Raw genomic sequence first — 115343 nt, forward strand, 5'->3', positions numbered from 1 at the left:
CCACTCTCCGAGCACGAGCAGCGCATGCTCGATCAAATCGAGAGCGCTCTCTACGCCGAGGATCCCAAATTCGCGTCCCATGTGAGGGGCGGTCGCGTTCGCGCGGCGTCGAGCAAGAGGCGTTTTCAGGCTGCCGCGTTGTTCGTCGTGGGACTCGTGTTGCTCGTCGCCGGTGTAGCACTGTCGACGAACAGTCTGGGTTTTCTCGTCGTCAGCCTCATCGGCTTTCTCTTCATGTTCGGTGCCGGGGCACTGTTCTTGTTCGGCGGCTCCAAGAAGGGAGCTGCCGCGACCGGCGAAGAAGGTAGCGCAAGCGACCGAGCCGGCACGCAAGGTCGTAGTGCTCAGCCGAAATCGAGTGGTGGCCGCAAGGGCGGCAGCTTCACCTCTCGAATGGAAGACCGTTTTCGTAAGCGGTTCGATCAGGAGTGATATGACTCCGCCGTCCGGATCTCCCTGGGCCTGACGGTCACCCACCACAACTTCACCGATTCGACAGCAGCACCTCACCCTCGGGTGAGGTGCTGCTGTCGTTCCACGGCTCTTCGATACGGCGAGCCTTCCGTGGCCCCTGTCGCGCGGCGTGCTCGATCAAGTCCGCCCCAGCGACGACGCGGGGCGATCGTTTCCGTGCGGTGGTTCCGGGGCGGTGGTTCCGGGGTGAACTCCCCACTTCCCCCCACAGCCGGCAATCGCCCCCACTTCTCCCCACTCGGACCCCACTTCGAGGGTCCAGCTGCGCTTGTCAGGCGGGTTGTCGCACAAAATGCCTGCTCGCGACGCCGCGCACCCCGGGGGATTACGCCAGCCGGATCAGGGCAGACGTCGAACGCGGTGACGTAAACAGGCAATCTTCTTGCATCTGAGCTGCGGATATGTGGTTGTCCACAAAGTTTTCGGGCTGTGAATGGTTCGAAGTGGGGGAGAGTGGGGTAAAGTGGTCCGCAGCGGAGAGTCGAGGCTGGAGGTGGCGAGTGTTTCTCGGTACCTACACGCCGAAGCTCGACGACAAGGGTCGACTCACGTTGCCGGCCAAGTTTCGGGACGCGCTTGCGGGAGGTGTCATGGTGAGCAAGGGGCAGGATTTCAGCCTTGCTGTCTACACCGCGGCAGACTTCGCAGAGCGTTCTCGAAAGTTGACGGCGGCCTCTCGTGCCAACCCCAAAGCCCGTGCCTATGTGCGCCAGTTCTTTTCGGGAACCGACGAACAGCGGCCGGACGGACAGGGCCGTATCACCATCAGTCCCGAGCATCGTCGGTATGCGGGACTCGAACGCAACTGCGTGGTGATCGGATCGATGGACTTCATCGAGATCTGGAACGACGAAGCCTGGGCCCGCTACTCCGCCGAGAACGAGCAAGATTTCTCCGACGCGTTCGACGAATCCCTCGGAGGGATCTTGTAGACCACCGAGGCCGTCTGCGAGTGCAGCGAGGCCTCTGCCCGATCAGAACCCTGACGTTCTTCCCCAACGCCAGGTTTCGCAGATCAGGACCCTGACGTTCTTCCCCAACGCCAGGTTCCCTATCGGACAGGGACCTCGAAGCATTCGCACCGGCCGCAATGGACGACCCGCAGGGCCCGGACCCGGGCGAGAAGTACGTATACGCAACCGGGAGGGACCATGACGGAGGGAGCCGGGCCGGACGAGAACGACGCGTCCGCCGACCGCACTCACCGTCGCTCCGGCGGCCCGATCCACGTCCCCGTTCGACTCGAGCGTGCCGACGAGCTTCTCGGGCCCGCAGTGGAATCGGCGGACGACCCCGACACGACTCGCGTCATGATCGACGCCACGCTCGGACTCGGCGGTCACGCCGAACACTTTCTACGAAAGTATCCCGGTCTGCACCTCATCGGACTCGATCGCGATCCTGACGCGCTCGACAAGGCGGGTGCCAGACTGGCCCCGTTCTCGGATCGAACGACTTTGGTGCACACCACATACGAGGGCATCGCCGCCGCCCTCGACGAGGCCGGGCTTCCCGCGACCTATTCCGTTCACGCCATCCTGTTCGACCTCGGAGTGTCGTCGATGCAGCTGGACGAGTCGGACCGCGGCTTCGCGTATTCCGTCGATGCACCGCTGGACATGCGGATGAATCCGACGCAGGGCATCACGGCAGCCGACGTGCTCAATACGTACTCGCACGGCGATATCGCTCGCGTGCTCAGCACCTACGGAGAAGAGCGGTTCGCAGGCAAGATCGCGTCCGCAATTCTGCGGCGACGGGAGCACGCGCCGTTCACCACGAGCGGCCCGTTGGTCGAATTGCTTTATGCCGCAATACCGGCCGCGACTCGCCGCACCGGTGGGCATCCGGCAAAGCGAACTTTCCAGGCGCTGCGTATCGAGGTCAACGGGGAGCTCGATTCGCTCAAAGCTGCGGTGCCGGCCGGACTCGACGCCTTGGCCGTCGGCGGCCGCGTCGTCTTCATGTCGTATCAGTCGCTCGAAGATCGAGTTGTCAAGCAGGAGTTGGCCCCTCGGATCAAGTCTCGAAGTCCCGAGGGGTTGCCGGTCGAACTTCCCGGGATGGGTCCGGAATTTCGGCTGTTGACCAGAGGTGCGGAACGCGCCTCGGACGAGGAAATCGAAGTCAACCCACGCTCGGCCCCGGTGAGGTTGCGCGCCGCCGAACGGATTGCAAGGAGAGCGGAATGACGGTTCCAGGCACAACTGTTGGAACACAACGCAATCGGGTTCCGGCTACTCGACCCGAGCGGGCCGGCCGCGGTGGTCGGTCCGGAGCCGCATTGCGCGCCTACGAGCGCAGGCAGCAGCGTGCCTCGATACATACGTCGGATTCTGCTCGCGGTTCGGCGGCCTCACTTCGCCCGACGCTCAACGGCAGCGCCATTGCGGCTCGAATCCCGTTCGTAGCCTTGGTCATCGGTCTGCTTGCCCTCGGGCTCGGCTTGACGTTGTTGTTGACGACGCGCTCGGCGGGGGACTCCTACGACCTCAGTGCCGCCAAGGCCGTCAACGCCGAGCTCGCACAACAGCGTGCCTCCTTGCAGCGTGACGTCGAGCTCGCGGAATCTGCGCCCGAGCTCGCGCGCAAAGCCGCCGCGATCGGAATGGTCCCCGCCAAGAACCCCGCCCGCCTCGTCGTAGCCCCCGAGGGCGGTGTGCAGGTCGTCGGCACGCCCGCTCCCGCCGACGGTGCGCCGGTTGCACCCCTCGATCCGCCTCCCGCCACCGGCTCGGGGGAGGGCTCGGTTCCGAGTGCGTCGACACAGAATCCCGCACGACAGTCGGCGCAGTCGCAGACTCCGAGAAGTGCGTCGCAGCCCACCAGGCCGACGGGCACAGGTGACACCCGTGCCGCCACGCCGAGTGCGCCCAATGGTGCCGGAACTGCCGCGCTTGCTGAACAATTGGTTCCCATGAGCACCCCCTCGGCTCCCGCCCCCGGCGAATCCTCCGGTGACGAGCAGTGACCAGGCCGTCGCCTGCGTCACGTCCCCGGCCCGCAGATCGAGCGCGGCCGGGACGAAAGCGTTTGGACTCGTCCACATTTCGTTTTCGGCACGGTACGGGCCGCATCTTGATGTACGTGGCCTTGGCGGTCGTCGCGGCACAGTTGCTGTGGATTCAAGGATTCGATGCGCCGACACTGTCGGCCGAGTCCGCCTCGCAGCGCACCACCACCCTCGTCGATCCGGCGATGCGCGGCTCGATCCTCGATCGCAACGGAAACCCGATCGCTTTCACCATGGAAGCGAAAGCGCTGACGTTCCAGCCGGTCCGGGTTCGTAGAGAACTCGACGAGGCACGCGCGAAGGATCCGACGAAGCCGGAAACCGACAAGTACCTCGACGACATCGCCGAGCGGATCCACAGCGATCTCGGTGACGTCGTCAGCAAGAAGGATCTGCTCGCGAAACTGAAGAGCAACGACGAATTCACCTATCTGGCACGGGGTGTGGACGCCACCGTGGCGTCGAACATCAGCAAGGAATTCAAGCAGGTCGGGCTCGAACGTCAGGACATCCGCGAGTACCCGGGTGGCTCGCTCGCCGCGAACATCGTCGGGGCCACCGGGTGGGACGGACACGGCCTGCTCGGGCTCGAGGATTCGCTCGACGCCACGCTCGCCGGTACCGACGGATCGCAGACCTACGATCGCGGCTCCGACGGGGCCGTCATTCCCGGCAGCTGGCGAGACAAGCAGCCCGCGGTCAACGGCTCGAACGTGGAACTGACCATCGACGCAGACCTGCAGTACTACGTACAGCAGCAGGTACAGCTGGCGAAGGATCTGTCCGGAGCCAAGAATGCGTCTGCCTACGTTCAGGATTCGCACACCGGCGAAGTGCTGGCCATGTCGAACGACAACACCTTCAACCCCGGAATCGGCGTCGGAAACAACGAACGGACCAAGGAGATGGGCAATCTGCCCGTCACGACGCCGTTCGAGCCCGGTTCGGTCAACAAGATCATCACTGCTGCAGCCGCTATCGAGTACGGGCTCACCACACCCGACGAGGTGCTGCAGGTACCGGGCAACATCTTCATGTCCGGTGTCTCGGTCCGGGACGCCTGGGAACACGGAGTTGCGCCGTACACCTCCACCGGAGTGTTCGGTAAGTCCTCCAACGTGGGGACTCTGATGCTGGCTCAACGTGTCGGCGAGGATCGGTATGCCGACATGCTGAACAAGTTCGGCCTGGGCCAGCGCAGCGACGTCGGCCTCCCCAATGAGAGCGCAGGCAGCGTGCCCAGCCGCGATCAGTGGTCGGGCGGTACCTTCGCCAACCTGCCGATCGGGCAGGGTCTGTCGATGACGCTCCTGCAGATGACCGGGATGTACCAGGCGATCGCCAACGACGGTGTGCGCATCCCGCCTCGGATCGTCGCGGCAACGGTGGACGCCAACGGCGAACGAACCGAGACACCGCGACCCGACGGGGTGTACGTGGTCAGTCCCGATACCGCGAAGACGGTCCGCAACATGTTCCGGTCGGTCACCCAGGACGACAACGGAAATCAGCGCGGTACCGGAGTCGCCGCTGGTGTCGAGGGCTACCAGATCAGTGGTAAGACCGGCACCGCCCAGCAGGTCGATCCCGAGTGCAAGTGCTACTCGAACTCGAAGTACTGGATCACGTTCGCGGGTATCGCTCCGGCCGACGATCCTCGCTACGTGATCGGGATCATGCTGGACGCGCCGTCCCGCAGTGCCGACGGCTCGGGAGGGCAATCGGCCGCACCGCTGTTCCACAACATCGCCAGCTGGCTGTTGCAGCGCGACAGTGTTCCGATGTCCGCAGACCCGGGCCCCAAGTTGGTTCTTCAGGCCGACTGAGGCTCGAATCTGTCGGTCCGGGAATCGGGGCGGCAGCATGCCGATCGCGGTCGCCGGTAATCTGACACATCGGCTCGAGGCGTGTTCGTCGATCAGCCACCGCAGCGTGTTCGAGCTGACGCAGTGTGCGGTGGCAGTACAGAGGAAGGGAGCAGGAGTGACTGTGTCATTGGATTCACAACCCGCTCCGGGGTCTCGGCCGGCGAATCCGCCGCACACCGACGTATCCGACGTGGCGTCCGCTGTCGGTGCAACGATCGAGTGGGGACACCTCGACGGAGTGCAGGTCACCGGAATCGATCTGCGAGCGCAGTCCGTTCGTCCCGGCGATCTCTTCGCCGCGCTACCCGGATCCGCTCGGCACGGAGCCGAGTTCACCGCCGACGCGATCGAGCGGGGTGCGGCGGCGGTCTTCACCGACCCATCCGGTGCCGACATCGTCCGCGGCGTCCTCGCCACCGCCGATCGCCAGGTTCCTGTCCTCGTGCACGACCGACCACGCCAGGTGCTCGGAACCGTGTCCGCCCTCGTGTTCGGCAATCCGTCGTCGAAGATGGCGGTCGTCGGAATCACCGGCACGTCGGGCAAGACGACGACCGCGTACCTCGTGGAGGCCGGCCTGACAACCGCCGGCCGCCGCTGCGGACTGATCGGCACGATCGAGACCCGCGTAGTGGGCCGGCACGTACCGAGCGCTCTCACCACCCCCGAGGCTCCGCAGTTGCATGCGCTCTTCGCCGTCATGGTCGAGGCCGGAGTCGACACCGTGGTGATGGAAGTGTCCTCCCATGCGTTGTCCCTCGGCCGAGTCGACGGCACCGACTTCGCGGTCGGCGCGTTCACCAACCTGTCCCAGGATCATCTCGACTTCCACGACTCGCTCGAGGACTACTTTCTGGCCAAGAGCCGGCTGTTCGGGGTCGATTCGCCGGTCCGGGCAGACACAGCTGTCGTGTGCGTCGACGATGCCTGGGGCGTGCGGATGGCCGACATCGCCCGGTCGGCCGGATCCACGGTCGTCACGGTGTCCACCGGTGCCGACTCGCAGTGGACCGTCTCCGAGTGGGCCAAGCACGACGACGGAACGCAGTCGTTCACCGTTGCCGATCCGAACGGAACGGCATTGCCGGTGTCGGTGCGTCTGCCGGGTCGCTACAACGTCGCCAACGCCGTGCTCGCGCTCGCGACCTGCGAAGCGGCAGGAGTGGATGCCGCGACGGCGGCGCCCGGAATCGCGACCGTCGATGTGCCCGGTCGAGTGCAACGAATCGATCGTGGCCAGGACTTCCTCGCGGTGGTCGACTACGCCCACAAGCCCGCTGCGGTCGAAGCGGTGCTGGCGACTCTGCGAGAGTCGTCCCGTGGACGTATCGCCGTCGTGTTGGGTGCCGGCGGGGATCGAGACACCGCCAAGCGCCCTCTGATGGGTGCGGCCGGAGCGCGCGGTGCCGATCTGCTCGTGGTGACCGACGACAATCCGCGCAGTGAGGATCCGGCAGCGATACGGCATGCCGTCGAAGACGGTGCACTGTCGGTGCCCGACGACGCTCGTGGCGAAGTACGAAATGTCGAAGGCCGCGCAGCGGCGATAGAACAAGCCGTGGCGTGGGCACGTGAGGGGGACGTTGTGTTGATCGCAGGTAAAGGACACGAGACGGGCCAGGAGGTGGCGGGGGTGAAGTATCCGTTCGACGACCGAGTGGTACTCGCATCGGCCATCGACGCACGACTGGTCACCACGAGCGCAGGCGCACGGTGATACCGCTCTCGATCGCTCGCATCGCCGAGATCGTCGGCGGCGAACTGCACGACGTGGCGGACCCGACGGTGCTGGTCGCCGGGCCGGTGGAGTTCGACTCACGCAAGGTCACACCCGGCAGTGTCTTTCTCGCCCTGCCCGGTGCCAAGGTGGACGGCCACGAGCACGCGGCCGACGCCGTGGCCGCAGGCGCTGCTGTCGTTCTCGCGGCGCGTCCGGTGGGCGTCCCGGCTGTCGTCGTTCGGCCGGTGCCGCACTCGAGCCGTGCGATGGCACTCGAACACGACCCGGAGGGGGCCGGCGCTGCGGTGCTGACCGCGCTCGGCGCGTTGGCCCGGGAATCGGTGCTCGAACTGACCGCGCACCACGACCTGACCGTGGTGGGCGTGACGGGATCGTCGGGCAAGACGTCGACGAAGGATCTCATCTCGGCGGTGCTGCGTCCGCTCGGATCCGTGGTGGCCCCACCCGGATCGTTCAACAACGAACTCGGGCATCCATGGACTGCTCTGCGGGCCGACGCCGATACCGACTTCCTCGCCCTCGAGCTGTCCGCCCGGGGAATCGGCCACATCGCCGAGCTCGCCAGGCTTGCGCCGCCGCGGATCGGGGTGGTCCTCAACGTCGGAACCGCGCACCTGGGCGAGTTCGGTTCACGTGCCGCCATTGCGCTGGCCAAGGGTGAACTGGTCGAGGCACTGCCCGCTGCTGCGGACGGCGGCGTGGCGATCCTCAACATCGACGATCGTCTGGTCGCCGAGATGGCGACACGCACGAAGGCGGCCGTCGTCACCGTCGGACTCAACGCGGACGCCGACGTCCGGGCCGTCGACGTCGTGGTCGATACCGATGCGCGAGCGTCGTTCACACTCGTGTGTGCGGCAGGCACGGCGCACATCACCCTGGCGGTGCACGGTGAACATCAGGTGGGCAACGCCCTGGCTGCCGCAGCCGTCGCGCTCGAGTGCGGGGCCGGCGTGGCCCAGGTTGCCGAAGCGCTCTCGACCGCGGTACCCACCTCGATCCGCCGGATGGATGTACGCACCCGCGCGGACGGCGTCACCGTCATCAACGACTCGTACAACGCGAATCCCGATTCGATGCGGGCCGCCCTCAAGGCGCTGGTGTCGATGTCGCGGCGAGACGACGGGCCGAAGCGGCGCAGTTGGGCGGTGCTGGGGGAGATGGGCGAGCTCGGCGGCGAATCGGTGGTGGAGCACGATGCGATCGGTCGGCTCGCCGTCCGCCTGGACGTCGATCGGTTGATCATCGTCGATTCGGGTCGGCCCACGCGTGCGCTGCATCAGGGCGCCGTCATGGAAGGGTCCTGGGGCGAGGAATCGATGCTCGTACCCGACCGCGAGACCGCCATCGCCGTGCTCGAGGACGAGGTTCGCGCCGGCGACATCGTTCTGGTCAAGGCCTCGCAGTCGGGCGCGATGTGGACCGTTGCCGACGCCCTGTTGGCCGAACCGTCGGCCGACGCCCTGTTGGCCGAACCGTCGGAGGGCGAGCAGTGAGACAGATCCTGTTCGCCGGAGGGATCGCACTTGCAGTCGCAATTCTGCTGACTCCCGTGCTCATCAAGACCTTCTCGAAACAGGGCTTCGGCCAGGAGATCCGGGTCGAGGGCCCGGCGAGCCATCAGTCCAAGCGCGGTACTCCCACCATGGGCGGCGTGGCGATCCTGGTCGGGATCTGGGCCGGCTACTGGGGCTCGCACCTGATCGGCATCGGATACGACGCCGAGGGGCCGTCGGCGTCGGCTCTACTCGTACTCGGCCTGACCACCGTGCTCGGCCTCGTCGGCTTTCTCGACGACTTCATCAAGATTCGTAAGCAGCGGAACCTCGGTCTGAACGCCACCGGCAAGTACGTCGGCCAGATCACCGCGGCGGTGCTGTTCGCCATCCTGGTCCTGCAATTTCGCAGCGACGACGGATTGACTCCGGGCAGCACTCAACTGTCGTATGTGCGCGACATCGCAACGTGGTCGATGTCGGCTGCTGTCTTCGTGTTTTTTGTCTGTCTGCTGGTGATCGCGTGGTCCAACTCGGTCAATCTCACCGACGGCCTCGACGGCCTGGCGGCCGGGTCCATGACATTGGTCCTCGGGGCGTACACCGTCATCACCTTCTGGCAGTACCGGCAGGCGTGTGCAGGACCGGCCGGTCCTGCGCCGGGTTGCTACGACGTACGCGACCCTCTCGACCTGGCCCTGGTGTGCGCATCGGCGGCCGGTGCCTGCATCGGTTTCCTGTGGTGGAACGCCGCGCCCGCCAAGATCTTCATGGGCGATACCGGATCCCTCGCTCTGGGCGGCCTGATCGCAGGACTGTCCGTGGTCACCAAGACCGAACTGATCATGGTGGTCATCGGCGCGTTGTTCGTCGCCGAAGCGGCGTCGGTCGTCATCCAGGTCGCAGTGTTCCGGTCGAGTCGGCGACGCGTGTTCCGAATGGCCCCGTTCCATCACCACTTCGAGTTGGCCGGTTGGGCCGAGACCACGGTCATCATCAGGTTCTGGTTGCTCGCCGCGATCGCCTCGGCCGTCGGCTTGGCACTGTTCTACAGCGAATACCTCGCGGCTGTGGGCGGCTAGGCGATGACCAAAGCCTCAACCGATCTGTCCTGGTTGCGCGGTAGTTCGGTGCTGGTCACCGGTGCGCGCATCTCCGGGCTGGCCGTCGTACGCCCACTGCTGGACCACGGCGCACTCGTGACCGTCACCGACTCGAACCGAGCTGCGCTCGACGAGGCGTCGGCGCTCGGTGCTGCCATGGTGGTTCAGGACGATCTGCTCGCCGATCCGGACGCGATCGCGGCCTTTGCGCTCGTCGTCACCAGCCCCGGATTCCGGCCGGACTCCCCGGTGCTGGCTGCGGCCGCCGACCACGACGTCCCGGTGTGGGGCGACGTGGAGTTCTCCTGGCATCTCGACCGCGCCGAGGTGTACGGCCCGCGCGCTCGTTGGCTGGTGGTCACCGGTACGAACGGTAAGACGACCACCACCTCGATGCTCGCCTCGATCCTCGACACTGCCGGAATCGACTCCGTCGCCTGCGGAAACATCGGCCTCCCCATCGCCGACGCGTTGCGCGGTACCCCGCATCCCCGTGTCCTCGCGGTCGAGCTGTCGTCCTTCCAGTTGTTCTGGGCACCGTCGGTTCGGCCCGCGGCGGGGGTCGTGCTCAACATCGCCGAGGATCACCTGGATTGGCACGGGGGCATGGACGGGTACGTCCAGGCCAAGGCGCGCGCATTGACCGGTGACGTCGGGGTCGTGGGACTCGACGATGCGGTGGCGGCCGGACTGAGGGCGGGGTCACCGGCAGCCACGGTCGTCGGTTTCCGCCTGGACGAACCCGCCGCGGGCGAGCTGGGAGTGCGGGCGGGAATGCTCGTCGACCGTGCGTTCGGGGACAACGTCGAGTTGCTCCGGGCCGACGAGGTGGAACCGAGTGGCCCGTCCGGTGTGCTCGACGCGTTGGCCGCGGCTGCGTTGGCGCGATCGATCGGCGTCGACGCCGAGGCCGTCCGAAACGGATTGCGGACGTACCGGGTGGGACCGCATCGGGCCGCAGTGGTGCGTGAGCTCGGTGGGGTGACGTTCGTCGACGATTCCAAGGCGACGAATCCGCATGCCGCGCGCTCGTCGATCCTCGCGCACGATCGGGTCGTGTGGATCGCGGGCGGGTTGTTGAAGGGTGCGGTGATCGACGATCTGGTCGTCGAGATCGCCGATCGGCTCGTGGCTGCGGTGGTGTTGGGCCGCGATGGGATGCAGATCGCAGAGGCTTTGGCGCGACACGCCCCCGATGTTCCGGTCGTCAGGCTCCCTTCGGGAGACGATGCTGGTGTGACTCATGAGGCTGAAGATGCAGATGCGGTGATGCGAGCGGCCGTCGACCACGCTGCGGGGTTTGCCGCGGCCGGCGATACCGTCCTGCTGGCCCCCGCGGCTGCGTCGTTGGACATGTTCGTCGATTACGGCCACCGCGGCCGAAGCTTCGCCGAGTCCGTCGAGCGCCTCGACATCGCCGCCCTCGGATCGCCGCGATCGTGACCACCGCAGCTCGACCGGCGCGTCCACCTCGTCGCACCACCACGCCGCGCACCCGAATCGGACTGTGGTTCGGTCGGCCGCTGGCGTCGTTCCACCTCATCGTCACGATCGCGGTGCTGCTCACCGTGCTGGGACTGGTCATGGTGCTGTCCGCGTCGTCGGCCGAATCGTTCGCAGCCGACGAGTCCGGCTACGCGCTGTTCACGCAACAGCTGATCGGTGTCGCACTGGGTGTGGTCGCGTTTTATGCGGCGCTTCGGCTGCCGGTGCGATACCTGCGCAAATTGTCGTTCCCGCTCTTCCTGGTCTCGATCACGATGTTGATGCTGGTGTTGATCCCCGGTATCGGTGCCGAGCGTCAGGGCGCACGGCGTTGGTTCGACTTCGGTGTCGTCTCGTTCCAGCCGTCCGAGCTGGCGAAGGTCGCGTTGGTTCTGTGGGGAGCGCACCTGCTGGCCTCCCGTCGCAGCGAGCACGGCAACATCAAGTCGCTGCTGGTGCCGTTGCTGCCTGCGGGCCTGCTCATGTGTCTGCTCGTCGTGCTCCAGCCCAACCTCAGTACCGCGATCGCCCTGGGCATCATTCTCGTCGCACTACTGTGGTTCGCCGGCCTCAACGCCCGGCTGTTCGGAGCAGTCCTGGTGACCGGTTTGGCTCTGGCGACCGTGCTCGCGTTCACCGCCGGCTACCGCTCGAACCGCGTCAAGGCCTGGCTCAACCCGGGGGAGGACACCCAGGGTCTGTCGTATCAGTCCACCCAGGCCAAGTACTCTTTGGCCGACGGCGGACTCTTCGGTCGCGGATTGGGACAGAGTCGCGCGAAATGGAGCTACCTCCCCAACGCGCACAACGACTTCATCTTCGCGATCATCGGCGAGGAGCTCGGCATGATCGGCTGCCTTGCCGTCATCGGATTGTTCGGTCTCTTCGTCTACACCGGCCTACGCATCGCGATGCGGTCGGTCGATCCGTTCCTGCGTCTGTTGACTGCAGGCGCAACGTGCTGGGTGTTCGGTCAGGCCATGATCAACATCGGCTATGTGGTCGGGCTGCTGCCGGTGACCGGTCTGCAGCTGCCGCTGGTGTCCTACGGCGGTACGTCCACGGCCATCACGCTGTTGATGTTCGGGATCATCGCCAGTGCGGCCCGACACGAACCGGAAGCCATCGCCGCGCTGCACGCCGGGCAAGAGGGTCGTATCGCCCGAGCTCTGAGATTGCCGCTGCCTGCTGTCTTCTCACCGAAGCGGGCCGCGATGGCACGCTCCAAATCCACCCGTCCCACGTTGGCGGCGCAGGATCGCACACGTCTCGAGTCCCGCAAGAACAAGGACGGCCGCGGGGCACGGTCACCCGAGCCCGGGCGTACCCGTGTGTCGAGTTCACGGGTGGACACGGCCGGCCCCAACGGGTCGGCCAGGAACGCACCCCGTGGCCACGCCCGCCGTGCCGAGCCCCAACGCCGAGACACCGGCAGCGGGTACGCCGCCGGACCACGGTCGCCGTATCGGCCGCGTCCGGAACCGCAACCCGGTCGTCCGCCGGTCCGCTCGGGTGAGCGAGGATATCGACGGTGAAGCAGACATCGAGGCCGATATCCGTGGTGGTGGCCGGAGGCGGAACCGCCGGACACATCGAGCCCGCGCTCGCCGTGGCCGACGCCCTGCGCGAGCTCGACCCCACCGTCACCGTCACCGCCCTCGGCAGCAGCCGGGGGCTCGAAACGACACTGGTACCCGCCCGCGGCTACGCGCTGGAACTGATACCGCCCGTGCCGCTGCCTCGCAAGCCCACTCTCGACCTGGTGAAGTTACCGGTTCGGGTCGCACGGTCGGTGCGTCGAACCCGGGAGATCTTCGCTGCGGTCGAGGCCGATGTACTGGTCGGCTTCGGCGGTTACGTCGCGCTTCCTGCGTATCTCGCTGCCCGCGGTCGACTTCTCGGTCGCGGCGGCCGTATTCCGGTGATCATTCACGAGGCCAATGCCCGCGCCGGCATCGCGAACAAGGTCGGTGCACGCAGCGCCGAACGAGTCCTTGCCGCCGTCGCCGGATCTGGTATCTCTGCACCGGGGTCCGAGGATGCAGAAGTGATCGGAATTCCGGTGCGGCCCACCATCACCGGTCTCGATCGCGCAGCGATGCGGTCGCAGGCTCGCGCTCATTTCGGTCTGCCCGAACACGGGCCGGTGCTGCTGGTGTTCGGCGGTTCACAGGGCGCGCGTTCACTCAACGACGCAGTGTCCGGTGCCTCGGCCGCCCTTGCCGCCGCCGGCATCTCGGTTCTGCACGCACACGGTCCCAAGAACACACTGGACGTGGAGCAGAGCAATCCGGATGCTCCGTACGTCGCAGTGCCCTACATCGACCGGATGGACCTGGCCTACGCGGCGGCCGATCTCGCGATCTGCCGGTCCGGTGCCATGACGGTCGCCGAAGTCTCCGCGACCGGGCTTCCTGCCGTGTACGTGCCTCTACCGCACGGCAACGGTGAGCAGGAGCTCAATGCCCGTCCCGTCGTCGACGCCGGAGGTGGCATCCTGGTAGCCGACGCGACGCTGAGCGCGCAGTACGTGACCGACACGGTCGTCGCTTTGGTGGCCGACACCGAGCGCATCGCCGCGATGTCCCGTGCTGCGGCAGGAGCCGGTCACAAGGGTGCTGCGGCTGCCGTTGCGCAGATCGTGCTCGATACCGCGCACGCGGCGCGGCGCTGAACCGGGCGGCGGCGAGAATGCCACAGAACGAGGGAGACGTCCGCGTGACAACTGAGGGTGCGGCGATGTCGGAGTTGCCGGCAGAGCTCGAACGGGTGCACATGGTGGGAATCGGCGGTGCCGGGATGTCCGGGATCGCACGCATTCTGCTGGCGCGCGGTGGTCAGGTGTCCGGATCGGATGCCAAGGAATCGCGCGGGGTGTTGGCGCTGCGAGCCCGCGGTGCGCTGGTGCGAATCGGGCACGATGCAAGCGCGCTGGACATGATCGACGGCGGCCCCACCGTGGTCGTGACGACCCACGCGGCCATACCCAAGACCAACCCCGAACTCGTCGAGGCTCGCGATCGCGGGATTCCGGTGGTGTTGCGGCCCGCCGTCCTCGCGTCGTTGATGGAGGGGTACCGCACCCTGCTGGTGTCGGGCACGCACGGCAAGACGTCGACCACATCGATGTTGGTCGTCGCACTGCAGCACTGTGGGTTCGACCCGTCGTTCGCCGTCGGCGGTGAGCTCAACGAGGCCGGAACCAACGCGCATCACGGCAGTGGCGACGTCTTCGTCGCCGAGGCGGACGAGAGTGACGGTTCGCTGTTGCAGTACTCCGCGAACGTGATCATCGTGACGAACATAGAGGCCGATCATCTCGATTTCTTCGGTACGACCGAGGCCTACGTGAAGGTGTTCGACGATTTCGCCGCGCTGCTGCACCCGGGCGGTGTGCTGGTGGCATGCATGGACGATCCGGGTTCGGCAGCTCTGGCCCGCCGCGTGGTCGAGAAGAATCTCCCCGGAGTGACGGTGCTCGGCTACGGGTCGTCCGACGTCGACGCCGGACCGGTCGAGATGGCCGTTCGCCTGTTGGCCTGGGAGCCCGAGGACATCGGCGGCGTCGCGCAGTTGCAGATCGCCGGTGAGGACTCTGCCCGCACGGTTCGGCTGGGAGTACCGGGACGGCACACCGCCCTCAACGCCCTGGCGGCGTTCGTGGCTGCCCGCCAGGTGGGCGCGGGGGTCGAGGAGTTGCTGGCCGGGCTGACCGGATTCGGGGGAGTGCACCGGCGGTTCCAGTTCACCGGACGCGAGCACGGAGTACGAGTGTTCGACGACTACGCCCATCACCCCACCGAGGTGCGGGCCGTGCTGACCGCTGCGCAGGCGTTGGTCGCGGGTCAAGCACTTCCGGGCGAGCGGGGGCGGGTCGTGGTGGTGTTCCAACCGCATCTGTACTCACGTACTGCGACGTTCGCCGAGGAATTCGGTACCGCACTGTCGTTGGCCGACGAGATCGTGGTGCTCGACGTCTACGGCGCTCGCGAGGAACCCCTGCCCGGTGTGACCGGGGCCTTGGTCGCAGCGTCGGTGACCAAACCGGTGAACTACCAACCGGATCTGTCGTTGGTCGCCAAGCAGGTGGCCAATCTCAGCCGTCCCGGCGACGTGGTGATCACGATGGGTGCGGGCGACGTGACCATGCTCGGCGGTCCCATTCTCGACGCCCTTCGTTCCAAAACCGATTTCGGTGCCACGACCGGCCGCGCGGTACCGAAGGATCGGCCGTCGACGTGACTCGTCGGTCCGATCGAGACCGCGCTTCCAGATCGGAACCCGTTGCCGGGCAGGGTGATTCGACGTCGTCGGTCACAGACAGGCAAGCTCGCGCGCAGGCCAGGGAACAAGAGCGCGCTCGCGTGAAACGGTCACGCCGTCGCGCGGTGCTTGCCGTCGTGGCGGTTGTCGCAGTGATCGTCGGGTCGGCAGTACTGGTCTACTTCACGCCGCTGCTGTCGGTTCGGACGATCTCGGTCGTGGGAGCCTCGTCGGTGTCCGAACAGGAGATCCTCGACCGACTCGAGGTGCCGACCGGCCTGCCGCTGGTCCGTGTCGACGCCGCGGCCGCGGCCCAGCGTGTTGCGTCGATACCGGAGCTGGCATCGGTTCGGGTGCAACGGAAATACCCGTCCACCGTGCAGGTCACCGTCGAAGAACGTGTCCCGGTGGCGTTCGTCGATTCTCCCGACGGCACTCACTTGCTCGATGCAACCGGCGTGGACTTCGCCGTCGCACCGCCTCCGCCCGGGGTGGTCCGACTGGTGACCGACAATCCTGTCTTCGGCGATCCGGTGACGAAAGATGCACTGGCTGTGCTCGATTCGCTGCCGCCGCTGATTCGAGGTCAGGTCGGCGAAGTGCGCGCGAGCACGCTGTCCGACATCTCGATCCTGCTGTTGGACGGGCGTACCGTCGTGTGGGGGAACAAGGACAACTCCGAGCGCAAGGGGGCGGTGGCCATCGCGCTGCTGTCGCAACCGGGTCAGATTTTCGACGTGTCCAGTCCCGATCTTCCGACCACGAAGTAGCGACGGGCCCTAAAGGCTCATATTTTCGGCGCGGCATCGGCGCGCCTAATGGCGATCGTGGCCGTCGGTGAATAGCGTTCCGATCAGTCGAGTACTTGACATAACTCTAAGCCTGTGGTTTAGGTTGAGGGTTTTCCACATTTTTCGAGCAACAATCCACGGAAGGCGAGAGCCCATGACGCCCCCGCACAACTACCTCGCCGTAATCAAGGTCGTCGGCATCGGCGGCGGCGGCGTGAACGCGGTCAACCGGATGATCGAACAGGGACTCAAGGGAGTCGAGTTCATCGCCGTCAACACCGACGCTCAGGCCTTGCTGATGAGTGACGCCGACGTCAAGCTCGACGTCGGCCGTGAGCTGACTCGCGGACTCGGTGCCGGTGCCGACCCCGAGGTGGGTCGCCGCGCAGCGGACGACCACAAGGACGAGATCGAAGAGGTCCTCAAGGGTGCCGACATGGTCTTCGTCACCGCAGGTGAGGGTGGCGGAACCGGTACCGGCGGTGCTCCCGTCGTCGCCAACATCGCGCGCAAGCTCGGCGCGCTGACCGTCGGCGTCGTGACGCGTCCGTTCTCCTTCGAGGGCAAGCGCCGTGGTGGCCAGGCCGACACCGGTATCCAGCAGCTGCGTGAATCCTGCGACACGCTCATCGTCATCCCCAACGATCGTCTGCTTCAGCTCGGCGACGCAGCCGTCAGCCTCATGGATGCGTTCCGCAGTGCCGACGAGGTCCTGCTCAACGGCGTTCAGGGCATCACCGATCTGATCACCACCCCCGGGCTGATCAACGTCGACTTCGCCGACGTCAAGGGCGTCATGTCCGGCGCAGGCAGTGCGCTGATGGGCATCGGTTCCTCCCGCGGTGAAGGCCGCGCGATCAAGGCCGCGGAATCCGCGATCAACTCGCCGCTGCTGGAAGCGTCCATGGAAGGTGCCCGCGGAGTGCTGCTCTCCATCGCGGGTGGCTCGGATCTCGGCCTGTTCGAGATCAACGAGGCCGCCTCGCTGGTCCAGGAAGCTGCGCACATCGACGCCAACATCATCTTCGGAACCGTCATCGACGACTCTCTCGGCGACGAGGTTCGTGTCACCGTCATCGCCGCCGGGTTCGACGGAGGAACGCCCACGCGTCGTCCGGTCGAGGCAGCGGCATCCACCCGCGGCCCGATCGGATCGGCGCGCTCGGGGGAGGTCTCCTCACGCTCGAACGACAGCTCCGAGGGCGCTGTGTTCCGCGACCCGGTCGGCGCACCCAGCGGATCGAGCCTGCCCCCGCTGAACTCGTCCAGTTCGTCGAACCGCGAATCGTCCAGCCGCGAGTCCGCAGCCGGTCACGGCCGGGATTCCGGCGGTCAAGGCCGCGAGTCGGTCGGATCCGGACGCCGCGTTCCCGTCGCCGAGGACGACGGCGAAGACGAGGTCGACGTACCGTCCTTCATGCGGCGGTGAGTGACTCCTTTCGGGTCAGGCGGGTGTCGACGACGCGAGCAGGCGGCGTGTCGGCCCCGCCGTTCGACACCTTCAATCTCGGTGACCACGTAGGCGACGACCCGGCTGCTGTCGAGGCCAACCGTCGACGCCTCGGTGACCGTTTGGGTATGGGCATCGAACGCATGGTGTTCATGGAGCAGGTCCACGGCCGCACCGTCACGGTGGTGGACGGGCCGGTGTCCGAGCCCGTTCCCATGACCGATGCGTTGGTGACGACGCAACGCGATCTCGCGCTCGTGGTGTTGACGGCCGACTGTGTTCCGGTGTTGCTGTCCGACGAAGAGGCGGGCGTGATCGCCGCGGTGCACGCCGGCCGTGTCGGTGCCCGCATCGGCATCATTCCTCGAGTACTCGCGTCGATGGTCGAGCTGGGCGCGGTCCCGGAGAGGATCGGGGCCTTCCTCGGCCCGGCGGCCAGTGGGCGTCAGTACGAGGTACCCGCCCACATGCGCGCCGACGTCGACAAGCATCTTCCCGGAAGCGCGACGACGACGGTTCGGAACACCCCCGGTCTCGATATCCCGGCCGGTGTGCGCGCGCAGCTGATTGCCGCCGGCCTGCACGGAGTGGCTCAGGATCCCCGGTGCACCATCGAGGATCGCACCCTGTTCAGCCATCGCCGGGAGGGTTCGACCGGCCGTATCGCGAGCGTCGTGTGGATGGATTCCGCATCCGCAGACGAGGTTGTCGACTCCGGCCAGGAGAGGATGTCGTGAGCGAGCCCACCGACCGGGCTGCCGAGATCGCCGCCGCGTTGGCGTCGGTACGCGAACGACTGGCGCGAGCATGCGCGGACGCAGGTCGAGAAGACTCGACCGTGACTCTGCTGCCGGTGACGAAGTTCTTCCCCGCGTCCGACGTTCGGATCCTGTACGGGCTGGGCTGCCGTGAGTTCGGCGAGTCCAGAGAGCAGGATGCGTCGCCCAAAGTGGCCGAGACCGCCGAGGACTTCCGCGGTGATCCGCCGCGATGGCACATGATCGGGCATCTCCAACGAAACAAGGCGAAGTCCATTGCTGCGTGGGCGCACTCCATTCACTCGGTGGACAGTGCTCGATTGGTCACCGCGCTGTCCAAGGCCACCAAGACAGCACTCGACGACGGCGCTCGGACGACGCCGCTCGACGTCCTCGTTCAGGTCAGTCTCGACGGCGATGTCCACCGCGGCGGCGTCGAACGCGGGGACCTGTACGAGTTGGCCGACGCGGTGTCGACCGCACCCGGCTTGCGTCTGGCCGGACTCATGGCCGTACCTCCGTTGGACGCCGATGCGGACGCTGCGTTCGGTGATCTCGAGGTGCTGCATCAGCGACTTCTGCGTGATCATCCCGATGCCCGCGAGTTGTCGGCCGGCATGACGGGGGACCTGGAAGCTGCTGTGCGACACGGATCGACGTGCGTGCGTGTCGGTACCGCAATACTCGGTGCGCGGCCGATAGCCTCCCAATAACAGTCCACGGATCACATCAGTCACAACAGACACTTGCGAACCTGGAGATGGACAGTAGACACGGCCACGGAAGGCAGAACGATGAGCACCCTGCACAAGTTCAAGGCGTACTTCGGCATGGTTCCGCTCGCGGACTACGAGGACGACTACCTCGACGATCCGGACACCCGCCGCAGTCCCCGTGGTGGCCGTGACGGTTACGACGACATCGACGATCGTGACTTCGTCAAGCCGTCGTTCGGTGGCTCGCGGCACGCGCAGGCCGACGACGACTACGACGATTACGAGGCCCCTCGCCCCGCTGCGACGCTCGCTCCGATCGGTGGACGCGCACGCGGCACAGCAGGACCGTCGACCCGAGGCGCTGCCACTCGTGGCGCGCTGGCGATGGACACCCGCATGGACGTGCGGGCCGAGACGCGACGCAGCCCGATCGTCGACGACGGCGGCCCACTCTCGAAGATCACCACCCTGCGCCCGAGGGACTACAGCGAGGCGCGCACCATCGGTGAGCGTTTCCGTGACGGCACTCCGGTCATCATGGATCTCGTCGAAATGAGCAACGCCGACGCCAAGCGACTCGTCGACTTCGCTGCCGGATTGGCCTTCGCGCTCCGTGGATCTTTCGACAAGGTGGCCACGAAGGTGTTCCTGCTTTCGCCGGCCGATGTCGATGTATCCCCGCAGGAGCGCAGGCGAATTGCGGAAACCGGCTTCTACAGCCAGCAGTGATCGTTTCTCCCCTTGGGGCGGCAAGTCGGAGCTGTGACCAGCGCACTTTGCTCAGCCCGGCGAAGTCAGGCAGAGTATAGCCGTGATCGTGTTCACGGTGATCAACATCGTATTGTTTCTTTTTTGGCTCCTTCTCATCGGTCGAATCATCGTCGAGTTCATCAGGACTTTCGCGAGAGATTGGCAACCGACCGGGCTGGTCGTCATCCTTCTGGAGGCGATCTTCACGGTCACCGACCCGCCCGTGAAGTTCCTGCGCAGGATAATTCCGCCGCTCAACCTCGGTGGTGTGCGACTGGACCTGTCGATCATGGTCTTGCTGTTCGTCGTGTTCATTCTGTGGAATGTGACCAGCAGCCTCGCGGCCTGAGGCCGAAGATGGAATGTTAGAACTCGGGACCCAGCGCAAGCTGCGTGTCCCGTGTGACAGAATGGACGCCAGTTACAGTTTGATTGTTCTGCACTCGCGCGGAATGGCATATAACTGAATGCTTGCTCTACCGCCCCAAGACGCGTGAAGGGATCCTTCCATGCCGCTGACTCCAGCTGATGTGCACAACGTTGCGTTCAGCAAGCCGCCCATCGGTAAGCGCGGTTACAACGAAGACGAGGTCGACGCATTTCTCGACCTCGTCGAGCAAGAGTTGTCCCGACTGATCGAAGAGAACGCCGACCTGCGCCAGCGCGTCGGTGAGCTCGACCAGGAGCTTGCGGACGCCAAGAACTCTGCGCGCCAGAGCCCACAGTCGGCTCCGGTCGCCGCACCGAAAGCCGAGCCGCAGCGGCCGGTCGATCCCCCCAAGCCGCCACCGGTGGTTCAGCAGCCCGCGCCGGTCGCTCCCGTGGCCGCAGCACCGCAGCAGAGCGGCGACTCCAACATGCAGGCCGCGAAGATTCTCGGTCTCGCGCAGGAGATGGCGGACCGCCTCACCGGCGATGCGAAGACGGAGTCCGAGCAGCTGCTCGGTAATGCGCGCACCAACGCCGAACGTCTGGTGTCGGATGCCCGGGCTCGTTCGGAGTCGATGATGTCCGAAGCGCGGCAGAAGTCCGAGTCGCTGCTCACCGATGCACAGACTCGCTCCGAGACCCAGCTTCGCCAGGCCAAGGAGAAGGCCGACGCATTGCAGGCCGACGCCGAGCGCAAGCACACCGAGATCATGGCGACGATCAACCAGCAGCGGTCCGTGCTGGAAGGTCGCATCGAGCAGCTCAAGACGTTCGAGCGCGAATACCGGGTGCGCCTCAAGTCGTACCTCGAATCGCAGCTCGAAGAGCTCGAGAACCGTTCCTCGGCGCTGCCGGTGGACAACGGCCAGGACAACTTCAACCAGGACAACCAGACGTCCGGCTACAGCCAGTCGTACGCCAAGGGCAACAACTGACGCGATCGTTCTCCGACGCTGCCTCTCGGGGCAGCGTCGGAGCTCGGTTGTAGCGTCGAGTGGTGAGCGAGGAATCCTGTGCTGATTCTGACCCTCGGCGCGGCGGCTGTCGGGTTCGGGTTCCTGGTGTTGGCACTGATGACCGGATCGGTCGTCTGGGCCTGGGCCTGCATCGTGATCTGCATAGTCGGGGCGGTGCTGCTCCTGGTCGGGGCCCTGCTCGGGCGACGGCCACCGCCCGAGATCGACAGGTAGCATCTACGCGGTAGTGCATCAGGCGGGCAGTACGCCAGGCGGTAGTGCATCACTTCGACGGTTGTCAGACGAAAGAACAAGCAGGCGTCGATCCGGCCATCACCGGGGAGCCTTCGGAAGAACGACAGTGACGATTCGGTCTGCAACGACCGAAACGGGCTGTTCAGTAGAACCGAACGGGTGAGCCCGTCACAGCTCATGTGGAGAGGCTCGGTCCGACGGGTTCCATCGGTCCGAGCAAGCGGGGTGGTACCGCGGTACTCGGCGTCCCCATCGCCGAATGTCGTCCCCGTGCCAATCGATGTCGCGTCCTGTACGCGTCCGGCACGGAGGAGACAGATATGACAGATTCGAGCGCACGCGCCGAGAACGCGTCGTACCCGCTGGTGGATCTGGCCGAAGGTCGATCGGGAAGCGTTCCGTTTCCCGATCTCGAGCGCATCGTGCTGCACGAATGGGCCGAGGACGGCACGTTCCGCGCCAGCATCGACAACCGCGCCGATGCCGAGGAATTCGTTTTCTACGACGGACCTCCGTTCGCCAACGGCTTGCCGCACTACGGCCATCTGCTCACCGGGTACGTCAAGGATCTCGTGCCCCGGTTCCAGACCATGCGCGGCAAGAAGGTCGAGCGTCGTTTCGGGTGGGACTGCCACGGCCTTCCCGCCGAATTGGAAGCAGAGAAGCAACTCGGCATCAAGGACAAGTCCGAGATCGACGAGATGGGCTTGGCGAAGTTCAACGCCTACTGCAAGCAATCGGTGTTGCAGTACACCGACGAGTGGCGGGAGTACGTCACTCGGCAGGCGCGGTGGGTCGACTTCGACAACGACTACAAGACCCTCGACGTCGACTTCATGGAGTCCGTCATGTGGGCGTTCAAGACGCTCCACGACAAGGGCCTGATCTACCAGGGCTACCGAGTGCTGCCGTACAGCTGGTACGAGCAGACGCCGCTGTCCAACCAGGAGACCCGGCTCGACGACGCGTACAAGATGCGTCAGGACCCCGCGGTCACCGTCACCATGCCCCTGACGGCGCCGGGCACACCCCTGGACGGCGCGAACGCACTGATCTGGACCACCACTCCGTGGACTCTGCCGTCGAACCTTGCGATCGCGGTGCATCCGGAGGTGCACTACGTCCAGGTCCGCGGTGCCGACGGTGAGCGTTACGTGCTTGCCGCTGCCCGACTCGCGCACTATGCGAAGGAACTGGGGGAGGAGCCGGAGGTGCTCTCGGAGCACACCGGCGCGGAGTTGGTCGGCCTCGCCTACGCACCGCCCTACGACTTCTTCCTCGGCCACGAGAATGCGCATCGCGTTCTGGAGGCCGATTACGTCACCACCGACTCCGGCACCGGAATCGTCCATCTCGCACCGGCATTCGGTGAGGAGGACATGGACGTCGCCACCGCGAACGGGATCGAGGTCGTGCAACCGCTCGATGCGGGCGGCAAATTCACGTCGTTGGTGCCGCCCTACGAGGGCCTGATGGTGTTCGACGCCAATCCGGTGATCATCAAGGATCTCAAGGCCTCGGGCCGCTTGCTGCGGCACGAGACCATCGAGCACTCGTATCCGCACAGTTGGCGTAGTGGTCAGCCGCTGATCTACATGGCGGTTCCGTCGTGGTTCGTCGCGGTCACCAAGTTCCGCGATCGGATGGTCGAGCTGAACCAGGAGATCACCTGGGTGCCCGAGCACATCAAGGACGGCCAGTTCGGCAAGTGGCTCGAAGGTGCCCGCGACTGGAACATCAGCCGAAACCGGTACTGGGGCAGCCCGATCCCGGCGTGGACGTCCGACGACCCCGCCTACCCTCGTCTCGACGTGTACGGCAGCCTGGACGAACTCGAGCGTGACTTCGGTGTGCGTCCCACCGATCTGCATCGGCCGTACATCGACGACCTGACGCGTCCCAACCCGGACGACCCGACCGGCAAGTCGACCATGCGTCGCGTTCCCGAGGTGCTGGACTGCTGGTTCGAGTCCGGCTCGATGCCGTATGCGCAGGTGCACTTCCCGTTCGAGAACGAGGAGTGGTTCCAGACGCACAACCCGGGCGATTTCATCGTCGAATACAACGGTCAGACGCGCGGCTGGTTCTACACCCTGCACGTGCTCGCGACTGCACTGTTCGACCGGCCTGCCTTCAAAACCGTTGCTGCCCATGGCATCGTGCTCGGTGACGACGGTCTGAAGATGAGTAAGTCGAAGGGGAACTACCCGGACGTCAAGGAGGTCTTCGATCGCGACGGCTCGGATGCCATGCGGTGGTTCCTGATGTCGTCGCCGATCCTGCGCGGTGGCAACCTGATCGTCACCGAGCAGGGCATCCGCGAGGGAGTGCGGCAGGCGCTGTTGCCGATCTGGAACGCGTGGAGCTTTTTGCAGCTCTACGCGCCGACGCCGGGGCAGTGGCGGACCGATTCTCCACACGTGCTCGATCGCTACGTGCTGGCCAAACTGTCCGCCACGCGGGATGCGATCACCGATGCGCTCGAAGGGAACGACATCGCCGGGGCGTGCGACGAACTGCGTACGTTCTGTGACGCACTGACCAATTGGTATGTGCGACGGTCGCGTTCACGCTTCTGGGGGGAGGACGCCGACGCGATCGACACCCTGCACACGGTGCTCGAAGTGCTCACCCGCATCGCCGCTCCGTTGTTGCCGTTGATCAGTGAGGTGGTCTGGCGCGGGTTGACCGGTGGCCGATCGGTGCACCTGACGGATTGGCCGACTGCCGACGAGTTGCCGTCCGACCCGGAGCTGGTCGACAGCATGGACGAGGTTCGTACCGTGTGCTCCACGGTGCTCGGTCTGCGTAAGGCACAGAATCTGCGCGTGCGGCTGCCGCTGCCCGAGGTGACCGTCGCGGCCGCCGACGCCGAGCGGCTGCGTCCGTTCCTCGACATCATCGCCGACGAGGTCAACGTCAAGAAGGTGGATCTGACCGAAGACGTTGCCGTGCACGGCAAATTCGAGCTCGTCGTGAACGCACGCGCTGCCGGTCCGCGGATCGGTAAGGATGTCCAGAAGGTCATCAAGGCAGTCAAGGCCGGTGACTGGTCGGAGGATGCCGACGGTGTCGTGAGCGCCGCAGGCATCGCGTTGCTGCCCGAGGAGTACACCCGCAGACTCGTTGCCGCGGAGCCGGAATCGACGGCACCGCTGCCCGGGAACGCAGGACTCGTGGTGCTCGATTCGGCGGTCACCGAAGAGCTGGAGGCCGAGGGTTGGGCCAAGGACCGCATCCGTGAGCTGCAGGATGCGCGTCGTAGCCACGGACTCGATGTGTCCGACCGTATCGACATCGTCATCGAGGTACCCGAACATCGACGGGCGTGGCTGGACGCTCATCGGGATCTGATCGCGCGCGAAGTACTCGCGTTGTCGCTGGTCGACGGCTCGGTCGGCGACGACGGCAGCGATCTCGGTGAGGGAGTTCGGGCAGCGATCACGAAGTCGTCGTGACCGAGGGCATATGAGCGAGGGGCACCGGGTCGTCGTGACCGAGGAGGAGGTGGTCGATGCCGTCCACGAGCGTCTCTCCGAGGCTCGCGGCGGCGTCGTTCCCATCGTCGCCGCCGGCCATCCGGTGCTGCGTGCCCCGGCGCTGCGCTACACCGGTCAGCTCGGGCGTGATGTGTTGACGGAGTTGATCGAGGTGATGCGTGCGACGATGCACGATGCGCCCGGTGTCGGCCTTGCTGCACCGCAGATCGGAATTCCGTTGCAGATCGCGGTGATCGAGGATCTCTTCGATGTCGCGGTGGACGTCGCCCGGGTCCGGGAGCGCTCCCCGTTGTCGTTCCGAGCGTTGATCAATCCTCGGTACACCCCGGTAGGGCGACGCACGGCCTCGTTCTACGAGGGCTGCCTCAGTGTGCCGGGGTATCAGGCCGTCGTGACCCGCGCCGCGGAAGTCCGGCTTGTGTGTACGGACGAGACCGGCCGCGAGATCGACGAGGTGGTGCGTGGCTGGCCCGCACGGATCGTGGCCCACGAGAGCGATCACCTCGCCGGCACGCTGTACATCGATCGTGCGCACACACGGTCGCTGACCACGACCGAGCAGTACTCCGCACGGTGGTCCGATCCCGGACCGGAGCGGGCCGCACGTGTGCTCGGCTTCGGTGCCGACGCCCCGTTCGAGCCGCCCGACGGCCGTCGTTGACCATGCCCGACAGTGTCGATCGGACTCTGCGGAGCCGGCGTTGGGTGTTGCATCTGGACATGGACGCGTTCTTTGCGTCCGCCGAGCAGCTGACGCGGCCGACGCTGCGGGGTCGGCCGGTGCTGGTCGGCGGTGCAGGCGGCAGAGGCGTGGTGGCCGGGTGCAGCTATCAGGCCCGGGCGTTCGGGGCTCGTTCGGCGATGCCGATGCACCAGGCCCGTCGACTCGTCGGTGCGAGCGCAGTGGTCCTGCCGCCGCGGTTCCCGCTGTACTCGGAGCTGAGCAGACGTGCCTTCGAGGCGCTTCGGGTGCGCATGCCCGTGCTGGAACAGCTCTCGATCGACGAGGCCTTCGGCGAGCCGCTCGAGCTGGCGGGCGCGACGGTGGCCGAGGTCGAGCGCTTCTGTGCCGATCTGCGGGTGCTGGTATTGGCGGAGACCGGGCTCGTCGCCTCCATCGGTGCCGGGTCCGGGAAACAGATCGCCAAGATCGCGTCGGGTCTGGCCAAACCCGATGGAATCACGGTGGTAGCGCCCGGAATCCAGGCCGAGTTGATGGCCGATCTGCCGGTGCGCAAGCTGTGGGGGATCGGCCCTGTTGCCGGAGAACGGTTGCACCGCTTGGGGATCGACACCATCGGCAAGTTCGTGGCTACACCCGAGTCGGAGGTGGCGTCGATTCTGGGCGCGACCATGGGCCCGAGCCTGCATCAGCTGGCGCGCGGCATCGACAACCGGGTGGTGGCCGAGCGGGCCGAGGCCAAGCAGGTCAGTGCCGAGACGACGTTCGCGAACGACCTGACGACTCTCGCTCAACTACGCCCGGCGATCGAGTCCATCGTCGAGTCGACTCATAGCCGGTTGCTGAAGGACGGCCGGGGGGCCCGCACGGTCGTGCTCAAGTTGCGTAAGTCCGACATGAGCATCATCACCAGATCGGCGACATTGCCCTACGCGACGGTGGACAAGCAGACGATCGTGGCCACTGCTCAGCGGTTGGCGGTCGATCCGGTGGATGTCGGACCGATCCGGCTCGTCGGTGTAGGCCTCGCCGGTCTGTCCGCGGTTCGGCAAGGATCGTTGTTCCCCGAACTCGAGTACGAGCCGGTTGCTCCGGTCCCGGACGAGCCGTTACCCGCAACGGAGGAGGCCGCGAATCTCGCCGTGGTCGAGGACGGTCCGCGGTGGCAGCCGGGTATGGACGTTCGGCATGTTCGGTACGGTCACGGGTGGGTGCAGGGCGCGGGACACTCGGTGGTGACGGTCCGTTTCGAGACACGGACCACCGGTCCGGGAACGGCCCGCACCTTTGCAGAATCGGACACCGACCTGGTCGTGGCCGATGTTCTGGACAGCTTGGCGTGAGTTGTGGCGCGGCTGAGGAAACTCTGTGAGGTTTCACAGGTATGGCCTTCGCGTTGTGACTCGGGCGAGTCGAGCTGACATAGTGGACTCGGTCCGAGACGACCCCCATACAGACGACCGACGAGTCACAGAACGATCGATACGTGACTCAGAGTGAAAAGGACAAGCACTTGAAGCTTCGCAACACCCGACGGGCCATGGTTGCCGGTATCGCCATCGCCGGTGCACTGACCATGTCTGCCTGCAGCTCGGAAGACGGCGGCACGACGGCCACGACCACGACGGTTGCCACCACCACCGCGAGTGCTGCACCCGCGGGCGGGGACTACCCGCCGGTGCCCACCGTCGAGCAGCTCAACACCGAGCTCAACCGCGGACTCGATCCCAACGTTCCGGTCGAGGAGAAGGCTGCTCTGATCCAGGGTGCGTCCGAGGATCCGGGTCTGATCAACCAGGTTGCCGCCGCTGCTGTGGCCAACAACGCACAGATCGAGATCACCAGCATCGACGATCTGGGCACCGGTGAGCTCAACGCGGGTATCACCATCACCCTCAACGGCCAGGCCAACCCCGGCACGTTCAAGTTCGTCCCCGAGGACGGTGTGTGGAAGCTCTCCAAGGAGAACGCCTGCGGCATCGTGTCTCTCGCGCAGCTGACCAGCCCGGCGTGCCCCGCACCCTGAGTCCTGCCGATCGTCTCTGACCAACGGCGAACTGCCGGTGACACCTTCTTTCGAGGGAGTCACCGGCAGTTCGTCTTGTGTAGGGACGGCGGTCAGGCGCTGGGCACGGCCGATCGAATGCGATCCGCTGCAGACCCCGCGACGGCGGTGACGGTCTCCGGTTCCAGTCCGCTCTGGTCGGAGACGACGATCTGCACCACGGTCGAGTCGACCACCGCCACCACGACGTCGGAGACCAGCGTGAAGCCCTCGCTCGTGGTGGTCAGTCGAATCGATGCGGACGCGTCGCCGACGGTCGCTTGGTCACGCCCCGCCACCGAGTAGTCGACGCCGATACCGTCCGCGTCGGTTCCGGTGAACGTCGAGCACTCGGCCCACGCTCGCTGAATGTTCGCGAAAGCCTCGGTGGCTCCCGGCACGGGATAGCTCGCCGCGTCCTCGTCGATCGACGAGAAATTCGGACCGGAGAAGCGGACCACCGCGCTCGACGCGGCTCCTGCCTGCTGTTGCGATACCGGCGCGAGGACGGCGGCGCACTCGGCCGGGTCGGTGCTCGAGCGATCAGGCGAGTCGTACTCCGGTGCCGGATCCAATCCCAGATCACGAACCGGATCGGGAATCGAGGAGAAGCCGTCCGGCAGGTCTGCGAGTCCCAGCATCGCGGCAGTCAGCGCGGCCGGATCGGTGATGGGCGGACCGCGTAGCGGGTCGGGAGCCGCGACGGTGGTGACGGCAGGCGTGGCCGTTTCGGCAAGCTCGTTCGTGCTGCATCCGGTGGCAGCGATCCCGAGAATCGACAACGTCGCCAGTACTCGGGTGGCAGCGCGCGTCATCGGGCGGTCCAGGTGATCGAATCGCCGACGGTTTGCCGGAGCACCGTGGTGCTGTCGGGGTCGGTGTACATCTGCTCGCCGCCTGCGGTGATCGAACCTCCGACCGGAAGTGGTCGGGAGAGATCGACATCGAGTGTTCCCGCGCCCGTGAAGGTGTAGGACGCGATGTTGAGCGTGCCCGCATTGTCGGGCAGATTCCACACCGACGATTCGGGCGTCTGGGTGATGGCCACGTCGAGGGTCGCGCGGTCGCCGTCGAGTGCACGCAAGGTGACCGTGGTGCGCTGGTTCAGTGTGATGCCACTGAGCACTTGCTGATCGACGGTCCAGACCGCGCCGACCCCCACTTCCGCGTCGGGAAAGTCGATGGATCGGTACACCGCCGCGTTCAAGGAGCGTTCGATCGCGGCGCGGGCGGTGTCGAGGGCATCGTCGGCCGGCGTGATGTGCAGAGCGGTGATCGCTCCGGAATCTGTCCTGGCCAATCGCGCAGTCGATCCCTCGGATGCGGAGAGTGCGTCGGTCAGTCCAGCGTCCGGTGATGTCGCGGCCCCGATGGTCAGCTCGACGGAGGTGGTGGCCCCGCTCGACGCGTCCTCGTCCGGGACGGTGTCGGACGCCGAGGCAGTCAGCGGCACGGTCAGTTCCGGACTGGAGAAGTCTTGCGGCGCAGCAGCATTGATCTGTTGCTGCACGGTCGAGGTGGTGGTGAGGTCGACGCTCTGGTTCTGCGCGTCCGTGTCGGAGCTGTCGAAGGTGAGCGCGCGCCGTGGCTCGCTACCGGAATCGACGACGGTGGTGGTCGTGGGCGTCACCGCGATCGTGACCTCGTTCGAAGACGGGGTCTGTTCGGGTGCGGGATCCGAATCACCGCTCGAGCATCCGGCCAGTAGAGCCACTGCGCAGGAGGCGGCCACGAAGCCGGAGCGGACGGTGCGGGTGCGATCGGTCGACTTCACGGGCACCAGGCTACTGATGACACCGGGTGCGCAGACCGCTACCACGCGGCTCGGATGCGGACCGACGGTTGTCGATGCGCCATGATGGACGGGTGAGTGACGACCGACCCGACGATCCGACCACCGAGACCAGTGCAACCCCCGACCCCCACGAGGCTGCAGACGAGCAGGTGTCCGGTGCCGACAGTGCTGCGGTTCGGCCCGCCGCACCTCTGCGTACCCGACTCCTGGTGGCGATCGCGGCAGTGATTCTGCTGTTCGACCTGATCACGAAGATCGTGGTGGTGCACTTCGTGAAGCCTGGAAACCCGATCGAGATCATCGGCGACGTCGTGACACTTCGGCTGGTGCGCAATCCCGGAGCGGCGTTCTCCATGGCCACCGGAATGACGTGGTTGTTGACGCTGGTCGCCGTGGCCGTGGTGATCGGGGTCGTGAAGATCGGTCGAACGCTGCGTTCGCCGTGGTGGGCCCTGGGTCTGGGTCTGGTTCTCGGCGGCGCTCTGGGGAACCTGATCGACCGGTTCTTCCGCGCACCGGGCCCGTTCCAGGGTCATGTGGTCGATTTCGTATCGGTGGGCTGGTGGCCGGTGTTCAATGTCGCCGACTCGTCCATCGTGTGCGGGGCCATCCTGCTCGTCGCGCTCAGCCTGTTCGGTTTCGAGCCCAACGGCGAACGGGTGACCAAGTCCACGTCCGATGCCCCTCAGAAGGCCGACTCGTGAGGGAATCGCGTTCCATGCCGGTGCCCGACGGCTTGGACGGCATGCGCGTCGACGCCGGCCTGGCGCGACTTCTCGGGCTCTCGCGCACGGTCGCCGCAGCCTTGGCCGAAGAGGGCTCGGTGCTGGTCGATCACAGTGCCGTCGGGAAGTCCGATCGCCTCTCGGGTGGGTCGTGGCTAGAAGTGACTCTGCCCGAACCTGCACGTGAGCTGACGATCGAGGCCGAGCCGGTCGAAGGTATGGAGATTCTCTACGCCGACGACGACGTGGTGGCAGTCGACAAACCGGTGGGCGTCGCCGCGCACGCCAGTGTGGGCTGGACCGGGCCGACCGTCATCGGCGGCCTAGCGGCCGCCGGTTTCCGGATCTCCACGTCCGGCGCGCACGAGCGTCAGGGCATCGTGCACCGACTCGATGTGGGAACGTCCGGGGTGATGGTGGTCGCGACGTCGGAGCGGGCATACACCGTGCTCAAGCGGGCGTTCAAGGCTCGTACGATCGACAAGCGTTATCACGCCCTGGTGCAGGGACATCCGGATCCGAGCAGTGGAACCATCGATGCTCCGATCGGACGGCACGGCAGCAACGACTGGAAGTTCGCCGTCCGCGCGGACGGCAAGCCCAGCGTCACCCACTACGACACGGTCGAGGCCTTCCAGGCCGCGAGCCTGCTGGACGTCCACCTGGAAACCGGACGCACGCACCAGATCCGCGTGCACTTCTCGGCGCTGCGGCACCCGTGTTGCGGCGACCTGACCTATGGGGCGGACCCGCGGTTGGCCGAACGGTTGGGACTGGAACGTCAGTGGCTGCACGCGCGTTCGCTCGGCTTCGCGCATCCGTCCGACGGCCGTTGGGTCGAGATCGAAAGCAAGTATCCGGCAGACCTCGAACATGCTCTCGAGGTGCTTCGGAAGGCGTGATGCGCGGATTCTCGGGTGTGGTCGGTGTCGTCGTCACGATCGCTCTGGTGGTCGGTGGCCTGACCGTCGTCGGCCATCTGAACCCGCAACGGCAACTGCGTGTGGGCACCGACCGGCTCGGCCCGGACAGCGGCGAGCAGGTGACCGACTATCTGGTTCGCGCCGAGGCGAGCCTGCTCGGCGACGATGCCGAGCCTCGCTGGGGATCGGTGTCGTTCGATCGTGAACTCACCGCCGAACAGGCCTACGCCGCCGCGAACGGCGTGCGCATCTCGATGGTGCTCTTTCGGGTACCGCTCGATCGCGTGCAAACTCCGATCCTCACGGTCGGTGTTCCCGGCAGTGAACGGTCGGTACTGAATGCGACCGCACGCGCTGCCGGCCAGATCCAGGAATCGTTCGGCGTGGAAGACCGGCAGGCTCAGATAGACGCGGTGTCGCAGCGCCGGTTGCTGAGCGGATGCGCATGCGTGGTGACGGTGGTCGTGCGGGGCACCGCGGCCGAGTTGAGCGAGGTGGCAGGCCGCGACGGGGTGCGGGCGGTGGAGGCACTTCCGCCCGACGCGGTGTCCGGGAAGTTCGCCGTCGAGCCGTTGCTTCCGGAGTACATCGACGTCGTCGGGCCGCTGCCGGACGACGGGCCGGTTCCCGCCGAATGAGGCAACTTCAGTCTCGTTCGTCACACCCGTCACGTCCTCCCAGGACACACCGTCGGCCTGAAAAATCTGTCGGTTCCACCGCCTAGAGTGTGTGCATTCGCGGCTCGTATTTTCGAAAACGCACGACCTTCAGGAGAGAACCTTCGTGGCCGATTCGTTCGTTCATCTGCACAACCACACCGAATATTCGATGCTCGACGGTGCCGCCAAGATCGGGGCCATGTTCGCCGAGGCGGCGCGGTTGGAGATGACGGCGGTCGGCATGACCGACCACGGCAACATGTACGGGGCCAGTGAGTTCTACAACGAGGCCAAGAAGGCCGGCATCAAGCCGATCATCGGTATCGAGGCCTACATCGCTCCCGAATCCCGATTCAACAAGAAGCGCGTGCTGTGGGGCGATCGAAGCCAGAAGTCCGACGACGTCTCCGGTAGCGGTGCGTACACGCACATGACGATGGTCGCCGAGAACGCCACCGGCGTCCGGAACCTATTCAAGCTGTCCTCGCTCGCGTCCATCGAGGGTCAGCTCGGCAAGTGGGCCCGCATGGACGAGGAGATCATCGCTTCGCACGCGGAGGGCATCATCGCCACCACCGGATGCCCGTCCGGTGAGGTTCAGACGCGCCTCCGTCTGGGCCAGGACCGTGAAGCCCTCGAGGCCGCGGCCAAGTGGCAGGAGATCTGGGGCCCGGACAACTTCTTCCTCGAGTTGATGGACCACGGTCTGTCCATCGAGCGGCGAGTCCGAGAGGGCCTGCTCGACATCGGCAAGAAGCTGTCCATTCCGCCGTTGGCCACCAACGACTGCCACTACGTCACCAAGGACGCCGCCGAGAACCACGAGGCTCTGCTGTGCATCCAGACCGGTAAGACGCTCAGCGATCCCACGCGCTTCAAGTTCGATGGCGACGGCTACTACCTCAAATCCGCTGCCGAGATGCGTGCCCTCTGGGACGACGAGGTCCCCGGTGCCTGCGACAGCACGCTCCTCATCGCCGAGCGAGTCCAGCCGTACGACGAGGTGTGGGCACACCGCGACCGGATGCCGATCTTCCCGGTTCCCGAGGGCTACACGCAGGGAACGTGGCTGCGGCACGAGGTCATGACCGGACTCGAACGTCGGTTCCCCGACGGTCCGGCCGAGGATTACCTCGCGCGTGCTGAGTACGAGATCAAGGTGATTCTTGAGATGGGCTTCCCGGCCTACTTCCTCGTGGTCGGCGACCTGATCAACCACGCGAAAGCCGTCGGCATCCGAGTCGGACCGGGCCGTGGTTCCGCCGCCGGTTCCCTGGTTGCCTACGCCATGGGCATCACGAACATCGATCCGCTCCCGCACGGGCTGCTCTTCGAGCGATTCCTCAACCCCGAGCGTGTGTCGATGCCCGATATCGATATCGACTTCGACGATCGTCGTCGCGGTGAGATGGTGCGCTACGCCACGGAGAAGTGGGGCAGCGACCGGGTCGCGCAGGTCATCACCTTCGGCACCATCAAGACCAAGGCCGCCATCAAGGACTCCGCACGTGTGCAGTTCGGCCAGCCCGGTTTCGGCATCGCCGATCAGATCACCAAGGCATTGCCGCCGCCCATCATGGCCAAGGACATCTCGGTGGCCGGCATCACCGATCCGTCGCACGAGCGCTACAAGGAGGCCGTCGAGGTCCGAGCGCTCATCGACTCCAACCCCGACGTGGCCACGATCTACAAGACGGCAAAGGGCCTCGAAGGCCTGATCCGCAACGCGGGCGTACACGCCTGCGCGGTCATCATGTCCTCGGAGCCGCTCACCGACGCCATCCCGGTGTGGAAGCGCGCCCAGGACGGCGCGATCATCACCGGCTGGGACTACCCGTCGTGCGAGGCCATCGGCCTGCTGAAGATGGACTTCCTCGGTCTGCGAAACCTCACGGTCATCGGCGACGCGATCGACAACATCAAGGCCAACCGCGGCATCGACATCGATCTCGACGCGTTGCCGCTCGACGATCCGGCGACCTTCGAATTGCTATCTCGCGGAGACACTCTCGGTGTTTTCCAGCTCGACGGCAGCGCGATGCGAGACCTGCTGCGCCGCATGCAGCCCACCGGTTTCGAGGACATCGTCGCCGTGCTGGCGCTGTACCGCCCGGGTCCGATGGGCATGAACTCGCACAACGACTACGCCGACCGCAAGAACGGGCGGCAGGAGGTCAAGCCGATTCACCCCGAGCTCGAAGAGCCGCTCAAGGTGATTCTCGGCGAGACGTACGGCCTGGTGGTCTACCAGGAGCAGATCATGCAGCTCGCGCAGAAGGTCGCCGGGTACACCCTGGGTCAGGCCGACCTGCTGCGTCGTGCCATGGGAAAGAAGAAGCTCTCCGAGCTCGAGAAGGCCTACGCCGGATTCCGGCAGGGCATGTTGGACAACGGCTTCTCCGAGGCCGCGATCAAGGCGCTGTGGGACACCGTGCTCCCGTTCGCCGGCTACGCGTTCAACAAGTCGCACTCGGCCGGCTACGGCCTGGTCTCGTATTGGACGGCGTACCTCAAGGCCAACTACCCGGCCGAGTACATGGCCGGCCTGCTCACCAGTGTCGGTGACGACAAGGACAAGGCCGCGATCTACCTGGCCGACTGCCGCAAGCTCGGCATCACGGTGCTGCCACCGGACGTCAACGAATCCGAGCTCAACTTCGCATCGGTGGGCAAGGACATCCGGTTCGGTCTCGGCGCGGTGCGCAACGTCGGCACGAACGTGGTCGCATCGATCATCAGAGCGCGGTCGGAGAAGTCCAAATACACGGATTTCTCGGACTACCTGGGCAAGATCGACGCGATCGCGTGCAGCAAGAAGGTCACCGAATCTCTGATCAAGGCAGGCGCTTTCGACTCTCTCGATCATCCGCGCAAGGGTCTGATGTTGATCCATGCCGACGCGATCGATGCGGTGATGGGCACCAAGAAGGCCGAGGCGATCGGACAGTTCGATCTGTTCGGCGGTGAGGACGCCGACGAGTCCATCTCCTCGGTGTTCAACGTCCGCGTGCCGGACGAGGAGTGGGAGTCCAAGCACCGTCTGGCCCTCGAGCGCGAGATGCTCGGTCTCTACGTGTCGGGTCACCCGCTGCTCGGTGTCGAGCACATGTTGGCCGCGAAGTCCGACTGCAACATCCCGACCATTCTCGAAGGGGACATCAAGGACGGTACTCAGGTCACCGTCGGCGGAATTCTGGCCTCGGTGAACCGGCGGATCAACAAGAACGGTCTGACGTGGGCGTCGGCTCAGCTCGAGGACCTTGCCGGCGGCATCGAGGTGCTGTTCTTCCCGCAGGCCTACTCGGTGTTCGGTGCCGACGTCACCGAGGACTCGGTGGTGCTCGTCAAGGGTCGCGTGTCGGTGCGTGACGACCGGGTCTCGTTGATTGCGAACGATCTTGCGGTGCCGGATCTTTCGGCGATCGGTATCGACAAGCCGCTCGCGGTGAGTTTGCCGACGCGGCTGTGCACGGCAGACAAGGTCGGCGCGCTCAAGCGGGTGTTGATCAGCCACCCAGGGACCTCGGACGTCCATCTGCGTTTGGTCAGTGGCGACAAGATCACCACGATGAAGCTCGACGACAGTCTGCGGGTGACGCCGACGTCGGCGCTGATGGGAGACCTGAAGGCGCTACTGGGGCCCGGCTGCCTGACGGGGTGAGCCGGTCCGGGCGGGGTGGACCTCGGTCAACCGCAGAGTCCACCACGCGGCGACTGCGACTGCCGCGCCGCCCAGAACGGCTGCCTGCAGCGATCCGACCAGGGCGAGCGTGGCGACGAACACGACGAGCCCGACGGCCACGGCCTCGAGCTTGTACAGAGGCCAATCGACTCCGGCGACATCGACCGTGCGCAGGGCGGGGACAGTTCGACGGCTCACCTGGTTGCTCGTGTAGGTCATCGCGTCCTCCTCGGGTACGCCCGTCCGGTTCGATGATTCGGGTGTCCGGCGGGTGAAGTTCAGACTATACCCACGCAAAGATTCGGTCCACCGAACTCACGGTTCCGACCTGCGACGACCGAGATTCGGTGGCGTCCCGGCGGCCGTGGGTGTTGACTGAAACCATGCCATTGACAGGAGAATACGAACCGAGTTCATCCGACTGGGCCCGAAAGCAGGCCGAGCTGTACGAGAACTCCGGCGGAACCGAAGGCACGACGATGAACGGGATGCCGGTCGTGCTGCTGACCACCAAGGGAAACAAGAGCGGGAAGCTGCGCAAGTCGCCGTTGATGCGGGTGGAACACGATGGGGAGTACGCCATCGTGGCCTCCCTCGGCGGTGCGCCGAAGCATCCCGTCTGGTACTTCAACGTCAAAGCCGAGCCGCTGGTGGAGTTGCAGGACGGACCCGAAAAGCATGATTACGTCGCTCGGGAGGTAACCGGCGACGAGAAGGCCGTGTGGTGGGAGCGTTCGGTCGCGGTCTACCCCGATTACGCGGATTACCAGAAGAAGACAGACCGGGAGATCCCGGTGTTCGTCCTCGCTCGCGCCTGAGCACGATCGGCTTGCCCGTGGAACGGTCCCGAGTGGGTGACCGTTCCACGCTGGTGGCAGCATGTGCTGGTGTCTTCATCACCTGAGCTCGCCTCCCAGCACCCCTCGTCGGTAGCCGTCACCGCGGCCGACATCGATGCAGCTGCGATGCGAATTTCCTCGGTGGTCGCCGCGACACCCCTGCAGTTGTGCGAGCGCCTGTCGGCAGAGACCGGAGCGACGGTCTACCTCAAACGCGAAGACCTGCAGATCGTCCGCTCGTACAAGATCCGCGGTGCCTACAACCTGATGGATCAGCTGACCGAGGCCGAGCGCAGCGTCGGTGTGGTCACGGCGAGTGCCGGTAACCACGCGCAGGGGGTGGCATTCGCCTGTCGGTCCATGCAGGTGCGAGGTCGGATCTACGTGCCGGCCAACACCCCCAAGCAGAAGCGTGACCGAATCAGGGTGCACGGAGGCGACTTCGTGGAGCTCATCGTCATCGGCGACACGTTCGACGCGGCAGCTGCGGCGGCCGCCGCGGACGTGGCCCGTACCGGTGCCACCATGGTCCCGCCGTTCGACGATCCACGAACGGTGGCGGGCCAAGGGACGATCGCCAAGGAAATCGTCGATCAGCTCGGTGGCGCACCCGATGTGGTGGTGATGCCCGTCGGCGGGGGCGGCTGCATCGCGGGTATCTCGAGCTACCTGCGTGAGCGCGCTCCGCAGACATCGTTGGTCGGCGTCGAACCATCCGGTGCTGCGTCGATGACCGCTGCGTTGATCGCCGGTGAGCCGGTGACGCTCTCGGATATCGATCCGTTCGTCGACGGGGCGGCGGTCCGGCGCATCGGCGATGTTCCGTACGCGGCGCTGCAGTCGTTGGGCGCGACGGTGGTGTCTCATGCATCGTTGCCCCTGATCACCGCGCCGGTGTTCGAAAGCTCCGGCCCCGGTGCGTTCCTGATCACCCAGATCGACGAGGGCGCGGTCTGTACCGCAATGCTCGAGCTGTACCAGAACGAAGGGGTCATCGCCGAGCCCGCAGGCGCGTTGGCGGTCGCCGCGCTCGAGCATCTCGACATCGCACCGGGAAGTACCGTCGTGTGCCTGGTGTCCGGGGGAAACAACGACGTCTCACGGTACGGCGAGATTCTCGAACGATCGCTCGTCCACCTCGGCCTCAAGCACTACTTCCTCGTGGACTTTCCGCAGGAGCCCGGCGCACTGCGTCGGTTTCTCGACGAGGTACTCGGGCCCGAGGACGACATCACCTTGTTCGAGTACGTCAAGCGAAACAACCGGGAGACCGGTGCCGCGCTCGTCGGCATTCAACTCGGTTCGGCGCACGGCCTTTCGGCCCTCCTCGAACGTATGCGGTCCTCGCACCTTCAGGTGGAGCAGCTGGAGCCGGGTTCGCCGGTCTACCGCTACTTGACCTGAGTCACCGACCCAGCAGGCGGTCGACCACCTGCTTGTGCAGTTCGGGGTCGACGGCGGGCAGGTCGAGGACGGCTCCGAGGTATATCCCGTCGCCGACGAGTCGGATGATCTCGGCCTGCACCGGATCGTCGATCTCGGTACGTAAGCCCTCGTCCCACTGCTGCATCATGTCCGTGACGGCGTCCTGCACCTCACCGGAGTTGCCGTCGACGCTGCGCAGTGCCGCCAGCGTGGAGCGGTAGAGCGCGATTTCCTTCTCCGAGATGCAATCGGGTGGTTGCAGATACCACTCCGCTACGGAGGTGCCACCTGCGCCGGCGTCGGCTCTCTGCTGATCGGCCTGAACGGCGAGTCGTCGGACCATGGCAGCGACCAGCGCGTCCTTGGTCTTGAAGTGGTACAGCAAGCCGCCCTTCGATACCCCGGCGGCGGCAGCGACGCTGTCCAGGGTCACTTTGGTCATGCCGTGTTCGAGGAGCAACGTCTCGAGCGAATCCAGAATTCGGTCGCGTGTGTCAGATGACATGGAACTCACTTTACCGGCTGGACGGTTCGAGGTAGTCTTCAGAGCTGTACCGGCTGGACGGTTGGTATCGAAGATGTGCCGGTCGCGGACCGGGCGGGCGAAATGGAGTCATGGTGAGCGACGTGCGGACCGGTGCGGTGCACGAGATCGACGGCGGATCGGCCTCCAGAGCCACCGCGCGCGACTGGTTCGGGTTGGTGGTGCTCGCGTTTGCCGTCCTTCTCATCGCGGTCGACGGGACCGTGCTCGACCTCGCCCTGCCGTTCATCAGCGCCGATCTGGCACCGTCGAGCAATCAGCTGCTGTGGATCATCGACGTGTACTCGTTCGTACTGGCCGGCTTGCTCATCACGATGGGCACGCTCGGTGACCGGATCGGTCGGCGTCGCCTACTGCTGATCGGAGCCGCGGGCTTCGGAATCGCCTCTCTCGTTGCGGCTGTCTCGACCAGCCCGGAGATGCTCATCGCGGCGCGAGTTCTGCAGGGTATCTCCGGCGCGACCTTGATGCCCGCCACTCTCGGCTTGATTCGCACGATCTTCCTCGATCCGCGCCAACGGGTGACCGCTATCGGCGTCTGGGGCGCGATGGCGGGCGGCGGCGCGGCCGCCGGTCCGCTCGTGGGCGGCTGGTTGCTCGAGCACTTCTGGTGGGGCTCGGTGTTTCTCATCAACATTCCTGTCATGATCGCGCTGATCGCGCTGGGGCCGTTGGTCATTCCCGAGTCCAAGGATCCGAACCCGGGCCGTTTCGACCTCCCCAGCTCGGCGTTGTCGATGCTCGCTATCGTTCCGATCGTGTTCGCGGTCAAGGAGATCGCAGCGCACGGCCTACACCCGGCCTACGTGGTCTCCGCCGTCGTCGGCATGATCGCCGGTGTGGTGTTCGTGCGGCGGCAGCGAATTCTCGACGCCCCGATGATCGACATCCGGCTGTTCGCCAACCGTGCCTTCTCGACGGGTGTGGCGACGAACTTCCTGTCCGTGTTCGCACTCGCCGGCGTGCTGTTCTTCGGTTCGCAGTACCTGCAGCTCGTCCTGGGCAACAGCCCGCTCGAAGCCGGACTGCTGTTGCTGCCGGGCACGGCCGCCAGCATCGTGACCTCATTGCTCGCTGCGGTTCTGGTTCGGTACTTCACCGCAGGCACGGTCCTCGGCGCAGGCATGATTGCTGCCGCTGCGGGCGCGGGCATCCTGGTCGGTCTCGGTACCGACACCAGCCCGGCGTTGTTCATCGCCGGATTCGTCCTGGTGGGTGCAGGCGTCGGCTTCGCGCTCACTCTGACGTCCGACCTGGTGGTCAGCGCCGTCGAACCCGAACGAGCCGGGGCTGCGTCCGCGGTCTCGGAAACCGCGTACGAGCTGGGCATCGCGCTGGGAGTGGCGATCCTCGGCACGGTCGTCATGGCCATCTTCCGACGCGGGATCGACACCTCGCAGCTCACACCCGAGCTCGGTGCCAGAGCAGCCGAAACGCTCGGCGGCGCAGACGCGGTGGCCCGTGAGCTGCCGGACTCGGTGGCGACGGTCCTCCTGGACTCCGCGCATGCCGCGTTCGTCTCGGGCATGCACGTTGCGGCCGTCGCCACCGCGGTGGTCCTTGCGGTCACCGCCGTGTTCGTGCTGGTGAACCTACGGGTTCGTCAGGATTCGAGCACCGCGAAGGAGTGACCGGGAACCGTGGTGGCAGACCCGGTGTCGTTCGAGGTCGTCGGCTCCCACTCGAGCAGTGTGGAGCCGCCGACCGGCACCGTCACCGCGGACTCGGACAGATTGCACACCACGCTGACGCGGCCGCGGCGAATCGCGATCCACTGGGCGTCCTCGTCGTACTCGACCTTCACGTGATCGAGCCACGGGTCGGTCAGTTCGGTCCGCTCGCGGCGCAGGGCCAGTAGGTCTCGATAGACGGCCAACAGTCGGGCATGGTCGCCGTCGCCCAGTTCCGACCAATTCAATTTCGATCGTGTGAACGTCTCGGGATCCTGTGGGTCGGGGATGTCGCTCTTGTCCCACCCGTGTTCGGCGAACTCGGCTTTGCGTCCTTCCGCCGTGGCCTTGCCGAGCTCGGGTTCGGGGTGCGAGGTGAAGAACTGGAACGGAGTCGACGCTCCCCATTCCTCGCCCATGAACAGCATCGGAGTGTAGGGCGAGGTGAGTACCAGAGCTGCCTTGATCGCGAGCTGTCCGGGGGAGAGGTAGAAGCCGGGGCGATCTCCGATCGCACGGTTACCGACCTGATCATGGGTGGTCGTGTAGGCCACCAGAGAGCTGGCGGGAATGCGGCGGGTGTCCAATGGTCGCCCGTGGATTCGGCCGCGGAAGCTGGAGTACGTTCCGGCATGAAAGAAGCCCTGGCGCACCGTGTTCGCCAGGCCCTGCAAGGACCCGAAGTCGCCGTAGTAGCCTTGCCGTTCGCCGGAGACTGCAGCATGGATCGCGTGGTGAATGTCGTCGTCCCACTGTGCGTCGAGTCCGTAGCCGCCACCCGACCGCGCCGTGATCAGCGACGGATCGTTCAGGTCGCTCTCGGCGATCAGGGTCAGTGGACGGCCGAGATGCGCTGACAGGGTGCGCGTTTCGATCGAGAGCTGCTCGAGGAGATGCACAGCGGTGTGGTCGACGATGGCGTGCACCGCGTCGAGACGCAACGCGTCGATGTGGAACTCGCAGAACCAGCGCAACGCGTTGTCCAGGGCGTAGCGCCGCACCTCGCCCGAGTCTGCATCGGCATAGTTGATCGCCTGGCCCCAGCTGTTGGCCCCTTCGGTCATGTAGGGACCGAAGCGTTCCAGGTAGTTGCCGGACGGGCCGAGATGGTTGTAGACGACGTCGAGAACCACACCGATCCCGCGGCCGTGGCATGCATCGACCAAGCGCTGCAACCCTTCCGGGCCACCGTAGGCCTCGTGCACGGTGTACCAGAGGACGCCGTCGTAGCCCCAGTTGTGCACGCCGTTGAATCCGTTGACCGGCATGATCTCGACGAAAGACACGCCGAGGTCGACGAGGTGATCGAGCTTGTCGATCGCCGCGTCGAACGTTCCCTCGCGAGTGAAGGTGCCGATGTGGAGTTCGTAGATCGACGATCCGGGGAGTTGACGACCGGTCCATGCGGAATCGGTCCACAACGACGGATCGACCTCGAACACCTGGGACATTTCGTGCACACCGTCGGGTTGCCGAGGCGAGCGTGGATCCGGCAGCGCCTTCTCGGCGTCGTCGAGGAGGAATCCGTAGCGACTGTCCGCGGCGGCAGCCACCTCTGCTCGCCACCAGCCGTCCGAGGATTGCTCCATGTCGTGGACCGAGTCGTCCAGTTGCAGCCGTACTCGTTCCGGGGTCGGTGCCCACACTGCGAATTCACGGGTCGTGGCCGAAGATGTCGTGGTCGAGGATGTCATCGTGCTGACTCTCCTTCGTTGTCGCGCACCAGAAGTGCAACCGGCAGGGAGGCGAACAGCTCGGCGACCGCAACGGTCCCGCTGTGTTCGACGTCGGTGATGCGGTCGCGCCACCGACCGTCGGGCAGCGTCACGGTCGTCTCGCCCCACCCTGTCTCGGCCACACCGAGGGACAGCCTCGTGGCCAGCGCAACCACATCGGAGTTGCCGGGCAACGGACCTCGGGCAAATCCGACGACATGCTCGGCCGCGGTCCCGTCCGCGACGATCGGCGTGTAACTACCGCCGACGAAGCTCGCAGGCCGTTCGCGTCGTACCGTCAGCGCGGAACGAACCACGGCCAGCTTCGCAGCACCGGTATCGACCGACGGCGCGGATCCGTTCAGTCCGGCCAGAACGGACCGGCGTACCGAGTAGTCGACGGGTCTGCGGTTGTCGGGGTCGACGAGCGAGTCCTCCCACAGCTCGGTGCCCTGATACACATCCGGGATTCCGGGACCGACGAGTGTGAGCAACTTCTGCCCGAGTGCATCGGAGTGTCCATGGGGCGAGAGCTTTTCGACGAGCATAGTCATCGAACGTGCCACCGGACCGTCGAGAATTGCGTCGAGCCAGTTGTGAACGGCAGTCTCGAACTCCTCGTCCGGATCGGTCCACGTGGTACGGAGAGCGGCCTCGCGAATGGCCTTCTCGGCGTAGGCGTGTAGCCGTTCCCGCAGGGTCGAGGTGATCACCCCGTCGACCGGCCAGACACCGAAGACGTTCTGCCACAAGAACATCCCCGTGGTGCCGTCGGGGCTCGGGGCCAGCTCCTCCCAATCGGCGATCGACCGGGCCCACAGCTCCGGCGTCTGCGAGAGCACGCCGATACGCGCCCGCACGTCCTCACCGCGTTTGGTGTCGTGTGTGGACAGTGTCGTCATCGCGGCGGGCCAGCGCTTCGCGCGGTCGGCGTTCTTCAGATGGAAGTACGCTGGGCTGCAACCGAACCGAGCGGGATCGCCGCCCACCTCCTGCAGCGAGATCAACCGGTTGGCGCGGTAGAACAGGCAGTCCTCGACGCCCTTGGCCGTGACGGCACCGCACACCTGATCGAAACGCACGGGGGATTCGGTACCGGCGATCAGGGCGGTTGTCAGAGCGTCGAGACCGCCGGCCAGTTCCGGCTGCTCTTCACCGATGGCGGCGACGACACCCGGAAGCACACCGGCCAGCGGCGCGTAGTCGGTGCGGTACACCGGAACTGCGGCAACAACGGCAACGATGGCGTCGATCACCGATTCGAGCTCGATGGAGGTACCCGATTCACGAACCACGGCGCGGGCGAGGCGTCGCACCTCGGGGGACAGGTCGCCGCGCGCGACAGCGGTCTTGAGATCGAGTTCTGTCTCGTGCAACGTCTCGTCGTCGTAGGCGATGCCGGAGCGCACCTGGGACAGTGCGGTCAGTGCCGGTGCCCCTTCCGCGTCGACGAATATCCCGCCCACGGCCGCCAACGCGTCGTACCCTGTCGTGCCGTCGACGGGCAGCGACTCGTCCAACGGTTCGCCGTCGGCCAAGATCTTCTCGATCACCAGCCAGCGGTCGGGACCGAGCAGCCCGCGTAGTTCGGTCAGATATCCGGCAGGATCGGCCAAGCCGTCGGGGTGGTCGACGCGTAACCCGTCGATCAGCCCGTCCTCGATCCAGCTCGCCACCTGGCGATGCGAGTCGGTGAAGACGTCGAGGTCTTCCTGCCGGACACCGGCCAGGCCGTTCACCGAGAAGAAGCGGCGGTAACCGATCAACCCGGCGGACCAACTGACGAGGCGGTAGGCCTGACGGTCGTGCACGGCCTGGGCGTCGTCGCCGTCGGTACCGTCGGCGATGGGGAAGCGGTGCTCGTAGAACGCCAGCAGAGGCTCGTCCTCGGAGCGGTCGACGGTGAGCTCGGCGACATCGCTCGCGCTGCCGAGCACGGGGATGGCGATCTTGCCGTCCACTCCGTTGTCGGCTGCGAAGTCGATGTCGAAGTAGGTGGCGAACTCCGAGTCACGACCGCGCCGCAGAACGTCCCACCACCACGCGTTCTGTCGTGGATCCTCCACCCCGACGTGGTTGGGAACGATGTCGACGATGATCCCCATGCCCACCTCGGCAGCCCGAGAGTGCAAGCGGGTCAATGCATCTCGCCCGCCGAGGGCGGCGGAGACGGTCGAGGTGTCGGTGACGTCGTACCCGTGCGTCGAACCGTCGGTCGCGGTCAGTATCGGCGAGAGATAGAGATGGCTCACTCCGAGGTCGTGCAGGTAGTCGACCACGTCCGAGGCGTCGGCCAGGGTGAAGGCATCGCCCCGCAGTTGTAACCGGTATGTGCTGGTGGGCAGCGGCATGAGTCAGGCAGTCTTTCGTAGAACGAGTAGGGATCGAGCGGTGACCTCCACCGGTGTACCCGCTTCGATCGATTTCTCACCCGCTCCCGTGCGCGCTGCCGTATCGAGGGCGACCGTCCATTCTTTGGCGTAGTTTCCGTCCGGGGTGACGAATTCGATCGTCTCGTGATGTGCGTTGAAGCACAACAGGAACGAGTCGTCGACCACCCGCTCCCCGCGCTGATTCGGCTCGGGAATGCCCTCACCGTTGAGGAACACGGTGAGCGATTTGCCGAAACCGCTGTCCCAGTCCTCGGGAGTCATCTCCTCGCCTGCGGGGGTGAGCCAGGCGATGTCACGTGCCTGTTCGCCCGATCGGATGGGCCTGCCCTCGAAGAATCGGCGACGGCGAAACACCGGGTGCTCGTTGCGCAGCGCAATTGCGTTGCGGGTGAACTCGATCAGGTCGGCGTTGGTCTCGGCCAGGGACCAATCCATCCACGCCAGTTCCGAATCCTGGCAGTAGACGTTGTTGTTGCCCTGCTGAGTTCGGCCGAGTTCGTCGCCGTGCGCGATCATCGGCGTGCCTTGGCTGAGCAGCAGCGTGGCCATGATGTTGCGAATCTGGCGGGCCCGCAGATCGAGGATCTCGGGATCGTCGGTCGGACCCTCGACGCCGCAGTTCCACGACCGGTTGTGGCTCTCGCCGTCGTTGTTGTCCTCGCCGTTGGCCTCGTTGTGCTTGTCGTTGTACGAGACCAGGTCGTTGAGGGTGAAGCCGTCGTGCGCGATGACGAAGTTGATGCTGGCACCGGGGCGACGGCCCGTCGCCTCGTAGAGATCCGAGGATCCGGTCAGGCGCGACGCGAACTCGCCCAGCGTCGCGGGCTCACCGCGCCAGTAGTCGCGAACGGTGTCGCGGTACTTGCCGTTCCACTCGGTCCACAGACCGGGGAAGTTACCCACCTGGTATCCGCCCTCGCCGACATCCCACGGCTCGGCGATCAGCTTCACCTGGCTGACGACCGGGTCCTGTTGCACCAGATCGAAGAACGCGCTCAGCCGATCCACGTCGTGCAGTTCACGGGCCAGGGTGGATGCGAGGTCGAACCTGAATCCGTCGACGTGCATCTCGGTGACCCAGTAGCGCAGCGAGTCCATGATGAGCTGCAGCGTGTGTGGGTGTCGAGCATTGAGACTGTTGCCCGTCCCGGTGTAGTCCATGTAGTGCTCGAGATCGCCGTCGACCAGTCGGTAGTAGGCCGCGTTGTCGATGCCGCGGAAGCTGATGGTGGGGCCCATGTGGTTTCCCTCGGCGGTGTGGTTGTAGACCACGTCGAGGATCACCTCGATGCCGGCGGCGTGGAACGAACGGACCATCGCCTTGAATTCGGTCACCGCGGCACCGGGCGACTGATGCGAGGAATACTCCGCATGAGGCGCGAGGAATCCGAAGGTGTTGTAGCCCCAGTAGTTTCGCAGTCCCTTGTCCAGAAGTACCTGGTCCTGCATGAACTGGTGCACCGGCATCAGCTCGATCGCGGTGACGCCCAGGTGCTGCAGATGCTCGATGATCACCGGATGTGCCAGACCGGCATAGGTGCCGCGCTCGGCCTCGGGGATGTCCGGATGGGTGATCGTCATGCCCTTGACGTGGGCCTCGTAGATCACCGTCTCGTGATACGGCCTCTTCGGTGCGCGGTCGGCCTGCCAGTCGAAGAAGGGGTTGATCACCACAGTGGTCATCGTGTGCCCCAGCGAATCGTGCTGAGGGAAATCGTTGTTCGGCTCGTCGTCGTAGGCGATCGGTGCCTCGTCGACGATGTCGCCGTCCGGATCGGCAAGATCCGCCGCGTCCTCGAACCCGCCGTCGGCGTCGAGTGGATCCGCGGCTGCGGAGTCCGTGGACTCCACGGGCTCGGGTTCGGCGGCCGGGATGTCGATGTTGTAAGAGAAGAGCGATCGGTCTCCGTCGAACGACCCCTCGAATGCTTTTCCGTAAGGATCGACCAGCAACTTGCTGGGATCACAACGATGTCCGGCAGCCGGATCCCACGGCCCGTGGACGCGGTAGCCGTAGCGTTGTCCCGGCACCACCGTGGGCAGGTACGCGTGCCACACATAGCCGTCGGACTCCTCGAAACGAATACGAGTTTCGGTACCGTCCTCGGCGATCAGGCACAGGTCCACGGCCTCGGCGACCTCGGAGAACAAGGCGAAGTTGGTTCCTGCTCCGTCGTAGGTCGCTCCCAGTGGATAAGGGGATCCCGGCCATACGGCGATGGCGGGCGTGTCGTCGGAGGCGTCGTGCAGCATGGATCAACCCTACTGTGACCGGTGGGACCAGGCTTACCGAGCGCGAGCCGTTCCGCTCACGGTCCGGCCCACCAGCCGGTCGCAGATCCGAGCTGCCGGCCGAGCTCGGTGGTCAGGGTTCGCACGTAGGTGGCGGTCAGATGATGCTCGTCGCGATAGATCAGTACGTTCCCCTGCTCGACGCGACAGACGGTGTCGTCGCACACCGCGTCCGAGAGGTCGAGGGCGGAGAATCCGCTCAGCTGGAACGAGGACGCCAGAGCGGGGTTGACCGAGTCGAGCGCCTCGTCTCGCGGGATGCCGCACGAGGTGGCCGAGCCGCCGTCGGCCAGGCAGTCGATGGCTCGATACGCGAGCCACGGGGTGTCCCTGATGCCGAGGACGCCGACACCGTCAGCGATCAACTGCTGCCAGACCGAGACGTACCAGGGCGGGGTGAAGTCGCCGGGGAAGTCGTCGCGGGGTCGGGTGGCCGTGGTGAACACGTATTCCGGTTGCATCGATGCGACGTCGTCGAGCACGGTCCGGGTCCAGTCCAGACAATCCGGGTACTCGTTCTGCCCGAGCATCGGCATCGTGTCCAGGCTGAGCGGGCACCCCATCTTCACGAACGTGACCACCTTGAAGCCGTGCCGCCGCCCCAGAGTGTCGAGAGCGGTCACCCAGTGCTCGGCGTGTGAGCTCCCCGCCAGCACGATCGTTCGGGCCGCATCGACGTCGCCGTAGGTACAGGACAGCGCGTCGCGAGTCTCGAAATCCGCGATACAGCCCTCGAGGGTGGTGACGGGAAGATCCTCGGGAGCGGAGTACAGGGGAGGCGTCATCTCGGCCGGTTCGACGCGAATGCCGTCGGTCAGTTCCAGCGCCCCCGGGTGCGTGGCTTCGTCGACCGATTCGTCGGCCTGCACGGCCAAGATCGATCGTTCGATGTAGGCGTTCCAGCCGACCGAACCGGCTGTCACCGCAACGGCAGCAACGAGGGCGACGGCCGTGACTGCGATGCGGCCGGGAGTGAATGTGGTGGCCTGCGTGGGACGCTCCACGAAGCGGACGGTAAGCCACGCGAGTGCGACCGATGCACCGACGATGCCGAGTCCGCCGGGTATGTCCGCGTGGGTCCTGCCGGTGGCCGACAGGTAGAAGATCAACAGCGGCCAGTGCCACAGGTACAACGGAAACGCGATCGAGCCGACCCAGGCGAAGAACCGGTTGGACAACGTCGCGGCGACCACGGTGTTCGAGCCTGCGATGATCAGCGCCACAGTGGCCAGTACCGGAATCAGCGCCAGGGGACCGGGGAACGCGGTCACGCCGTCCACCACGAATCCACAGACGACGATGACGAACATCGCACCGGCGGCGAGCGCGCCCCGGGCGGTCGATCCCAGCCGACTCACGCGGGCATCGGCCCCGGTGTTTCTGCCGGCGAATGCCGCGAACGTGGCCGCGACCGCCGCACCGAGCATGATCTCCCAGAGTCGCGCGCCCGTGTCGTAGTAGTTCCACGCCTGATGGCGTCGAGCACCGTCCGCTGCATACACGAACGACAACACCGCGATGACGGCGAAGATCACGGCGAAGGTCTGTGGTCGCAGACTTCGCGGTCCCTCCGGTCGCATCGTGCGCAGAATCCACGCCAGACCGAACACGACGGCAATCGCGAGCAAATAGAACTGGAATTGCACCGCGACGGACCACAGGTGCTGGACCGGACTCACCGAGGGGTCGGCCGCCAGGTAGTCGTTGGCCGTCGTCGCCAACTGCCAGTTCACGAAGAAGAAGACGCCGGAGACGAGTTGGTCGCCCACGTCGGCCCAGCGGGTCCTCGGTAGCAGGAACACAGACGCGGCCGCTACCGCCAACAGGGTGAGCGCCAGAGGCGGTCCGAGTCTGCGGAGTACGCGAACGATGCGGGTGATCGGGTTCAGGCTCGCACCGGCCTCGGCCGATCGAAGCAACGACGCAGTGAAGAAGAAGCCGGACAGCGTGAGGAAGACATCGACTCCGCCCGACACCCGACCCATCCAGATGTGGAACACGACCACCAGAGCGATGGCGACACCACGCAGGCCGTTCAGATCCTGGCGCTGTGGCGGTCGCGGCACGACGGGAGCCGACACCGAACTCGGGGCCGCGGAATCGGTTGCCGATTCGTGATCGGTTCCGCTCGGGTGTACCTGCATGAAAGGGGAATGGCTCCGGCTGTCGATCGACCACTGGTCGGGCGGTCACGGTCGGTGGTGTTCGTCTCGGAAGCTGCTCGGCAGACGACGAGGCTCGTCGCAAACAAGAAGACGTTCTGAGCAAACAATACGTGTACGCGCGGTGACGCACTCCTCGGAGTCCGTACTGCGGTGCCGGTCCCAGCTCGTCGCCGGTTTCTCACAGCGTGGTCTCACCGGTCCCGCGGCAGTTCGGGTTCACATCCCACCGTCGGCCGGAACCGAGGACAACGCGGCGACCAGGGCCACGGGATCGTCCACGTACAAGGCGATGGCCGTCGCGGTGCCCTCGACCCGCCACCGACGTAGGGGTGCGGGTACGACGAATGTGGTGCGGGTCGACAACGTGATGTCGACGTTCGTGCCGTCCTGGTTCGGTAACACGGCTCGGTCGTCGCGGACAGTGGGAGCCACCACGCCGAACCGGCGATGGAGTCGGGCCGAGACGATCGTCGATCTCTCCACTGTGGTGACGACCTCGCCGGAGGTGCGCAGGACGAGTGCTTCGGGTGTGAGGACATGGGGGTGCACCCGGCCGACGGCTAAAGCCGACGCCAGCAGAACGATCGATACGACCGAGAGCGCACCGAGCACGATATCGAGCCACAGCCACGGCACCAGGAGATGCACGACGACGATCTCGACGACCGAGGCCACACCGAACATCAACGGCATCGAACCCGTTCCGCGCACCGCGGTGAACTCGGCAGAGTCGGCCGCGATCGGAGCGTGGCGGCCGCGTGCCCACAACAGTAGTGCGTGCCATCTGCCGACCTGGGCACCCCGATCCGGGGTCACTGTGGGGTTCCTGCCGGATGCGCACCGTCGAGCAGACGAGCTGTGGTGCGGAGGACGACGGCGCGTTGGGCCGCGTCGGGAACGATGTCCTCGATGTCGAGCAGCCCGGTCGATTCGCTCCCGAGCGCAGCGGACTCGGGCGCCTGAGCGAAGGACTCGACATCGAGTACGGACACCAACTCGTCGGCCAACGCGTCGATGTCGTCCTCGGATTCGGCGACGCTTCGGCCCTCGAGGGCACCGAAGCGTCGTAGCAACACCAGGTATCTCCGACGTAGGTCGTGATCGCCGAGCGCGGCGGACATCGTCTCGAAGAATGCCGCCGGGACGCGGCCCGAAATTGCCATCACTTCGAGTAGATCGCGTTCGCGGATCAGCGCGGGCCGGTCCCGTTCGTCCGCTGCATCGAGCAAGGACCCGAACGTTGCGGCAACATCTCGTGGGAGCGCGGTCAGAGGACGCCGTTCGACAGCGTCGTCGAGCAACGCCGACAAGCGACTGTGCTTGTGTGCCAATGCCGTCTGCTCGGTCTCGATGCCGGCCAGCAAGGCTCGCAGGTCCCCGACCACGTCGGGCTCGTCCGTCGCTTTTCCGTCGAGCACTGCCGCTATCGCGCCCAGCGGCATTCCGCACTCGGCCAACCATCGGATTCGCATCAGCCGAACGACGTCGTCGATCGTGTACTCGCGGTAGCCGTTGGACAGCCGCCGAGGCTCGGAGAGCAAGCCGAGTCGGTGGTAGTGGCGCACCGTCCGCGGGGTCGTTCCGGCGGCATCGGCGAGGGATCCGATTCTCATGCGTCCAGTGTGAACGTTGACGTAGCGTCAAGGTCAAGGCCGATCGCTCGATACTGTTCGGGTCCCCACGACGGCGTATCGTCGGTGTGTCGTGTGAATCGATGTGGCTCGCACCGTTCGAGGAAGTGAACCGGACAATCATGGTCGACGCCGATCGCTGGTATCGGGAGATGTTCGAGGCCAGCACGGTGGGAATGGCACTCGCCGACGAACACGGGCTGCTGTTACTCGCGAACGAGGCGTATGCGGCAATCGTGGGGTGCCCCAGGGACCTACTGTGGGGCCGATCCTCCCGTGAATTCACCCACCCCGACGACCTGGACCAACACGCGGCGATGGAACAGATGATGGACGACGCCGAGGCCCGTGGTGAATCCGTACACGTCGAGAAGCGATACCTGCACCCCGACGGCACGGTGCGGTGGGGTTGGGTGTCGGCCAGCGAGGTCCCCGGCCCGGACGGCCGACGATGGACCATGGCGGTGGTCCACGACGTCACCGATCGGCGGCGGTTGGAGGACGACCTACGGGAGGCTGCGCTGACCGATCCCTTGACCGGGCTGCTCAATCGGCGTGGATGGCGAGATCGGTTGTCTCAGTTGACGACTCCGCGCGGAGTCGACGTGTCGCTGGCGATGGCGATGATCGATTTCGATCGCTTCAAGTCGTTCAACGACAAGTATGGACACGGCCGCGGCGATCGCCTGTTGGTCCAGTTCTCCACTGCCGCAATGCAATTGCTTGCAGGGCGAGCGTATGTCGCCAGATGGGGCGGGGAGGAATTCGCCATCGCGATGCCCGATACCGGGTCGACGACGATGGCAACCGTGCTGACCGAACTCGCAGCCGTCGTCCCGGACGAGCAGACGTTCTCCGCCGGTTACACGACATTGCGTCCGGGGGAATCGCTCTACGACTGTTTCGACCGAGCAGACCTGTTGCTGTACAGAGCGAAGAGAGACGGAGGGGCGCGATCACTCGGCGACCGTTCCAGCACCCCGTCGCAATGACGGCCCTCAGGATGCCAAGCGGCCGAATCCGACTACACCCGAGTCGGATTCGTAATTCAGAGTGTGAATCCTGATCTTGCCGGCTTCGTTCCCGCCCACGGTGACGGCCTCGCTGCCGTCGACAGCCACGATGACGTTGGTGTGTTGGCCGACCCAACTGGAGTTGTCGTACAACACCACATCACCCACCGACGGCGTGTAGTTGCCGACGGTCTCGAACCGTCCCTGTTGCTGGTAGTACTCCTGCAGCGTGTAGACGCCGGGAATGCGCCACGAACCCGAGTTGGGATTCGACAACGGCATGCCCGCTTCCTTCATGATCCAGCTGACGAAGTCGGCGCACCAGGCCTCGTCCACGCCCTCTGCATAGAAGGTTCCCGGACGCTGCTTCTCGTGCTCGACTCGCAGCAGGTCCACCACACGGGCTTGGTCGACGGTCAACTCGGAGCTGTTCACCTCGGGGAACGATTCGGTGTCCCACGGTAGATAGCGACTCGGGGCGAGCCACAGAACACCGATGGCCACCACCACGACCACAGCGGTGACCGCTGCGGTCCACAGGGGCCAGCGTCGCCGCGTGCGGGTATCGGTGTCGATGCTCATGCCCACACGGTAGCGCGTGAGCGAACACCGGTTGGCACAATAGCTGTGTGACCCATTCGCACGAGCAGACGGTCGACGCCGTTCCACAACCCATCGTGGACGCCGCACGATCGGCGTCGCGCATCGTCGTTCTGACCGGGGCCGGCATGTCGGCCGAATCCGGAATTGCAACGTTTCGCGACGCCCGGACCGGTCTGTGGCAGGACTTCGATCCGAAGGACCTCGCCAGTCCCGAGGGCTGGCTCGCCGACAGCGACCTCGTGTGGGGTTGGTACCGGTGGCGTGCAGCATTGGTTCGTCGTTCCGAACCCAACGCCGGTCACCGCGCCGTCGCGCAATGGCAGCAGCATGCGCAGGTGGACATCGCCACGCAGAACGTCGACGATCTGCACGAACGAGCCGGATCCACAGTGCTCGCACACGTACACGGAAGCCTTTTCGAGCCGTACTGCAGCGAGTGTGGAGTGCGCGCGGAACTCGACGACCCCGACGTTCTGGGTAACGACATTCTGGACGACGACATTCCGATCGACGCAGATCAGCGTGTTCCGCCGCCGGACTGTCCCCGGTGCGGCGGACTCATCCGTCCCGGGGCCGTGTGGTTCGGCGAATCGCTGCCCGAACAGGCGTGGGAAGCAGCCGAGAATGCTGTGCGCGCTGCAGATCTGGTGCTCGTGGTCGGTACGTCGGGCGTGGTGTACCCGTTCGCCGGACTGCCCGCCGTCGCACGCAGTGCGGGCGCAACCGTGGTCGAGATCAACCCGGTCGAGACCGAGGTATCCGACATGGCCGACCACCGATGGCGCACAACGGCCGCGGTGGGTCTGCCACTGCTGGTCGCACAATTGTGAACGGACGGGCGGCACGCGAACTACCCTGATCACACCATCGACTTCGAGGAGGCCGAGATGGCGGAGTACTGGTTGCTCGTGTGCGCCCTCGCGTGTTCGTCCGTCGGTGCGTGGTGGGCAACCTCGGATCCGACATCCCGACGCGTTCGCCGAATCGAATTCTTCGCCTGGATCCTCGGCATCGTCGGCGCGGTCACCCTGGCCGATCAGCTGGGGGTGTCCAGGCCGTGGTCCACTGCTGCACTCGTAGTCGGAATCATGGTTCTGGTCCTCGGCCTCCCCGCCCTCGTGGCCACAGTGATCAGGAATCGGAAACCGCTCGGAATTCCAGCGCAGAGGTAGCTGCGGCAGACCTGCCCTAGGGACGCAGCCTGCGCAGCAGCAGGAGTGACACGCCCCCGAGAAGCCCGGCAACCACCAACGACAACGCCGACTCGATCGCCTGGAACCGCCAGAACGATCTGTCCTCGTGATAGCGCGTCTCGTAGGCCTCCGCGCCCTGATCCCGAATGCACTGGATCTCGATGTTGCGACGTTCCACGCTCTGGCGGTCGGAGTACTCCTCGTACTCGGCGACCGTCTCGAATTCGCTCAGATCCCTGTAGTTCTGGGTCCAATTGCAGTCCATCAAGTCGACGGGCACCGGACTGCCGTTGCTGTCGACGTAGTCGGCCGAGAATTCCCATCGTGGGAACAAGCTGATCGAGTCGCCTGGTCTGTAGTAGTCCGGAGTACCGCCGTACACGTCGTTCACCTTCTGTTCCACCGATACTCGGTCTGTCTGGGGAGTCGCATAGTGCTCGCGTAACTGCGTCGGCAGCAGTGCCAGGAATACAGTCGACACGATGACGGTCGTGATCATCGCAGCGATCGTGTTCCGCATCGCGAGTGCGCATGCCGAACCGACCATCAATCCGACGGCCGTGTACGCGCCTGCGACGAATCCCGTGGCTCCGAAGATGGGAAAGTCCAACCGCGATTCATTCGACCCCGCGAAGGACATGGCGAAGGTATCGGGTGCAGTGTTGTACTTGGCTGCGAACAGCACGCATCCGAGCACCGTCATCGCCCCGACGATCGGTGCGAACACGACGAGAATGCGCACGCTGTACCACCGTCGTCGGCTCACGGATTGACTCAGACCGAGTACATGGGTGCGACGTTCGAGATCGCGGGAGAAGACGGTCACCCCGACGAATGCCCCCAGGACGACGGGCAAGACGATCGCCGAAAGTATTGCTATCGTCTGCATGTTTCCGACGGTGCAGTCGGACGAATCGAAGGATCGGCAATTCTGCAGATACGGTGACGGAATCACACCGCCGCCGATCACCGTGACGGCAATGGTGATCGCAGCCAACAGAAGTGGCGTCAACACCCCGAACAGGATGGTCGCGCGAAATTGTCTCCAAGTCACCCAGATCATCAGGTGGTCTCCGTTCCGAGGTGGGCGAGTACGACGTCGTCGAGGGTGGCGTTCTCGACTGTCCACCCCGGTGGTGTCGTTCTCGGTTGTTTGCCCTGTACGACGAATGTTGTTGCCCCGGAACCGAACACCACGGACACGATGGTGCCGTCCTCGACCGACGGGTCGGCGTCGGAGCTGCCGGCGAGAAGGTAGTGGTCGGCGGTGATGGCGTCGAGGTCCCCGTCGAGTCGCATTCGCCCACCGCGTAGCAGCAACAGCCGGTCGGCGACGTCGACGAGCTCGGACAGCACGTGTGAGGACAGCACGATCGTCGTACCGTTCTCGGCTGCATCGCGCATCAGGGTGCGTGCCACCGCCCTGCGAGCGACCGGATCGAGATCGGCAAGCGGCTCGTCGAGCAGCAGTACTTCGGGTCGACGCCCGAGTGCCAGTGCGAGGGCAATCCGCGTGCGGTGGCCGGGGGAGAGGGACTTGACCCGAGCGGAGGTGGCGATTCCGGCGGCGTCGACGATTTCCTTCGCGTACGCATCGTCCCAGTGCGAGTTCGTGTTTCGGCCGAATCGCAGCAGTTCGGCGACGGTGAAGTGTGGGTAGAGGGGCTTGTGCTGCGCCAGATAGGACAGGCCGGGCGAGATTCCGCGTTGGGTAACGCCCTCACCCAGAACCCGAATGGTTCCGCTGTCCGGTGTCAGCAGGCCGACGGCCAGCGACAGCAGCGTCGACTTTCCGGCACCGTTGGAGCCGACCAACGCTGTGACGCTTCCTCTTTCGACTGCGAACGAGCATCCGTCGAGGACGGTCTTCCTGCGAAACGATTTGGCCACCTCGTCCATGGTGAGCACCGCGTCGGTCATGTTTCGTCTCTTTCGGTTCGGTCGAATTGCTTGTCGAGTGCGGCGGTGACGATGGCTTCGAGGTCAGGTCTGTCCAGTCCTGCGGCCGTGCAGTGTCGGATCCAGCGGTCGAGTTCGGTCTCGAGCGCCGATCGTTCGGCCATGCCGGGTTTTGCGAGCGAGGCGACGACGAACGTCCCGGAACCGGTTCGTGGTTGGACCAGCCCGTCGCGTTCGAGTTCTCGGTACGCCTTGAGGACGGTGTTGGGATTGATGGCCAGCGCCGTGACCACTTCTTTTGCTGTCGGCAGTCGGTCACCGACGGCGAGTGTTCCCAGTCGTAGGGCCTGTTTGGTCTGCAGTATCAGTTGGACATAGGTGGGAATGCCGGACTGACGATCGATACGGTAGGCGATCACCAGAAGCCTTTCACTAGTTGATTAGTGGAAGACGTTAATGCGTACCCCTCGGTTTGTCCATGCTCTGTTCGGATCTCGATATTCGGAGTGGCGATCACCGCGTTGGCCGTGACGGCTGGGGGATGCGCCGCCATCTCCGACCCGCAGCAGACCCGAGACTTCTTCGCCCGGGGCCAGTCCTACTACCGCTCGCGCAGAATCGCAGTGGCTGTGCCGCTCGACGCGGGGTAGTGGGCAATCGGCACTCGGTACTGTGGGAAAGAAGATCACGTACTTTCTCGAGTAGGGATGACAGATGGCTGTGGGCTCCGACCGATTCTGGCGTGTACTCGGCCGCTCTGCGCAGAAGGCGCAGAGCGCGTCGCGTCGGCGCGTCGAGCAGGCCGGAGACCATGCGAGCTGGGCTTCGGGCTTGTCGGACGCCGAATTGGTCACCGAGGCCTCTGCGTTGCGGGCCCCGAGCGCATCGAAACTCGACGTTCCGCGGTACCTGGCGTTGACGCGTGAGGCGAGCGACCGCACGCTCGGCATGCGACCGTTCGACGTACAACTTCTGGGAGCCGAGCGACTTCTCGCCGGTGACGTGGTGGAAATGGCGACCGGCGAAGGAAAGACGTTGTCCGGGGCCGTGGCTGCGGTGGGATATGTCCTGTCCGGTCGCAGGGTTCACGTCATCTCGGTCAACGACTTTCTCGCACAACGCGATGCGCGGTGGATGGCTCCGCTGTTCGAGGCTCTGGGTATCACCGTCGGTTCCATCGCCGAGTCGTCCTCGGCGCAGGAACGTCGTGATTCCTACGCGTGCGATATCACGTACGCGTCGGTCAACGAGGTCGGATTCGATGTTCTCCGTGACCATTTGGTCGACGATCGTGCCGATCTGGTGTCGCCCGTCCCGGATGTCGCACTGATCGACGAGGCCGACTCGGTGTTGGTCGACGAAGCGTTGGTGCCGTTGGTGTTGGCCGGCTCGGTATCGGGTGACGTGTCGACCTCGACGGTGATGGACGCAGTCCGCCTGTTGGACAAGGGGATCGACTTCGACACCGATGCCGAAGGACGCAATGTGTTCCTCACGGACGAGGGCGCGCTTCGGCTCGAGAAGGAACTCGGCGGAATCGATCTCTACTCCGAGCAGCACGTCGGATCGACCCTCGTTGCGGTCAATGTCGCGCTGCACGCTCAGGTGCTGGTGCAACGCGATGTCGACTACATCGTGCGTGAGGGACGTGTTCAGCTGATCAACGCTTCCCGTGGCCGAGTGGCGGACTTGCAGCGTTGGCCGGACGGGTTACAGGCGGCCGTAGAGATCAAGGAGGGGCTCGAGCCCACCGAGACCGGTGAAATTCTCGACACGATCACGGTGCAGGCGCTGATCAACCGGTATGCCACCGTATGTGGAATGACCGGCACGGCAATGGCGGCGGGGGAGCAGCTGCGTACGTTCTACGGGCTCGGCGTCTCGGTCATCGAGCCGAACGTGCCGACGGTGCGGGTCGACGAGGTCGACCGGGTGTACGACACGGTCGAGCACAAGAATGCCGCAATTGCGCAGCAGGTCAAGGAAATTCACGAGACCGGGCAACCGATACTCGTCGGAACGCACGATGTCGCGGAGTCGGAGACGCTGGCGGCGATCCTCGCGGAATCCGGTGTGGACGCCGTCGTACTCAACGCCAAGAACGACGCCGAGGAGGCCGCGGTCATCGCTGCCGCCGGAGTGCACGGCGCGGTCACCGTCTCGACGCAGATCGCCGGGCGCGGAACCGATATCAAGCTCGGGGGACCGGAGGGGACCGACCGCGACCGCATCGCCGAGTTGGGTGGGCTGTTCGTCGTCGGCACCGGCCGCCACACCACCGAGCGGCTCGACAATCAATTGCGAGGACGTGCGGGCAGGCAGGGCGACCCGGGCCGTTCGGTGTTCTTCAGCAGTTGGGAGGACGACGTCGTCAAGAACAACATCGGTGACAAGGACGCACCGAAAGGCATCGACGACAGCGGCCTGTTCACCTCTGCCGCCGCAGCCGATCGAGTCGATCATGCCCAGCGCATCGCCGAAGGACAGATGCTCGAAATACACTCACGTACCTGGCGCTACAACCAACTGACGGCGCAGCATCGGGAGATTCTGGACCGTCGTAGGGCAGCGTTGCTGAGCACCGGAGAGGCGTTGGCTCTGCTCGAGGAGCAGTCGCCGACGCGATCGAAGGAACTTCGCGAGAACGTGTCGGAGGAGACCCTCGTGGTGGTCGCCCGCCGAATCGTTCTTCACCACCTCGATCGCGCGTGGTCGGACTACCTAGCGCACCTGGCCGACGTGCGCGAGAGCATCCACCTCCGTGCGCTGGGTCGCGAGAATCCACTCGACGAGTACCACCGAATTGCGGTCGAGGCCTTCAAGACTGTCTCCGCCAAGGCCATGGATCTGTCCCACGCGACATTCGAGTCGGCCGAGATCACCTCCGACGGAATCGATCTCGACAATGCCGGTATGCGCCGACCGACGTCGACGTGGACGTACATGGTGCACGACAACCCGTTTGCCTCCCGCGGAAATGCCGGTGCGGCCGGTCTGGGGCCGATCTTCGGTGGCTGACGCGCGCCGGGCACTGCTCGCTCTCGCCTGTGGCGTGAGCGTGTTGGCCTCGGGCTGCACCGATTCGTACGGGGAATTCCCGGCAGACAAGAATTACACCTCCGTCGATGCCGACGGTTCCTACACCCCGGTCTCGGGTACGACGATCCGGCTCGAGTTCGCCGACGACCGCATCTCGGCCGAAGCCGGATGCAACAGGTTGTTCGGCACCGTCGACACTTCGCTGGGGACGCTCACCGTCGATTCCCTGGGTGCCACGCGGATGGGGTGCCCGGCCGAGCTCATGGAGCAGGATCGGTGGCTGTCGGAGTTTCTGTCCTCGAAGCCGAAATGGTCCAGAGAAGACGACACGATGACTCTGGACAACGGACGCGACCGAATCGTGTTCACCGAATCCTGACGGAGCGTGGTTCGGACGCGGCGTGGCGCACGCCGTCCAGAAAGAGCCGGAGACCGAAGTCGAATTTGCTGGTGGGATCGGGGCGCTCGAACATCGGGGACGCGTCGGCGGTCAGCGCCCCGGCCGAGTCCATCTGGAGCCGAGCCTGTTCGTCCACGGTATGGCCGAGCACGTAGTACAGCAGCGTATCGGCGGTCAGTTCGGCGTCGACTCTGGGCAACCCGGCACGAATGCAGACCGCGGCGATGCGTTCACGGATGCGGTTGGTGGTGAGCCGCGAGGCGTAGGTGGAGGCGACCAGTTCGGCTCCGTCGCGCCGGGAGAGCAGCGCGTCGCGAAGTCGATGTGCGATCTGCGAGATCTGCGCGTCCCACAGTTCTTCCGTCGACGGTGCGTCGGCACCGGACAGTATGTGATCTGCGATCGCTCCCAGCAGCGTCTGCTTGTTGGGGAAGTGCCAGTACAGCGCTCCGGGTTGGACGTGCAGTGAGGTCGCCAGGCGGCGCATGGTCAGATCCGCGAGGCCGTACTCGTCGAGAATGGCTATTGCACCGTCCAGGACGTCCTGCCTGCGTAGCTGCACTTCCTACCCCTGCCGTTCGACGCGGTGTTTCGCTTTGACAGTAGCCGAGTGCGGTGCCTAACGTGAACGCCGTTCAACTTGAACGGTGTTCAATTCCGAGACCGTTCGACGACGAGGGGACCGGTATGGACATATTGCGTACGGCGCGCCTGCAGGTGCTCGACAACGGCATTGCGCTCGATCGATCCCAGGTGCTCGAGGTACTCGAGCTCGGAGAGGATCGTCTCGAAGAGACGATGCAACTGGCGCACGAGGTTCGGATGCGATGGTGCGGACCGGAAGTGGAGGTCGAGGGGATCGTCAGCCTCAAGACCGGAGGCTGCCCCGAGGACTGCCACTTCTGCTCGCAGTCGGGCCTGTTCGCCTCTCCGGTGCGGGCAGCCTGGCTCGATATTCCGTCGTTGGTCGAGGCGGCGAAACAGACCGCGAAGACCGGGGCCACGGAGTTCTGCATCGTGGCCGCAGTGCGGGGTCCGGACGCTCGACTGCTCGCGCAGGTCGCCGCGGGAATCGAAGCCATTCGCGGCGAGGTCGACATCGACATCGCTTGTTCGCTGGGCATGCTGGACCAGGATCAGGTCGACCAACTCGCGGCAATGGGTGTGCACCGCTACAACCACAACCTCGAGACCTCGCGGTCCTACTTCCCGAACGTGGTGACCACCCATACCTGGGAGGAACGCTGGAACACACTGCGGATGGTCCGCGAGGCCGGCATGGAGGTCTGTTGCGGAGGCATCCTCGGTATGGGCGAGACGCTGGAGCAGCGAGCCGAGTTCGCAGCCGATCTCGGCGCTCTCGAACCCGACGAGGTTCCCCTGAATTTCTTGAACCCACGTCCCGGAACGCCGTTCGGAGATCTGGACGTGCTGCCTGCATCGGATGCGTTGCGAGCCGTTGCCGCCTTCCGGCTGGCCCTGCCGCGGACGATTCTTCGATTCGCGGGCGGCCGCGAGATCACTCTCGGTGATCTCGGAGCTCAGCAGGGAATTCTGGGCGGCATCAACGCGATCATCGTCGGAAACTACTTGACGACGCTCGGTCGTCCCGCCGAGGAGGATCTCGATCTTCTCGGGGAACTGCAGATGCCGATCAAAGCGTTGAACTCGACGATCTGATGCGCGTATTAAGGTGGGTCGAATGACGAGCGAGAGCCGGTACGACCCGCACACCGGTCGGTCTGTCGAGGTCGGTACGGATGCGGGGGCACCGTCGTTCTCGGTTGCCGTCGGTCTCGGGCTGGAGCCGCCGAGGTACTGCGACCGGTGCGGTCGCAGGATGGTGGTGCAGATCGTGCCCGACGGATGGACGTCGGTGTGCTCGCGGCACGGCCTGATCGATTCCGCCGCGACGGGTAGGCGTTAGGTGACGACCTCGTCTGCCGTCGAGACTCCGGAGCGGCGTCGAACGCTTCGCTTTGTGGCTCTGGTCGGCGGTGTGACGATCGCGCTGTCCGCCGTCGGCGGTCTGCTGTGGGGATTCCTGGCACCGAGCCAGCAGTTGCTCGTCGTCGCGCAGGACAGAGGAGCAACACTGACCGGGGAGAGTCTGCATCGATTCGACGCTCTCGCCCTGTTCGTCCTCGTCTCGTTCGCTCTCGGCATTCTCGTGCCGATCGGGTGGTGGCTGTGGATTTCCCAGCGGGGTCCACGGCTGTTCGTGGCCGTGTTCGTCGGGTCGTTCGTCGGCTCGATCGCAGCAGTGCTGGTGGGCAACGGCGTTGCGGCGCTGCGATTCCCGAAGGCGGACGAGCCGGCCGTCGGATCGATCGTCCGGGTTGCACCGAGTATCGACACGCCGACGGCACTGATCGTGCAGGCGCTGACGGCGTCGTTGGTGATACTGCTGCTCGCGGCGATGAATCCCAACGACGATCTGCAGCACCCCGATTCCGATCCCGAGCTCGACGAGATCGAATTCGACGTCGCTCCGCCGCCGCCGTCGTTCGACTCGCGGGTGCCCGACTGACGGCGGATCTCGTTCATCCCTGTGGTGGCCGCAATGCCGCGAACTCGTCGGTGACGCGAATGCTGTTGTCGGCGAACCGGAACAATGCTGGAGGCCGTCCACCCGCTCGACCCGACGGTGCACGCCGTCCGGTGGGTTCGATGACGCCGCGGCGGCTCAGTACCCGTTGCAGATTGGTGGCGTCGACCTGATAGCCGAGGGCTGCGCCGTAGATTTCGCGGAGCGTCGAAATCGCGAATTCTGCAGGAGCGAGGGCGAATCCGATGTTGGTGTACGACAGTTTGGCGACCAGTCGATGCCGTGCGTGCTCGACGACCGTTCCGTGATCGAACGACATGGCGGGCAGTCCCGACACCGGGTACCAGGTCGTATCCGCGGGCAGGGTGGGCTCGGCCGCGATCGGTACGAGGCCGAGAAACGTCGACGCGATTCGGCGATCTCCCGGCACCCTGTCCGGCTCGCTGAAGATGGACAGCTGCTCGAGGTGTGCCACCTTGCGTACGTCGACCTTCTCGGCGAGCTGCCTCCGCGCGGACGTGGCCAGGTTCTCGTCGTCGCGCAGGGTGCCCCCGGGGAGTGACCAGGTGCCCGCCTCGGGGTCGAGTGCACGCTGCCACAACAGGACCGCCAGTTCAGGGGTGTCGGGGTCGGAAAAGACCCGAACTTGGAACACCGCAATGAGTACTTCGTGGACGGTGCTACGATGAATCATGTTTTCGATCATAAGTCGAAAACTTCCTCGGAGGAAATTCGGTCACCGATGACCGGATGATCGGTGAAGGAGAACCGTCATGACCAGCAGCGCTACCCAGGTGAACTTCCTGGACTCGGCATTCGCCGGAGTCCGCGACATCGTCGATGGAGCCGGTGGTTACGGGGGAGTCGACGCGTCGGCTGAATGGGCCGCGGAAGTGCGACGGCTCGCCGATCTGCGAGGTGCGACCCTGCTGGCGCACAACTACCAGCTGCCTGCGATTCAGGACGTTGCCGATCACGTCGGTGATTCGCTCGCGCTTTCGCGCATGGCCGCCGAGGTATCCGAGGACACCATCGTGTTCTGCGGCGTGCACTTCATGGCCGAGACCGCCAAGATCCTCAGCCCGCAGAAGACGATCCTGATCCCGGACCAGCGTGCGGGTTGCTCGCTCGCCGACTCGATCACTGCCGAGCAGTTGCGCGAGTGGAAAGCAGACTTCCCGGATGCCGTCGTCGTCTCCTACGTCAACACGACAGCCGAGATCAAGGCGCTCACCGACATCTGCTGCACCTCGTCCAACGCCGTCGAGGTCGTGCAATCGATCGATCCGAGCCGCGACATCCTCTTCCTGCCCGACCAGTTCCTCGGGGCTCATGTCAAGCGCGTGACCGGGCGCGAGAATCTGCACATCTGGGCCGGTGAATGCCACGTCCACGCAGGCATCAACGGCGACGAGCTCGCCGAGAAGTCTCGAACCCACCCCGATGCGGAGCTCTACGTGCATCCCGAATGCGGTTGCGCCACCTCGGCTCTCTACCTCGCCGGCGAAGGATTCGTGCCCGCCGACAAGGTCAAGATCCTCTCCACCGGCGGCATGCTCGACGCGGCCCGCGCCACCGAATCCAAGCAGGTTCTGGTCGCCACCGAGATCGGGATGCTGCATCAACTCCGCAGGGCTGCACCCGATGTCGACTTCTTGGCCGTCAACGACCGCGCGTCGTGCGGATACATGAAGATGATCACGCCCGCCGCGCTGTTGCGCTGCCTCGTCGAAGGGCGCGACGAGGTCCACGTCGACCTCGAAACGGCGAACATCGCCAGCAAGTCGGTGCAACGCATGATCGAGATCGGCACACCCGGCGGCGGCGAGTGAACCCGTCGGTCGCCTGGGAAACCGCGGCCGACCTCGTCGTCGTCGGCGGCGGAATCGCCGGACTGACCGCGGCTCGCACGGCCGCCGCTCGCGGCCTGCGCGTGCTGACGGTCAGCAAGGGCAGTTCGGTCGATACCGCGACCAAGTATGCGCAGGGCGGAATCGCAGTCGTCGGCACCGATCTCGGCGACTCGATCGATGCGCACGTGTCGGATACCTGCGCAGCAGGCGCGGGCCTGTGCGACGAGGATGCGGTGCGTTCCATCGTCTCCGGCGGCCGCGCGGCGATCGCGTCGCTCGAAGTCGCCGGCGCACATTTCGATCGTGCGCCCGACGGTTCGGTTTCCCGCACCCGAGAGGGTGGCCACAGTGTGCGCCGAATCATCCATTCCGGCGGCGATGCCACCGGAGCGGAGGTACAACGCACACTGGACTCCGCAGTGCCATCGGTGGAATTCGACACCACGGCGCTGCGTGTACTGACCACCGACGGCGCGGTGGCCGGACTCCTCGTGCGCGGGCCTCGCGGTGTCGGCGTCGTTCGCACTCCGACGGTGTTGCTCGCGACAGGCGGCCTGGGACAACTGTTCTCGTGCAGTACCAACCCGGCCGGTGCCACGGCCGACGGCATTGCACTGGCACTCGATGCGGGCGCACGGATCGCGGATCTGGAGTTCGTTCAGTTCCACCCGACCGTGCTGTTCGCCGCAGGGTCGACGGGCCGTCGCCCGCTGATCAGCGAAGCGGTGCGCGGAGAGGGTGCCCGCTTGGTCGATGCCACCGGCCGCGCATTCATGGACGGTGTTCACCCCATGGGCGACCTCGCACCACGCGACGTGGTCTCGCGTGCCATCGCCGAGTTGCTGTACCGCAGCGGCGACGACCACGTGTTGCTGGACGCCCGTCGCGTGGAGCACGTGCGTGAGCGTTTCCCGACCGTGACGGCATCGTGCCTGGACGCCGGAATCGATCCCGCAACGGATCTCATCCCCGTGGCACCCGCCGCGCACTACTCGTGCGGGGGAGTCGTGACCGACACGTTCGGACGGACGTCCGTCTCGGGATTGCTCGCTGCGGGTGAGGTGGCGCGCACCGGGCTGCACGGTGCCAACCGGTTGGCGTCGAACAGTCTGCTCGAGGGTCTGGTGGTCGGCGAACGCGCTGCGCTCGTCGCCGCGGAGCGGGTCGGAACCACGGTCGCCGTGTCCGATACCGCGCTGCCTGTGTACCGGCGGATCGATCGCGCGGTACTGCAGCGAACCATGACCACGGACGTCGGTGTCGTCCGCGATGCGTCCGGTCTTGCGGCGGCACAGGACGTGCTGGCACACGGCGTGGTGTCGGAACCGCCGGTCGACGGCGTAGCGGTCGAGGATGCCGCCCTGACGGCAGCGGCAGACGTGATCGTGCTGGCTGCGGCGCACCGCCGAGAGAGCCGAGGGTGTCACACCCGACGGGATTTCCCGGACAGCATGCCCGAGTACCGACGGAGCCTGTATGTCGAACGCGACGACGACGGACGACTGACGATCGTGAACGATGACGTGATGACGGGAGCAAGCTGACATGACCGGTACTGCCGACGAAGTGAACCCGGGAGTCGACCGCGACGAGGTTCTCGCACTCATCCGCACCGCGCTCGACGAGGATCTCCGGTACGGGCCGGATATCACCACCATGGCAACGGTTCCCGAGGACGCCGTGGCCACGGCGTCGGTGGTGTCTCGACAGTTCGGCACCCTCGCGGGCCTCGATGTCGGACTGCTGGTTCTCGACGAGGTGATCGGTTCGGGCGCGTACTCGATCCGCCACAGGACCGCCGACGGATCGAATGTCGAACCCGGACAGGCTGTTCTGACGGTCGAAGCTCCCACCCGTGGATTGCTCACCGCCGAGCGCACCATGCTCAATATCGTCTGTCACCTGTCGGGTATCGCAACCGCCACGGCCGGCTGGGTCGCCGAGGTCGCAGAGACCGAGTGTCGCATTCGAGACAGTCGAAAGACGTTGCCCGGACTGCGATCGCTACAGAAGTACGCGGTACGGGCGGGCGGCGGGGTCAACCATCGGATGGGTCTCGGTGACGCCGCGCTGATCAAGGACAACCACGTCGCGGCGGCCGGCTCCGTCGTCGCTGCCCTGCGAGCCGTGCGGGCCGCTGCGCCGAACATCGCCTGCGAGGTAGAGGTCGACAGTCTCGAACAACTCGACGAGGTGCTCGCCGAGAACGTCGAACTCGTTCTGCTGGACAACTTCGCGCTGTGGCAGACGCAGATGGCGGTGCAGCGCCGCGACAAGTTCGCGCCGGACACCAAGTTGGAATCCTCGGGTGGACTGACCGTCGACGTGGCTCGGGATTACGCGCGTACGGGGGTCGACTTCCTGGCGGTGGGCGGTCTGACACACTCGGTGACAGTGCTCGACCTCGGCCTGGACATGTAGCCGAGCCTCACGATTCGAGAAAGACGTTCGAAGATGGAATTGCAGAGTGCCCGTCTGGACAGCTGGATCTGGGCGGTGCGACTGTTCAAGACGCGGTCTGCCGCTGCCGCAGCCTGTCGCGGTGGGCATGTCCGCGTCAACGGCACCCCCGCAAAGCCCGGCCAACGGGTCGGGCCGGACGACGAGATCCGGCTGCGCGTGGAGGGCGTGGAGAAGATCGTCGTCGTCGTACGTGCCATCACCAAACGCGTCGGCGCGTCGGTGGTAGCCGAGTGCATGATCGATCGCAGTCCGCCGCCGCCACCGAAAGAGGTTCTGGCGTCGGTTCCCCGACGTGACCGCGGAACGGGCCGTCCGACCAAGCGTGATCGACGTGACATCGATCGGCTGCGGCTGCGCCCCTCGTGAGTGTTGTGCGTACCTCCGGGGGCGCACAACGCGCACGAGGGCGAAGCCCGGCTAGCGTCTCTTTCCGCTGCGACGTGCGTTCGTTTTCGTCTTGACGACCGGTCGAGCCGGTTTGGAGGGCTGCGCCTTCTTCTTCTTGACGGGCGCGTCGTCCGACGATCCGCGTGAACTTCGCGTCGACCGGCCCCGCACGATGCCGATGAATTCTTCGATGCGGTCGTCTTCCCGCTCCGCCACCCAGGCCAGTGCGATCTGTGACTGCTCGACGTCGGTGACCGGGCGGTACACGAGATCTTTGCGAGCGTTGAAACGCGCAACCGAGTGCGGGACGATCGCCACCCCCAGCCCGGCAGCCACGTATTCGAAAGTCTCCGCAGTGCTGTTCATCGGTGGCAGTGCGGGACGATCGCCGGTGCTCAGTTCTGTTGCAACAGCAGCCCATTCGGGCACCGAGGCCGGATCGGCGAGCAGGTGTTCGTCGGCGAGGTCCAGCGCGGTGACCGAGTCGAATGCTGCGACCGCATGGTCTTTGGGCACCACCACGACCTGAACTTCCTGATACAGCCCGATGGCGTTCAGACCCTCACGGTCGATCGGCGGCCTGACGAAGCTGACGTCGACTGTTCTGTCACGCAGATGAGACACCTGCGTGTTCGGAGTCGTCGCCACGACGGACAACGCGACATCGGGAAACCGATCGGCCCAGATTCGCGTCCACTTGGTCAGCGTCACGCCCTCGGCGTATCCGATGGTGAAACTGCGCGGCTCGCCGGCAGCAACCTGTGCAACCTCCGAACGCCGATCGTCCTCGGCGATCTCGACCAACGCGCGTTCGAGCAGATCGCGTCCGTCGGCGGTGAGTTCGGTGGGGGAGGCACCCGGCACGAACAGGTCGACGCCGAGCAACTCTTCGAGTTCCACCACGGTCTTGCTGAGGCGGATTCGGGAGATTCCGAGCGACTGAGCAGCGCGGGCGAAATGCAGTTGTTGCGCCACTGCCGCATACCAGCGCAGTGTCTGCACATCGATGTTCACGGAGTCGAGCCTATGGGACGGTGCACGGAGCGCGGGACGGTGGCGTCGGGACCGCCGATTGCCGGATAAGCTGGTCCGGTGAGCCCGGAGAACAAACAGCAGACCATGAAGCCATTGACCGCGGCGAACAAGCTCGGCATCTATCTACCCGCAGCGCCGGAAGAGTTCCAGAACTCGATGATCAGCAGATCCGACCTGGACGCCCTGCGTAGTGATCCGCCGCAGTGGCTGACCGACTTGCAGACCGACGGACCCTTCCCCCGCGACGTGATCGCGAAGAAGCTCGACGTGTCCATCGCCGGATTGGCACGCGGCGGAGTCACCGAAGCGTTGACCAGTGTGGAGATCGAGGACCTGATCGCCAGCCCACCGCAGTGGCTGGTACGCGAGCGTCGGACTCAGATCCAGGTTCGCAAGGATGCCGAGCGCATCAAGGAGAAGCAGGAAGCGCGTCGCACCGCGGGCAATCGGCCCACGAAACTACGCAACCTCTAGGGAGCGACGACTCCGTCGAGGTATCGCCACCGGCCGTCGACCCGTACGAATCGGCTGATCTCCGACATCGTGCCGGCACCGTCGGGATGCTTGTACCGTGCCTCGAACTGCACGGTGCCGGTCTCGTCGAAAAGTCCGCCTGCGTCGGCAGCGAGGACGTCGAGCCGATACCACCGTTGGTCGGGGTCCAACTCCAGCTCAGCCGGAGCGGTGTCGGGATGCCAGGACGTCCGCAGGTAGGCGACGTCGCCGACGGCAAACGCGGTGAAGCGCGAGCGCATCAGCTTCTCCGCCGTCGGTGCATCGACGGGGCCCGTCAGGTACGGCTCGCAACACGCATCGAACGTGTCGCCGCTCGAACACGGACACCGTGTACTCACTCGTCGACCTCCACTTCGACTGTGTACGTGCCGAGTTCGTGCTCGTCCCGCTTACCCACGTCCTGAATCCAGGTGTTGGCTTCGAGCAGAGTGTCGAACAGCCCCAACGGAATCGGATCTCCGCCGAGCGCATTCTTCATGATCACGCGGTATTTCCTCATGGGGTCACCCTTCGTACCGTGGCCAGAAATGTTGCGGCGGCAAAGAACAGGCCGGCGAACGTGCGGTTCATGGTCTTCTGCTGACGGTGGGACCGCATCATGCGGAGGACTCGCGATGCCAGAGAGGTGTAACCGGTCATCACCAGCATGTCGACGACGACCATGGTCGCCGCGATGGCGAGATACTGGGTGATCAGCGGCCGCGCTGGGTCGAGAAACTGGGGCAGCACAGCGACCATGAACACGACGGCTTTCGGGTTGCTCGCGTTGACGAGAAATCCTCGCGCGAGCATCGTCGTGCCTCGATCCGCCACCGCGGGGGCGTCCGCTACTTCGGACGGAGCCGACCGCCACTGGCGAATGCCGAGGTAGACCAGATAGGCGACACCGAACCACTTGATCGCGGTGAAGGCCAGGGCCGAATTGGCCAGGACAGCACCGAGTCCGACTGCGACGATGCCGATCTGGACCAGCAGGCCGATCTGCAGCCCGAAGATGTTCCAGTAGCCGCGGCGCAGGCCGTAGCGCAGACCTGTGGACATCGACGCGATGGCTCCGGCTCCGGGAGACAGACTGATGACGATGCTCGCGCCGAGGAAGGCGAGCCACACTGACCAGGACATGTGTTCATTGAACTACGCCCGTCAATTCGCATTCTGCGCGGTGGCCGGGTGTCGATACGGTCATTGCGGGGTAGACGCTGCAGATGGCAGACATCAGAACCATCGACAGCGGTCCCCAGCAGGTCACGAGACAGACCGAGGTTCGGGCACCGGCAGCCGAACTGTTCGACATCGTGGCCGATCCCACCCGGCACGGCGAGCTGGACGGATCCGGCACAGTCAAGGACACCGTCCGTGGACCCGAGAGGCTGAGCAGCGGCGCGAAATTCTCCGTCGGCATGAAGCAGTACGGCGTGCCGTACAAGATCACCAGCACCGTGACCGAATTCGTGGATGCGGATCGACACAAGATCATCGAGTGGCAGCACCCGATGGGCCACAGCTGGCGCTGGGAATTCGAGGAGAAGCAGCCGGGCCTGACCACTGTCACCGAGAGCTTCGTCTACGGCACCGCCAAGGTTCCGAAAATGCTCGAGTTGTTCAAGATGCCGCAGAAGAATGCGCAGGGCATCACGAGCACACTGCACAATCTGGCTGCTCGTTACGCCTGACCTCTCGGACAGCCCGTGGCGGTACGGGCCCTGCTCTACAGTGACCCGCATGCCGATCGAACCCGATACCAAGAACTGGACGTGGGTCCTCGACAGTGCCTGCCCCGACTGCGGGTTCGACTCGAGCTCCGTCGAATACGACGCCGTACCCGCGTTGATCCGCGCTGACGTGGATCGGTGGATCGCAGTGCTCCGTCGCGAGGACGCGGCAGTGCGTCCCGACGATTCGACATGGTCGGCGCTCGAATACAGCGCACATGTTCGGGATGCACACCGCATATTCCGCACTCGGTTGGCGCTGGTGCTGACCGAGGACGATCCCGAGTTCGACAACTGGGACCAGGACGCCACGGCCGTGGCCGAGAACTACAACGCGCAGAATCCGGCGACGGTGGCGTCGGAACTCGGGGAAGCGGCACATGCGTTGGCCGACGCCTTCTCGGCTGTGCCGCCGGAAGACCGTGATCGCAGAGGGCGACGCAGCGACGGTTCCCACTTCACCGTCGAAACTCTGGCGGCCTACTACATTCACGATCCCATCCACCATCTGTGGGACGTGCGGGGCTGAGCCGAATTCGGTGGAACTATCCTGGTGGTTCGGACAACACTGATTCGACCGAACCCCGGCACCGAACCGACTCCACGAAGGGGCCCACTATGCCTGCCCGCATCGAGCTCGCCCGCGTCGATCTACGCGGACGAACTCCATCCACTGCCGAACTACGCGGCGCTCTTCCCCGAGGCGGAGTGGATGTCGATTCGGTGCTGCATCAGGTTCGTCCCGTCGTCGACGCAGTCAAGGACCGTGGGGCCGACGCGGCCCTCGAGTTCAGCGAGAAGTTCGACGGAGTCCGACCGGACCGCGTTCGGGTTCCGCAGCAGGAATTGGTTCGAGCTCTCGACGAGCTGGACCCGGCCGTCCGGGCCGCCCTCGAGGTCGCGATCGAGCGAACCCGCCTGGTGCACTCGGATCAACGCCGCACCGACCACACCACCCAGGTCGTGCCCGGCGGCACGGTGACCGAGCGCTGGATTCCGGTCGATCGCGTGGGTCTCTACGTGCCCGGTGGCAACGCTGTGTACCCGTCGTCGGTCGTGATGAACGTGGTGCCTGCCCAGATCGCTGGCGTCGGTTCGCTGGTGGTGGCGTCGCCGCCGCAGAAGAACTTCGGTGGATTACCCCACCCGACGATCCTGGCGGCCGCGCAGCTCCTCGGAGTCGACGAGGTCTGGGCCGTCGGCGGCGGTCAGGGCATCGCTCTGCTCACGTACGGCGGTGTCGACACCGACGGCGAAGAACTGGCACCGGTCGATCTGATCACCGGCCCGGGCAACATCTACGTCACGGCGGCCAAGCGACTGTGTCGTTCGCTCATCGGAATCGACTCCGAGGCAGGCCCTACCGAGATCGCGATTCTCGCCGACGGCACCGCGGATCCGCTGCACGTCGCAGCAGACCTGATCAGTCAAGCCGAGCACGACGTGATGGCCGCGAGTGTGCTGGTGACCGACAGCCTCGAGCTCGCCGATGCCGTCGACGAAGCTGTCAATGCGCAGATGGCGTCCACCCGGCACGCGGAACGCGTCACCACGGCGCTGAGCGGCAGCCAGTCCGGAATCGTTCTGGTCGACGACGTCACACAGGGCCTGGCCGTGGTCAACGCCTACGCGGCCGAACACCTGGAGATTCAGACGAAGGACGCGTCCGACGTCGCCGCTCGCGTGCGCAGCGCCGGCGCTGTATTCGTGGGGGCGTGGTCTCCAGTGAGCCTCGGTGATTACTGCGCCGGGTCGAATCACGTACTGCCGACGGCCGGGTGCGCTCGGCATTCGTCCGGCCTGAGTGTGCAGACGTTCCTGCGGGGGATCCACGTGGTGGACTACAGCGAGGCCGCACTGAAAGATGTTGCTGCGCACGTCATTGCGCTGGCCAACGCCGAAGATCTCCCGGCTCACGGTGAGGCCGTTCGGCTGCGTTTCGAGGGGTTGCGTACCGGTGGTACATCATGAGTGATGCTCTGGGGCAATCAATTTCGCTCGACGATCTGCCGTTGCGCGAGGCGCTGATCGGCAAGTCGCCGTACGGCGCGCCGCAGCTCACCGTGCCGGTTCAGTTGAACACCAACGAGAATCCACACCCGCCGACGCAGGCACTGATCGACGACGTTGCCGAATCGGTGCGCATCGCCGCGGCGCAGCTGCACCGGTATCCGGATCGCGACGCAGACGACTTGCGAGCCGACCTGGCGCGTTATCTCACCGGGCAGACTGGCTTTGCGGTCGACACTGCCAACGTGTGGGCGGCCAACGGCTCCAACGAGATTCTGCAGCAACTCCTCCAGGCCTTCGGTGGGCCGGACCGTACCGCGCTGGGTTTCGTGCCGTCGTACTCGATGCACCCGATCATTTCGTCGGGGACTCAGACCGAGTGGATTCCGGCGCAGCGTCGGGCGGATTTCACTCTCGACGTCGACTACGCAGTGCAGGCGATCGAGGAGCGTAAGCCGGACGTCGTGTTCGTGACCAGCCCCAACAATCCGACCGGGCACAGCATCGACGAGGCAGATCTGCGTCGAATCCTCGACGCTGCACCGGGAATCGTTGTGGTCGACGAGGCGTACGCCGAATTCTCCTCGGCGGCAAGCGCAATCGGATTGATCGAGCGCTACCCCAGCAAGATCGTCGTCAGTCGGACCATGAGCAAGGCATTCGCGTTCGCCGGCGGACGGCTGGGATACCTCGTTGCGGCCCCGGCCGTGATCGACGCAATGCTGTTGGTGCGTTTGCCCTATCACCTCTCGGTGGTCACGCAAGCTGCTGCTCGGGCCGCGTTGCGGCACGCCGACGACACCCTGGCGAGCGTGGCCGCCTTGTCGGCCGAACGCGATCGCGTTGCCGACACGCTCGTCGCCCAGGGGTACGACGTGGTGCCGTCCGACGCCAACTTCCTGCTCTTCGGCCGATTCGCCGATGCCGCCCGGACGTGGCAGCGATATCTCGACGACGGCGTCCTCATTCGCGACGTCGGTATCCCCGGGTATCTGCGTGTCACCATCGGACTCGCTCACGAGAACGACCGATTCCTCACCGTCAGCTCGGAACTCGCATCGACCGAAAGAGCAGAGGCACTGCAGTGACCACACCCGCTCCCCGCATCGCCAAGATCGAGCGCACTACCAAGGAATCCGACATCTCCGTCGAGCTCAACCTCGACGGCACCGGCATCGTCGACATCTCCACCGGCGTGCCGTTCTACGACCACATGCTCACTGCCCTCGGCACCCATGCCCGCTTCGATCTCACCGTGCGGGCCAAGGGCGACATCGAGATCGAGGCGCATCACACGGTCGAGGACACTGCGATCGTGCTCGGGCAAGCGCTGGGACAAGCCCTCGGCGACAAGTCCGGCATCACCCGCTTCGGCGACTCGTTCATTCCGATGGACGAGACACTCGTGCATGCGGCGGTCGACGTGTCCGGCCGTCCCTACTGCGTGCACACCGGCGAGCCGGACTACATGGTGCACTCGGTGATCGGCGGCTACCCGGGTGTTCCGTACTCGACCGTGATCAACAAGCACGTGTTCGAGACCTTGGCGTCCAACGCTCGGATCGCGTTGCATGTCCGCGTCATCTACGGCCGCGACCAGCACCACATCACCGAGGCGGAGTTCAAGGCCGTCGCTCGGGCGCTGCGTCAGGCCACCGAATACGACCCTCGGGTCACCGGAATTCTCTCCACCAAGGGCAGTCTGTGATCGGTCGAGCGGTGCTCGTGCGTTGAGTGGTCTGAGTTCGATTCGTGGCCTCCCGGCCGCGATGGCCATGGGTGCGGCCGCGTTCGGCGGCTGGGGCCTGTTGCTCCCGGTGGTTCCGCTCGCGGTGTCGCAATCGGGTTCGTCCGACGCGGTGGCGGCAGCCAGCACCGCGATCTTCATGGCCACCACGGTCATCACCCAACTGTTCGTTCCCTCGATGCTGGTTCGCGTCGGCCATCGGCCCGTGCTCGCGGCCGGTTGCCTGCTTCTGGGTGTTCCCGCGTTGCTGTTCATCGTGTCGGTGCAGGCCGTACCGGCACTCGCCGTGTCGGCGCTGCGGGGCACCGGTTTCGGAATGTTGACGGTCGCCGGGGCCGCCATCGTCGCCGAGTTGGCACCGACCCACTTGCTCGGCCGCGCGACGGGAGCACAGGGGATCGCGGTCGCGCTGTCGCAGATGGTGACGTTGCCGCTGGGCCTGGTGATCTTCGCGGCCAGCCCGACGGCGGTGTTCGTACTGGGGGCTCTGGTTCCCGCTGCGGGCTTGATCGGGGTGGCTCTGTTGCCGCCGACCCGGCCTGCACCGCAACCGGCTCGGGTCGACCGGGTCCGCCTCGACGCCCGGCGATTCCTGGTGCCGTGCTTCGTCGTTGCGTCGGTGTCGGCGTCGTACGGCGGCATCACCAGTCTGCTGCCGATCGCCGAATCCGAGCGAGCCGCGATGATCGGCGTGGCCCTTGCCGTGGTCAGTGCCGCGATGTTGGTCGGTCGATATGCCGCCGGCTCGGTCGCCGATCGCATCGGAATCGGCCGGTCGGTGGTGCCTGCGCTCATCTCCGCGGCCCTGGGCGTCGGTTTGTTCGCCGTCGCCGCCGCAGGTGCCATGCCTGCCGCACTGTTCTTCGTTGCCGCGGTGTTGTTCGGAATCGGTTACGGCGCATGCCAGAACGACAGTCTGGTGATGGCCTTCGACGCGGCGGGGCCCGCGCGGTACAGCAGCGCCAGTGCCGTGTGGAACATCAGCTTCGATGCCGGTACCGGCGCAGGGGCGCTCGCCCTCGGTGTGATCGCGACGAGTGTGGGCTACACCGCCGCGTTCACTGCAGGTGCAGCCACCGTTGCCGTTGTCGCGGCGGTGGCACTGATCGCGCGTCCACGTCCCCGATAGACTCGTTCCATGACTTCTGTGGTGTTGCTCGACTACGGCTCGGGCAATCTGCACTCGGCGAAAAGGGCGTTGGCCCGCGTCGGTGCCGACGTGACGGTGACCTCCGACTTCGACGAAGCCCTGAATGCAGAAGCGCTGGTGGTTCCCGGGGTCGGTGCATTCGCCGCCTGTATGGAGGGTCTGACGGCCGTTCGAGGTGAGCGCATCATCGGGCGTCGTCTCGCGGGTGGCCGCCCGGTACTGGGAATCTGCGTCGGCATGCAGATCCTCTTCGATCGCGGTGTCGAGTTCGGCGTCGAGGCGGACGGGTGCGGCGAATGGCCGGGCACCGTCGAACGCCTGCAGGCCGAAGTGCTCCCGCACATGGGTTGGAACACCGTCGAGGCTCCGGAGAACAGCGTGCTGTTCGACGGCATCGACCGCGAGACACGGTTCTATTTCGTCCATTCCTACGCCGCGCAGCAGTGGGAGCTCGAACCGAGCGAGACCATCGCCGCGCCGTTGCTCACGTGGGCCGATCACGGTGGCCGCTTCCTCGCTGCAGTGGAGAACGGCGCGCTCTCGGCCACGCAGTTCCACCCGGAGAAGTCCGGCGACGCCGGTGCCGCGTTGCTCGAGAACTGGGTTCGATCGGTGTGAGCGAACGCGAGTTCTCGCTCGGCCGGTTGGCGTTTCGAGCGCTCGGGGCGGCAGTTGCGGTACTCGCCCTCGCGACCGTGTCGATCGCTGTGTGGCAGCCCACCGCCGGCGTTGCTCTGCTCATCGCGTTGGCCGGAGTTGTCGGGGCGATCACGGCCATGGGGGTCGTGTCCACGCGCATGACGCGCAAGGAACTCGGTCCCGACAGCTGACGGGCCGTCCCGGCGGCCTGCGGATCCAGGCAGTGCTGACCCGTTTTGAATTCGACGCGAGTCGGCCCGTAGCATAACCGCACGTGAGCCTGGTCTTATTGCCTGCTGTCGATGTCGCAGGCGGCGAAGCTGTCCGTCTCGTTCAAGGGGAAGCCGGTAGCGAAACGAAGTACGGTTCGCCCCGTGATGCCGCCCTGGCGTGGCAGAACGACGGTGCCGAGTGGGTCCATCTGGTGGATCTCGATGCCGCGTTCGGGCGCGGGTCCAACCGTGAACTGTTGGCCTCGGTGGTCGGTGAGCTCGATGTGAAGGTCGAGCTCTCGGGCGGAATTCGCGACGACGATTCCCTGCGCGCCGCCCTCGCAACCGGATGCGCACGCGTCAACCTGGGTACGGCGGCTCTGGAAGACCCCGAGTGGTGCGCTCGTGCGATCGGCGAATTCGGCGATCGTGTCGCGGTCGGCCTCGACGTGCTGATGGTGGACGGCGCGCCACGTCTGCGTGGCCGCGGTTGGGTCAGCGACGGCGGTGGCCTGTGGGAGGTACTCGAGCGGCTCGAACGCGACGGCTGCTCGCGGTACGTCGTCACCGACGTCACGAAGGACGGCACCCTGACCGGCCCGAACCTCGAACTTCTCGCAGACGTGTGCGACAGGACCGGCAAGCCGGTCATCGCGTCCGGCGGCGTGTCGACGATCGCCGACCTCGAAGCGATCGCCGGACTGGTCGACCGTGGCGTGGAGGGATCCATCGTCGGAAAAGCCTTGTACGCCGGGCGTTTCACACTGCCCGATGCCCTCGCGGCAGTGTCTCGGTAACGACGAATGACCCTTCCCGAGGAACCGAGTCGTCTGCTCGAGATCGCCGGTGGTTTGCTCGACGGCATCCATGATCGGTTCCTCGCGGGCGTCGGCGCACCGAGTGCCGTGCAGAAGGGCCCCGACGACTTCGCCACCGCGGTGGATCTCGAACTCGAGCGTCGTCTGGGCGCGGAACTGTACGACGCCACCGGAATCGCCGTTCACGGTGAAGAGTTCGGCGGTCCCGATCTGAACTCCGGTCTCGTATGGGTACTCGACCCGATCGACGGCACATTCAACTACTCGTCCGGATTGCCTTCTGCCGGAACGTTGTTGGCGTTGCTCGACGACGGCGTGCCGGTCCTCGGGCTCACGTGGCTACCGCTGGTGAATCAGCGATTCTCTGCCGTGGCAGACGGCCCGTTGCTTCTGAACGGGGCACCGCTACCCGCACTGCAACCGAAGTCGTTGCGGGAGTCGATGATCGGGTTCGGTGCGTTCAACGTTGCCAGCCGTGGATCCATCCCCGGCCGCTTCCGGTTTCGCATTCTCGAAGAGTTGTCGATGCACTCCTCGCGGCTGCGCATGCACGGTGCCACCGGAGTCGATCTGGCGTACACCGCCAGCGGCGTACTGGGCGGTGCGGTGGTCTTCGGATACCGCGCCTGGGACAACGCTGCCGGGGCCCTGCTGGTTCGTGCTGCGGGCGGAATCGTCACCGATCTCGATGGCCGACCGTGGACCATCGATTCGAAGTCGGTGCTCGCGGCCGGCCCCGGAGTACACGGCGAACTGCTGAAGGTGATCACCGAACTCGGTGCACCCGGCGACTATCTGGAAGGACCGGTGCGATGAGCGTTGCGGTCAGAGTGATCCCGTGCCTCGATGTCGACGCCGGACGTGTCGTCAAGGGCGTCAACTTCGAAAACCTCCGCGACGCAGGCGATCCCGTCGAGCTCGCGGCAGCGTACGACGCACAGGGAGCCGACGAACTGACGTTCCTGGACGTCACGGCGTCCACATCCGATCGAGGAACCATGCTCGACGTCGTCAGCCGCACCGCCGAGCAGGTGTTCATTCCCCTGACCGTCGGTGGGGGAGTGCGCACTGTTGCCGACGTCGACCTACTGCTGCGGGCCGGTGCCGACAAGGTCAGCGTCAACACCGCGGCCATCGCTCGGCCGGAGTTGCTGCGCGAGCTCAGTGAGCGATTCGGGTCTCAGTGCATCGTCCTGTCGGTCGATGCACGGACCGTTCCGCAGGGACAGCAGGACACCCCGTCGGGCTGGGAAGTCACCACCCACGGCGGCAAGCGTGGAACCGGTATCGACGCCGTCGAATGGGCAGTACGCGGTGCCGAACTGGGAGTCGGTGAGATCCTTCTCAATTCGATGGATGCCGACGGCACGAAGGCCGGATTCGACCTGCCGATGATCGCGGCGGTCCGGTCCGCCGTGCACGTTCCCGTCATCGCCAGCGGAGGAGCAGGGCGCGTCGAACATTTCGCGCCGGCCGTCCACGCCGGAGCCGACGCCGTCCTCGCCGCAAGCGTGTTCCACTTCGGGGACCTCACCATCGGCCAGGTCAAAGAATCGATGCGTGCCGCGCGCATCGTCGTCCGCTAGCGAAGAGGTTTTCGATGACTCTCGACCCGACGCTGTCCGCCCGGCTCAAGCGAAACGAGGCCGGGCTGTTCAGTGCTGTGGTGCAGGAGCGCTCGACCGGCCAGGTACTGATGGTTGCCTGGATGGACGACGAAGCGTTGTCGCGCACGCTCGCGACGCGCAAGGGCACCTACTACTCCAGGTCCAGGCAGCAGTACTGGGTCAAGGGCGAGACCTCGGGGCACACGCAGTACGTGCACGAGGTGCGGCTCGATTGTGACGGGGACACAGTGCTGTTGGTCGTCGACCAGATCGGCGCGGCATGCCACACCGGCACCCACACCTGCTTCGACTCCGACGTGCTGTTGGGGCCCGCGGCTCAGGCGTGACCGGTTCCTGCGGCAATTCCCTTGTCCAGCTGAGTGAGTAGCGTCGTGCTCAGAGTCGACAGTCGACCCACCTCCGCGTCGGACAATCCGTCGAATATCAGAGCCTGCACTGTCTCGACGTGTCCTGGCGCCGATGCCACGACCTTTTCCATGCCGGCGTCGGTCAGCACCGCATAGGAACCGCGGCTCCCCGGAATACTCTCGCGGCGAACCCATCCCGCTTTCTCGAGCTTGGTGACCACGTGCGACAGACGTGACAGTGACGCGTTGGCGTACTCCGCGAGATCGCGCAGTTGAATTCGTCGCTGTGGATTCTCGCTGACGACCGCGAGGACGAAGTAATCGAAGTGGGTCAACTGCGAATCGCGTTGCAGCTGGGCGTCCAATGCTGCGGGCAGTCGGGTGACCAGGGCGACGAGCGCGCGCCACGCCTCTTGCTGGCTCTCGGTGAGCCAGCGGGGATCCACCGCATCATTCGGTGTCGCCGACGTGTCCATCGCGGGTACCTCTCGATCGAGACAGTTGTGTTCTGCACATGATGCCTCGAGCATCCCCGGGCCCGAGGCATCGCGTCGAACAATCGGCCTAGCTGCGGTGCGCGCGCAGGTATTCCAGCGCCTTGTCCGCGTGGGCCTCGAATCGCAGCTCACTGGAGAAACTCTCGAGGACCTTGCGGTCGGTACCGATGACGAACGTCGCGCGCTTGACCGGGGAGAGCTTGGCGAGCAGGCCGCGCTTGACCCCGAATGCGGTCGCGACGGCACCGTCCTCGTCGGAGAGCAACGGATAGTCGAACGATTTGGCGGCGGCGAACTCGGCCTGCTTGGCGACCGCGTCGGCGCTGATGCCGACCCGGGTGGCACCCACCTCGGCGAATTCGCCTGCGAGATCGCGGAAATGGCAGGCTTCGGCGGTGCATCCGGGGGTGAATGCAGCCGGGTAGAAGAACAGCACTATCGGACCGTCGGTCAGCAATTCGGTCAGCGTTCGCAGCTTTCCGGTCTGGTCCGGCAGGGAAAAATCGGGAACGAGCTCGCCTGGTTTCATGGTCGGCAGGTTACCGCGCGCGAGGGTGTCGCCGCCGAACCTGGGAGGATGGGGTCATGCACGGCGAGACGACTCCCCACACGAGCCCCACCGAGACCGCATCCATGGACGCCGCACCCATCGACGCCCAACCCACCGATGCCGCGGACTCGACCACGTCCCGGGAGGTGTTCCGCCAGCTCGCCGCCGAGCATCGAGTGGTGCCGGTGACGCGAAAGGTGCTCGCCGACTCCGAAACTCCGTTGTCGGCGTACCGCAAGCTTGCCGCCGACCGACCCGGAACGTTCTTGCTCGAATCCGCGGAGAACGGGCGGTCGTGGTCGAGATGGTCGTTCATCGGTGCGGGTGCGCCTGCGGCGCTGACGGTGGTCGACGGCGAGGCGGCGTGGCGCGGCAACGTGCCCGCAGGTGTCCCGAGCGGCGGTGACCCCCTCGACGTGTTGGCTCGAACCTTGGAGCTACTCCATTCCGAGCGCGTGCCGGGCCTGCCGCCGTTGACCGGCGGAATGGTCGGATATCTCGGATACGACTCGGTGCGGCGCATCGAGAAGCTGCCCGAACATGCGCAGGACGACCTCGGCATCCCCGAGATGGTCATGTTGCTGGCCACCGATCTGGCGGCCGTGGACCATCACGAAGGATCGATCACCCTGATCGCGAACGCGGTCAACTGGAACGGCACCGACGAGCACGTCGACCGGGCCTACGACGACGCGGTGAGTCGCCTGGACCGGATGTGCGCGGATCTGTCCGAGCCTGCTGCGTCGACGGTGTCGGTCTTCTCCAAGTCCGCGCCCCGTTTCCGCAGGCAGCGGACATCGGAGGGATTCGGTGCCGATGTCGAGCGGCTGGTCGAGGAGATCGAGGCCGGTGAAGCGTTTCAGGTGGTGCTCTCGCAGCGCTTCGAGATGGACACCGAGGCGTCTCCTCTCGACGTCTATCGCATGCTGCGGGCCTCGAATCCCAGCCCGTACATGTATCTGATGCACGTGCCGGGGGAGAACGACGAGACGGCGTTCTCGATCGTCGGATCCAGCCCCGAAGCTCTCGTGACGGTCAAGGACGGTCTCGCGACCACGCACCCGATCGCCGGTACGCGCTGGCGCGGTGCCTCCGAGGAGGACGACGTGCTGCTCGAGAAGGATCTGCTGGCCGACGAGAAGGAGAACGCGGAGCATCTGATGCTCGTCGATCTCGGTCGCAACGATCTCGGCCGAGTGTGTGCTCCCGGGACGGTGCGCGTGGGCGACTACCGCCATATCGAGCGCTACAGCCACGTCATGCACCTGGTGTCGACGGTGACGGGACGTCTCGCCGAGGGAAAGCGGGCTCTGGACGCAGTCAAGGCGTGCTTCCCCGCGGGCACGCTGTCGGGTGCACCCAAGGTGCGGGCGATGGAACTGATCGACGAGCTCGAGCCGACGCGGCGTGGCATCTACGGCGGCATCGTCGGCTATCTCGACTTCGCCGGGGACGCCGATACCGCAATCTCGATTCGCACCGCCCTCATCAAGGACGGCACGGCGTACGTGCAGGCCGGTGCCGGAGTCGTGGCCGACTCGGTAGCGGAGTACGAGGACGACGAAGCGAGGAACAAGGCCATGGCCGTGCTGAGTGCCGTCGCAGCAGCCGAAACGCTGCGTGAGGTCGGTGGCCGATGACCGAACGCTCCGGCGGCCGCGGATCGGCCGTTCTGCCTGTCGTGCTGCTCGTGGTTGCGGCCGCATGCCTGTGGGGTGCGTCCAGAATGACGTGGGTGAGCGTGACGTCCTCCGACGGTCTCGGCGAGAGCCGGACCGACGATCTCGTCGGCAGTACCTGGGCCGCGGCGACGACTCCTCTCGCCTTGGTGCTTGTCGCTGCTGTGGCGGCCTCGTTCGCGGTGCGCGGGTGGGCATCTCGGGTTCTGGCATTGCTCATCGCGGTGGTTGCGATCGCTGCGGCGATTCCGGCCGTTCGGCTACTCGCCGCGGGGGCTTCGGACTCGGAGGCGGCTGCGCTCGCCGAGCTCCCGGCTCGTGCCGAGGTGACGATGACGACGGCATCGACACTGCCCGCGCTGATCACGCTCGCAGGGGCCCTGTGTGCGTTCGCGGCGGCTGCCCTGTCGATTCGGAAATCTTTTGGCCCACAGGTACTCTCGTCCAAGTACGCAGCTCCGGCTGTGCGGCGCGACGAAGTGGCTCGCCGGGCCGCTGGAACCACGTCCGCCGTGGGTGCACAGGACGAGGGTGAAGACCTGACCGAGCGCATGATGTGGGACGCGCTCGATGCCGGTGAAGACCCTACCGACGAGTCCGGTACCCGGCGTTCGTCGGATTGATTCGGCCCTCTACGCTAGGTTCCGACCTCGATGAGATTCCTCACATCGAATGTCGACGCTCAGAAAGGACTGGGGCACCATGACTGTTCTCGACTCGATTCTCGACGGTGTACGAGCCGACGTCGCCGCGCGCGAATCGGTGATCGATTTCGCTGCGGTGAAGGCAGCAGCGAAGCTGGCCCCGGCACCTCTCGACGCGGCGGCTGCCCTCCGCGAGGACGGCATCGGCGTCATTGCCGAGGTCAAGCGTGCGAGCCCGTCCAAGGGCGCGTTGGCCGACATCGGTGATCCTGCGGTGCTCGCGCGTGCCTACGAGCAGGGTGGCGCCCGCGTCATCAGCGTGTTGACCGAAGAGCGTCGATTCCGGGGATCGCTCGCCGATCTCGACGCGGTGCGAGCCGCAGTCTCGATCCCTGTGCTGCGCAAGGATTTCATCGTCGGTCCGTACCAGATCCACGAGGCCCGAGCCCACGGCGCGGACGTCATCCTGCTGATCGTCGCGGCCCTGGAGCAGGACGCACTCACGTCTCTTCTCGATCGCACGGAGTCACTCGGCATGACGGCACTCGTCGAGGTCCACACCGAGGCCGAGGCCGATCGCGCACTCGAGGCGGGTGCCAGCGTCATCGGTATCAACGCCCGCAACCTCAAGACCCTCGAGATCGATCGCGACAGTTTCGGCCGTATCGCGCCCGGTCTGCCCAGTGAGATCATTCGCGTTGCCGAGTCGGGAGTGCGGGGCACCGCCGACCTTCTCGCGTACGCCGGAGCCGGCGCCGACGCAGTGTTGGTCGGAGAAGGTCTGGTCACCGCGGGCGATCCGCGCACTGCGGTCTCGGACCTGGTGACGGCGGGCACGCACCCCTCGTGCCCGAAACCCGCACGCTGAACCGGCACCCCACCCGAACGCGGCGACGGTCCGCCGTTGGGGCACACTGGAGCGGTGAGCACCAGCCAAACTTCTTCCGCCGCGGACGCCCCTCAGGTAGTCCGCTTCAAGGGCGCTGATCTGCCGCAGAGCAGCATCGGCCTCACCGATCGCAGCGCGCACGAGCCCGATGTGGGCGGTCACTTCGGCGTGTACGGGGGCAGGTTCGTGCCCGAGGCGTTGATGGGTGTGATCGAGGAAGTCACCGCCGAGTACGAGAAAGTGCGCAGCGACAACGAGTTCCTCGGTGAGCTGGATCGGCTGCAGCGCGATTACACCGGTCGCCCATCTCCGGTGTTCGAGGCGACCCGGTTGTCCGAGCACGCCGGTGGCGCTCGGATCCTGCTCAAGCGAGAAGACCTGAATCACACCGGTTCTCACAAGATCAACAACGTGCTCGGGCAAGTTCTGCTCGCGAAGCGAATGGGCAAGACTCGTGTCATCGCAGAGACCGGTGCCGGTCAGCACGGCGTCGCGACCGCCACAGCCTGTGCCCTGATGGGTCTCGACTGCGTCGTCTACATGGGTGAGGTCGACACCGAGCGCCAGGCCCTCAACGTCGCCCGGATGCGTTTGCTCGGGTCGGAAGTCGTCGCAGTGAAGTCCGGTTCGCGCACTCTCAAGGATGCGATCAACGAGGCACTGCGAGACTGGGTGACCCACGCCGACAACACTTATTACTGCTTCGGAACCGTCGCGGGGCCGCATCCGTTCCCGGTGATGGTCCGCGATTTCCAGCGCATCATCGGCCTCGAAGCGCGGCAGCAGGTCCTCGCGTCCACCGGCCGCCTGCCCGATGCCATCGCGGCCTGCGTCGGCGGCGGGTCCAACGCCATCGGAATCTTCCACGCGTTCATCGACGACGCCGATGTCCGTCTCGTCGGGTTCGAGGCTGCCGGCGACGGAGTCGAGACCGGTCGTCACGCGGCGACCATCAGCGGTGGTACGCCTGGAGCCCTGCACGGTGCCTACTCGTACCTGCTGCAGAACGAGGACGGCCAGACCGTCGAATCCCATTCCATCTCAGCAGGATTGGACTATCCCGGGGTCGGACCCGAGCATTCGTACCTGCACGACATCGGGCGCGCCGAGTACCGCGGCGTGACGGACACCGAGGCGATGAACGCCTTCAAGCTGCTGTGCCGCACCGAGGGCATCATCCCGGCCATCGAATCGTCGCACGCCATCGCCGGCGCACTCACCCTCGGCAAGGAACTGGGTGAAGGTGCCATCATCCTGGTCAACCTGTCCGGTCGCGGCGACAAGGACGTCGACACCGCAGCCGAGTGGTTCGGTCTGATCGACGGAGACGGCGAAGCGAACGTGGACGACGAAGCAGGTATCAAGCCATGAGCAACAACGACTCTCGCCTCTCCGGGACGTTCGCCCAGTGCCGTGCCGAAGGGCGCGCTGCACTCGTCGGATACCTGCCCGCCGGCTTTCCGACCGTCCCCCGGTCGATCGAGGTCTTCAAGACCATGGTCGATGCCGGGTGCGACATCGTCGAGGTCGGCATCCCGTACTCCGATCCGGTGATGGACGGCCCCACGATCCAAGCTGCTGCAGACGTCGCGCTGCGAGCCGGTGCCCGGGTCAAGGACGTCTTCGCCGTCACCGAGCAGGTTGCCGCCGCTGGCGGCAAAGCGGTCGTCATGACCTACTGGAACCTGGTGCTCAAGTACGGCATCGAGAATTTCGCCCGGAGCCTCGCCGATGCGGGTGGACTCGGAATCATCACTCCCGACCTGATCCCCGATGAGGCCCAGGAATGGATCGAGGTCTCGGATCGGTACGGACTCGACCGAATCTTCCTCGTCGCACCGTCGACGACGGAGGAGCGCCTCGTCAGCACCGTGGAAGCCAGCAGCGGCTTCGTCTACGCCGCCTCGACGATGGGCGTGACCGGTGCCCGCGACGCGGTGTCCTCGATGGCACCGGCGTTGGCGGCGCGTATCCGCGAGCATTCCGACATTCCGATCGGCGTCGGTCTCGGCGTTCGGTCGGGTGCACAGGCTGCCGAGATCGCGAAGTATGCCGACGCGGTCATCGTCGGCTCGGCCTTGGTGACGGCTGTCGACAACGGCCTCGACGCGGTTCGTGACCTGACGACCGAACTCGCCGAGGGTGTCCGCTCCGCTAACGTAGCGTCGTGACTTCGACCGCCTTCCTGGCCTATATTCCCAGTCCCGCGCAGGGGGTGTGGCACGTCGGACCGCTCGCGCTCCGTGCCTACGCCCTGTTCATCATCATCGGCATCGTGGTGGCCGTGGTGTGGGGAGATCGCCGGTGGGTCGCTCGCGGCGGAACCAAGGGCACGGTCCTCGACGTCGCCGTGTGGGCCGTACCTTTCGGGCTTCTCGGTGGCCGGCTGTACCACGTGGCCACCGACTGGAAGACGTACTTCGGTGCCGGCGGTCGGCCGATCGAGGCGCTCTACGTGTGGAACGGCGGCCTCGGAATTTGGGGCGCGGTGTTCCTCGGCGGAGTCGGTGCCTGGATCGCGTGTCGTCGACGCGGCATCCCACTCCCGGCATTCGGTGACGCGGTAGGCCCGCCGATCCTGCTGGCCCAGGCAATCGGCCGCATCGGCAACTACTTCAACCAGGAGCTCTACGGTCGCGAAACCACGCAACCGTGGGGTCTCGAGATCTACGAGCGACTCGATGCGAACGGCCGGCTCGATCCGCTGAACGGCGTCTCCACCGGAATGGTCGAGAAGGTAGTCCACCCGACGTTCCTCTACGAACTGCTGTGGAGCGTCCTGATCGTCCTACTCCTGGTACTCGTCGACCGGAAGTACACGATCGGCCACGGTCGACTGTTCGCGCTCTACGTGGCCGGATACTGCGTCGGTCGGTTCTGGGTGGAACTCATGCGAGACGACTTCGCGACGAAGATCGCCGGCATTCGCGTGAACTCGTTCACCTCGGCGATCATCTTCGTGCTCGCGGTCGCCTACGTCGTTCTCGCCACCAAGGGTCGCGAAGACCCGGCGGCATTGAAATCGAACGACGACGACGGTCGCAACAGCGAAGACAAGACGGGTGGCGAGTCCGCCGACGGCGATCCGCAGGCAGGCACGGGCGAGACATCGTCCGAGAAGAAAGCCGAGGAAGAAGGCAGTACCCGTGGTTGATTTCGAGAAGAGGGCACACCCCGACCCTGCTGATTCGGGCGGCGGTACCGACAAGTCGGCCGGCTCTTTCGGTACACCGTTCGACTACGACGCAACGGCCGAGGCGTCGCTCTCCGAGCCGCCCGCGACATCCGAGTCCGCACCCTCGCACGGTCCGGCCGGTTCTACCGGACCGGGCTGGGACACCTATTCGGGTATCGGCAACGGGCCCGGCTGGTCCAGTACTCCTAGCTATCCGGCCCCCAGCCCGGACGGCAGTATCGACAATTCGATCGGTGGCCTTCCGCCGTCCGCCGGTTACCCGACACCGGGATCCGAGTACCAGGGATACGGTCAGCCGGGATACGGCCAACAGTCGCCCTACGGTCCACCACAGGGGTACGGCCAGACCGGGGGATACGGCCAACAGGGGTATGGCCAGCAGGGGTACGGCCAGCACTCGGGCTACGGCCAGCAGTCGGGCTACGGCCAGCAAGGGTACGGCCAGCAGGGTTACGGCCAGCAGGGGTATGGCCAGCAGGCCTATGGCCAAGCACAGGGCTTTTCGGCCGGGCCCGGTTTCGGTGTCGGACCCGACGCGCCGTACGGGCGGGATCCGGTCACCGGTGAACCGTTGTCGGACAAATCGAAGATCGTCGGTGGACTACTTCAGCTGTTCCTCGGCTGGCTCGGCGTGGGTCGTTTCTACATCGGTAGCACCGGAATCGGCGTCGCGCAGTTGCTGCTGTTCTTCTTCGGCGTGCTGCTGACCGTGGTGTTCGGCCTCGGCCTGATTCTGTTGTTCGGACTGTTCGTGTGGCATGTCGTGGACGCCGTGCTGATTCTCGTCGGCAATGTTCCCGACAGTCGCGGGCTCAAGCTGCGAGACTGATCGGCCTACCCGTAGCGCGTCGTCGAGGGAGTTCGTTGTGAGTGATTCAGGTACATCGTCATCGGACGGATCGACACCGGGCGGATCGGCGGGAGACGGCTCGGGGTCGGAGCCCACCATCTCGTTCGAGAAGAACGCGGCACCGGGTCCGGTGTACGGCGCACCCGACCCCAGCTACGGTCCGCCGAATTGGGGCAGTGATCCGTACGACGCGTCCGGAAGTGACGACCGTAGCTCCGGTGCACCGGACGGTCCACCGCCCGGTGCGGGTTACCCGCCGCCCCCGTTCCCGGGCGGCGGTCCCCAATACGGCGGTCCCCAATACGGCGGTCCCCAGTACGGCGGTCCCCAGTACGGAGGACCCCACTACCCAGGCCCCCAGTACGCCGGTGCCCCTGGTTGGGTGGATCCGAGCGCTCCTTACGGACGGCATCCCGTCACCGGGGAACCGTTCTCGGACAAGCAGAAGCTCACTGCCGGGCTGCTGAACATCCTGCTGGGAGTTTTCGGCGCAGGACGCTTCTATTTGAATCAGCCGGGAATCGCGGTGGCGCAGATCGCGGTCACGTGGCTCACGTGCGGCATCGGCGGTATCTGGCCGCTGATCGACGGGATCATGATGCTCACGGGCAGCGTGCGCGATGAACACGGGCGCCCCCTGCGCGACTGAGCCCAGCGCCGTTCGCGATTGCATCGTTGCGATCGGCAACTGATACGATTCCGCCATCCGAGAGCGATCTCGGATTCTTCGCGGGCCAGAGCTGTCCCGGTGAATTCCCGATAGGCATCGAATTCGATCGATCCGGCACTCTATGTCGGTTCGGACGACCAGCCGGCGGGGTAGCCGAGGCTCACAGTGCAGCGTGTCGACACTGCGCCATCCGAAGCACCCACCGGTCTACGTGGAGGTGATCGTGGTGTTGTTTTCTCGGATGCCTGCCGAGCAAGGACTGTACGACCCGAGCGCGGAGAAGGACTCCTGCGGCGTCGCGATGATCGCCGACATCGCCGGACGACGTTCGCACTCGATCGTGTCCGACGGTGTACTGGCACTGGAGAACCTGGAACATCGTGGTGCTGCCGGTGCCGAGCCCAACAGTGGTGACGGCGCGGGCATTCTGATCCAGCTGCCCGTCGAACTTCTCGATTCGTTGTCGTCGTTCGAGTTACCGTCCGCCAACGGCGACGGCGAGAACACCTTCGCGGCGGGTGTCTGCTTTCTGCCGCAGGGCATCCGCGAGCGCGGGTCGGCCGTGCAGCGTGTCGAATCCATTGCAGCCGAAGAGGGTCTCGAGGTGCTGGGGTGGGTTCCGGTCGAGGTCGATCCCGATCGCGCCGACGTCGGACTGACCGCGCTCGGATGCATGCCGTACATGAGCTATCTCTTCGTCGCGGCCCCCGAGGTCGACGGTTCACGTCCGGCCGGTCTCGAACTCGACCGATTGGTGTACGGGCTGCGTAAGCGGTCGGAGCGCGTCACCCCGGAGATCGAGGCAGAAGGCTCGGGCCTGTTCTTCCCTTCGCTGTCCGCACGCACCATCGTCTACAAGGGCATGCTCACCACCATGCAGCTGCCCCTGTTCTTCCCGGAGCTGCGTAACCCGTTGTGTACGAGTGCAATTGCCATCGTGCACAGTCGCTTCTCCACCAATACCTTCCCGTCGTGGCCGTTGGCGCACCCGCACCGCTACGTCGCGCACAACGGAGAGATCAACACGGTGAAGGGCAACAGGAACCGGATGCGAGCTCGGGAAGCGATGCTGTCCAGCGATCTCATCCCCGGCGATCTGGAGCGGCTCTTCCCCATCTGCAATCCCGATGCATCCGATTCGGTGTCGCTCGACGAGGTGCTCGAACTGCTGCATCTGGGCGGCCGGAGCGTTCCCCACGTCGTGATGATGATGGTGCCGGAGCCGTGGGAGAACCATCGCACGATGGATCCGCGGGTACGGGCGTTCTATCAGTTCCACTCGTCGATGATGGAAGCGTGGGACGGTCCCGCCTGCGTCACGTTCACCGACGGTAGCTACGTCGGAGCCGTCCTCGATCGCAACGGTCTGCGACCCGGTCGGTGGTGGCAAACGGCCGACGGTCGGGTGATCCTCGCGAGCGAGGCGGGTGTGCTGGACGTGCCGCAATCTCAGGTCGTCGCCAAGGGTCGCCTCGAGCCGGGCAAGATGTTTCTGGTCGACACCGTCGCCGGGCGTCTCGTTCCCGACGAGGAGATCAAACTGCAACTGGCGCAGGAACATCCGTACCAGGAGTGGCTGCACGCCGGCTTGCTGGAGATCAAGAGCCTGCCCGAGCGCGCCCACATTCAGTACAACCACGAGTCCGTGATCCGCAGACAGATCGCGTTCGGCTACACCGAGGAAGATCTCCGCGTCGTGCTCACCCCGATGGCCGCCTCCGGGGGCGAGCCACTGGGGTCGATGGGGACCGATACCCCGTCCGCGGTGATGTCCCAGCGATCTCGTCAGCTGTACGACTACTTCATCGAGCTGTTCGCGCAGGTCACGAACCCGCCACTCGACTCCATCCGAGAAGAGATAGTGACCTCGTTGTCGCGCGTGATGGGGCCGGAGCAGAATCTGCTCGAGCCCACTGCCGCGTCGTGCAGACAGATCGTGTTGCCGTGGCCGGTGCTGGACAACGACGAACTCAACAAGATCATTCACATCGACGACGACGGTGATCATCCCGGTCTGTCGGCCATCGTGCTCCGCGCACTGTACGAGGTCGAGCGTGGTGGGGAAGGTCTGGCCGAGGCCATCGAGGAGCTGCGCTCGCGGGCATCGGAAGCCATCGCTGCCGGCTACCGCACGCTGATCATCTCCGATCGTGATTCGGACCACACTCGGGCACCGATTCCGTCCCTGCTGGCCACCTCTGCTGTGCATCACCATTTGGTGCGCACCAAGGAACGCACCAAGGTCGCCCTCGTCGTCGAGTCCGGCGATGCACGAGAAGTGCACCACCTGGCCCTGCTGATCGGATTCGGCGCGGCGGCGGTCAACCCGTACCTGGCCATGGAGTCGATCGAGGACCTGGTCGGCGAAGGCGAGCTCACCGGGGTCGAGCCCACTGTCGCGGTGCGCAACTACCTGTACGGGCTCGGCAAGGGCGTGCTCAAGGTCATGTCCAAGATGGGCATCTCGACCGTCGGGTCCTACACCGGCGCACAGGTTTTCGAGGCGGTCGGTCTCGATCGCGAGGTCGTGCGCGAGTACTTCAAGGGCACCGTCAGCAAGCTCGGCGGAGTCGGTCTCGACGTCCTCGCCGAAGAGGTCAAACTCCGTCACCGGAAGGCATACCCGGAGAATCCCACCGACCGTGTTCACCGCCGCCTCGAGATCGGCGGCGAGTACCAGTTCCGGCGTGAGGGCGAACTTCACCTGTTCACTCCCGAGACGGTGTTCCTGTTGCAGCACGCAACACGCACCGGTCGCTACGACGTGTTCCAGAAATACAGCGACGAAGTGAACCGGCTCGCCCGCGAAGGGGGTGCACTCCGGGGCCTGTTCGAGTTCAAAGACCATGTGCGGACGCCTGTTCCGCTCGACGAGGTGGAGCCGGTCGAGTCCATCGTCACTCGGTTCAACACCGGCGCGATGAGCTACGGATCCATCTCTGCCGAGGCGCACGAGACCATGGCCGTTGCGATGAACAATCTGGGTGGGCGCTCCAACTCCGGTGAGGGCGGAGAGGACGTCGACCGCCTCTACGATCCGAGCCGGCGCAGTGCGGTCAAGCAGGTCGCGAGTGGACGGTTCGGGGTGACCAGCGATTATCTGGTCAACGCCACCGACATTCAGATCAAGATGGCGCAGGGTGCCAAACCCGGTGAGGGCGGGCAGCTGCCCGGTTACAAGGTGTACCCGTGGGTGGCCAAGACTCGGCACTCGACGCCCGGGGTCGGCCTGATCTCCCCGCCTCCGCACCACGACATCTATTCCATCGAGGATCTCGCGCAGTTGATCCACGATCTCAAGAACGCCAACGAGAACGCGCGCGTCCACGTCAAACTCGTCAGCTCGGTAGGAGTGGGCACGGTGGCGACGGGAGTGAGCAAGGCGCACGCCGACGTCGTACTGATCTCGGGATACGACGGTGGCACGGGCGCGGCTCCGTTGACGTCTCTCAAGCATGCCGGTGCGCCCTGGGAAATCGGGCTGGCCGACGCCCAACAGACGTTGGTGCTCAACGGACTTCGCGATCGCATCACCGTCCAGTGCGACGGCGGAATGCGCACCGGCCGTGATGTGATCATCGCGGCGCTGCTCGGTGCCGAGGAATTCGGGTTCTCGACGGCACCTCTGATCGTCGCGGGATGCATCATGATGCGGGTCTGCCATCTCGACACCTGCCCAGTGGGTGTCGCGACTCAGAACCCCGAACTGCGCAAGCGATTCACCGGCAAGCCCGAGTTCCTCGAGGACTTCTTCAGGTTCGTCGCCGAGGATGTGCGAAAGTACCTCGCGCAGCTCGGGTTCCGCAGCATCGACGAGGCCGTCGGCCACGCAGACGTGCTCGAGACCGCGGCCGGCGTCGCACATTGGAAGAGCAAGGGACTCGACCTCACACCCATCTTCGCGATGCCGGTGGATCGACACGGCGCGCCCATGACGCAGCGTCGACGCCTACGCGATCAGGACCACGGCCTCGATTTCGCGCTGGATCGCACGCTGATCCAGCTGGCCGAGGGGGCATTGGAGGACGCACATCCGGTCACGCTGGAGCTGCCCGTGCGCAACGTCAACCGCACGGTCGGAACACTTCTGGGGTCCGAGGTCACGCGACGCTACGGCGCGGCCGGGCTACCCGACGACACGATTCGCGTGTCGTTCACCGGCTCTGCCGGGCAATCGCTCGGTGCATTCCTGCCGCCCGGAGTCACGATCGATCTCGTCGGCGACGCGAACGACTACGTGGGCAAGGGCCTGTCGGGAGGACGCATCGTCGTCCGACCGGCCGAGGACGCACCCTTCGTTGCCGAGGACAACGTCATTGCCGGAAACACGATTCTCTACGGAGCCACGTCGGGGGAGGTGTACCTGCGTGGTAAGGCGGGGGAGCGGTTCGCCGTGCGCAACTCCGGAGCCGTTGCGGTCAACGAGGGCGTGGGAGATCACGCCTTCGAGTACATGACGGGCGGACGGGTTGTCGTGCTCGGGCCGACCGGACGCAACATGGCGGCCGGCATGTCGGGCGGTATCGCCTTCGTTCTGGGTCTTGACCCCGCGGACGTGAACACGGCAATGGTCGAGTTGCAGGTTCCCGATCCGGACGATCTGGTGTGGCTGCGCGAGACGGTCGAGAACCACGAGCGCTGGACCGGCTCCACCGTCGCGGCATCGCTGCTCGCCGACTGGCCCCGCCGATCCGCTCTGTTCACCAAAGTCATGCCCGTCGACTATCAGCGAGTGCTGGAGGCGACACGAATGGCGCGCGCCGAGGGGCGCGACGTCGACGCTGCGATCATGGAGGCTGCACGTGGCTGATCCACAGGGATTTCTGAAGGTCGTCAAGCGTGAGGCCGCCAAGCGTCCTATCGACGAACGGGTCAGGGACTGGAACGAGGTGTACTCGGATCAGCCCAGCAGCGAACGCGCAGCCGAGGTCTCGGAACAAGCGCGCCGCTGCATGGATTGCGGAATTCCGTTCTGCCACTCCGGAACTGCCGGATGCCCGCTGGGCAACCTGATTCCGGAATGGAACGATCTCGTGCGCCGCGATCGGTGGGACGCGGCCAGTGATCGGTTGCACGCCACCAACAACTTTCCGGAGTTCACCGGACGAGTGTGTCCGGCTCCGTGTGAATCTGCCTGTGTCCTGTCCATTTCCGAGGCCGCCACCGGCGGAAGTGTGACGATCAAGCGGGTCGAGCAGACCATCGCGGACCTGGCGTGGGAACAGGGCAGCGTCGTTCCCCAGCCTCCGACGATCACCACCGGTAAGCGAGTGGCCGTCGTGGGTTCGGGTCCGGCGGGGCTGGCTGCGGCGCAACAGCTCACCAGGGCCGGGCACGATGTCACCGTGTACGAGCGCGACGATCGGCTCGGTGGATTGCTTCGATACGGAATCCCCGAATTCAAGTTGGAGAAGTCGGTGCTCGATCAGCGGCTGATGCAGATGCGGGCCGAGGGCACGCATTTCGTCACCGAGTGCGAGGTCGGCATCGACTTCACCGTCGAGCAACTGCGCGCGAGCTTCGATGCGGTCGTGCTCGCCGTCGGCGCTCTGCGGGCTCGCGACAACACCGAGGTGATCGGCCGCGAACTCGACGGCATCCACCTGGCGATGGAGCATCTGGTGCCGTCGAACAAGGAATGCGAGGGCGACGGGCCGACGTCGATATCCGCTGCGGGCAAGCATGTGGTGATCATCGGCGGCGGAGACACCGGGGCCGATTGTCTCGGCACGGCTCACCGTCAGGGTGCCGCGTCGGTCACTCAGCTCGACTACAACCCTGCTCTTCCCGGTGCCCGTGACGACAGTCTTTCGCCATGGCCGTCGTGGCCGTTGGTGCTCCGGACGTCGCCTGCTCATGCGGAGGGTGGCGTCGTGCGTCATCAGGTCGCGGTGCAGCGATTCCTCGGCGACGAGCGCGGACATGTGCGCGCCATGGTGCTCGCCGAGGTCGAGGTGCAGCGCGACGCGGACGGGCGACGCATCGTGACGCCCATCGGTGAGGAGGTCGAATTGCCCTGTGATCTGGCATTGTTCGCCATCGGATTCGAGGGTGTCGAGCATGGACCGCTGCTCGACGACTACGGCCTGGCGCTGACGAAGCGCGGCGCGTTGTCGTGTGGTCCCGATTGGCAGACGACGGCCCCGGGTGTGTTCGTCTGTGGGGATGCCCACCGCGGTGCGTCGTTGGTCGTGTGGGCGATCGCCGAGGGGCGTTCGGCTGCCAACGGGGTCGACGCTTACCTCACCGGACACTCGGAATTGCCGTCCCCGGTACACCCCACGGCGCTGCCTCTGGCGGTGGTGTGACACTCGTCTCTGTACCGGTACAGGTGCTTTCAGCAGCGGCACGGCGAGGCTACCCGTCGGTAGTATTCGGCCGGGTTCCTCTGCGATAGAGAACAAGGCGTCCAGCGGCTACGCTCGCAACCGTGAGCCGACGTACGAAGATTGTCTGCACCCTTGGACCCGCAACCGCAACCACAGAGCGCATCCGCGAACTCGTCGAGAGTGGAATGGATGTCGCACGACTGAACTTCAGCCATGGCGATCACCCCGATCACCAGGCCAACTACGAGAGAGTTCGCGCCGCATCGGACGCCACCGGCAAAGCCGTGGGCATCCTGGCCGACCTGCAGGGACCGAAGATCCGACTCGGCCGATTCGCCGAGGGCTCCACCACCTGGGCCGCCGGTGAACTCATCCGCATCACCGTCGAGGAGTGCGAGGGCACCCACGATCGTGTGTCGACCACGTACAAGGAGCTGGCTCAGGACGCCAAGGAAGGCGACCGCCTGCTCGTCGACGACGGCAAGGTCGGCCTCGTCGTCACCGGCGTCGAAGGCAACGACGTGCTGTGTCGGGTCACCGAGGGTGGTCCGGTCAGTAACAACAAGGGCGTCTCCCTCCCGGGCATGGACGTCTCCGTTCCTGCCATGAGCGAGAAGGACATTGCGGACCTCGAGTTCGCCCTCGCGCTCGGATGCGATTTCATCGCGCTCTCGTTCGTGCGCTCTCCCGCCGATGTCGAACTCGTCCACGCAGTCATGGACCGCGTCGGCCGCCGAGTTCCGGTCATTGCCAAGCTCGAGAAGCCCGAGGCCGTCGACAACCTCGAAGCCATCGTGCTCGCGTTCGATGCGATCATGGTCGCCCGCGGTGACCTCGGCGTAGAGTTGCCACTCGAGCAGGTGCCCCTGGTGCAGAAGCGCGCCATCCAGATCGCCCGCGCCAACGCCAAGCCCGTCATCGTTGCGACCCAGATGCTCGAATCGATGATCGAGAACTCCCGTCCCACCCGCGCCGAGGCGTCCGACGTCGCCAACGCAGTGCTCGACGGTACCGACGCGGTCATGCTGTCCGGCGAGACCTCGGTCGGCAAGTACGTCATGGAGACGGTGCGGACGATGGCTCGGATCGTCGAGACCGTGGAAACCGAAGGCGACAGCGTTCCTCCTCTGACTCACGTTCCTCGCACCAAGCGCGGTGTCATTTCCTACGCCGCCCGCGATATCGGCGAGCGTCTGGACGCGAAGGCCCTCGTGGCCTTCACCCAGTCGGGCGACACCGTGCGACGGTTGGCTCGCCTCCACACCAAACTGCCGTTGCTCGCATTCACCTCGATCTCCGAGGTCCGCAGTCAGCTGTCCCTGAGCTGGGGCACCGAGACGTTCCTGGTTCCCGATGTGGGCTCGACGGACGCGATGGTCAAAGAGGTCGACAAGGCGTTGCTCGAACTCGGTCGTTACAACCGAGGCGATCAGGTCGTGATCGTCGCCGGTGCCCCTCCCGGCACAGTAGGCTCGACCAACTTGATCCATGTGCACCGAATCGGAGAAGAGGACCGGTAAGTGGTCGAAGCGGGGGGAACCGGCGTCAGCGAGAGCGCGCCGAGCAGTACAGCAGTACGCGGAACCGATCTCGAAACCCTTCTCGGTCTCCTCGCCCTCGAGGAGACCGAGGAGGATGTGTTCATCGGACAGCATCCGGAGCAGGTGGGGAGCCGGACGTTCGGTGGGCAGCTCGTCGCTCAGGCGCTCATCGCCGCCGGCCGGACCGTATCCGGAACGTCCCGGGACGTTCATGCGATCAATGCGCACTTCATCCGCGGTGGTGACGTCAAGAAGCCCATCGAATACCGGGTGAGTCGTCAGCGCGACGGCCGGGCGTTCGCCAACCGGCAGGTCACTGCGCTGCAGGACGGTAACGAGCTGTTCGTCATGCTCGCTGCTTTCCAGGATTTCGGTAAGGGCCTCGAGCACAGCGTCGAGGTGCCCGAGGTTCCGTATCCCGATGCTCTGCCGCCTCTCGGCGACCACTTCGTGGGGTTCGAGGACCGACTGCAGATGTTCGTCGATGCACTCAAACCGATCGACATGCGGTACGCGAACGATCCGGCGTGGATCATGCACGGCACCGGTGAGAAACTCAACCACAATCGGGTGTGGATGAAAGCGGACGGCGATCTGCCGGACGAGTCGATCTTTCACGCCGCGACCATGGGCTACGCGTCGGACACCACGGTGCTCGATTCGATCATCACCACCCATGGACTGTCCTGGGGACTCGACCGCATCGTGGCGGCGACGGTCAACCACTCCATCTGGTTTCACCGACCGTTCCGATTCGACGAGTGGGCTCTGTATGCGACCGAATCGCCGGTCGCGGCCGGATCGCGGGGACTCGCCACCGGCCGATTCTTCTCGATGGACGGTCAGTTGCTCGCAACCGTCGTGCAGGAGGGCCTCATTCGCCACTTCCCGAAACGCGTTCGCGCCTGAGTGCTGCCGACCACAGTCGAGTCTTGGCTTCGAGGGTGAGTGAGGCGTGCGCTGGACTGGTGGACGGCAGACGGATGCACTCGACGTCCTGCTGCACCGCGTTCGCGACGTATCTGCGATAGCTGTCGGCAGCTTTTGCTCCGTTGAACAGCACGGTGTCGATGCCGGGATGACCTGCGATGAGGTTCGCGACATCGTTTGCCACGATGGATGATTCGACTATGGCCGAGTCCAGGCTTCCGGTCCTGGTACACAGCTTCAGTACGTCCCACACAGCAATCCCGCTGCGCGCCAGTCGCTCTGTTCGCGCCTCGTACGGAAGTTCGGGACCGGCACCGAACAGCGCGCCCATGATCGGCCAGAACGCATTTCGGGGATGAGCGTAATACTGCTGAGCAGCAAGCGATGCGACACCGGGCATCGAACCGAGTATCAGCGTGTGAGCGTGCTCGTCGACTATCGGTTCGAAGCTGTGCACGACGTTCATGTCGCGATTACAGCAAACAGCGCGCGCAGGCACTCGGGTGGGACCACAATGGAGAGATGTTGGATCCACGCGTACTCGACAACAACGAACTCGAAGCCGAACTCGCCGCCTTGCGCAGAGGACGCGACGCCGCGATGGACGAAGGCGCGCGAGATGTGTCCACTGCCGATACCGATCATCTCATCGCCCGCTTCGAGGACGAGATTCGCAGGCGTCACCAGGACGGTGAGTCCGATCAGCCCAGCGCGGATCTGCCCTGACCGAGGATCAGCACGGCGCACGCCGCCGTCGACGAGATGATCCGGACGGTGTTCCACCGCGTCCAGTTCGAGGTGAACGACCGCCAAATGTCGGCTCCCGACGGACTCGCCGGATCCACCGCTGCCAGTGCATCGTTGAGTGGGACGTTGAACGCCACCGTGACCACGAAGCAGCCCACCACGTAGAGCGCTGCTCCCGCGCCGACCCAGGTCGATCGCCCACCCTCCGTGGTGATCGCGAGAACGGTTGCGAGAGAACAGGTCAACGCCGTACCGACGAACAGCGTCAGAAACAGTGGGTTGAGGATCGCGGCGTTCGATCTCTGCATCGCGGCGATCGCGTCGGGCACCGGTAACGACGCCAGGCCAGGAAGAACACTGACCGAGAACGCGAGCATGACGCCCGCGACGAGGCCGCATCCGACTGCTGCGACCAGGGTGGCGATCGAGGAGATCTTGTCGATCATCGGTTTTCCTTCCCGGGGATTCGTCGTGCGCTTCCGACCTTTCCGCGTCGCGGGTGGATGGACAATGCGCGCAGGGCTCGAATTCATGTCCGATCGTCCCGGCCGTGGGGGACAATTGTCCGGTGCGTGGAGCCGACCCCTGGAAGTCACCCGATCCGCTCGGTGAGGCTTTGCATTTCCTCCGAATGACCGGGTCCTTCTACGTGCGTTCCGAGATGAGTGGCTCGTGGGGGCTGGCCCTGCCCGCGATGGACGACGCTGTGTGGTTCCACACCGTGGTCGACGGGTCGTGTGTGCTGTCGGTCCCCGGGGAGTCGACGCGTGAGCTCGTTCCCGGCGACTTCGCGTTGGTTCCCCACGGGCGTGGGCACGTATTGGCGGCCGACATCGAGTCTGTCGGCGACGCGACCAGCGTGTACGAGGTGCCACACGACTACGTCAGCGACCGGTACGCAGTGATCGCCCAGTGCGATGCGAGCGGACCCGACACCGTGTTGGTCTGCGGGGCCGTCCGGATGGATCATCCTGCGGCGCAGCAGCTTCTTCGGCTGCTACCGGCGGTGATCGTGATCGACGCAGACAGCGAACCACAGCGCGCACGTATGCAGAACATCCTCGCCATGGTGGCCGACGAGGCACGATCGCTCGAGCCCGGGGGAGAGGCAGTGATCACCAGGCTTTCCGACGTTCTGGTGATTCAGGCGTTGAGGTCATGGATTGTGGACACTCCGAGCGCGCAGTCCGGTTGGCTGGGAGCGTTGCAGGACGAGCGGATCGGAGGCGCGCTGGCTCGCATTCATCGAAATCCCGACGAGCGGTGGACCGTTGCGGCACTGGCGTCGAGTGCACACATGTCACGTTCGGCGTTCTCGGCTCGATTCACCGCATTGGTCGGCGATTCGGTGATGAGTTACCTGGCGACGTGGCGGATGCAGGTCGCGTACGACACATTGCGGTCCGAGGACTTGGTGCTGGCCGAATTGGCCAGGCGCAGTGGCTATTTGTCGGAGGCAGCATTCGGCAAAGCATTCAAACGGGCGATGGGAGTCTCTCCGGGGAGTGTGCGTCGTCGTCGGGACGTGGCGTTGGTGCCGGTTCAGTCGAGTAGATGACGGAGATACACGTTCGGATCGTCGAGATATCGCCGCCAGTGCTGGACCAATTCGAGTTCGTCCCAGGTGCTTCGGCGCAGACCGTGTTCACCCACTTCGACGATGTCCGCACCGGGTGTCGAAGCCAGGATCGGTGAATGCGTGGCACAGACGAGCTGCGCCCCCTCCTCGCCCAAGTGGGACATCAGCGCGACCAGGTTCAGGCACGCGGTGAACGACAGGGCCGACTCCGGTTCGTCCAGCACATAGAAGCCCGGTTCGGCCAACATCGCACCGAACATGGTGAGAAAGCCCTCACCGTGGCTCATTTCGGCGGTGTTCTCGTCCCAGAAGCCCGGCATGCCGCCGAGGTTCTCGGCCATCTCGAATGCAGTCTCGGCGCGCAGGAAGAATCCCCGCTTCTGCTCGCGCGGACCCCGCAGCATGCGCGCGCCTCGTGGCGTGGTCTCGAGTTCGAGCACCTCGCCGAGGACGCTCGTCACCTCGTCCAGTCGACGAGACTTCTGCGCTGCCCGACCCCCGCGGGCGTCGATGCCGAAACGCTCTGCGATTGCCTCTACGAGAGTAGACTTACCGGAACCGTTGTCGCCCACCAGAATTGTGACCGGTGCGAGAAACTCGAGTCCCTCTCGCGCGAGGTCGGCGACAGCGGGAACGGTGAAGGGCCACTCCGATCCCACATCGTCGGCGTGGACAAAGGCGCGCTCTACGAACATGATTCAGGCGGTGACCAGGCGGTCGACGTAACCGGTTTCGTGGGCGGAGTCGGCGCTGCAGGTGTAGTAGACCCACTGAGCGGACTGGTCCGCGGAATCTCCGAAACGGTGGTCGACCTTCTGCGCGCACAATTTGCCCGCGCTGGTGTCATGGCAACGAAGACTGCTGGGTATGTACATCACCCCACTGTAGGCGTGATCGGGAGTAGACCCGACCGCTGTCGCGGCCGGTCGATCGTGCTGTGGTGCCCTCGGTGAGACTCGAACTCACACTGGACGGGTTTTGAATCCGTTTCCTCTGCCAATTGGGATACGAGGGCTGGCGTCTTTCAAGCAACGATTGACGAGTGTAGAAGATGCGCTTTCGGCCCCGTGCACCGGTACCCTTCAGTTGCTCGATGCCCCCGAGCGGCGACGACTGTCGAAGGAGACCGGTACAGATGAATGCTCCTGATACGCACGGTACTGGCAAGCCTGCGCTGCGGGTGGTGGTCGCGGAAGACGAATCCCTGATTCGTCTCGACCTGGTGGAGATGCTCCGCGAAGAGGGGTACGACGTGGTCGGTGAGGCCGCGGACGGTCAGCAGGCTGTGGAACTGGCTGTCGAACTTCGACCGGATCTGGTGATCATGGACGTGAAGATGCCGCGTCGTGACGGCATCGACGCGGCCTCCGAGATCGCGGAGAAGCGGATCGCGCCGGTGGTGATTCTCACAGCGTTCAGTCAGCGAGAGCTCGTGGAGAAGGCGCGCGATGCGGGTGCCATGGCCTATCTGGTCAAACCGTTCACCAAGGCCGATCTGATGCCTGCAGTCGAGTTGGCCGCGAGCCGATTCGGCGAGATCTCTGCGCTCGAATCGGAGATCGCCGATCTTCAGGATCGACTCGAGACCCGCAAGTTGATCGAGAAGGCCAAGGGCGTCCTGATGGAGTCGCAATCGCTGACGGAACCGCAGGCGTTCAAGTGGATTCAGCGTGCCGCGATGGACCGACGCACGACGATGAAGGCGGTAGCCGAGGTCGTGATCGAAACACTCGGTACTCCGGCGAACAACCCTGTGGCAGAGAGCTGATCGGCCCGCGGAAAGCTACGGCCACGTAAAACTTCGACCTCTTAGGTCACAGTCAGGTCACGAGCGTCGTTCTAGGCCTTGCGAACCGGTTTCGAGCATTAGCGTCTGGTTCACACGTGAGCCACATGTAACTCAGGTGAGCTTCAACGACGAGCAATTTCAAGGAGAACCTAGATGGCAATTCGGACCTATGTCCGCACGGCTGCAGTGCTGAGCGTCACCTCGCTCGCACTGTTCGGCTGTTCGTCGAGCGACGACTCGGGCTCGACCGACTCCACCAGCGCCAGCGGCGGCACGTCGGCCGCGGAAACGACCGTCTCCACCGACTGCACTCCTGAGCAGGCCACCGCCGGATCCACTCCCGACACGTCGCCGCTGGTGGTAGGAACCCTCCTTCCCGAGACCGGCACCCTGGCCTTCCTCGGACCACCCGAGGTCGCCGGTGTCCAGCTGGCCGTCAACGATGTCAACGGTGCGGGCGGCGTCCTCGACCAGCCCGTCACGCTCATCCCCGGTGACTCGGGCGACACCACCACCGACACCGCCAACACCACGGTCGACCGTCTGCTCGCCGGCGGCTCGAACGTCATCGTCGGTGCGGCGTCGTCCTCGGTGTCGCTCAAGGTCATCGACAAGATCGCCAGCGCGGGTGTCGTGCAGTTCTCGCCTGCCAACACCTCCGACCAGTTCGTCTGCTACCCGGACAAGGGCCAGTACTTCCGTACCGCGCCCACCGATGTGCTGCAGGCACAGGCACTCTCGCAGCTGATCGCCGAGGACGGCGCGCAGCGCGTGGCCATCCTGGCTCTCAACGACCCCTATGGAACGGGCCTGGCCAAGAACACCGCCGACAACCTCGAAGAGGCCGGCATCGCGGCAGACCAGATCCAGACCACGATCTACGACCCGAACGCACAGTCGTTCAACGCCGAGGTCGACGGCGTGAAGAACTTCAACCCGGATGCCGTCGCCATCATCGGCTTCGAGGAGTCCGCGAAGATCATCACCCGTATGCACGAGATCGGCATCGGACCGTCCGACGGCACGTTGGTCTACGGCGTCGACGGCAACATGGGCAACGCACTCGGTGAGTCGGTCGCTGCAGGCCTGCTCGACAAGATGCGCGGCACCACCCCGCTGACCGACGTCGGCACCGCGTTCCAGGACCGACTCAAGGGCGTGGATCCGGCATTGGTCGACTTCAACTACGCCGGTGAGTCCTACGACGCGGTCGTCATCTCGGCGCTGGCAGCCGAGCAGGCGAAGTCGACGGCAGGCACCGACATCGCTGCCAACATCAACAGCATCACCAAGGACGGCACGAAGTGCACGACCTTCGCCGAGTGCCTCCCACTCGTCAAGGCCGGCACCGATATCGACTACGACGGAGTCACCGGCGCGCTGAACTTCAGTGACGCAGGCGAGCCCGCCACCGGTTCCTACGGCAACCTGGTCTTCGGACCGGACAACAAGCTGACGACGGACGGATACATCGTCGTCGGTGAGTGATCTGTAGCTGCTGCACAGCCTCCGGGCCCGAGTCCTGACATCAGGACTCGGGCCCGGAGTCGTTCGAATACACCACGTTGGGTACCTATGGCGCAGGTACGAGAAAGCCCCGACTCGAACTATGTCGAGTCGGGGCTTCCTGCCGAGAAGGTCAGGCCTTCTTTTCTTTGCTTCCCGCGAGAGTGCCGAGGTAGAGCTCGATCACCTTGGGATCGTTCATCAACGCCGGCCCGGTATCGGTGTAGGCGTTGCGACCTTGATCGAGAACATAGCCGCGGTCGCAGATCTGCAGGCAGCGGCGGGCATTCTGCTCGACCATGATGATCGAGACGCCCGCCGCGTTGATCTTCTTGCAGCGGATGAAGACCTCGTCCTGGAACATCGGCGACAAGCCTGCCGACGGTTCGTCGAGCAGCAGCACCGACGGTTCCATCATCAGGGCCCGCCCCATCGCCACCATCTGGCGCTCACCGCCGGACAGTGCACCTGCCTTGACCTTCTTGCGTTCGCCGAGCAGTGGGAACAACTCGCTGACGAAGTCGAACCGCTCACCGAACTTCTTGGGCCGCAGATAGATTCCCATCTCGAGGTTTTCCTCGATCGTGAGCGATGGGAACACGTTCTGCGTCTGGGGCACGTATCCGACGCCCTTGGTCACCAGAACGTGCGCCTCGGCGGAGGTGATGTTGTCACCGCGCAGCTTCACGCTGCCCTCGCGGACCGCCACGAGGCCGAACAACGTCTTGAGCAGAGTCGACTTACCGGCACCGTTGGGTCCGATGATGCCGACGATCTCACCGTCGTTCAGAAAGAAGTTGCACTCACTGAGGATGTTCACACCGGGGATGTACCCGGCAACCAGACCGTCGGCGCGCAGCAACGCTCCTTCGGCCAGACGCGCATGCTCGCCCGGCGTGGCCGCGAACTCGGCCGGCGTCAGAGTTTGTTCGCTCATCAGTTGTCCTCCTTGGCTCGGTGCGAGCCGCCCGCAGCAGTGTCGGTGGCTGCGGGGCTGACGAACTCCGGTTCCGAAAGATCGCCTCCTGCTTGCAGTTCCTCCACCTCGGCTTGCTTCAATGCCTCGGCCAGTTCGGCGGTGGCTCCGACGGGATTGCCGTCGGCGTCGAATTCGAGTGCTTGATCGTGATGGCTACCGAGATAGGCATCGACGACGGCACCGTTGTTGGAGAGCTCTTCCGGGGTGGACTCGGCGATGATGCTGCCCTGAGCCATTACCACCACCCAGTCGCTGATGTCGCGGATGACATCCATGTCGTGTTCGACGAACACCACTGTCATGCCGTCGTCGCGCAGCGATTTGATGTGGCCCAGAAGCGATTGCGTGAGAGCGGGATTGACTCCGGCCATCGGCTCGTCGAGCATGACGACCGACGGATCGGTCATCAACGCTCGCGCCATCTCCAGGAGTTTGCGCTGGCCACCCGACAACGAGCCGGCCAGATCGTCGGCCTTGGCGTCGAGTTTGAAGCGCCCCAGCAGTTCATAGGCGCGTTCGGTGATCTGACGCTCCTGTGCTTTCCACGTCCACGGCATGAACGTGTTGATCATGCGCTCGCCGCGTTGGCCCGTCGCCCCCAGTCGAACGTTGTCCAGCACAGTCAGTTTCGACAGTGCCTTCGTCAACTGGAAGGTGCGCACGACGCCTTTGCGTGCCACCTGATGTGGGTGCATCCGGCCGAGTTCCTGACCGTCCATCGACCACGTGCCGGTGTCGGGTCGGTCGAATCCGGTGAGCAGGTTGAACAGTGTGGTCTTACCCGCGCCGTTCGGTCCGATCAGACCGGTGATGCATCCGCGCTGGATCTCGAGGTGCGCCACGTCGACGGCCTTGAGGCCGCCGAAGGTACGCGAGACCCCGTCGACCACCAATGTCGCGTCGGGCTTGGCTGCCCCGGGCTCGTTGGCGACGCCGGCGAACAGACTGGCACGCTGATCGCTCGACAGTGCTTTGGCCGCACGTGCTTCGAGTGTGCTGGCTTTCTTGCTCGGTGTCGCATCTGCGGCGGCACCGGTGCTCGGGTCAGGCATTGAGTTGAACCTCTCGCTTGTTGCCGAGAATGCCCTGGGGTCTGAACACCATCAGCACGGCGATCAGAATTCCCAGGAGTACGAATCGGGTGGCACCGACCTGGGCACCGGTGAGGTTGAGCACCGGATCGTCGCCCGAGATCAGTTGCCGCAGAATCGCGTCGGGAATGGACAGCAGGAACCAGAACAGCATTGCGCCGATCACGGGGCCGAACACCGTTGCGGCACCGCCGAGAATGAGAGCGCCGAACGCGAAGAACGTCTGCGCGGTCGAATAGAAGTCGGGGTTGATCGACTGCGTCTGCAGTGCGTTGAACACCCCGCCCATACCGCCGATCACGCCGCCGAGAACGAGTGCCTGCATCTTGTAGACGAACACGTTCTTACCCAGCGACCGGGCAGCGTCCTCGTCTTCACGAACCGCCTTGAGAACGCGACCCCACGGGCTGTGTGTCAGCAGGTAGACGACCCCGCACAGCAGCAGTACCAACGTCCAGCCGACGAGCATGGCCCACAGGTCGTTACCCAGGAATCGAACGCCGATGAAGCTGTACGTCTTTCCACCCTCGAACGGGCTGAGGTTGGTGAACGGAGCTGCGAATCCGGTGATGCCGTTGGTGGACTTGGTCACCGAATCGGTTGCCGTGGAGCGGAATACCAGTCGCAGGATTTCCGATGCGGCAATCGTCACGATGGCGAGATAATCCGCTCGCAATCGCAGGGTCGGAATGCCGAGCACCAGAGCCAGCAGGCCGGCCGCAGCGAGACCGACCAGAATGCCGAGCCACAGTGGCTGCTCATAGGTGATCGTGGTGATGCCGACGCCGTAGCCGCCGAGTAGGGCGAAGCCGATCTGGCCGAAGTTGAGCAGGCCGGCGTAGCCGAAGTGCAGGTTCAGGCCGATGGCGAGCAGTGCGTAGAAGATGGCCGACGGGCCGACCAGCTGAGCAAGAGAGATCTGAAGTGCGCCGATGATATCCATGTGCAGGTCACCCGATCCTTTGTCGCGAGCCGAGGATGCCCTGAGGACGGACGACGAGGATGAGAATCAAGACGAGCAACCCTCCGATGTATTTGAGGTCGGGATTGATGACCAACGTCGACCACTGCACGAGCAGACCCACGATGACGCAACCGAGGAATGCGCCGTAGGCCGTGCCGAGTCCTCCGAGCGTGATTCCGGCGAACATGAGCAGTAGGAGTTTGAAGCCCATCTCCCATTGCACGCGGCCGCCGAGTTCGGAGAGCCCGAACAGCACGCCGCCGAGGGCAGCCAGGCCGCCACCGAGGCACCAGACGAACGTCACGACGCGCTCGACGTTGATACCCGACGAGGCAGCCAGATCACGGTTGTCGGCCACCGCACGCATGGCTTTACCGATCTTGGTGCGCTGCAGCATCAGTGCGACGCCGATGAGGACGACGACGCTGATGACGATGCAGGCGAGGTTGACGTTGGTGATCGACAGTGGGCCCCAGTCGTTCTCGGTCTGAGCCTGGTAGTCGTCGAATGGCTCCGAGCGGTCGGAGAAGAAGATCAGGATGAGGTAGCGCAGCGCAATGGCGAGTCCGATCGTGACCACCAGCTGAGCGATCAGGCCGGTTCGACGTTTACGCAACGGCCGCCAGATCAGGGCGTTGTTGAGCCAGCCGATCGCGACTCCGACGATGATCGCCAGCACGGTGGCTGGGATCAGTTGTATCCCGAGGCTCACATTGAAGAACCATGCCGCGACGGCTCCGAGCGTCACGAGTTCGCCGTGTGCGAAGTTGGTCAAGCCCGTCGTTCCGAAGATCAAGCTCAGACCGACCGCCGCGAGCGCGATGACCAGACCGAAGCGGAAGCCGTCGACCGTGGTGCGCACGAACTTCTCGTAGAACGGGGTGCTGGTCGCGGTCCTGGCCTCACCGAAGGAGAAGATGACGGTGTTCGAGCGACCGGCCTGCACGTCGCGCTCGACCTCGCCCTGCACGCTCACCCCGTCGGGGAGCGTTTCCTGGACCACCTGGAATGTGTATGTGCCAGGCGACAATTCGAGAGCCCAGCGTCCGCCGGTCTCGCTGGTGGTGCGGGCCACTTCGCTGCCCGACGCGTCGAGCGCCGCAACATCGACCCCTTCGAGGCGTTCTCCACCGTTGTTGAGCGATCCCGCGACGCTGACGGCGTCTGCGGGCGGTGCCTGTTCGGCACTGGTTCCCGGTGCCGCCGGGGGAGTGGGGGTAGGTTCCTGCGCCAACGCAGGCGCACTGAACAGCAGCGCCGCAATGGAACTCAGGATGGCGAGTAGGAGTGTTCGCTGGAATACGCGAACTGCAGATCTTGCGCGCAACCTCGGTGGTTGCACCTTTCTGGTCCATCGAACATTTGGAGCCACGCACGTCCTCCGGACGGTTGTCGTTGAGTCACGGGATGGGGATTTACTGCAATTGTCGGACTCTATCCGTTGAAACGACGCAAAATCGGCAACTGAGATTTCCGGAAAGTATCGGTTGTGTTTCGCGCTGCGGAAGATCGGTGCCGCGGCGATTGCGGCGCGGTGCCCGCATCCGGCTACGTGATGTCGGACCCGCTACCTAGACTGGTCAACCGTGAGCCCAGTAACCGACAAAAGTGCAGCACCCGCAGCCCGGACCGATGCGAAGTCAGCCGAAGAGCGTCCGACGCTGCTCCTCATCGACGGTCACTCGATGGCCTTCCGTGCCTTCTTCGCGTTGCCGGCGGACAATTTCAAGACCACGAGCGGTCAGTCCACCAATGCCGTGTACGGGTTCACCTCGATGCTGATCAACCTGTTGCGAGACGAGAAGCCGACGCACATCGCCGCCGCCTTCGACGTGTCACGGCAAACGTTCCGAGCCGAGCGGTTCCCCGAATACAAGGCGAATCGGAGCAAGACGCCGGACGAGTTCGCGGGCCAGGTGGACATCACCAAGGACGTGCTCGGTGCCATGGGCATTCCCGTGATGGCCGAGGCAGGATTCGAAGCCGACGACATCATCGCCACTCTGGTCACACAGGCCGAGGCACTGGGCTATCGCGTCCTCGTGGTCACCGGCGATCGTGACGCACTGCAGCTGGTCACCGACAACGTCACAGTGCTCTATCCCCGCAAGGGTGTCTCGGACCTGACGCGATTCACTCCGGACGAGGTCGCCAACAAATACGGTCTGACGCCCTCTCAGTACCCGGACTTCGCAGCTCTGCGCGGAGATCCGAGCGACAACCTTCCCGGCATCCCCGGCGTCGGAGAGAAGACGGCGACCAAGTGGATCATCGAATACGGGTCGCTCACCGCACTCGTCGACAACGTCGACAAGGTGAAGGGCAAGGTGGGCGACGCATTGCGGGCCAACTTGTCGAGTGTGGTGCTCAACCGCGAGCTCACCGAGATGGTGCGCGACGTGCCGTTGCCCTTCACACCTGATCAACTCGAGCTGGCCCCGTGGGATCGCGAGAAGATCCACGCCCTGTTCGACGATCTGGAGTTTCGCATCCTGCGGGATCGACTGTTCGAGACACTCGCCTCGGTCGAGCCCGAGGCAGAAGAAGGGTTCGACGTTCGGGGCGGCATCGTCGCGCCCGGGGAGTTGGCGGCGTGGCTGGACGAGCATGCGTCCGACGGTCGGCGTAGCGGGGTATCCATCCTCGGACCACGCAGGCCGTACGACAGCGACGCGACCTCGGTGGCCATCGCGGCAGCAGACGGCGAAGGTGCCTTCGTCACCACGACGGCTCTCGACGAATCCGACGAACGCGCTCTGGCCGCGTGGTTCGCCGATGCGGATCGACCCAAAGCTCTGCACGAGGCGAAGTGGGCACTGCACGCTGTTCGTGGTCGAGGATGGACGCTCGGTGGGTTGACGACCGATACCGCGCTCGCGGCGTATCTCGTCCGGCCCGGTCAGCGGTCGTTCAACCTCGACGACTTGTCGCTGCGCTACCTCAAGCGCGAACTACGCGTCGAAGACGCGGGCGAGGGGCAGATGTCACTTCTCGACGCCGAGGACACCGCTGACGCGGCATTCGCCGAGGGCGAAATTCTCAAGGCGCGGGCGGTCATCGATTTGGCCGACGCCCTGGACGCGGAACTCGCGGCAATCGAGTCGACCACTCTGCTCTCGGAGATGGAACTGCCGCTGCTGACAGTGCTTGCCGATATCGAAGCGACGGGCATCGCAGTGGACGGCGATCACCTGCGCTCGCTGCAATCGGGTTTTGCTGCGCAGGTCGACGAGGCCGCGAACTCCGCGTACGGCGTGATCGACAAGCAGATAAATCTCGGATCGCCCAAACAGCTGCAGGTGGTGCTGTTCGAGGAACTCGACATGCCCAAGACCAAGAAGACCAAGACCGGGTACACCACCGACGCCGATGCTCTTCAGGGGCTGTTCGAGAAGACCGAGCATCCGTTCCTGAAGTTCCTGCTCGATCACCGTGATGCCACACGGATGAAGGTGACGGTGGACGGCCTGCTCAAGTCTGTCGCCGACGACGGCCGCATTCACACCACGTTCAATCAGACCGTCGCGGCCACCGGACGACTGTCGTCGACCGAACCGAACCTGCAGAACATCCCGGTGCGGAACGAGGCGGGTCGCCACATCCGCGACGGCTTTGTGGTCGGTGCCGGCTACGACACCCTGCTCACCGCCGATTACAGCCAGATCGAGATGCGCATCATGGCGCACGTATCCGGTGACGAGGGGCTGATCGAAGCGTTCAACACCGGTGAGGACCTGCACAGCTTCGTCGGTTCGCGCGCGTTCGGCGTACCGATCGACGAGGTCACCCCGGAACTACGCCGTCGAGTCAAGGCCATGTCGTACGGCCTCGCCTACGGACTCAGCGCGTTCGGCCTCGCCGCGCAGTTGAAGATCTCCACCGACGAAGCCAAGCAGCAGATGGAGGCGTACTTCGCTCGCTTCGGCGGCGTGCGCGACTACCTGCGCAACGCGGTCGAGGAAGCCCGAAAGGTGGGCTACACCTCGACGCTGTACGGCCGTCGTCGTTACCTCCCAGATCTCAACAGCGACAATCGTCAGCGTCGCGAGGTCGCCGAGCGCGCGGCACTCAACGCTCCGATTCAGGGCACTGCCGCAGACATCATCAAGGTAGCGATGATCGACGTGCACAAGTCTCTGGCGGAGTCGACCTTGAAGTCGCGCATGCTGTTGCAGGTGCACGACGAACTGGTACTCGAGGTCGTCGACTCCGAGCGCGAGGAAGTCGAGGCGTTGGTGCGTAACAAGATGTCGTCGGCCATCGAATTGTCGGTGCCCCTCGAGGTGTCGGTCGGTACCGGTCGCAGCTGGGATGCCGCAGCTCACTGAATCGGGCCATGGCACAGCGAAGGGCCGCTCACCGGATTCGGTGAACGGCCCTTCGTTTTTGTGCTGTGAGGGAATTACTCCGCTGCGGGTGCCTGCTCGGCGATCTGCTGACGGACGACGTCCATGTCGAGTGCCTTGATCTGGCCGACGAGGTCTTCGAGCGCCGGAGCGGGCAATGCGCCGGGCTGGGCGTAGACCAGGATGCCCTCGCGGAAGGCCATGATCGTCGGGATCGACTGGATCTGCGCTGCAGCGGCCAAGCCCTGTTCGGCTTCGGTGTCGACCTTGGCGTGCACGATGTCCGGGTGCGCGTCGGAAGACTTCTCGAACGTCGGCGCGAACTGGCGGCACGGACCGCACCAGGAGGCCCAGAAGTCGACCAACACCACGTCGTTGCTGGTGACGATCTCGTCGAAATTCTGCTGAGTCAAAGTCTGAGTGGCCACGCGTACCCTTTCGATTGATTGCGCTTCTTGTTCGTCTCAACGCAGAGGTTCTCCGGAATCTTCCCGGACCCACTCCTCTCCGTGGTCCGTCACACGGGTTGCGGCGCGGCCCGGAATGTTCGGCGGTACGAGTTGGGCGTCGTGCAGCGAAGTCTGACGAAATGCTGGCGCAGGGCTGCAGCATTCCCGAAACCGACGACTTCGGCGATCGAATCCATCGGCAGGTCGGAGTTCTCGAGGAGCTGCTGCGCAGCCAGTACGCGTTGATCGTTGAGCCACCGCGCGGGCGTCGTGCCGGTCTCGGCGGCGAACTTGCGGGCGAATGTACGAGCCGACATGTTCACCCGCGCAGCCAGTCGGCCGATCGTGAGTTCCGAATCGAGGTTCTCGGTCATCCAATCGAGCAACGGTGCCAACGTTTCGGTTCGGATCGCCGGTAGTGGACTGGTGACGAACTGCGCCTGGCCGCCGTCACGGTGTGGCGGAACGACCATTCTGCGCGCGATTCCGTTGGCCACGACACTGCCTTGGTATTTGCGGACGATGTGCAGGCACAGGTCGATACCGGCCGCGGTGCCCGCACTGGTCAGTACATTCCCGTCGTCCACGTAGAGAACGTTTGGGTCGACCTGGGCCAACGGGTATTTCGCGGCCAGGGAGGCCGAGTGTCGCCAATGGGTCGTACACCGCCTGCCGTCGAGCAGGCCCGCGGCGCCGAGTACGAACGCGCCGTTGCACAGGCTGGCGACCAGCGCGCCTCGGTCCACCGCCGCACGGAGTTTGTCGAGTAGTGGCTCGATCGAGGGGCTGTACTTACTGCCGCACACGTAGCTTCCGTCGTCGGCCGATTCGGTGCCGCCGGCCGGAACGATGATCAGATCGGCGCTGTCGAGCCGGTCGAGATCGTGGGGCACATCGATCGTGTAACCCACCCGGGTGCGAATCGTGTCGGGGACCCCGGCGATCAACGAGAAGTCGTAGGTGGGCAGTCCCTCGTCGGAGCGGTCGAATCCGAACACCTCGCAGGCCACGCCGAGCTCGAACTGCTCGGTCAACGGCAGCAGTACTGCGACCACCTTCTTCAGCATGACAGCAGTATGGCAGAAAATCGACGATACATGTCGTTACTGCCACTCGTGTTGAGTCGGTGCAGGTAGGACGCTGGTGGCATGACAATTGTACTGGTGGTTGTGTTGATGTTTCTCGCCCTCGTTGCGTGGGTCGCTGTCGGCCGCACGCCGGATACACATGCGGAGGTGACCCAGTTCGGAGACTTCCGGTTCTGACAGGCCCGACGGTCAGCCGATGCGCCATTCGCACTTGTCGTCGCCGTCCCACCGACGCAAGGCAACGGCAGAGCCGATCAGGTCGTCCAGGTGCGGGCACAGCAGGCGCGTCGCGGCACCGGCTTCGTCGGGTGTCAACCGCCGGGCCAGCGTCACGTGCGGCGTCCAATGCCCGATGGCGACATTGTCGAACGAGCCCGGGCCCACGGCGGCATGCATCCGAGCATGCAGGTCGAGCAGCTCGACGCTCGGCACGACCAGACGGGCCAGGGTGGCGGTCCGGCCACCGAATACGACGAGGCCGCCGAGACGAACATCGAACGGGTCGAAACGCACGGCCGTACCGGAATCGACGGACGCGGGCATGGACGACGCCACCGAGACGGTGATGTGCGGACGATTCGACTCGCCCCGATGACGGTTCTGGCTCGGCAGGCCGGCATCGGAGAGTGCCGCCCACTCGCGGCGAACCGCAGTATCGAGCCCCGAGTCGAGGAGGAGTTCGGCGGACTGCACCATGTAGTCATGATGGCGCAGACGGACGGACGAGATGCACCGACTTTACGAATTGGGGCCATGACCGGCGACGGTATCGGTCACGAGATCGTCCCTGCGACGATCCGGGTGGTGGACGCAGCTCTGGCCGCTGTGCACGGTCCCGTCGTCGACTGGCAGCACTTGCCGCTGGGGTTGGGTGCTCTCGACGAGTACGGAACGCCGATGCCCGAGCACACGTTGAACGAGCTCGGCAGGCTCGAGGCGTGGATTCTCGGGCCTCACGACAGCGCGTCGTACCCCGAGCCGTTCCGATCTCAGCTGACTCCGGGCGGACGAATTCGCAAGCATTTCGATCTGTTCGCCAACATCCGTCCGGCCAAGGCGCTCCCTGGAGTGCGCGCGATGTCGCCGCAGATGGACCTGGTGGTGGTGCGGGAGAACACCGAGGGCTTCTACGCCGACCGCAACATGTTCGTCGGCAGTGGCGAGTTCATGCCCACGCCCGATGTAGCGCTCGCGGTGGGAGTGTTCACCCGTTCCGCGTGCGAACGCATCGCTCGTGAGGCCTTCTCGCTCGCAGACCGGCGGCGGAGGAAAGTGACGATCGTGCACAAGACCAACGTGCTGTCGATTACGACGGGATTGTTTCGCGATGCCTGCCGGTCCGTCGGCGAGGAGTTTTCGCAGGTAGACGTCAACGAAGAGCACGTGGACGCCCTCGCGGCGCATCTGGTTCGACGCGGTGAGGACTACGACGTCATCGTGGCCGAGAACATGTTCGGGGACATCCTCTCCGACCTGACCGGAGAGCTGTCCGGGTCGCTCGGGACGGCACCGTCGATCAACTCTTCGCGTACCCAGGCCATGGCGCAGGCCTCCCATGGATCCGCCCCGGATATCGCAGGCAAGAATCGCGCCAACCCGACGGCGCTGTTCCTGTCGGCCGCGATGCTGCTCGAGTGGCTCGCCGATCGGCACGGGGACGAACGGCTCGCCGCCGCAGCCGGCCGGATTCGGCACGCCGTGGACGACACCGTCAGATCCGGGGTCGCGACAGCAGACCTCGGCGGGCAGGCGTCGACCAGCGCCTTCACCGAGACCGTCGAAGCCAGGGTGCACCGGCGCTGATCGACTGCGGACTCACCGCGGTTTTCGACTACTGAAGATCGCGGTGCCGGGAAACAGCTGGCCGCGCAGTGGGCTCCACTGACCCCACTCGCGGTCGAGCCACTCCGGCCAATCCGGCTCGACGATGTCGCGAACCTCGAGACCTGCGGCGACCAGTTCACGCACGCGATCACCGATCGTGCGGTGATGCTCGACGTAGTTGGGGGTCCCGTCGGCGTCGTATTCGACGTACGGGGTTCGATCGAAGTACGGAATCGTCGCGGTCAGACCGCCCACCCCGGGATCGTCGGGGAACACCCAGCGCATCGGATGGTTGACCGCGAACACCCAGATGCCGCCCGGCCGCAGTACCCGCGCCACTTCCTTCATCACATTGGCGGAGTCCGCGACGAACGGAACCGCACCGAAGGCCGAGCACACGATGTCGAACCGCTCGTCGGCGAACGGTAGGGACTCGGCACTGGCCTGCACCAGCGGAACCGTCGACCCGCCCGCGGTCATCGCGTCGACGCCGCGCTGCAACATGCCCATCGAGATGTCGAGGCCGATGGCGCGCGCCCCCTGAGTCCCGAGCCAGCGGGCGCAGGGTGCGCTGCCGCAGCCCACCTCGAGAATGTCCTTGCCCGCGACGTCACCCAGCAGATGCACGTCGCCCTCGTGCAGTCCCTCCGGGCACCAGACGAACTCTCCGGATTCGGTCGACGCGCCCAGAAACGCGCCGTGCGTACGGTGATAATTGTCGGCATCCGAATCCCACCAGGTTCGACTCGCGCGGTCGCTCGCGACCGAATCGATTCGGCCGCGGCCGGGGGTGGACGACGGTGCGGAAGGATCGGTCACACGCCGACTCTAACCGGGTTTGTGCTGGTACTGCGGCATCGCGTACCCTGATCAACGCGAGTGTGTTCATGCTGCGCCCAGGTCGGGTTCGCCCGGCGTCGACGCGTGCGGAGCCGGCAACGGATCCGCGGAAGATGCTCGTGCTGCACACGTTTCACAAGTCCGACCGAACATCCATCAACCGATACCCAACCCGTCCGGAGCAACTCAACACATGCCCTCAACCACAACCTCACCGCAGGTAGCCGTCAACGATATCGGCTCCGCAGAGGATTTTCTCGCCGCCATCGACGCCACGATCAAGTACTTCAACGATGGTGACATCGTCGAGGGCACCATCGTCAAGGTCGATCGTGACGAGGTTCTACTCGACATCGGTTACAAGACCGAAGGCGTCATCCCTTCCCGCGAGCTCTCCATCAAGCACGATGTCGACCCCAACGAGGTCGTCTCCGTGGGAGATGAGATCGAAGCACTCGTCCTCACCAAGGAGGACAAGGAAGGCCGTCTGATCCTGTCCAAGAAGCGAGCTCAGTACGAGCGCGCTTGGGGCACGATCGAGGAGCTCAAGGAGAAGGACGAGGCCGTCAAGGGCACCGTCATCGAGGTCGTCAAGGGTGGACTCATCCTCGACATCGGTCTCCGTGGCTTCCTCCCCGCCTCGCTCGTCGAGATGCGTCGCGTCCGCGACCTCCAGCCGTACGTCGGCAAGGAGATCGAGGCCAAGATCATCGAGCTCGACAAGAACCGCAACAACGTGGTCCTGTCGCGTCGCGCATGGCTCGAGCAGACCCAGTCCGAGGTCCGCAGCGAGTTCCTGCACCAGCTGCAGAAGGGCCAGGTCCGCAAGGGCGTCGTGTCCTCCATCGTCAACTTCGGTGCCTTCGTGGACCTGGGTGGCGTCGACGGCCTGGTGCACGTCTCCGAGCTGTCCTGGAAGCACATCGATCACCCGTCCGAGGTTGTCGAGGTCGGCACCGAGGTCACCGTCGAGGTTCTCGACGTCGACCTGGACCGCGAGCGTGTGTCGCTGTCGCTCAAGGCAACGCAGGAAGATCCGTGGCGCCAGTTCGCTCGCACCCACGCGATCGGCCAGATCGTGCCCGGCAAGGTCACCAAGCTCGTTCCGTTCGGTGCGTTCGTTCGCGTCGAAGAGGGCATCGAGGGCCTCGTGCACATCTCCGAGCTGGCCGAGCGCCACGTGGAGGTTCCGGACCAGGTCGTGGGTGTCGGCGACGACGCACTCGTCAAGGTCATCGACATCGATCTCGAGCGTCGCCGGATTTCGTTGAGCCTCAAGCAGGCCAACGAGGACTACGCAGAAGAGTTCGATCCGTCCAAGTACGGCATGGCCGACTCGTACGACGAGGGTGGCAACTACATCTTCCCCGAGGGCTTCGACTCCGAGACCAACGAATGGCTCGAAGGTTACGAGAAGCAGCGTGAAGAGTGGGAAGGTCGCTACGCCGAGGCAGAGCGTCGCCACAAGATGCACACCGCTCAGATGGAGAAGACGGCCAAGGACGAAGCTGCCGAAGCCGCCAACACCAACTACTCCTCCGAGTCGGGTCAGGCTCCCGCCGATGCAGAAGGCGATGCTCCCGCAGCGTCGGCTCCCGCCTCGACCGGTGGATCGCTGGCCAGCGATGCGCAGCTCGCTGCACTTCGCGAGAAGCTGTCGGGCAACGCCTGATAGAAGTAGTCCACCCGTGAGGGTGTGACCTCGGCCCCGGTTCTCCCTGTGAGAACCGGGGCTTTCTCGTTCGAATACGCAGGTGCAACGGGAACGACAATGGACCCGGTTCTGGTGAACCGGGTCCAAGGTTGAGGGGGAGTGCGAACTACGCGGCGGTGGCTGGACTCCACTGGCCGACGCTCGCCGTGCGCTTACGCATCGTGGCGAAGCTGTGGCGGGCAGGGGTCAGGAGGTTGGTGAACCAGTTACGCCGGTGGTCGGCCAGCGCCGAGGCAACTTCTGGAATGAGAATGCAATGAACGCCTGCATCCATGCCGAGGCGGTGCCGACCCGGTTGGATCTGATTGCTTTGCATGGGTGTCCTTTTCGCTGGCGGTGGGTCGGCACATCGAGGTCGCGCTCGTCGAAGATAACCGACAGGCTTGCAAAACCGGTGCATTTGGGGCTGGTGGGCTTCGGCGTGTTCGAGTGTCAGACTGGACGCATGCTGAGACTGGGACTGACCGGCGGAATTGGTGCCGGCAAATCGACCGTGGCGAAAGTGCTGACCGAACTCGGGGGAGTGCTCGTCGACTCGGACGTACTTGCCCGCGAAGTGGTGGAGCCGGGAACGCCTGGGCTGCAACAACTGACGGACACCTTCGGTACCGAGATACTGGCACCCGACGGGTCACTCGATCGGCCGGCCTTGGCCGCCAAGGCTTTCGGCGACGAGGAGTCGCGAAAGAAGCTCAACGCCATCGTGCATCCATTGGTCGGACAGCGCACTACCGAGATCATCGAAGGTGCGGCAGCGGATGCCGTGGTGGTGCAAGATATTCCACTTCTCGTCGAAGGCTCGATGGCTCCGTTCTTCCATCTGGTCGTCGTCGTCTGGGTCGACGCCGAGGAACGAGTACGTCGGCTGACCGGCCAACGAAACATGCCCGAGGCCGATGCCCGCGCGCGCATCGCCGCGCAGGCGACCGACGATGCGCGCCGAGCGGCGGCAGATGTGTGGATAGACAACACGGGTGCGCCCGGCAGCGTCGACGATCAGGTACGAAACTTGTGGAACGAGCGCGTGATTCCCTTCGAGCGCAACCTCAGAGAGGGCATTGTCGCCCGGACGCATCCGGAACTCGTGACTGCAGACCCGGCCTGGGAATCCCAGGCGCGGCGAATGATCGCGCGCCTTGCTCTCGCGTGTGGGGACAAGGCTGTTCGGATCGACCACGTCGGATCGACGGCGGTACCCGGACTCGACG

Annotated in this window: 112 protein-coding genes and 1 tRNA gene (2 of these 113 cut by a window edge); 77 read left to right on the plus strand and 36 right to left on the minus strand. The window is 65.1% G+C overall.

Going from position 1 to position 115343, the window contains the following annotated elements:
* From CH266_RS19780 to CH266_RS19890, 24 genes are all read left to right on the plus strand, one after another.
* Nucleotides 1–432 carry the 3' portion of a DUF3040 domain-containing protein gene (locus CH266_RS19780; protein WP_027497353.1) on the plus strand. 3 nt of this gene lie to the left of the window's left edge, so the window shows 432 of its 435 coding nt (coding positions 4–435); the start codon falls outside the window, past its left edge; it ends in the stop codon at nt 430–432.
* A 542-nt stretch (nt 433–974) separates the two neighbouring features.
* A complete protein-coding gene (gene mraZ / locus CH266_RS19785) occupies nt 975–1406 on the plus strand; it encodes a division/cell wall cluster transcriptional repressor MraZ (protein WP_027497352.1) in 432 nt (143 codons plus the stop codon).
* Between the two features lie 219 nt (nt 1407–1625).
* Complete coding sequence (rsmH, locus tag CH266_RS19790) at nt 1626–2666, plus strand: 16S rRNA (cytosine(1402)-N(4))-methyltransferase RsmH (RefSeq protein ID WP_255175969.1); 1041 nt, start codon at nt 1626–1628, stop codon at nt 2664–2666.
* Complete coding sequence (locus tag CH266_RS19795) at nt 2663–3445, plus strand: hypothetical protein (RefSeq protein WP_240933725.1); 783 nt, start codon at nt 2663–2665, stop codon at nt 3443–3445. Before rsmH ends, CH266_RS19795 begins: the two co-directional genes overlap by 4 nt.
* On the plus strand, nt 3442–5313 hold the full coding sequence (locus tag CH266_RS19800; RefSeq protein WP_027497349.1) for a peptidoglycan D,D-transpeptidase FtsI family protein: 1872 nt from the start codon (nt 3442–3444) through the stop codon (nt 5311–5313). Before CH266_RS19795 ends, CH266_RS19800 begins: the two co-directional genes overlap by 4 nt.
* A 157-nt stretch (nt 5314–5470) precedes the next feature.
* Entirely contained in the window at nt 5471–7072 is a 1602-nt protein-coding gene (locus tag CH266_RS19805) for a UDP-N-acetylmuramoyl-L-alanyl-D-glutamate--2,6-diaminopimelate ligase (RefSeq protein ID WP_094716052.1), read from the plus strand.
* Nucleotides 7069–8592: a UDP-N-acetylmuramoyl-tripeptide--D-alanyl-D-alanine ligase gene (locus tag CH266_RS19810; protein WP_094715992.1), complete on the plus strand. Its 1524-nt coding sequence runs from the start codon at nt 7069–7071 to the stop codon at nt 8590–8592. Before CH266_RS19805 ends, CH266_RS19810 begins: the two co-directional genes overlap by 4 nt.
* Complete coding sequence (mraY, locus tag CH266_RS19815; RefSeq protein WP_032374350.1) at nt 8589–9674, plus strand: phospho-N-acetylmuramoyl-pentapeptide-transferase; 1086 nt, start codon at nt 8589–8591, stop codon at nt 9672–9674. The genes CH266_RS19810 and mraY overlap by 4 nt, the downstream gene beginning before the upstream one ends.
* Nucleotides 9675–9677: 3 nt before the next feature.
* The gene (gene murD / locus CH266_RS19820; protein WP_094715993.1) at nt 9678–11138 is read left to right on the plus strand and encodes a UDP-N-acetylmuramoyl-L-alanine--D-glutamate ligase; all 1461 of its coding nucleotides are present in this window, start codon (nt 9678–9680) and stop codon (nt 11136–11138) included.
* Nucleotides 11135–12715, plus strand: coding sequence for a putative lipid II flippase FtsW (gene ftsW, locus CH266_RS19825; RefSeq protein ID WP_027497345.1), 1581 nt, complete (start codon nt 11135–11137; stop codon nt 12713–12715). The genes murD and ftsW overlap by 4 nt, the downstream gene beginning before the upstream one ends.
* On the plus strand, nt 12712–13854 hold the full coding sequence (gene murG, locus CH266_RS19830) for an undecaprenyldiphospho-muramoylpentapeptide beta-N-acetylglucosaminyltransferase (protein WP_027497344.1): 1143 nt from the start codon (nt 12712–12714) through the stop codon (nt 13852–13854). Before ftsW ends, murG begins: the two co-directional genes overlap by 4 nt.
* 65 nt (nt 13855–13919) lie before the next feature.
* Nucleotides 13920–15422 carry a UDP-N-acetylmuramate--L-alanine ligase gene (gene murC / locus CH266_RS19835; protein WP_045841252.1) on the plus strand — a complete coding sequence of 501 codons (1503 nt, stop codon included), beginning with the start codon at nt 13920–13922 and terminating at the stop codon, nt 15420–15422.
* A gap of 122 nt (nt 15423–15544) precedes the next feature.
* A complete protein-coding gene (locus tag CH266_RS19840; protein ID WP_230593424.1) occupies nt 15545–16213 on the plus strand; it encodes a cell division protein FtsQ/DivIB in 669 nt (222 codons plus the stop codon).
* 175 nt (nt 16214–16388) lie between these two features.
* Nucleotides 16389–17663 carry a cell division protein FtsZ gene (ftsZ, locus tag CH266_RS19845; RefSeq protein WP_027497341.1) on the plus strand — a complete coding sequence of 425 codons (1275 nt, stop codon included), beginning with the start codon at nt 16389–16391 and terminating at the stop codon, nt 17661–17663.
* The gene (gene pgeF, locus CH266_RS19850) at nt 17660–18421 is read left to right on the plus strand and encodes a peptidoglycan editing factor PgeF (RefSeq protein ID WP_063216716.1); all 762 of its coding nucleotides are present in this window, start codon (nt 17660–17662) and stop codon (nt 18419–18421) included. Before ftsZ ends, pgeF begins: the two co-directional genes overlap by 4 nt.
* Entirely contained in the window at nt 18418–19155 is a 738-nt protein-coding gene (locus CH266_RS19855; RefSeq protein WP_094715995.1) for a YggS family pyridoxal phosphate-dependent enzyme, read from the plus strand. Before pgeF ends, CH266_RS19855 begins: the two co-directional genes overlap by 4 nt.
* Nucleotides 19156–19236: 81 nt before the next feature.
* Nucleotides 19237–19887 carry a cell division protein SepF gene (locus CH266_RS19860; protein ID WP_027497339.1) on the plus strand — a complete coding sequence of 217 codons (651 nt, stop codon included), beginning with the start codon at nt 19237–19239 and terminating at the stop codon, nt 19885–19887.
* An 82-nt stretch (nt 19888–19969) separates the two neighbouring features.
* A complete protein-coding gene (locus CH266_RS19865; RefSeq protein WP_027497338.1) occupies nt 19970–20257 on the plus strand; it encodes a YggT family protein in 288 nt (95 codons plus the stop codon).
* Nucleotides 20258–20417: 160 nt separating this feature from the next.
* The gene (wag31, locus tag CH266_RS19870; RefSeq protein WP_027497337.1) at nt 20418–21272 is read left to right on the plus strand and encodes a DivIVA-like cell division protein Wag31; all 855 of its coding nucleotides are present in this window, start codon (nt 20418–20420) and stop codon (nt 21270–21272) included.
* Nucleotides 21273–21350: 78 nt separating this feature from the next.
* Nucleotides 21351–21527: a hypothetical protein gene (locus tag CH266_RS25535; protein WP_027497336.1), complete on the plus strand. Its 177-nt coding sequence runs from the start codon at nt 21351–21353 to the stop codon at nt 21525–21527.
* Between the two features lie 341 nt (nt 21528–21868).
* Entirely contained in the window at nt 21869–25006 is a 3138-nt protein-coding gene (ileS, locus tag CH266_RS19875) for an isoleucine--tRNA ligase (protein WP_094716053.1), read from the plus strand.
* Between the two features lie 10 nt (nt 25007–25016).
* Nucleotides 25017–25709, plus strand: a complete 693-nt coding sequence (locus tag CH266_RS19880; protein WP_094715996.1) for a peptide deformylase — start codon at nt 25017–25019, stop codon at nt 25707–25709.
* A 2-nt stretch (nt 25710–25711) separates the two neighbouring features.
* On the plus strand, nt 25712–27073 hold the full coding sequence (locus CH266_RS19885; protein WP_094715997.1) for a DNA polymerase IV: 1362 nt from the start codon (nt 25712–25714) through the stop codon (nt 27071–27073).
* Between the two features lie 197 nt (nt 27074–27270).
* Nucleotides 27271–27756: a hypothetical protein gene (locus CH266_RS19890; protein ID WP_230591182.1), complete on the plus strand. Its 486-nt coding sequence runs from the start codon at nt 27271–27273 to the stop codon at nt 27754–27756.
* Between the two features lie 92 nt (nt 27757–27848).
* Here the strand turns inward: CH266_RS19890 and CH266_RS19895 are convergent, their stop codons facing one another.
* Nucleotides 27849–28589, minus strand: coding sequence for a hypothetical protein (locus CH266_RS19895; RefSeq protein ID WP_094715998.1), 741 nt, complete (start codon nt 28587–28589; stop codon nt 27849–27851).
* On the minus strand, nt 28586–29548 hold the full coding sequence (locus CH266_RS19900) for a hypothetical protein (RefSeq protein ID WP_255175970.1): 963 nt from the start codon (nt 29546–29548) through the stop codon (nt 28586–28588). The genes CH266_RS19895 and CH266_RS19900 overlap by 4 nt, the downstream gene beginning before the upstream one ends.
* A gap of 74 nt (nt 29549–29622) precedes the next feature.
* On the opposite strand from CH266_RS19900, the gene lspA reads away from it, so the two are divergent.
* From lspA to dnaE, 4 genes are all read left to right on the plus strand, one after another.
* Nucleotides 29623–30273 (plus strand): signal peptidase II, encoded by a 651-nt coding sequence (gene lspA, locus CH266_RS19905; RefSeq protein WP_094715999.1) that lies wholly within the window; start codon nt 29623–29625, stop codon nt 30271–30273.
* Nucleotides 30270–31196 (plus strand): RluA family pseudouridine synthase, encoded by a 927-nt coding sequence (locus tag CH266_RS19910; RefSeq protein ID WP_027497328.1) that lies wholly within the window; start codon nt 30270–30272, stop codon nt 31194–31196. The genes lspA and CH266_RS19910 overlap by 4 nt, the downstream gene beginning before the upstream one ends.
* Complete coding sequence (locus CH266_RS19915) at nt 31196–31855, plus strand: hypothetical protein (protein WP_094716000.1); 660 nt, start codon at nt 31196–31198, stop codon at nt 31853–31855. Before CH266_RS19910 ends, CH266_RS19915 begins: the two co-directional genes overlap by 1 nt.
* Before the next feature lie 145 nt (nt 31856–32000).
* On the plus strand, nt 32001–35537 hold the full coding sequence (gene dnaE / locus CH266_RS19920; RefSeq protein ID WP_057473417.1) for a DNA polymerase III subunit alpha: 3537 nt from the start codon (nt 32001–32003) through the stop codon (nt 35535–35537).
* On the opposite strand, the gene CH266_RS19925 is transcribed toward dnaE, so the two are convergent.
* Entirely contained in the window at nt 35508–35777 is a 270-nt protein-coding gene (locus tag CH266_RS19925; RefSeq protein WP_052054873.1) for a hypothetical protein, read from the minus strand. The genes dnaE and CH266_RS19925 overlap by 30 nt on opposite strands.
* Nucleotides 35778–35941: 164 nt before the next feature.
* Between CH266_RS19925 and CH266_RS19930 the strand changes: the two genes are divergently transcribed.
* Nucleotides 35942–36376: a nitroreductase family deazaflavin-dependent oxidoreductase gene (locus CH266_RS19930; protein WP_027497325.1), complete on the plus strand. Its 435-nt coding sequence runs from the start codon at nt 35942–35944 to the stop codon at nt 36374–36376.
* Nucleotides 36377–36445: 69 nt separating this feature from the next.
* On the plus strand, nt 36446–37801 hold the full coding sequence (gene ilvA / locus CH266_RS19935; protein ID WP_032382931.1) for a threonine ammonia-lyase IlvA: 1356 nt from the start codon (nt 36446–36448) through the stop codon (nt 37799–37801).
* 1 nt (nt 37802) lies between these two features.
* Here the strand turns inward: ilvA and CH266_RS19940 are convergent, their stop codons facing one another.
* Complete coding sequence (locus tag CH266_RS19940) at nt 37803–38327, minus strand: TetR/AcrR family transcriptional regulator (RefSeq protein WP_032374344.1); 525 nt, start codon at nt 38325–38327, stop codon at nt 37803–37805.
* 110 nt (nt 38328–38437) lie between these two features.
* On the opposite strand from CH266_RS19940, the gene CH266_RS19945 reads away from it, so the two are divergent.
* Nucleotides 38438–39997, plus strand: a complete 1560-nt coding sequence (locus CH266_RS19945) for an MFS transporter (protein WP_063216920.1) — start codon at nt 38438–38440, stop codon at nt 39995–39997.
* On the opposite strand, the gene treZ is transcribed toward CH266_RS19945, so the two are convergent.
* The 6 genes from treZ to CH266_RS19975 all read right to left on the minus strand — a co-directional run bounded on the left by treZ (nt 39970) and on the right by CH266_RS19975 (nt 50214).
* Nucleotides 39970–41730 carry a malto-oligosyltrehalose trehalohydrolase gene (treZ, locus tag CH266_RS19950; RefSeq protein ID WP_176457147.1) on the minus strand — a complete coding sequence of 587 codons (1761 nt, stop codon included), beginning with the start codon at nt 41728–41730 and terminating at the stop codon, nt 39970–39972. The two genes, CH266_RS19945 and treZ, sit on opposite strands and share 28 nt — an antisense overlap.
* A complete protein-coding gene (treY, locus tag CH266_RS19955; protein WP_094716001.1) occupies nt 41727–44102 on the minus strand; it encodes a malto-oligosyltrehalose synthase in 2376 nt (791 codons plus the stop codon). The genes treZ and treY overlap by 4 nt, the downstream gene beginning before the upstream one ends.
* 3 nt (nt 44103–44105) lie before the next feature.
* Nucleotides 44106–46397, minus strand: a complete 2292-nt coding sequence (gene glgX, locus CH266_RS19960; protein ID WP_094716002.1) for a glycogen debranching protein GlgX — start codon at nt 46395–46397, stop codon at nt 44106–44108.
* Between the two features lie 56 nt (nt 46398–46453).
* Nucleotides 46454–48580: an acyltransferase family protein gene (locus tag CH266_RS19965; protein ID WP_032370310.1), complete on the minus strand. Its 2127-nt coding sequence runs from the start codon at nt 48578–48580 to the stop codon at nt 46454–46456.
* 237 nt (nt 48581–48817) lie between these two features.
* A complete protein-coding gene (locus CH266_RS19970; protein WP_094716003.1) occupies nt 48818–49417 on the minus strand; it encodes a hypothetical protein in 600 nt (199 codons plus the stop codon).
* Nucleotides 49414–50214: a MerR family transcriptional regulator gene (locus CH266_RS19975; RefSeq protein ID WP_094716004.1), complete on the minus strand. Its 801-nt coding sequence runs from the start codon at nt 50212–50214 to the stop codon at nt 49414–49416. Before CH266_RS19975 ends, CH266_RS19970 begins: the two co-directional genes overlap by 4 nt.
* A 125-nt stretch (nt 50215–50339) precedes the next feature.
* Between CH266_RS19975 and CH266_RS19980 the strand changes: the two genes are divergently transcribed.
* Nucleotides 50340–51224: a sensor domain-containing diguanylate cyclase gene (locus tag CH266_RS19980; RefSeq protein ID WP_162182875.1), complete on the plus strand. Its 885-nt coding sequence runs from the start codon at nt 50340–50342 to the stop codon at nt 51222–51224.
* A gap of 6 nt (nt 51225–51230) precedes the next feature.
* Here the strand turns inward: CH266_RS19980 and CH266_RS19985 are convergent, their stop codons facing one another.
* Nucleotides 51231–51827, minus strand: coding sequence for a CHAP domain-containing protein (locus CH266_RS19985; protein WP_094716005.1), 597 nt, complete (start codon nt 51825–51827; stop codon nt 51231–51233).
* A 146-nt stretch (nt 51828–51973) separates the two neighbouring features.
* Here CH266_RS19985 and CH266_RS19990 point away from each other — a divergent pair, with 146 nt between their 5' ends.
* Nucleotides 51974–52678: an SIR2 family NAD-dependent protein deacylase gene (locus CH266_RS19990; RefSeq protein WP_230074499.1), complete on the plus strand. Its 705-nt coding sequence runs from the start codon at nt 51974–51976 to the stop codon at nt 52676–52678.
* A 57-nt stretch (nt 52679–52735) separates the two neighbouring features.
* On the plus strand, nt 52736–53020 hold the full coding sequence (locus CH266_RS19995; protein WP_032370315.1) for a hypothetical protein: 285 nt from the start codon (nt 52736–52738) through the stop codon (nt 53018–53020).
* 16 nt (nt 53021–53036) lie between these two features.
* Here CH266_RS19995 and CH266_RS20000 read toward each other — a convergent pair whose 3' ends face one another.
* The 3 genes from CH266_RS20000 to CH266_RS20010 are packed head-to-tail and all read right to left on the minus strand — an operon-like array spanning nt 53037 to nt 55359.
* On the minus strand, nt 53037–54104 hold the full coding sequence (locus tag CH266_RS20000; protein WP_032406695.1) for an ABC transporter permease: 1068 nt from the start codon (nt 54102–54104) through the stop codon (nt 53037–53039).
* Nucleotides 54104–54961, minus strand: coding sequence for an ABC transporter ATP-binding protein (locus CH266_RS20005; RefSeq protein WP_094716007.1), 858 nt, complete (start codon nt 54959–54961; stop codon nt 54104–54106). The genes CH266_RS20000 and CH266_RS20005 overlap by 1 nt, the downstream gene beginning before the upstream one ends.
* Nucleotides 54958–55359 carry a GntR family transcriptional regulator gene (locus tag CH266_RS20010; RefSeq protein ID WP_027497311.1) on the minus strand — a complete coding sequence of 134 codons (402 nt, stop codon included), beginning with the start codon at nt 55357–55359 and terminating at the stop codon, nt 54958–54960. Before CH266_RS20010 ends, CH266_RS20005 begins: the two co-directional genes overlap by 4 nt.
* Before the next feature lie 87 nt (nt 55360–55446).
* On the opposite strand from CH266_RS20010, the gene CH266_RS25540 reads away from it, so the two are divergent.
* The 3 genes from CH266_RS25540 (at nt 55447) to CH266_RS20020 (ending at nt 58358) form a co-directional block, all read left to right on the plus strand.
* The gene (locus tag CH266_RS25540; RefSeq protein WP_155290113.1) at nt 55447–55590 is read left to right on the plus strand and encodes a hypothetical protein; all 144 of its coding nucleotides are present in this window, start codon (nt 55447–55449) and stop codon (nt 55588–55590) included.
* A gap of 64 nt (nt 55591–55654) precedes the next feature.
* Nucleotides 55655–57958, plus strand: coding sequence for an accessory Sec system translocase SecA2 (gene secA2 / locus CH266_RS20015; protein ID WP_094716008.1), 2304 nt, complete (start codon nt 55655–55657; stop codon nt 57956–57958).
* Nucleotides 57951–58358 (plus strand): META domain-containing protein, encoded by a 408-nt coding sequence (locus CH266_RS20020; RefSeq protein WP_052054876.1) that lies wholly within the window; start codon nt 57951–57953, stop codon nt 58356–58358. The genes secA2 and CH266_RS20020 overlap by 8 nt, the downstream gene beginning before the upstream one ends.
* On the opposite strand, the gene CH266_RS20025 is transcribed toward CH266_RS20020, so the two are convergent.
* A complete protein-coding gene (locus CH266_RS20025; RefSeq protein ID WP_027497309.1) occupies nt 58345–58941 on the minus strand; it encodes a TetR/AcrR family transcriptional regulator C-terminal domain-containing protein in 597 nt (198 codons plus the stop codon). The genes CH266_RS20020 and CH266_RS20025 overlap by 14 nt on opposite strands.
* 125 nt (nt 58942–59066) lie before the next feature.
* On the opposite strand from CH266_RS20025, the gene bioB reads away from it, so the two are divergent.
* From bioB to CH266_RS20040, 3 genes are read left to right on the plus strand one after another with little or no spacing between them, the layout of a single operon-like run.
* Nucleotides 59067–60059 carry a biotin synthase BioB gene (gene bioB / locus CH266_RS20030; protein WP_032370319.1) on the plus strand — a complete coding sequence of 331 codons (993 nt, stop codon included), beginning with the start codon at nt 59067–59069 and terminating at the stop codon, nt 60057–60059.
* Nucleotides 60060–60081: 22 nt separating this feature from the next.
* Nucleotides 60082–60306: a biotin synthase auxiliary protein BsaP gene (gene bsaP, locus CH266_RS20035; protein WP_027497307.1), complete on the plus strand. Its 225-nt coding sequence runs from the start codon at nt 60082–60084 to the stop codon at nt 60304–60306.
* On the plus strand, nt 60307–60909 hold the full coding sequence (locus CH266_RS20040; protein ID WP_032368083.1) for a DUF2567 domain-containing protein: 603 nt from the start codon (nt 60307–60309) through the stop codon (nt 60907–60909). It abuts the gene before it with no gap.
* Between the two features lie 13 nt (nt 60910–60922).
* Here CH266_RS20040 and CH266_RS20045 read toward each other — a convergent pair whose 3' ends face one another.
* Nucleotides 60923–61621 (minus strand): NUDIX hydrolase, encoded by a 699-nt coding sequence (locus CH266_RS20045; protein ID WP_032387864.1) that lies wholly within the window; start codon nt 61619–61621, stop codon nt 60923–60925.
* Between the two features lie 79 nt (nt 61622–61700).
* On the opposite strand from CH266_RS20045, the gene nadA reads away from it, so the two are divergent.
* From nadA to CH266_RS20065, 4 genes are read left to right on the plus strand one after another with little or no spacing between them, the layout of a single operon-like run.
* Nucleotides 61701–62759, plus strand: a complete 1059-nt coding sequence (nadA, locus tag CH266_RS20050; RefSeq protein ID WP_048318691.1) for a quinolinate synthase NadA — start codon at nt 61701–61703, stop codon at nt 62757–62759.
* Complete coding sequence (locus CH266_RS20055) at nt 62756–64324, plus strand: L-aspartate oxidase (protein ID WP_032387817.1); 1569 nt, start codon at nt 62756–62758, stop codon at nt 64322–64324. The genes nadA and CH266_RS20055 overlap by 4 nt, the downstream gene beginning before the upstream one ends.
* A gap of 1 nt (nt 64325) precedes the next feature.
* Nucleotides 64326–65201: a carboxylating nicotinate-nucleotide diphosphorylase gene (gene nadC, locus CH266_RS20060; RefSeq protein WP_032368081.1), complete on the plus strand. Its 876-nt coding sequence runs from the start codon at nt 64326–64328 to the stop codon at nt 65199–65201.
* 33 nt (nt 65202–65234) lie between these two features.
* Nucleotides 65235–65609, plus strand: a complete 375-nt coding sequence (locus tag CH266_RS20065; RefSeq protein ID WP_032368080.1) for an RNA-binding S4 domain-containing protein — start codon at nt 65235–65237, stop codon at nt 65607–65609.
* Between the two features lie 51 nt (nt 65610–65660).
* On the opposite strand, the gene CH266_RS20070 is transcribed toward CH266_RS20065, so the two are convergent.
* Nucleotides 65661–66644, minus strand: a complete 984-nt coding sequence (locus CH266_RS20070; protein ID WP_094716009.1) for a LysR family transcriptional regulator — start codon at nt 66642–66644, stop codon at nt 65661–65663.
* Between the two features lie 78 nt (nt 66645–66722).
* On the opposite strand from CH266_RS20070, the gene CH266_RS20075 reads away from it, so the two are divergent.
* On the plus strand, nt 66723–67139 hold the full coding sequence (locus tag CH266_RS20075; protein WP_094716010.1) for a DUF5997 family protein: 417 nt from the start codon (nt 66723–66725) through the stop codon (nt 67137–67139).
* Here CH266_RS20075 and CH266_RS20080 read toward each other — a convergent pair.
* From CH266_RS20080 to rhtB, 3 genes are read right to left on the minus strand one after another with little or no spacing between them, the layout of a single operon-like run.
* Nucleotides 67136–67519, minus strand: a complete 384-nt coding sequence (locus CH266_RS20080; protein ID WP_032370323.1) for a YchJ family protein — start codon at nt 67517–67519, stop codon at nt 67136–67138. The genes CH266_RS20075 and CH266_RS20080 overlap by 4 nt on opposite strands.
* The gene (locus CH266_RS25545) at nt 67516–67680 is read right to left on the minus strand and encodes a hypothetical protein (protein WP_169879459.1); all 165 of its coding nucleotides are present in this window, start codon (nt 67678–67680) and stop codon (nt 67516–67518) included. The genes CH266_RS20080 and CH266_RS25545 overlap by 4 nt, the downstream gene beginning before the upstream one ends.
* On the minus strand, nt 67677–68303 hold the full coding sequence (gene rhtB / locus CH266_RS20085) for a homoserine/homoserine lactone efflux protein (RefSeq protein ID WP_027497297.1): 627 nt from the start codon (nt 68301–68303) through the stop codon (nt 67677–67679). The genes CH266_RS25545 and rhtB overlap by 4 nt, the downstream gene beginning before the upstream one ends.
* Nucleotides 68304–68386: 83 nt before the next feature.
* Between rhtB and CH266_RS20090 the strand changes: the two genes are divergently transcribed.
* The 12 genes from CH266_RS20090 (at nt 68387) to hisI (ending at nt 77423) form a co-directional block, all read left to right on the plus strand.
* Complete coding sequence (locus CH266_RS20090) at nt 68387–68854, plus strand: SRPBCC family protein (RefSeq protein ID WP_027497296.1); 468 nt, start codon at nt 68387–68389, stop codon at nt 68852–68854.
* Between the two features lie 49 nt (nt 68855–68903).
* Nucleotides 68904–69422, plus strand: a complete 519-nt coding sequence (locus CH266_RS20095) for a DinB family protein (RefSeq protein WP_027497295.1) — start codon at nt 68904–68906, stop codon at nt 69420–69422.
* A gap of 89 nt (nt 69423–69511) precedes the next feature.
* Nucleotides 69512–70864, plus strand: coding sequence for a histidinol dehydrogenase (hisD, locus tag CH266_RS20100; RefSeq protein ID WP_032374524.1), 1353 nt, complete (start codon nt 69512–69514; stop codon nt 70862–70864).
* Nucleotides 70861–71991 carry a histidinol-phosphate transaminase gene (locus tag CH266_RS20105; protein ID WP_094716011.1) on the plus strand — a complete coding sequence of 377 codons (1131 nt, stop codon included), beginning with the start codon at nt 70861–70863 and terminating at the stop codon, nt 71989–71991. The genes hisD and CH266_RS20105 overlap by 4 nt, the downstream gene beginning before the upstream one ends.
* On the plus strand, nt 71988–72611 hold the full coding sequence (gene hisB / locus CH266_RS20110; RefSeq protein ID WP_027497292.1) for an imidazoleglycerol-phosphate dehydratase HisB: 624 nt from the start codon (nt 71988–71990) through the stop codon (nt 72609–72611). The genes CH266_RS20105 and hisB overlap by 4 nt, the downstream gene beginning before the upstream one ends.
* 61 nt (nt 72612–72672) lie before the next feature.
* Nucleotides 72673–73779 carry an MFS transporter gene (locus CH266_RS20115; protein WP_094716012.1) on the plus strand — a complete coding sequence of 369 codons (1107 nt, stop codon included), beginning with the start codon at nt 72673–72675 and terminating at the stop codon, nt 73777–73779.
* A gap of 9 nt (nt 73780–73788) precedes the next feature.
* Entirely contained in the window at nt 73789–74418 is a 630-nt protein-coding gene (gene hisH / locus CH266_RS20120; RefSeq protein ID WP_032368073.1) for an imidazole glycerol phosphate synthase subunit HisH, read from the plus strand.
* Nucleotides 74415–74630, plus strand: a complete 216-nt coding sequence (locus tag CH266_RS20125; protein ID WP_027497289.1) for a hypothetical protein — start codon at nt 74415–74417, stop codon at nt 74628–74630. The genes hisH and CH266_RS20125 overlap by 4 nt, the downstream gene beginning before the upstream one ends.
* Nucleotides 74631–74713: 83 nt before the next feature.
* Nucleotides 74714–75448: a bifunctional 1-(5-phosphoribosyl)-5-((5-phosphoribosylamino)methylideneamino)imidazole-4-carboxamide isomerase/phosphoribosylanthranilate isomerase PriA gene (priA, locus tag CH266_RS20130; RefSeq protein WP_094716013.1), complete on the plus strand. Its 735-nt coding sequence runs from the start codon at nt 74714–74716 to the stop codon at nt 75446–75448.
* 6 nt (nt 75449–75454) lie between these two features.
* Nucleotides 75455–76285 (plus strand): inositol monophosphatase family protein, encoded by an 831-nt coding sequence (locus tag CH266_RS20135; protein WP_027497287.1) that lies wholly within the window; start codon nt 75455–75457, stop codon nt 76283–76285.
* A complete protein-coding gene (gene hisF, locus CH266_RS20140) occupies nt 76282–77055 on the plus strand; it encodes an imidazole glycerol phosphate synthase subunit HisF (RefSeq protein WP_032368072.1) in 774 nt (257 codons plus the stop codon). The genes CH266_RS20135 and hisF overlap by 4 nt, the downstream gene beginning before the upstream one ends.
* 14 nt (nt 77056–77069) lie before the next feature.
* The gene (gene hisI / locus CH266_RS20145; protein WP_027497285.1) at nt 77070–77423 is read left to right on the plus strand and encodes a phosphoribosyl-AMP cyclohydrolase; all 354 of its coding nucleotides are present in this window, start codon (nt 77070–77072) and stop codon (nt 77421–77423) included.
* On the opposite strand, the gene CH266_RS20150 is transcribed toward hisI, so the two are convergent.
* Both CH266_RS20150 and CH266_RS20155 read right to left on the minus strand, forming a co-directional pair.
* Entirely contained in the window at nt 77414–77920 is a 507-nt protein-coding gene (locus tag CH266_RS20150; RefSeq protein WP_045841353.1) for a MarR family winged helix-turn-helix transcriptional regulator, read from the minus strand. The genes hisI and CH266_RS20150 overlap by 10 nt on opposite strands.
* A gap of 88 nt (nt 77921–78008) precedes the next feature.
* Nucleotides 78009–78470 carry a peroxiredoxin gene (locus CH266_RS20155; protein ID WP_027497283.1) on the minus strand — a complete coding sequence of 154 codons (462 nt, stop codon included), beginning with the start codon at nt 78468–78470 and terminating at the stop codon, nt 78009–78011.
* A gap of 104 nt (nt 78471–78574) precedes the next feature.
* Here CH266_RS20155 and CH266_RS20160 point away from each other — a divergent pair, with 104 nt between their 5' ends.
* From CH266_RS20160 to CH266_RS20215, 12 genes are all read left to right on the plus strand, one after another.
* A complete protein-coding gene (locus CH266_RS20160) occupies nt 78575–80131 on the plus strand; it encodes an anthranilate synthase component I (protein ID WP_228139413.1) in 1557 nt (518 codons plus the stop codon).
* The gene (locus CH266_RS20165; RefSeq protein ID WP_027497281.1) at nt 80128–80793 is read left to right on the plus strand and encodes a TIGR02234 family membrane protein; all 666 of its coding nucleotides are present in this window, start codon (nt 80128–80130) and stop codon (nt 80791–80793) included. Before CH266_RS20160 ends, CH266_RS20165 begins: the two co-directional genes overlap by 4 nt.
* Nucleotides 80794–80872: 79 nt before the next feature.
* Nucleotides 80873–81682, plus strand: coding sequence for an indole-3-glycerol phosphate synthase TrpC (gene trpC / locus CH266_RS20170; protein WP_027497280.1), 810 nt, complete (start codon nt 80873–80875; stop codon nt 81680–81682).
* A 120-nt stretch (nt 81683–81802) separates the two neighbouring features.
* Nucleotides 81803–83074: a tryptophan synthase subunit beta gene (trpB, locus tag CH266_RS20175; protein WP_045841352.1), complete on the plus strand. Its 1272-nt coding sequence runs from the start codon at nt 81803–81805 to the stop codon at nt 83072–83074.
* Nucleotides 83071–83874: a tryptophan synthase subunit alpha gene (gene trpA, locus CH266_RS20180; protein WP_027497278.1), complete on the plus strand. Its 804-nt coding sequence runs from the start codon at nt 83071–83073 to the stop codon at nt 83872–83874. Before trpB ends, trpA begins: the two co-directional genes overlap by 4 nt.
* The gene (gene lgt / locus CH266_RS20185) at nt 83871–84857 is read left to right on the plus strand and encodes a prolipoprotein diacylglyceryl transferase (protein WP_094716014.1); all 987 of its coding nucleotides are present in this window, start codon (nt 83871–83873) and stop codon (nt 84855–84857) included. Before trpA ends, lgt begins: the two co-directional genes overlap by 4 nt.
* Nucleotides 84850–85728 (plus strand): TM2 domain-containing protein, encoded by an 879-nt coding sequence (locus CH266_RS20190; RefSeq protein WP_094716015.1) that lies wholly within the window; start codon nt 84850–84852, stop codon nt 85726–85728. Before lgt ends, CH266_RS20190 begins: the two co-directional genes overlap by 8 nt.
* 37 nt (nt 85729–85765) lie before the next feature.
* On the plus strand, nt 85766–86398 hold the full coding sequence (locus CH266_RS25965) for a TM2 domain-containing protein (RefSeq protein WP_052060547.1): 633 nt from the start codon (nt 85766–85768) through the stop codon (nt 86396–86398).
* A gap of 262 nt (nt 86399–86660) precedes the next feature.
* On the plus strand, nt 86661–91229 hold the full coding sequence (gltB, locus tag CH266_RS20200; protein WP_441347064.1) for a glutamate synthase large subunit: 4569 nt from the start codon (nt 86661–86663) through the stop codon (nt 91227–91229).
* A complete protein-coding gene (locus tag CH266_RS20205; RefSeq protein ID WP_032406685.1) occupies nt 91222–92727 on the plus strand; it encodes a glutamate synthase subunit beta in 1506 nt (501 codons plus the stop codon). The genes gltB and CH266_RS20205 overlap by 8 nt, the downstream gene beginning before the upstream one ends.
* A 122-nt stretch (nt 92728–92849) precedes the next feature.
* Entirely contained in the window at nt 92850–94268 is a 1419-nt protein-coding gene (pyk, locus tag CH266_RS20210) for a pyruvate kinase (protein ID WP_027497274.1), read from the plus strand.
* Nucleotides 94269–95198 carry an acyl-CoA thioesterase gene (locus CH266_RS20215; protein WP_032370334.1) on the plus strand — a complete coding sequence of 310 codons (930 nt, stop codon included), beginning with the start codon at nt 94269–94271 and terminating at the stop codon, nt 95196–95198.
* Here CH266_RS20215 and CH266_RS20220 read toward each other — a convergent pair.
* Entirely contained in the window at nt 95164–95685 is a 522-nt protein-coding gene (locus CH266_RS20220; protein ID WP_032368067.1) for a DNA-deoxyinosine glycosylase, read from the minus strand. The two genes, CH266_RS20215 and CH266_RS20220, sit on opposite strands and share 35 nt — an antisense overlap.
* Nucleotides 95686–95741: 56 nt before the next feature.
* Between CH266_RS20220 and CH266_RS20225 the strand changes: the two genes are divergently transcribed.
* Entirely contained in the window at nt 95742–95945 is a 204-nt protein-coding gene (locus CH266_RS20225; RefSeq protein ID WP_027497271.1) for a hypothetical protein, read from the plus strand.
* On the opposite strand, the gene CH266_RS20230 is transcribed toward CH266_RS20225, so the two are convergent.
* Entirely contained in the window at nt 95921–96412 is a 492-nt protein-coding gene (locus CH266_RS20230) for an anthrone oxygenase family protein (RefSeq protein WP_032374324.1), read from the minus strand. The two genes, CH266_RS20225 and CH266_RS20230, sit on opposite strands and share 25 nt — an antisense overlap.
* Before the next feature lie 122 nt (nt 96413–96534).
* Here CH266_RS20230 and CH266_RS20235 point away from each other — a divergent pair, with 122 nt between their 5' ends.
* Nucleotides 96535–97524, plus strand: a complete 990-nt coding sequence (locus tag CH266_RS20235; RefSeq protein WP_094716016.1) for an AraC family transcriptional regulator — start codon at nt 96535–96537, stop codon at nt 97522–97524.
* Here the strand turns inward: CH266_RS20235 and CH266_RS20240 are convergent.
* The 3 genes from CH266_RS20240 to CH266_RS20245 all read right to left on the minus strand — a co-directional run bounded on the left by CH266_RS20240 (nt 97509) and on the right by CH266_RS20245 (nt 98560).
* Nucleotides 97509–98240, minus strand: a complete 732-nt coding sequence (locus CH266_RS20240) for an AAA family ATPase (RefSeq protein ID WP_032400010.1) — start codon at nt 98238–98240, stop codon at nt 97509–97511. The genes CH266_RS20235 and CH266_RS20240 overlap by 16 nt on opposite strands.
* A gap of 3 nt (nt 98241–98243) precedes the next feature.
* Nucleotides 98244–98420, minus strand: a complete 177-nt coding sequence (locus CH266_RS25550) for a hypothetical protein (protein ID WP_165430221.1) — start codon at nt 98418–98420, stop codon at nt 98244–98246.
* A 63-nt stretch (nt 98421–98483) separates the two neighbouring features.
* Nucleotides 98484–98560, minus strand: a tRNA-Leu gene (locus CH266_RS20245).
* Between the two features lie 120 nt (nt 98561–98680).
* Between CH266_RS20245 and CH266_RS20250 the strand changes: the two genes are divergently transcribed.
* Entirely contained in the window at nt 98681–99313 is a 633-nt protein-coding gene (locus tag CH266_RS20250) for an ANTAR domain-containing response regulator (protein ID WP_027497267.1), read from the plus strand.
* 174 nt (nt 99314–99487) lie between these two features.
* Nucleotides 99488–100822: an ABC transporter substrate-binding protein gene (locus CH266_RS20255; protein ID WP_032374321.1), complete on the plus strand. Its 1335-nt coding sequence runs from the start codon at nt 99488–99490 to the stop codon at nt 100820–100822.
* Nucleotides 100823–100973: 151 nt separating this feature from the next.
* Here CH266_RS20255 and CH266_RS20260 read toward each other — a convergent pair whose 3' ends face one another.
* From CH266_RS20260 to CH266_RS20275, 4 genes are read right to left on the minus strand one after another with little or no spacing between them, the layout of a single operon-like run.
* Nucleotides 100974–101777 carry an ABC transporter ATP-binding protein gene (locus CH266_RS20260; protein WP_027497265.1) on the minus strand — a complete coding sequence of 268 codons (804 nt, stop codon included), beginning with the start codon at nt 101775–101777 and terminating at the stop codon, nt 100974–100976.
* Nucleotides 101777–102871 (minus strand): ABC transporter ATP-binding protein, encoded by a 1095-nt coding sequence (locus CH266_RS20265; protein ID WP_027497264.1) that lies wholly within the window; start codon nt 102869–102871, stop codon nt 101777–101779. The genes CH266_RS20260 and CH266_RS20265 overlap by 1 nt, the downstream gene beginning before the upstream one ends.
* Nucleotides 102864–103853: a branched-chain amino acid ABC transporter permease gene (locus CH266_RS20270; RefSeq protein ID WP_027497263.1), complete on the minus strand. Its 990-nt coding sequence runs from the start codon at nt 103851–103853 to the stop codon at nt 102864–102866. The genes CH266_RS20265 and CH266_RS20270 overlap by 8 nt, the downstream gene beginning before the upstream one ends.
* 7 nt (nt 103854–103860) lie before the next feature.
* Nucleotides 103861–105201: a branched-chain amino acid ABC transporter permease gene (locus tag CH266_RS20275; protein WP_045841244.1), complete on the minus strand. Its 1341-nt coding sequence runs from the start codon at nt 105199–105201 to the stop codon at nt 103861–103863.
* Between the two features lie 259 nt (nt 105202–105460).
* On the opposite strand from CH266_RS20275, the gene polA reads away from it, so the two are divergent.
* Nucleotides 105461–108202 carry a DNA polymerase I gene (gene polA / locus CH266_RS20280; protein WP_094716017.1) on the plus strand — a complete coding sequence of 914 codons (2742 nt, stop codon included), beginning with the start codon at nt 105461–105463 and terminating at the stop codon, nt 108200–108202.
* A gap of 74 nt (nt 108203–108276) precedes the next feature.
* Here polA and trxA read toward each other — a convergent pair whose 3' ends face one another.
* The 3 genes from trxA to CH266_RS20295 form a co-directional block, all read right to left on the minus strand.
* Nucleotides 108277–108648 (minus strand): thioredoxin, encoded by a 372-nt coding sequence (gene trxA / locus CH266_RS20285; RefSeq protein WP_027497260.1) that lies wholly within the window; start codon nt 108646–108648, stop codon nt 108277–108279.
* 89 nt (nt 108649–108737) lie between these two features.
* Nucleotides 108738–109736: a helix-turn-helix domain-containing protein gene (locus tag CH266_RS20290; protein WP_032365530.1), complete on the minus strand. Its 999-nt coding sequence runs from the start codon at nt 109734–109736 to the stop codon at nt 108738–108740.
* 210 nt (nt 109737–109946) lie between these two features.
* Nucleotides 109947–110453 carry a 2'-5' RNA ligase family protein gene (locus tag CH266_RS20295; RefSeq protein WP_094716018.1) on the minus strand — a complete coding sequence of 169 codons (507 nt, stop codon included), beginning with the start codon at nt 110451–110453 and terminating at the stop codon, nt 109947–109949.
* Between the two features lie 9 nt (nt 110454–110462).
* Here CH266_RS20295 and CH266_RS20300 point away from each other — a divergent pair, with 9 nt between their 5' ends.
* Nucleotides 110463–111560, plus strand: coding sequence for an isocitrate/isopropylmalate dehydrogenase family protein (locus CH266_RS20300; protein ID WP_094716057.1), 1098 nt, complete (start codon nt 110463–110465; stop codon nt 111558–111560).
* A 12-nt stretch (nt 111561–111572) separates the two neighbouring features.
* On the opposite strand, the gene CH266_RS20305 is transcribed toward CH266_RS20300, so the two are convergent.
* Nucleotides 111573–112400 carry a class I SAM-dependent methyltransferase gene (locus CH266_RS20305; RefSeq protein WP_032382851.1) on the minus strand — a complete coding sequence of 276 codons (828 nt, stop codon included), beginning with the start codon at nt 112398–112400 and terminating at the stop codon, nt 111573–111575.
* 214 nt (nt 112401–112614) lie between these two features.
* On the opposite strand from CH266_RS20305, the gene rpsA reads away from it, so the two are divergent.
* Nucleotides 112615–114093 (plus strand): 30S ribosomal protein S1, encoded by a 1479-nt coding sequence (gene rpsA / locus CH266_RS20310; protein WP_027497255.1) that lies wholly within the window; start codon nt 112615–112617, stop codon nt 114091–114093.
* Between the two features lie 148 nt (nt 114094–114241).
* Here the strand turns inward: rpsA and CH266_RS20315 are convergent, their stop codons facing one another.
* Nucleotides 114242–114451 carry a hypothetical protein gene (locus tag CH266_RS20315; RefSeq protein ID WP_027497254.1) on the minus strand — a complete coding sequence of 70 codons (210 nt, stop codon included), beginning with the start codon at nt 114449–114451 and terminating at the stop codon, nt 114242–114244.
* Nucleotides 114452–114580: 129 nt separating this feature from the next.
* Here CH266_RS20315 and coaE point away from each other — a divergent pair, with 129 nt between their 5' ends.
* Nucleotides 114581–115343 carry the 5' portion of a dephospho-CoA kinase gene (gene coaE, locus CH266_RS20320; RefSeq protein ID WP_094716058.1) on the plus strand. It continues 455 nt past the right edge of the window, so only the first 763 of its 1218 coding nucleotides appear in the window; its start codon is at nt 114581–114583; its stop codon lies off the right edge, out of view.

Source organism: Rhodococcus sp. 06-1474-1B (assembly GCF_002258885.1).
GTDB lineage: Bacteria > Actinomycetota > Actinomycetes > Mycobacteriales > Mycobacteriaceae > Rhodococcoides > Rhodococcoides fascians.

Bases quoted from the DNA above. Each gene is read 5' to 3' on its own strand.
- ileS (WP_094716053.1), top strand. From the start codon at position 21,869: ATGACAGATTCGAGCGCACGCGCCGAGAACGCGTCGTACCCGCTGGTG.
- CH266_RS19965 (WP_032370310.1), bottom strand. From the start codon at position 48,580: ATGCAGGTACACCCGAGCGGAACCGATCACGAATCGGCAACCGATTCC.
- CH266_RS19990 (WP_230074499.1), top strand. From the start codon at position 51,974: ATGTCGGCCGAATCCGGAATTGCAACGTTTCGCGACGCCCGGACCGGT.
- hisD (WP_032374524.1), top strand. From the start codon at position 69,512: ATGCCTGCCCGCATCGAGCTCGCCCGCGTCGATCTACGCGGACGAACT.
- hisI (WP_027497285.1), top strand. From the start codon at position 77,070: ATGACTCTCGACCCGACGCTGTCCGCCCGGCTCAAGCGAAACGAGGCC.
- wag31 (WP_027497337.1), top strand. From the start codon at position 20,418: ATGCCGCTGACTCCAGCTGATGTGCACAACGTTGCGTTCAGCAAGCCG.
- secA2 (WP_094716008.1), top strand. From the start codon at position 55,655: ATGGCTGTGGGCTCCGACCGATTCTGGCGTGTACTCGGCCGCTCTGCG.
- rsmH (WP_255175969.1), top strand. From the start codon at position 1,626: ATGACGGAGGGAGCCGGGCCGGACGAGAACGACGCGTCCGCCGACCGC.
- CH266_RS19975 (WP_094716004.1), bottom strand. From the start codon at position 50,214: ATGAGAATCGGATCCCTCGCCGATGCCGCCGGAACGACCCCGCGGACG.
- CH266_RS20135 (WP_027497287.1), top strand. From the start codon at position 75,455: ATGACCCTTCCCGAGGAACCGAGTCGTCTGCTCGAGATCGCCGGTGGT.
- CH266_RS20160 (WP_228139413.1), top strand. From the start codon at position 78,575: ATGGACGCCGCACCCATCGACGCCCAACCCACCGATGCCGCGGACTCG.
- trpC (WP_027497280.1), top strand. From the start codon at position 80,873: ATGACTGTTCTCGACTCGATTCTCGACGGTGTACGAGCCGACGTCGCC.
- CH266_RS19915 (WP_094716000.1), top strand. From the start codon at position 31,196: ATGCGCGGATTCTCGGGTGTGGTCGGTGTCGTCGTCACGATCGCTCTG.
- CH266_RS20240 (WP_032400010.1), bottom strand. From the start codon at position 98,240: ATGTTCGTAGAGCGCGCCTTTGTCCACGCCGACGATGTGGGATCGGAG.
- CH266_RS20150 (WP_045841353.1), bottom strand. From the start codon at position 77,920: ATGGACACGTCGGCGACACCGAATGATGCGGTGGATCCCCGCTGGCTC.
- glgX (WP_094716002.1), bottom strand. From the start codon at position 46,397: ATGCTGCACGACGCCTCCGACGACACGCCCGCCATCGCCGTATGGCCG.
- murC (WP_045841252.1), top strand. From the start codon at position 13,920: ATGTCGGAGTTGCCGGCAGAGCTCGAACGGGTGCACATGGTGGGAATC.
- treZ (WP_176457147.1), bottom strand. From the start codon at position 41,730: ATGACATCCTCGACCACGACATCTTCGGCCACGACCCGTGAATTCGCA.
- ftsZ (WP_027497341.1), top strand. From the start codon at position 16,389: ATGACGCCCCCGCACAACTACCTCGCCGTAATCAAGGTCGTCGGCATC.
- CH266_RS19985 (WP_094716005.1), bottom strand. From the start codon at position 51,827: ATGAGCATCGACACCGATACCCGCACGCGGCGACGCTGGCCCCTGTGG.
- CH266_RS20225 (WP_027497271.1), top strand. From the start codon at position 95,742: ATGTTGGATCCACGCGTACTCGACAACAACGAACTCGAAGCCGAACTC.
- CH266_RS20250 (WP_027497267.1), top strand. From the start codon at position 98,681: ATGAATGCTCCTGATACGCACGGTACTGGCAAGCCTGCGCTGCGGGTG.
- CH266_RS19860 (WP_027497339.1), top strand. From the start codon at position 19,237: ATGAGCACCCTGCACAAGTTCAAGGCGTACTTCGGCATGGTTCCGCTC.
- CH266_RS20115 (WP_094716012.1), top strand. From the start codon at position 72,673: ATGGCCATGGGTGCGGCCGCGTTCGGCGGCTGGGGCCTGTTGCTCCCG.
- CH266_RS20095 (WP_027497295.1), top strand. From the start codon at position 68,904: ATGCCGATCGAACCCGATACCAAGAACTGGACGTGGGTCCTCGACAGT.
- CH266_RS20090 (WP_027497296.1), top strand. From the start codon at position 68,387: ATGGCAGACATCAGAACCATCGACAGCGGTCCCCAGCAGGTCACGAGA.
- CH266_RS19940 (WP_032374344.1), bottom strand. From the start codon at position 38,327: ATGTCATCTGACACACGCGACCGAATTCTGGATTCGCTCGAGACGTTG.
- CH266_RS20300 (WP_094716057.1), top strand. From the start codon at position 110,463: ATGGCGCAGACGGACGGACGAGATGCACCGACTTTACGAATTGGGGCC.
- nadC (WP_032368081.1), top strand. From the start codon at position 64,326: ATGACCGGTACTGCCGACGAAGTGAACCCGGGAGTCGACCGCGACGAG.
- CH266_RS19995 (WP_032370315.1), top strand. From the start codon at position 52,736: ATGGCGGAGTACTGGTTGCTCGTGTGCGCCCTCGCGTGTTCGTCCGTC.
- CH266_RS19930 (WP_027497325.1), top strand. From the start codon at position 35,942: ATGCCATTGACAGGAGAATACGAACCGAGTTCATCCGACTGGGCCCGA.
- CH266_RS19895 (WP_094715998.1), bottom strand. From the start codon at position 28,589: ATGACGCGCGCTGCCACCCGAGTACTGGCGACGTTGTCGATTCTCGGG.
- nadA (WP_048318691.1), top strand. From the start codon at position 61,701: ATGACCAGCAGCGCTACCCAGGTGAACTTCCTGGACTCGGCATTCGCC.
- CH266_RS20045 (WP_032387864.1), bottom strand. From the start codon at position 61,621: ATGATTCATCGTAGCACCGTCCACGAAGTACTCATTGCGGTGTTCCAA.
- hisH (WP_032368073.1), top strand. From the start codon at position 73,789: ATGACTTCTGTGGTGTTGCTCGACTACGGCTCGGGCAATCTGCACTCG.
- rpsA (WP_027497255.1), top strand. From the start codon at position 112,615: ATGCCCTCAACCACAACCTCACCGCAGGTAGCCGTCAACGATATCGGC.
- CH266_RS20220 (WP_032368067.1), bottom strand. From the start codon at position 95,685: ATGAACGTCGTGCACAGCTTCGAACCGATAGTCGACGAGCACGCTCAC.
- CH266_RS20065 (WP_032368080.1), top strand. From the start codon at position 65,235: ATGGAATTGCAGAGTGCCCGTCTGGACAGCTGGATCTGGGCGGTGCGA.
- hisF (WP_032368072.1), top strand. From the start codon at position 76,282: ATGAGCGTTGCGGTCAGAGTGATCCCGTGCCTCGATGTCGACGCCGGA.
- CH266_RS19925 (WP_052054873.1), bottom strand. From the start codon at position 35,777: ATGACCTACACGAGCAACCAGGTGAGCCGTCGAACTGTCCCCGCCCTG.
- rhtB (WP_027497297.1), bottom strand. From the start codon at position 68,303: ATGTCCTGGTCAGTGTGGCTCGCCTTCCTCGGCGCGAGCATCGTCATC.
- CH266_RS25545 (WP_169879459.1), bottom strand. From the start codon at position 67,680: ATGAGGAAATACCGCGTGATCATGAAGAATGCGCTCGGCGGAGATCCG.
- CH266_RS20315 (WP_027497254.1), bottom strand. From the start codon at position 114,451: ATGCAAAGCAATCAGATCCAACCGGGTCGGCACCGCCTCGGCATGGAT.
- CH266_RS19795 (WP_240933725.1), top strand. From the start codon at position 2,663: ATGACGGTTCCAGGCACAACTGTTGGAACACAACGCAATCGGGTTCCG.
- CH266_RS20255 (WP_032374321.1), top strand. From the start codon at position 99,488: ATGGCAATTCGGACCTATGTCCGCACGGCTGCAGTGCTGAGCGTCACC.
- trpA (WP_027497278.1), top strand. From the start codon at position 83,071: ATGAGCAACAACGACTCTCGCCTCTCCGGGACGTTCGCCCAGTGCCGT.
- CH266_RS20230 (WP_032374324.1), bottom strand. From the start codon at position 96,412: ATGATCGACAAGATCTCCTCGATCGCCACCCTGGTCGCAGCAGTCGGA.
- CH266_RS20000 (WP_032406695.1), bottom strand. From the start codon at position 54,104: ATGATCTGGGTGACTTGGAGACAATTTCGCGCGACCATCCTGTTCGGG.
- CH266_RS20105 (WP_094716011.1), top strand. From the start codon at position 70,861: ATGAGTGATGCTCTGGGGCAATCAATTTCGCTCGACGATCTGCCGTTG.
- murD (WP_094715993.1), top strand. From the start codon at position 9,678: ATGACCAAAGCCTCAACCGATCTGTCCTGGTTGCGCGGTAGTTCGGTG.
- CH266_RS20260 (WP_027497265.1), bottom strand. From the start codon at position 101,777: ATGAGCGAACAAACTCTGACGCCGGCCGAGTTCGCGGCCACGCCGGGC.
- bsaP (WP_027497307.1), top strand. From the start codon at position 60,082: ATGACGAGCGAGAGCCGGTACGACCCGCACACCGGTCGGTCTGTCGAG.
- lspA (WP_094715999.1), top strand. From the start codon at position 29,623: ATGCGCCATGATGGACGGGTGAGTGACGACCGACCCGACGATCCGACC.
- CH266_RS20005 (WP_094716007.1), bottom strand. From the start codon at position 54,961: ATGACCGACGCGGTGCTCACCATGGACGAGGTGGCCAAATCGTTTCGC.
- CH266_RS19890 (WP_230591182.1), top strand. From the start codon at position 27,271: ATGGTTGCCGGTATCGCCATCGCCGGTGCACTGACCATGTCTGCCTGC.
- CH266_RS19880 (WP_094715996.1), top strand. From the start codon at position 25,017: ATGAGCGAGGGGCACCGGGTCGTCGTGACCGAGGAGGAGGTGGTCGAT.
- CH266_RS25550 (WP_165430221.1), bottom strand. From the start codon at position 98,420: ATGTACATACCCAGCAGTCTTCGTTGCCATGACACCAGCGCGGGCAAA.
- bioB (WP_032370319.1), top strand. From the start codon at position 59,067: ATGGACATATTGCGTACGGCGCGCCTGCAGGTGCTCGACAACGGCATT.
- treY (WP_094716001.1), bottom strand. From the start codon at position 44,102: ATGCCGCTGCCCACCAGCACATACCGGTTACAACTGCGGGGCGATGCC.
- CH266_RS20165 (WP_027497281.1), top strand. From the start codon at position 80,128: ATGACCGAACGCTCCGGCGGCCGCGGATCGGCCGTTCTGCCTGTCGTG.
- CH266_RS20290 (WP_032365530.1), bottom strand. From the start codon at position 109,736: ATGCTGAAGAAGGTGGTCGCAGTACTGCTGCCGTTGACCGAGCAGTTC.
- CH266_RS20265 (WP_027497264.1), bottom strand. From the start codon at position 102,871: ATGCCTGACCCGAGCACCGGTGCCGCCGCAGATGCGACACCGAGCAAG.
- CH266_RS19885 (WP_094715997.1), top strand. From the start codon at position 25,712: ATGCCCGACAGTGTCGATCGGACTCTGCGGAGCCGGCGTTGGGTGTTG.
- CH266_RS20270 (WP_027497263.1), bottom strand. From the start codon at position 103,853: ATGGATATCATCGGCGCACTTCAGATCTCTCTTGCTCAGCTGGTCGGC.
- CH266_RS20155 (WP_027497283.1), bottom strand. From the start codon at position 78,470: ATGAAACCAGGCGAGCTCGTTCCCGATTTTTCCCTGCCGGACCAGACC.
- CH266_RS19945 (WP_063216920.1), top strand. From the start codon at position 38,438: ATGGTGAGCGACGTGCGGACCGGTGCGGTGCACGAGATCGACGGCGGA.
- gltB (WP_441347064.1), top strand. From the start codon at position 86,661: ATGCCTGCCGAGCAAGGACTGTACGACCCGAGCGCGGAGAAGGACTCC.
- CH266_RS20295 (WP_094716018.1), bottom strand. From the start codon at position 110,453: ATGGTGCAGTCCGCCGAACTCCTCCTCGACTCGGGGCTCGATACTGCG.